Here is a 109,682-nt window from a genome sequence, read left to right on the forward strand (position 1 = left end):
CGCGGTGGCGGGGGCGCCCCCCGAGCGAAGCGCCGATGGCCCACCCCCTCCGTCGGACCTTCGGCCCGCCACCTCCCCGTCCCGGGGAGGATTTGAGTTCACCCGCACCCTGATCGCCGTCGACCCGCCCGTGATCGACGGCACCTGCGGCGTCATCGCGGTCGCGCGCGAAGGGGAGGGCGCCGCCGCCATCGCCCACATCCTCGCCGACCACAGCGTCACCGGTCGCAGCCCCGACGGCTGGGCCCGCGCCGTCGCCGCCGCGGCGGCCGCCCACGGCACCGACGAAGTGATCGCGGAAGGCAATCAGGGCGGCAAGATGGTCAAGCAGATCCTGCTGGCGGCCGATCCGCGCCTGCGCGTGCGGCTGGTCCACGCCAGCAAGGGCAAGGTCGAACGCGCCGAACCCGTCGCGCATTTGTTCGAAGCGGGGCGGGCGGTGCTCCACGGGCGGATGCCGGCGCTGGAGGCGGAAATGATGGGGATGATCGCGGGCGGCGGGTATCAAGGGCCGGGCGACAGCCCCGACCGCGCCGACGCGATGGTGTGGGGCGTGGGGGAGGTTATGCGGGGCGGGGAGGTCCGGGTGCGGGGGGTGTGAGGATGGCTGGTATTGGGCCGTTAGCCGACTGACAGCTTTGGGATGCGGTCATGACGAAGCGGACGCGGGCCGATGCTGACGCTTCAAGAAATGGGCAATAGGGTTGCGCGTATAAATTCTCGACTAAGAGGACACCCGACAGCCTCTTCAAGGCTGGCACAGCTCAAGGGCTACAATAATCATTGGCGAGTGCCGTGGGAAATGGCACGCTAGGCGACCAATGGGGGACTTGTTCACAGACCTGACGAAAAAGCCGCAGAGGGAGACGGCGGGCTCTGACGCATCGAGCCGATTCGATTATCAGAAGGATTGGGCCTTCTGCGAGATGATGCTAAGGCATCGAGCGCAAGAGGACTATTTAGTCGCCTTTGAATTCCATGACGACGTTCTTTTTCTGAGTCCAGCAGACCAACCAACTTCTGCCGAATTCTACCAGGTGAAAACGTCTTCGGGCGCCAGTCCAAGGACTCTTTCGAGCCTTACGTCTCAGCCCAAAGGCAAGGCCTCGATCCTCGGCAAAATGTTCTCAAATTTCGACGGCGTGTGTGCATCTCACGACATTCGGGTCGTGATCGTTTCGAACAACGCATTCGAGTTCGCCGGCACCGCAATCAGCGCGGATGCCTTAGATCAGAAATTTCGCGATCGCTTGCTGGAAAAAATGCAGTCGGAGATTCCCGGCTTTGACGCGTCTCGGCTGGCCAAACTTCACTTCCGCATTACAGGCGTGTCGCTGGATGCGATGCAAAGCTTTCTCGAAGGGGAAGCCATGGAGCTATTTTGCCAAAAATACGGCGATGACCATGGTTTGAACATCCGAACTTGGATTCGACTGATCAAAGGGGAAATCGCCAGACGGAACAACTACCCGTCCGATAAAATCTCAACTCCCGCTGACCTCGTGGACAAAAAGTGCATTGATTTCCCCTTTGTGGAGAAAACCCTCGACGTAATGCACGCGCGGACAAAGCGTCCGATCGATGTGACCGCTGTTATCAGCGAAATGAGCTCTAAAGGTTGGAGTTCAATTGACGTTATGAGGTTCCAAAAAAGGATACCGGAAGCGTCAATCGACTTCTACAACCCTGTAAATCAAGAAGTAGTATCGATTGTGTCTCTGATGAGATGCGAGGTCAATGATTTGACGGGAAGCCCGGTTGAACTAACGGATTTCATGACAGATGTAGTTGAAAAGATAATGAAAGACGGCAGCGTTGGCTCTATTTACAAGCAAACGGACTACCTTCGCGCGCTAGGAGCTTTAGTCTACTATGACGAAGTCTAACTATAAGCAGTTGGTGCGGAATTTACGAAAAGGCAATTATCGTGAGAAGCCTCGTATTCAAGAACCTGTGGATTCTCTCGAAAGCGGAGAAAGCGGCGTTCGAGCTGACGTTCGACCGCGGGGTGAATCTGCTGACGGGGGAGAATGACGTCGGCAAATCTACGTTGATGAAGTCGCTCTATCATTGCCTAGGGGCCGACACCCCGCAAATTAACAATTCAGTCTGGAAGCGTGCGCATCCGATATATTGCGTGCGATTTGAGATTGATGGTGCGGACTATTATGTAGTGCGCGATGAGAAATATTTTGGCGTTTTTGATAGCCGAAAGTCGCTTATTTCTCGTCATGTCAGCGTCACCGGTAAAAATGGGTTTGCCCTATTCATAAATAAGATCCTTGGCTTCGATATTGAGCTTGAACGGCAGACCGATGGCAAGCTGGGTGTCGCAGGGCCATCCTTCTACTTTCTACCGTTCTATATCGATCAGGACGAAGGCTGGGGAACAAGCTGGTCTTCATTTGTCGGGCTGCAGCAGTTTAGCAGCTATCGGCGGCTGATGATCGACTATCACCTAGGCGTACGCCCACAGAGTTACTATGACGCTCGGAAACGGGAAATCGAACTTCAGGAGCACTTGGCTGCGCTCGAGGCCGAGCGGGTGTCTATGCAGGCGGCGAGAGATTCAGTCCAAAAACGAAAAGACCGTTCCCAAGTCGACCTCGACCCTGCCGCGTTTCGGGCTGAACTGGAAAATGTGGTTGATCAATACAACGCGGTCTATGCTGAGCAGCAGGCTGTTTTGTCCCGACTGAAGGAAGTTCGCAACCAACGAAATACAATCGACACAGAATTAGATCTGCTCCGAAAATCAATAAGCGAGCTGGAGTCGGATTATCGATTCACCGAGTCTCCCGATACTCCGGATGTTGTCGGTTGCCCCACATGCGGGACGGAGTTCTGCAACTCGTTTGTTGAGCGGTTCGGAATCCTAGACGATATTGATCACTGCCGAGCACTCATCGACCAGTGGCTTAAGAAGCGAAACGAGATGACGGTCCGGTTGGAGGGTATTGAGGCTGAATATAAGGCCATTTCGGCTCGACATGATGATGTTCAAACTGTCCTCGCTCGCACGAAGGAGAACGTGACCCTCGCGGAGCTAATCGCGTCGGAGGGTATGAAGGAGATGATCAGCTCGTTGAATAGCGATATCAACGAAGTGGTTGGCCGCGAACACGAGATCACTGCTAAATTAAGAGAGAATGCGCCAGACCTGAAGGTTGATACCAAAAGAAAGAACGCTATCGTCACATGGTATAAAGCCCGAATGAAGGAGTACCTGAACTCTCTGAATGTGGGCGTCCTAAGTGAGAGTGACTATGGATCACTCGATAAGCAGATCAAAAATAACGCGCTAGGTAGTGACCTTCCGAGGGCGCTGTTAGCGCAGTACTTTGCCTTTTTGAGCACAATGAATTCTTACGGGTCATTCGTTCTTGCCCCGATGATGATCGACTCCCCGTTTCAACAAGAGCAGGACGCTACTAACCGGCAAGCAATCCTCGATTTCATCATGACGAAGAAGCTGGCTGGTCAACAACTGATCCTTGCAACTATTTCTGTCGCCGAATTCAAGCCGAGTGCGGAGCTGGCTTCCGCGACCGAACGCAGACTAGACCACAAGCTCTCGCTGCTTCGGGCCGAGCGGTACCAGTCGGTGCTTTCCGAGGTCGGTGGAATGCACGAGATGACGCTCGCGGAGGTCCGCTAATCGTCTATCGTAATCCATTGAACTGACAGCACTTACAACTCAACAAAGGTGCCCATTTTGTTGCGCGTCGCGCATTGCGCAGCGAAGGTCCGCTTTCAAGATGCGCCGGCGCGGGCATGAATGACCGGTATTGGGGCGCGCAATGCCGCCCAACTAAAAGGGCGGGATAACCCGCCCTTTTCGCACAACGATCTCTGTCCACCCTATTGGTCGAGAAAGGACCGCATCTTCCGCGAACGGCTCGGATGCTTCAGCTTCCGCAGCGCCTTCGCCTCGATCTGCCGGATGCGCTCGCGCGTAACCGAGAACTGCTGCCCGACCTCCTCCAGCGTGTGATCGGTGTTCATCCCGATCCCGAAGCGCATGCGCAGCACGCGTTCCTCGCGCGGGGTCAGGCTCGCGAGCACACGCGTCACCGTCTCCTTGAGGTTCGCCTGAATCGCGGCGTCGACCGGGATCACCGCATTCTTGTCCTCGATGAAATCGCCCAGATGCGAATCTTCCTCGTCGCCGATCGGCGTTTCGAGGCTGATCGGCTCCTTGGCGATCTTCATCACCTTGCGGACCTTTTCGAGCGGCATGCTCAGCCGCTCGGCCATTTCCTCAGGGGTGGGCTCGCGGCCCTGTTCGTGGAGGAACTGGCGGCTGGTGCGGACCAGCTTGTTGATCGTCTCGATCATGTGGACCGGGATTCGGATCGTGCGCGCCTGATCGGCGATGCTGCGGGTGATCGCCTGGCGGATCCACCACGTCGCATAGGTGCTGAACTTGTAGCCGCGGCGATACTCGAACTTGTCGACCGCCTTCATCAGGCCGATATTGCCTTCCTGAATGAGATCAAGGAATTGCAGGCCGCGGTTGGTGTATTTCTTGGCGATCGAGATGACGAGGCGCAGGTTGGCCTCGACCATTTCCTTCTTCGCGATGCGCGCCTCGCGCTCGCCCTTTTGCACCATGTTGACGATTCGGCGGAACTCGCCGAGCGCCATGCCGGTCTGCTGGCTGATCTCGGCGATTTCGGTGCGGATACGGTCGACCGCGGCGACTTCGCTCCCTGCGAACGCTGCCCACTTCTTGTCGACGCCGCCGACCGAGGCCAGCCAGCTTTCGTCGAGCTCGTGCCCGACATAGCGGTTGAGGAAGTCGGCGCGGCTGACCTTGTGGCGCTCGGCCAAGCGCAGCATCTGGCCGCCGAGCGCGGTCAAGCGGCGGTTGAAGCTGTAGAGCTGGTCGACGAGATATTCGATCTTGGCCTGGTGGAACTGGACGGACTCGACCTCGGCGGTGAGTTCCTCGCGCAGTTTCTGGTACTTGCGCTCGTCCGATGCCGACAATTCGCCGCCCGCGCCCATCTGGTCGAGGCGGTTGGCCTGCATCCGGGAGAATTTCTTGTAGATCGCGGTGATGTTGGCGAAGCGTTCGAGCGCGATCGGCTTGAGCTGCTCCTCCATCTGCGCGAGGGAGAGCGTGTTGTCCTCCTCCTCGTCGTCGGAGATGCGCGGCGCACGACGCTCGGTCATGTCGTCCTCGTCCTCGTCGGCGGGGGCCTCCTCCTTGACGTCTTCCTCTTCCTTGAAGCTCGGCCCGGCGGCGCTTTCGCTGATCTCGCCGGTATCGTCTTCCTCGGCGCTCGCGACTTGCTCGGCCGAGGGGCCCTTCGACAGCATCGCGTCGAGGTCGAGAATCTCGCGCAGCTGCATGCTGCCTTCGTTGAGCGCGGTCGACCAGTCGATGATCGCGTTGAACGTGATCGGCGATTCGCACAGGCCGAGGATCATCGTGTCGCGGCCGGCCTCGATCCGCTTGGCGATCGCGATCTCGCCCTCGCGGCTGAGCAGCTCGACCGCGCCCATCTCGCGCAGGTACATCCGCACCGGATCGTCGGTGCGGTCGACCGTTTCCTTCTTCTTGGTCTCGAGCGCGGGGGCGTTCTCCTCCGACGAATCGACCGGATCGATATCGTCGTCATCCTCCTTCGCCGCCTCGTCCCCGTCCTCGCCGGCGTCTTCGTTCTCGACGACATTGATCCCCATGTCGCTAAGGGCTGACATGATGTCTTCGATCTGGTCAGTCGACATCTCGCCGACGACGCCGTTGAGTTCGTCGACGGTCATGTAGCCACGCTTCTTGGCGCGCGCGATCAGCTTCTTGATCGTCGCATCGTTCAAGTCGATCAGCGGCGCATCGCTCACCTCCAGGGTGTCGTCGCCTTCGCCGCCGTTATTCTTCGCCATCAATCGCCCTCAATTTCGTACGCGTCCGCGTCGTTATTAGCCTGGATCAGATTTGCAAGCCGCTGTTCCAAAGCCCGCTGCTCTCGCAGCAGTTCCATTTGCCGGTCGAACGCCGCATCCGACGTCGACCGTTCGAGTTCCGCCGTGGCATTCGCCAGCGCCGCATCCACTTCGGGCCGTGCCACCATGATCGCGATCGCTTCGTCCAGGTCGGCGCTCGCGCGCTTCGGGTCGGCCCCGTCCTGGGTGAACGAATAGGGTGTGGCGTCGGCTCTCAGCAGTTCGGTGGTGATCTGACCCAATCCAGAGGTCGCCAATATGGTGACGAGGCGCGCGCTATCAAGCGCCCGTTCCTCCAGCGCGAGATCGACCACCGCTTCGAACAGCCGTCCGAGCGCGCCCCTCGATCCCTTGGCGCCCATCTTGAGGCTGCCCAGCACCTCCATGTGGCGCGCGATTTCGGCCGGATGGCGGATCAGCCCGGCGAGCACTGCCTTCGCCAGCACACGGTCGATGCCCGTCGCACCGAACGCTTTAGCCTGCGTGGTGACGGGTGGGAGCGGGGATGTCCATTTGGCACCGGGGCGGCGCGCCGTGAAAGGTCGGCGGTCGTAGTCGCGCACCGGCGCCACGAACAGCGCGTCAACCCGGCGGCGGAATTCGGCAATATATTCGTGGCGCACGTTGGCGTCGGCGATCGCGTTGGCGTGATCGGCGAGGCGCCGCTTGAGCCCGGCGCGCTGCTCGGGCGTATCAAGCTGCTCGGCGGCGTATTCGTGGCTCCAAAGCCGGTCGACCAACGATTCCGGCTTGGCGAGCAAAGCCTCGAACGCGGCGGGCCCGTGCGCCCGGACGAGATCGTCGGGATCCTGGCCTTCGGGCATCGTCACGAACGAGAGGCTGCGGCCGGGGGCGAGGCCGGGGAGGGCGCGCAACGCCGCGCGTATCGCCGCTTTCTGCCCGGCCGAATCGCCGTCGAAGCACAGGATCGGCACGTCGATGAGCCGCCACAATCGTTCGAGCTGCGCTTCCGTCAGCGCGGTGCCGAGCGGCGCGACCGCTTCGCCGAAACCAGCTTGGGCGAGCGCGATCACGTCCATATAGCCCTCGACCACAATCACGCGGCCCGACTTGCGGCTCGCGGGCGCGGCCTTGTCGAGATTGTAGAGCGTGCGCCCCTTGTCGAAGAGCGGCGTGTCGGGGGAATTCAGGTATTTCGGCTCGCCCTCGCCGATGACCCGCCCGCCGAACGCAATCACCCGTCCGCGCGGATCGCGGATCGGGATCATCAGCCGCCCTCGGAACCGGTCGTACGGCTCCTTGTCGTCGACCTTGATCAGCATCCCCGATTCGATCAGCAGCGGGTCACCATAGGATTTGAGCGCATCGCGCAGCCGCCCGCGCGTGTCGGGCGCATAGCCTAGGCCAAACGTTCGCGCGGTCTCCGCGCTCACGCCACGCTTCTCCAGCACCGCACGTGCCTCGGCCCCGGCGATGCCGTTTAGCTGGTCGACGAAGAACGCCGCGGCGTCTGCCATCGCCTCATGGTGCCCCTTGGCGCGTTCGGCGCGCTCGATTGACTGGCGGTCCTGTGCGGGCATTTCCATCCCCGCGGCGTGGACCAGATCCTTGACCGCATCGATGAACGGCAGGCCCTGCTGCTCGGTCATCCAGCGGATTGCGTCGCCATGCGCCGAGCAGCCGAAGCAGTGGTAGAAGCCCTTGTCGTCGTTGACGTAGAAGGACGGCGTCTTCTCGTTGTGGAACGGGCAACAGCCCTTGAACTCGCGCCCCGCCTTGGTGAGCTTGACGGTCTTGCCGACGAGCGCAGACAGCAAGGTGCGCGCGCGGAGTTCGTCGAGGAAGGCGGGCGTGAGACTCACCCGCGCATTATAGCATGCCTGATGGGGGAAGAGGGAGCGGGGTGCAACGCGCTAATTCCCCTCCCGCTTGCGGGAGGGGTCAGGGGAGGGCGGTTCCGCAAGCACGCGTTCGATTTCCGCCACCACGCCCGCCAAATTGATCAGAACATCGTTATTCCAGAAACGCAGTACCCTATATCCGGCTGCTTCGAGGAGGCGCGTGCGACCTTTGTCGGCTTCGCTGTCGGCATGTTGCCCGCCATCCACTTCAATGATCAGTTTAGGTCCGCGCGCGACGAAATCGCAGATGAAGGGCTTAATGCGAACCTGCCGGTTGAAGCGGACGCCCCCCGACCTTCCGCGCACTCAGCGCCTGCCAGAGCTTAGCTTCCGCGTCGGTGGGGTCGTTTCGTAGATGCCGTGCGCGGTTCGTGGGTTCCATGCCCTCCCCCCGACCCCTCCCGCAAGCGGAAGGGGAGCCTTTAAGACAATGCCGCCTTCACCGCTGCGCTCGCCTTGCTCATGTCCAGCGCGCTCGCATGACGCGCCTTCAGTTCGGCCATCACTCGGCCCATGTCCTTCATGCCGCTCGCGCCGAGTTCGGCCTTGATCGCCTCGATCGCAGCCTTGGTCTCGTCCTCGGTCATTTGCGCCGGCAAGAAGCGTTCGATCACCGCGATTTCGGCGGCTTCGGCGTCGGCGAGCTCCTGGCGGCCGCCCTTCGCGTACATCTCGATCGATTCGCGGCGTTGCTTGACCATCTTCTGGAGCACTTCGACCACCAGCGCGTCGTCCTGGGTCGGCTGCGACTTGGTGCGTTCCTCGATGTCGCGGTTCTTGATCGCCGACTGGATCAGGCTGATCGCATTGCGGGCTGGCTTGTCGCCGGCCTTCATGGCGGCGATCTGGGCGGCTTTGATTTGGTCTCTGATCATGCCGGTCCCATAGCGAGGACGAGCGGTTGACGCGAGGGGGTGGGGGCTTTAGCGACCGCCGCTTAGCGACATCGTTGCAACACCGAAGGAGTGCCCGCCCGCGATGGCCGACGCGAACCCCTATGCCGTGCCCGCCGGGGCCACCGGATGCCTCGTCCTGGCGTCGGGCGACCTGCTGTGGGGTCGCGGGTTCGGCGCGGAGGGGCAGGCGGTCGGCGAGGTGTGCTTCCACACCGCGATGACGGGCTATCAGGAGATCATGACCGACCCGTCGTTCGCCGGGCAGATCATCACCTTCACCTTCCCCCATATTGGCAATGTCGGCGCCAACCCCGACGACGTCGAAGCGGGCCAGCCGCACGCGCTGGGGATGATCGTGCGCGAGGACGTGACCGCGCCATCGTCGTTCCGCAGCACCGAGCGGCTCGATAACTGGATGAAGCGCCACGCGCGGATCGGGCTGGCCGGGATCGATACGCGCGCGCTGACTCGGCGGATCCGGAGCGGCGGCGCGCCGAACGGCACGATCGCGCACGCCGCCGACGGCAAGTTCGACGTGCCGCTGCTGCTGGAGATGGCGCGCGCCTGGCCGGGGCTCGAAGGCATGGACCTCGCGATCGCGGTGACGACCGCGATGGATTACGGCTGGGAAGGCGGCGTCTGGCGGCTGGGATTTGGGTACGACAGCGACAAGCCCTCCCCTCGAGGGGAGGGGCTAAGGAAGCCCCACGTCGTCGCGATAGATTACGGCAGCAAGCGCAATATCTTCCGCAACCTGGTTGAGGCCGGAGCCAAGGTGTCGGTGGTCCCGGCCACCGCCACCTTCGACCAAGTCATGGCGCTCGAACCCGACGGCATCTTTCTGTCCAACGGCCCCGGCGACCCCGCCGCGACGGGCGAATATGCCGTCCCGGTGATCCGGCAGCTGCTGGAAACGAACATTCCGCTGTTCGGCATTTGCCTCGGGCACCAGTTGCTCGGGCTGGCGGTCGGCGCGACTACGACGAAGATGTTCCAGGGACACCGCGGCGCCAACCATCCCGTCAAGCGGCTCGCCGACGGCGCGGTCGAGATCACCAGCATGAACCACGGCTTCGCTGTCGAGCGCGATTCGCTCCCCGCCAATGCGCGCGAGACTCACGTGTCGCTGTTCGACGGATCGAACGCCGGGCTCGAACTGACCGACCGGCCGGCGTTCAGCGTGCAATACCATCCGGAGGCCAGCCCAGGACCGCAGGACAGCCTCTATCTGTTCGAAAAGTTCGTCGGCGGGCTCCGTAAATGAACCGTCTGCTCCGCATCCTGGTGATATTCGGCGCCGCGCTGCTGGTGCTGTTCGGGCTGAGCCTGTTCGGCTTCGTCAAGCTGATGTCGCCGAGCCCGCACGTCTTCCTCGAAACACCGTCGCCCGACGGCAAGCTGAGCGCGCACCTCGAACGCCCCGGCGGGAGCATGGAGCCGATCTATTATTCGGTGAAGGTGACCGGCGCGAAGGACTGCACCGCGGCTACGCTCAATGGACTCCAGGCGGAGCGCTGGGTGCGGCTGAGCTGGGACGGCGGCGCGCTGGTGGTGCGGTACGGCATGCCCGACGACCCTGACGCCAAGGCGGTAGCGCCCGAACCGCAACATGGCGGCGAGGGGTGTCACGGCATGAGCGTGCGGGTGATCGAGGATAATTCGCTGAGCGTCAGTGGGAAGCTAAACGACGCGATTGGTCCGACGGGAAATGGGCAATGATGCTCTATCGTGACCTCGAGAAGCCTGAGAATCCCGTGGTGTTGCGGTCTCGCGGCAAGGGATATACGAGGTTACGAGCAGACGAGTATAACGATGCTCCGGCCCGGCTGACTGATCGCCAGTCCTTGTTCTATCGCAATCTCATGCAAATCGCTCAACAGCTTAACAGCAACTACATACCGGTTGATTTTTCCACGCCAAGCCAAGGGCAGTTATTTTTAGATCGGGGCTGCGTGAAAATCGCTGTTCACGCTGGATTTCTTAAGCCGTTGAAACACGACGAAGATGGTGTGGTTAGTGAAGTAGAGCTCAATTGGGACGCAACGGGCGTTTGGGGTGCAGAATAATGCCCAAACGCACCGACATTTCCTCGATCCTCGTCATCGGCGCCGGGCCGATCGTCATTGGCCAGGCGTGCGAGTTCGATTATTCGGGGACTCAGGCGATCAAGGCGTTGCGCGAAGAGGGCTTTCGCATCGTCCTGGTCAATTCGAATCCGGCGACGATCATGACCGATCCCGATCTGGCCGACGCGACCTATGTCGAGCCGATCACCCCCGCCGTGGTCGCCAAAATCATCGAGAAGGAGCGGCCCGACGCGGTCCTGCCGACGATGGGCGGGCAGACCGCGCTCAACACCGCGCTGACGCTGTTCAACGACGGCACGCTGGCAAAATATGGCGTCCAGATGATCGGCGCCGACGCCGAGGCGATCGACAAGGCCGAGGACCGCCTCAAGTTTAAGGACGCGATGACTCGGATCGGGCTCGAAAGCGCGCGCTCGGCGATCGCGCATTCGGAAGCCGAGGCGCTGGAGGGGCTGGAGAAGGTCGGGCTGCCCGCGATCATCCGCCCCAGCTTCACGCTCGGCGGCACCGGGGGCGGGGTCGCGTATAACCGCGACGAGTTCCTCGACATCGTGCGCAAGGGGCTCGACGCCAGCCCCACCGCCGAGGTGCTGATCGAGGAATCGCTGCTCGGCTGGAAGGAATATGAGATGGAGGTGGTCCGCGACCGCGCGGACAATTGCATCATCATCTGCTCGATCGAGAATATCGACCCGATGGGCGTCCATACGGGCGATTCGATCACCGTCGCGCCGGCTCTGACGCTGACCGACAAGGAATATCAGATCATGCGCAACGCGAGCATCGCGGTGCTGCGTGAAATCGGTGTCGAAACAGGTGGTTCGAACGTTCAGTTCGCGGTGAATCCGAAGGACGGTCGTCTCGTCGTGATCGAGATGAACCCGCGTGTCAGTCGCTCGTCCGCGCTCGCGTCGAAAGCGACCGGCTTCCCGATCGCCAAGGTCGCGGCCAAGCTGGCGGTCGGCTACACGCTCGACGAAATCACCAACGACATCACCGGCGCGACGCCGGCGAGCTTCGAACCGACGATCGACTACGTCGTCACCAAGATTCCCCGTTTCGCGTTCGAGAAGTTCAAGGGCGCCGAAGCGGTGCTGTCGACCGCGATGAAGTCGGTCGGCGAAGTGATGGCGATCGGCCGTAATATCCATGAGAGCCTGCAGAAGGCGTTGCGCGGGCTTGAAACGGGGCTGAGCGGGTTCAACATCGTCGATCGTTTGGTCGGTGCGCCGCGCGACGAGATCGAAGCGGCGCTGGCGGTGGCGACGCCCGACCGGTTGCTGGTCGCGGCCCAAGCGCTCCGCGAAGGCTTCACCGTCGCCGAGGTCCACGCGATCGCCAAATACGATCCGTGGTTCCTCGAACGCATTGCGGAGATCGTCGCTGCCGAGCAGCAAGTGATCGACAATGGCTTGCCGCAGGACGCGCAGGGCATGCGCCGGCTCAAGGCGATGGGGTTCAGCGACAAGCGGCTTGCGTTCCTCGCGGTGCAGTCGGTCGGCTTGCGCGATCGTTTTCCGGCGCGGTCGGGGCTGATCCACGAGGCGGTCAAGGCGATGGCCGGCGGAGTCAACGAGGACGAGGTGCGCGCGCTGCGCCACCGGCTCGGGGTGCGGCCGGTGTTCAAGCGGATCGACACTTGCGCCGCGGAATTCGACGCCAAGACGCCGTACATGTACTCGACCTACGAAGCGCCGAGCTTCGGCGCGCCCGAGGACGAGAGCCAGCCGACGACTCGGCGCAAGATCGTCATCCTGGGCGGCGGGCCGAACCGGATCGGGCAGGGGATCGAGTTCGATTACTGCTGCTGCCACGCTTGCTTCGCGCTGGCGGATGCCGGGTTCGAGACGATCATGGTCAATTGCAACCCGGAGACCGTGAGCACCGACTATGATACGTCCGATCGCCTCTATTTCGAGCCGCTGACTGCTGAGGATGTGCTCGAAATCCTCCATGTCGAGCAGCAAGCGGGCGAGCTGGTCGGCGTGATCGTCCAGTTCGGCGGGCAGACTCCGCTCAACTTGGCGCACGCGCTGGAAAAGGCCGGCATCCCGATCCTTGGCACCAGCCCCGACGCGATCGATCTCGCCGAGGATCGCGAGCGCTTCGCGGCGTTGGTCAACAAGCTCGGTTTGCTCCAGCCCGCCAACGGCATCGCGCGCAGTCGCGACGAGGCGGTCGCGGTGGCGGAGCGGATCGGCTATCCGGTGCTGATGCGTCCGAGCTACGTGCTCGGCGGGCGTGCGATGGAGATCGTCGACGGGCGGCCCCAGCTCGAAGAATATATCCAGATCGCGGTGCAAGTGTCGGGCGACTCGCCGGTGCTGATCGACCAATATCTGCGCGACGCGATCGAGGTAGATGTCGACGCGATCTGCGACGGGACCGACGTGGTGGTCGCGGGCGTGCTTCAGCACATTGAGGAAGCCGGAGTCCATTCGGGCGACAGCGCCTGCTCGATCCCGCCCTACAGCCTGCCGCCGGAGATCATCGCCGAGATCGAGCGCCAGACCGACGCGCTGGCGCGGGCGCTGAGCGTGGTCGGGCTGATGAACATCCAGTTCGCGGTAAAGGACGGCCAAGTCTATCTGATCGAGGTCAACCCGCGCGCCAGCCGCACGGTGCCGTTCGTCGCCAAGGCGATCGGTGCGCCGATCGCCAAGATCGCCGCGCGCGTGATGGCTGGCGAGAAGCTCGCCGACCTGCCCCGGATCGACCGCGACATCGGCTATTTCGCGGTCAAGGAGGCGGTGTTCCCGTTCAATCGCTTCCCCGGGGTCGACCCGGTGCTCAGTCCCGAGATGAAATCGACCGGCGAAGTGATGGGGATCGACCAGGACTTCACCGCCGCGTTCGGCAAAGCCGAGCTCGGCGCCGGAACGATATTGCCCGAAGCCGGCACGGTGTTCGTCAGCGTCAAGGATTCGGACAAGCCGGTCGTGCTCTCCGGGGTCCGCGCGCTTGCCGATTACGGCTTCACCGTCGTCGCGACCGGGGGCACCGCGGATTACCTGAGCAGCCACGGCGTCGCGGTCGAGCGAATCAACAAGGTCGCCCAAGGCCGCCCGCACATCGTCGACCGAGTCATCGACGGCGGGATCGACATCGTGTTCAACACTACCGAAGGCTGGCAATCGCTGAAGGACTCGCAACCGATCCGCGCGTCCGCGCTGGCGCAGCGGATTCCCTACTTCACCACCGCCCCCGCAGCGGTCGAGGCGGCGAAGGCGATCGTCGGACTCGCCACGCGCTCTCTTGAAGTCCGGCCGCTCCAGTCTTATCATTCGCGCTCGCACAATTGATCCCCACATAGACAAGAGCAAGTGCGGGCGGCCCGACGGGTCGCTTGGGGGCGAGATTTTTACGAAGGGTTTAGGGGTATGGCGACCGTCGAGAAGATGCCGATGCTGCAAGAGGGCTATGAAAAGCTCACCGCGGATCTGCGTCGGCTGAAAGATGAGCGTCCCCAAATCGTCGAGGCGATCGAGGAAGCGCGTGCGCACGGCGATTTGAGCGAGAACGCCGAATACCATGCCGCCAAGGAGCGCCAGGGTCAGATCGAAGCGTCGATCGCCGACATCGAGGACAAATTGAGCCGCGCGCAGATCATCGATCCGAAGGATCTGTCGGGCGACAAGGTGGTGTTCGGCGCGACCGTGACGTTGAAGGACGAGGACGACAAGCCGGTGACGTACCAGATCGTCGGCCAGACCGAAGCCGACGCCAAGACTGGGCGGATCAGCTACAACTCGCCGCTCGGCCGCGCGCTGATCGGCCGCGTCGTCGGCGACGAGGTCGAAGTGACCGTGCCCGCTGGCGACCGTTGGTACGAAGTCAGCAAGGTCGCGTTCGTCTGATGGCCGTCATACCAGCGGAGCTGGCATCCTTCGCGGTGTGAGACCCCAGCTTTCGCTGGGATGACGCTAGCCGCTTGCCTGCAGGCTCGGATCGGGCTCGAGCAGGCGGTGGAGGTGGACCACCACGAACTTCATCTCGGCATCGTCGACGGTGCGCTGTGCCGCGCCGCGCCATGCTTTTTCGGCGCTGGCATAATCGGGGAAGATGCCGACGACCTCGATCGTCTTTTCGTCGAAATCGAGGGTCTGCGGGTCGGTAACCCGACCGCCGAACACGAGATGGAGCTTGCTCATGCGCGCCCCATATCGTCCAGCGGCCGAGTACGAAAGGCTATTTGGCCTAGGGTGTGCGAGGCTTTGGCTTCTTCGACTTGTCGGTCTGATCCTCGGCCGCCGGCTTGGCGCTGGTCTGCGACCGGCTCGCGAGCGCAGCTTCACCCGCGTCCGAGACTGCCTTGGCGACGTGGTCGATCACCTTGCCCATTTGCGCGCGCGCGGCCTCCTTGCTGAGCGGCAGCGTCGACAGTTCGGCCTTGGCGGCGTCCTTCGCGGCTTCGGCGGCGTCCGCTGCGGCGTCGGTCAGCCTTTTGCCGACAGGCGCGAGCAGTTCGGTCTCACGCCGGCTCTTGGGCAATAACGCACCCGCCGCGACGCCAATCGCGATTCCGCCCGCTAGCAGCGCCATCGGGTTCGCTTCGGCCGCCTCACCGGCGCGTCGCGCGATCCGGCGCGTTTCGTCCAGCGCTCCGTTAGCGGCGCCGCGCGCAGAGCTCAGCGCGGCTTCCATGCGACCGGCGCGGCGAGCCGGCTCGGCCTGATCGGTCATGGTCTTCGAGCGGCTGCGGGAAGGGGTATCACTCATCGTTCAATCCTTGCGAGCTTTGCTGGGGTTTCGTCGAAACAGGCGGATGATCGGTTTACGCGCCACGAAGGCGGTGATCGCGGTGGCAACGCCGACCACGGTCAACGGGTTGCGCCGGACCGCCGCGATTCCCGATCGCGCGAGGTCGCCGCCGACTTCCTTGAGTTCCTCGACCGCGTCGCGCGCCAAGGCGCTCGGCTTCAATCGCGACTGCAACGCGACCGCCGTCTTCGCCAATTGCTGCCGGCGTTCGACCGACTGTGCCTCGGCACGCGCGAGTTCGTCGTCGATCAGGCTCACTTGCGGCTGTCCTTCTCCTTGATCTCGGTAGCCTTGAGCAATTGCCGCCAAGCCATGAATCCGAGGAGCCCGGCCAGCGCCAAGCCGAGGACGATCACCACGCCGGTCGCGCCGCCCGGCCCGAGCAGGGGCCGCAGCACGATCAGCAGCCCGACCAGCGCCGCGACCAATACCGCCTGCGCCAACGAAAACGCGATCACCGCCAGGATAATCGCGTTGCGCGCCTCGTCGACTCGCGACAGCACGCGCGCCCGATACAATCTCAACTCCGCCCGGACGAATTCCTCGCCCTCGTCGATCAACCGCGTGACCAGCGTGGGAATGCTTTCGTCCTGGGGCGGGGGCGGTCCCTCCACGCGCGCGCGATCAGACTTTGTCGTTGTCGGCGGGCGCGTCGAGCCCCGCCTTCACCAGCCGCGCCAGCACGAAGCCGATCGCCGCTGCGGTGCCGATGGCGACCGCGGGGCTCTTCTTCACGAACTCGCGAGCATCGTCGATCAGATCGTCGATCTGTTTGGCCTGGAGCGATTGCGAGAAATTGGACACCGCATCCGCGGCCGAGCGGGCGTACTGGCCGTATTGCTCGCCAACCTTCTGGTCGACGGTGCCCGCGGCGTCCTTGAGCATCACCGCGAGCTCGTCGAGCGCGCCGCCCGCGCGATTCTTGCCGTCCTCGGCGGCGGCCTTCGCCTTTTCGCCAGCATCGTTGGCGAACTTGATGACATTGTCCTTGAGCGTCTGGACGCCGGGCGTGGCCTCGCCGCCCACGGCAGCGCCGTTGCCGGCGGTGTCGCCGGTCGTCTCATTGGGTGCGGTATCGGTCATAATACGCTTCCTTAATCCGTTCCTGTCGACAACCAAGGCGGATGCTACCGGGTTCCCGCGAGCCCAAGCGAATTGCCGGTTTCGCGATTCCCCGATAGAGCGCCGCCGCGACGCCCTCTGGCCTGCTTATCTAGGAAGACCGTTCCATGACCGCAATAATCGACATGCACGCGCGCCAGATCATCGACAGCCGCGGCAATCCCACAGTCGAGGTCGAAGTGATGCTGGAGGAAGGATCGTTCGGCCGCGCCGCGGTGCCGTCCGGGGCATCGACCGGCGCGCACGAAGCGGTTGAGTTGCGCGACGGCGACAAGAGCCGCTGGGGCGGCAAGGGCGTGCAGAAGGCAGTCGATGCGGTCAACGGCGAGATCGCCGACGCGATCCTGGGGATCGATGCCGAAGACCAGGCCGAGGTCGACGCTGCGATGATCGCGCTCGACGGCACGCCCAACAAGAGCCGGCTTGGCGCCAACGCGATCTTGGGGGTGAGCCTCGCCACCGCCAAGGCAGCCGCCGATGCGCGCGGTTTGCCGCTCTATCGCTATGTCGGCGGAGTCGGTGCGCACGTACTGCCGGTGCCGATGATGAACATCATCAACGGCGGAGAACATGCCGACAACCCGATCGATTTCCAGGAATTCATGATCGTGCCAGTCGGTGCGGCCAATCTGTTCGACGCGGTGCGCTGCGGGTCGGAGATATTCCACACGCTCAAGAAGATGCTCCACGAGCAAGGCCTGTCGACCGGAGTCGGCGACGAAGGCGGGTTTGCGCCTGACATCGCCAACACCACCGACGCGCTCGATTTCATTATGCGCGCGATCGAGGGGGCGGGGTACGCGCCCGGCGACGATGTGATGCTCGCGCTCGACCCGGCGTCGACCGAGTTCTTCGAAAGCGGCAAATATAATATTTCCGCCGAGAACAAGGTGCTCAGCCCCGCGGAGATGGCCGGTTATTATTCCGATCTCGTCGATCGCTATCCGATCTTCTCGATCGAAGACGGCATGGCCGAGGACGATTTCGAAGGCTGGAAGGCGCTGACCGAAGCGATCGGCGAAAAGGTGCAGTTGGTCGGGGACGATCTCTTCGTGACTAACCCCAGGCGCTTGGCCGACGGTATCGCCAAGGGGCTGGGCAATTCGATCCTGATCAAAGTCAACCAGATCGGCACGCTCACCGAGACACTGGCGGCGGTCAGTTTGGCGCAGCGATCGGGCTACACCGCCGTGATGAGCCACCGATCAGGTGAGACCGAGGATTCGACGATTGCTGACCTCGCGGTCGCGACCAATTGCGGGCAGATCAAGACCGGCAGCGTCGCGCGGTCGGACCGGCTGGCGAAGTACAATCAGCTGATCCGGATTGAGGAAGAATTGGGCGATGTCGCGGTCTACGCGGGACGCGCCGTACTGCGGAAATAGTCCCCCTCCCTCGCAGGGAGGGGCGCGAGGATCGGACTCGCTTCACCGCATTGCAGATTCGACTCACCTTTTATGGTTAATTTTCAGCTTGCTCGACGAGTCGGCTTGCGCGAGAAGTCATTTCCGACATGTCGCGTTCGCAGACCACTTTCCGTAACGTATTCCGCCGCGCCGCTTTGCCCGCGCTCGCGCTCGGATTCATAGCGTTCTTCGGCATCTATGCGGTGGTCGGGTCGAACGGCGCGCTCGCTTATGGCGATTATCAGCGCATGCTTGCACGCCAGCAGATGCACCTCGTTCAGCTCAAGAACCAGCAGGCGGTGCTCGCCAATCGAGTCCGTTTGCTCGATCCGAACAAGGTCGATCCCGACATTGCCGACGAGCTCACCCGCAAGCAGCTCAACGTCGTCAACCCGAACGAGGTTGTCGTTCCCCTCAAGTAAGTGATGCGGTGCGCCGAGTTCGATCCGCCGCCATCGTCTTGCCGCCCCCACTGGCGCGCGCCTTCGCAATCTGGCAGCACGCGCTCACAAAATCGCGGAGAGTGGGATGAAGGGTAAGCTGTTGAGCGCGGTCGCCTGCGTGGCGCTGGCATCGTGCATGTCGTCGACGTCGACCGACAACACCACGAGGGTGACCAATACGACGGTGTCGACGACCACGAACAGCGTGCCGTGGGCGCAGTTCCGCGATGGCTTCATCAACGGCGTGTTCAAGCTCGACCCGGCGTTCGCGGTGTACGAGGGCAAGCACGAATATGACGGCGGCATCCCCGACTGGAGCCCCGCTGGGCTGAAGGCGCAGAGCGATTTCTACCGCAAGGCGATCACCGACGCGCAATCCTATGACAAATCGAAAATGTCGAAGCAGGACGCGTTCGAACGCGACTATCTGATCCAGGTCGCGCGCGGAAAATTGTTCTGGCTCGACGATGCCGACCAGCCGCACAACAATCCGGCTTATTATGTCGGCGGCGGACTCGACCCCAACACGTATATCGCGCGGCCCTATGCCGATGCGAAGACGCGGATGCAGGCGATCATCAAGTTCTTCCGCCAGATCCCTTCGGCCGCTGCCAACATTCGCACCAACTTGAAAACGCCGATGCCACTGAGCTTCGTCAACTACGGCGTTGCCGGGTTCAAGGGCTTCGCCGACTATTACACCGGCGACGCCAAAAAGGCATTTGCGGGGGTCAAGGATAAGGCGCTGCAAAAGGATTTCGCCGACGCCTCGGCCGCGGCTTCGAAGGCGATGGCCGAGCTCGCGACCTGGCTCGAAGGGCAGAAAGGCAGCGCGACTCAGGACTTCGCGCTCGGCGCCGACAAGTTCCAGCGGATGCTGCTCGAGACCGAAGGGGTCGACACCCCGCTCGACCAGCTCGAAGCGGCGGGCAAGGCCGATCTCGCCAAGAACCAAGCGTCGCTCAAGGACGCGTGCGCCAAGTTCGCGCCGGGCAAGAGCATCGAGGCGTGCGTCGGCAAGATGAGCGCGAACAAGCCTGCGGGGAATGACCCGGTCGCGGAGGCGCGCCGCCAGATCCCAATGCTTCGCGCGTTCGTGATCGCGCACGACATCGTCTCGATCCCGGGCACCGAACAGGCGCTGGTCGAGGAAAGTCCGCCCTATAACCGGCAGAACTCGGCCTATATCGATCCGCCGGGGCCGTTCGATAAGGGCATCCCGTCCGTCTATTACATCTCGCCGCCCGACCCGAGCTGGTCGAAACAGAAACAGGTCGGCTTCGTGCCGGGAAAGATGGACCTGCTGTTCACCTCGGTCCACGAAGTAATGCCTGGGCATTTCGTCCAGTTCCTCCACGCCAACCGCTCGCCGTCGCTCTTCGGCCAGCTGTTCGTCGGTTACGCGTTCGCCGAGGGCTGGGCGCATTATGCCGAGGAGATGATGTGGGATGCGGGGCTCGGTAACGGCGATCCCGAGACGCATATCGGCGAGCTCAGCAACGCCCTGCTCCGCGATTGCCGGTTCCTGTCGGCGATCGGGATGCATGCGAAAGGGATGAGCCAGGCGGACTCGTTCAAGATGTTCCGCGAGCAATGCTACCAAGACGAAGGCAATGCCGACCAGCAGGCGGCGCGCGGGACTTACGATCCCGCCTATCTCAACTACACGCTAGGCAAGCTGATGATCCGCCGGCTGCGCGATGACTGGATCGCAACGCGAGGCGGACGAAAGGCGTGGAAGGCGTTCCACGACGAGTTCCTGTCTTTCGGCGGCCCGCCGATCCCGCTGGTCCGCGCGGCGATGATGGGCGGCGACGCGAAGGCAGTATTTTAGGCTGGCTTGGCCCTCCGCGTGCGGGAGAGGGAGGGGGCCCCGCCGCGCAGCGGTGGGAGGGTGAGGGCCTTCTTCTTTTTAAGCGCCGTCCGCTTGCAAGAAGAAAGAAGACCCTCACCCAACCCTCTCCCGCAAGCGGGAGAGGGCTATCGCCAGCCTATCGCGTCGTCTTGAGGGTCGGCACATCCCCCTGAACCTCGGTCCGGGTTGGGTTGCGGATCGAGGGGCGGAGGCGGGCGAGGCTGCACAGGCCGGCGATCACCGCGAGCCCGACCGCGACTAGCGGCGGCGTCCGCCCCGCACCGACGCCCAACGCGAGCAGCATCGCGACCAGCGTAGCGCCGGTCGTCTGTCCGCACAGTCGCACGGTCGAAATCAGGCCCCCCGCGGCGGCGGCGCGTTCACGCGGGGCGCTGCCGATGATCAGCCGCGCGTTGGGCGGCAGGAAGGTTCCGAACCCCGATCCGCACAGCGCCATGCGCCAGGCGATGTCGAAATAGCTTGGGTGCGCGGGCAGAAACGCGATCAGCAGCAGCGCGATGACGCTGATCGTCATGCCGACCCCACCAAGCAATCCGGCCGGGATTCGATCCGACAGCCAGCCCGCCATCGGCGCCACGATCATGTTGGTGAGCGGCCACGGCGCGATCGCCGCGCCGACCAGTGCCGCCGAATAGCCGAATTCGTGAGTCAGTCGGAACGGCGTCGACAGCAGCAACGTCATCGACGCGATGAACGCGGTGTAGGCGCCGATCACCGACAGCGCGATCACCGGGCGGCGAAGCAGGTCGAGCGGCAGGATCGGGTTCGCATCCTGCCTCTCGCGGCGCACGAAATAATAGCCGACCAGCACGCCGGTCGCGACGATCGCGGCCGAGACCACCGGGCTGTTGCCGTGGACTGCGCTCTCCGCGCCGCCGATCACCAGTCCGAACATCGCCGCGCACATCACCGCGCCGAGCACGTCGAAATGCGCGTGGCCCGGCCTGGGATTGGGCAGCGCGCGACCGAGCGCGAGGCTGACCAGCGCGAACGGGATGGCACAAGCGAATACCCACGGCCACGGCGCGATCGCCAGCACCAGCCCGCCGATCGTCGGGGCGGCGGCGGCCGAGCTCGACACGATCACCGAATTGATCCCGAGCCCGCGGCCGAGCTGCTTGACCGGATAAGTCTGGCGGATCAGGGCCGACGACACGCTGAGCGCGCCCGCCGCGCCGACCGCTTGCGCGCCGCGAACCACGAGCAGGAACGGCAGGCTCTTGGCGAAGAAGCACAATAATGTCGCGACGGTGAAGATCGTCTGGCCCACCTGATACATCCGCTTGAGCCCGATCCGCTCGCCAAGCCCCGCGAACGGCAGCAACAGCATCACCAGCATCAGCTGATAGACCGTGACGATCGCCACCACCGCGCTCGATCCGACGCCCAGGTCGCGCGCGATCGTGGGCAAGGCGACATTGGCGATGCCCCCGTCGATGATCACCAGCGCCGTCCCCGCGCACAACGCACCGATTGCCAGATAGCGGCGCGGCAGGGGCAGGCCGTCGTTCGTGACCTTGCGGGCCGCGTGGTCAGGGTCTGTCGCTGGTTTTGTGGTCGGTCGCCCCATGCCGGCCCAACCTGTCGCAGGTGTGGAGGTTCCGCGCCATCCATATTGGCGTGCGGCGGCCAGCGTGCTTTGATGTGGCAATGCTCAACCGAACGCTTCCCCACCTCTCGCTGATCGTCGCGACGTTGGCGCTGATCCTGTCGCCGATCGCCGATGCGGCGGCCGGCCCGCGCGCTTCGGTCGATCCGTTCATCGGCACGGGCGGGGAGGGGCATACCTTCCCCGGCGCGGTGGCGCCGTTCGGGATGGTCCAGCTGTCGCCCGACACCGACGTCGAATGCGTGATCCGCAAATGCTATGCGCACGCCGCGGGCTATCGCTACGAAGATCCGACGATCGCCGGGTTCAGCCACACGCATTTTTCCGGCGCGGGGCACTCGGACCTCGGCGACTTCCTCGTCATGCCGGTGTCGGGCGACGTCGTTCCGATGGAACCGGCCGATCCGGCCAAGCCCGGCAGCGGCTATCGCTCGCGGTTCAGCCACGCCGACGAGGTTGCCAGCCCCGGTTACTACGCCGTGACGCTGACCGATCCGGGGGTTCGCGCCGAGATGACCGCGGGGACTCGCGTCGGGGTTCACCGCTACACCTTCGGGCGCGACAAGGCTGCGCATCTGGTGCTCGATCTGCGCACCAGCATGTACAATTATCCGGGCAAGGTGTCGTGGTCGTCGATCAGGCTGCGGCCCGACGGCACGATCACCGGCGGGCGCGAGACTCGCGGCTGGGCGCCGGGGCGCAAATTGTTCTTCGCGATGCGCTTCTCGCGGCCGCTGACCGGGCACGACTTCGAGAACCGCGAGACCGACGTGCCCTATCGCGGGTTCAAGGGGCCGGGGCGGAGCGGAAGCGACATCGCCGAGCTCAAAGGGCGTGCTTTGGTTGCTCGGCTCGACTTCGGGCGCTTGGCTGCGCCGCTCGAGGTTAAGGTCGCGCTCTCCACGGTCGACGAGGACGGCGCCATCGCCAATCTAGCGAGCGAGCCCGGCGGGTTCGACGCAGTGCGCGCGAGGACCGAGCGGGCGTGGGACCAGGCGCTCGGCGCGGTCGACATCCAGGCCGCGCCCGACATGCGGCGATCGGTCTACACCGCGCTCTATCACGCATTGATGGCGCCGAGCGTGCTCTCCGATGCCGACGGTCGCTATCGCGGACCCGACGATCAGGTTCACCGCGCAATCGGCTTCACCTTCCGCTCGACCTTTTCGCTGTGGGACACGTTCCGCGCCGAGCATCCGCTGCTGACGATCGTCCAGCCCGCCTCCACGACCACCGACGTCGTCCGCTCGCTGATAGCGAGCCAGGCGGAGAGCCCGTACGGCATCTTGCCCGTTTGGCAGTTCCAGGGGCAGGAAACCTGGACGATGATCGGCTATCACGCGGTGCCGGTGATCGCGGATGCGTACCTGAAGGGCATCAAGGGGTTCGACGCGAACAAAGCGCTCGACGCCATGGTCGCGACTGCAACCTACGCGCCGTACGGTGGCCTCGGCGATTACATGAAGCTCGGCTACGTTCCGATCGACCGCGAGCCCGAGGCGGCGTCGAAGACGGTCGAGTACGCCTATGACGACTGGACGATCGCGCGGATGGCGAAAGCGTTAGGGAGGACGGATGTCGCGGCGACATTCGAGAAGCGCGCGGCCTATTGGCGCAACAGCTTCGACGCCGCGACCGGCTGGCTGCGCGCGCGCAAGGCCGATGGCAGCTTCCGCACCCCATTCGATCCTACGGCGATCAACTACGGATCGGATTATACCGAGGGCAACGCCTGGCAATATTCGTGGTTCATGCCGCACGACGAGGGCGGGCTGATCAAGCTGCTCGGCGGCGATGCCGCGACGATCGCCAAGCTCGACGCGATGTTCGATTTCGACAATTCGAAGCTCGATTATTCGAAGTCGGAGGACATCGCCGGGCTGATCGGTCAGTATATTCACGGCAACGAGCCGAGCCACCACGTCGCGTATCTGTACGATTACGCGGGCGCGCCGTGGCGGACTCAGGCGCGATTGAAGCAGATCGTCGACAGCCAGTACAAACCGCGCCCCGACGGGCTGTCTGGCAATGACGACCTCGGCCAGATGTCGGCGTGGCTGGTGTTCACCGCGCTCGGTTTCTACCCCGTCGCGCCGGGGAGCGGGCAGTATGTGATCGGGCGACCGTTCGTCGATCGGGCGAGCATTCGATTGCCCAACGGCAAGCGCTTTACCGTGGTTGCCGACGGCATGAGCGAGGCCAACCGCTACGTAGCTTCGGTGACGCTCAACGGTCGCCCGCTGACTCGCGTGTACATCACGCATGACGAGATCGAGCGCGGCGGCGCGTTGCGTTTCACGATGAGCGCGACGCCGAACAAGGCATGGGGCACGAGCGTCGCGGCGCGGCCATATTCGATGAGCGCGTACTAAAGCAGCGGGTTGCTGCATCGCAGCATAGGCATTATCTTCCGCGGCATGTACCTGACCGAAAAGCCCGAGCCGATGCCGAGCGGCGCCACGCCGACCGTGCTCCAGGCGATCGTCGCCAAGCGCTGCATCGCGGCGACGTACAATCGCGACGCGGTGATCCTTGCGCCGCACGTGCTGTTCACCAAGCACGACGCGCTGCACGTCGGCGGCGTAACGCTGGAGCGCGGCGGGCAGGTGCCGAAGGAATACAAGATGGGCGTGTTCAAGCTCGATGGTCTGGGAGAGATCGCGATCACCGATCGTCCGTTCCAGACCAGCGAATTGTGGGATGCCCGCGACGAACGCTTCGCCGCCGCGTTGATTGCGGTCGAGGGCTGAGCCGGGCGTCCAATTCTTACAAGTCGATCGCGCGTCCCTGGCGTAATCCTGCCGCCGGGGGGCCATGCACGCATCGACCGCCATCGCCGGACACGAGCATGACGGGCACGGGCTCACCGTGGCCGAATGTCCGCGCTGTGGCCTCGACGGGGAGGGCAATCGCGAGGCCTTCGACTGTCCGCGCTGCGCGACGATCGGGGCGGGGCGATATTGCAGCACGTGCGGATCCGAGCTTGAGCGCGGCCACGTCGCGTGGCGGACGATACGCGCGCTATTCGGGCCGTTTTTCGAATATTTCGAGCATATCCGCTGGCTGATCCGTCCCGGGCAACTGGCGCACGAGGTTCGTAGCGGGCGCTTTACGGGCGTCGAGCTGATCGGGTTCTGGGTCGCTGCGGTGCTCGTCACTGGCTTGATCGAGGCGTTCCTGCCGGTCGCCGAGGGCGAGCATTTCGAGATGCCGATCCTGCTCGAGGCGGTCCAGGCACTTTTGCTGATGGCGCGCATGGTGATCGTGTTCGCGCCCGCGCATCTGTTGCTTCGGATCGGCCATCGCGACGTCACCATCCGCCAGTATCTGCTGATGACGCTGACGACCGGAGCCTTGCTCTATCCGTGGATCAAGGTCTCGCAGGACGTCATCGCACAGCGGCTGCCGGGCGAGGCGACGTGGTGGACGATGCCGTTTTCGGTGACATTCTACAGCATCGCCTTTGCGGCGCTTTATCGGCGGCGGATCCGGACCGCGCTGCCGATCTTCGCGGCCTATGTGCTGGCGTTCGCGGGAATGCTCGTCGGCCTTCTGTTGGTGGTCGCGCAGGTGGTTCACAAGCCGGCGCTGCCGCCGGTTCCTATCGCGAAGGCGAAGCGGTGAGCGGCGGCGGCGCCAGCGCGGCGGGCTGCGCACGGTGCGGGTTCGACTCGGCGGTCGATGGCGGGCCGGTGCCGTGTCCGCGTTGCGAAGCGGTCGCGGTGGGGAAATATTGCGGCAGTTGCGGCGCCGAACTCGAAAACGGCCATGTCGCAAGGCGCGCGATGCGGTCGCTGTTCGAGCCGGTCGCCGAATATATCGAGCACGCGCGATCGCTGGTCCGGCCGAGCCACCTGATCCACGAGATCCGCGAGCGCCGCTTCACCGTCGTCGAGCTGATCGGCTTCTGGGTCGCCGCGATCCTGATCGGCTCGCTGGTGATGACGGTCCTGCCGATCAAGCATGCCGAGGGCGAGCATTTCGCGCCGCCGATCCTGACCGAAGCGATTCAGGCGATCGGCGTGATGGTGCTCGTCACGATCTGCTACGCGCCGCTCCACCTGATGCTCCGGATCAAGCGCCGCGACGTGACGATCCGCCATTTTCTGATGACGATGCTGACGGTGATGGCGCTGGTCTTTCCGTGGCTTGCGCTGTTCGAGGGGATCGTGTTTGCGCTGCGACTGCCGGGCGACCCGAACAATTGGGGCTGGATCGTGCTGATGCCGGTAATGGCGATGTCGCTCGCGGAGCTTTACCACCGCCATGTCGCGATCGTGGTGGCGACGATCATAGGGTATTTCACGCTGCTGTTCGCGATCCTGTTCGCGCTGGTGCTCGTCGCGGCGCTCGTCGCGCACAAGCCAATCGGCGCGTCGGACAAACCAGGCGCCACCGCCGCCGGCCGCACATAGCGCGATCGATCGGGCATTTCGCGTCCGACCCGGGCGTGGCAAAGCGGCGTCATGAGTGACCATCCTACGCCCGCGCCGCCGGTTCGCATCTGGCCGTTGCTCGCCCTGCTTGCCGCGTCGCTGACCGCGCTTGGTGGGTATCTCGCGGACGAGCTGATCGAGGGCACCAGCTGGGCGATCGATCCAACGATCCTGCTGGGATTGCGCACCCCTGGCGATCTCAGCCGCCCGATCGGCCCGGCCTGGCTCCAGCAATCCGCGGTCGACATATCGGCCCTCGGCGGGTTCACGTTGATGTGGCTGTTCGGGATCGCCGGGCTGATCTGGCTGCTTGCGATCCGAAAGCGTGCGGAAGCCGGATGGATCGCCGCGTCGATGATCGGCAGCGCGGTGATCGACGCGCTGCTCAAGCATTGGATCGGCCGCCCGCGCCCGACGCTCGTCCCGCACCTCGTCCAGGTCGAGAATGCCAGCTTTCCGAGCGGCCATGCGATGACCTCGGCCGCGGTGTATCTGACGCTCGCACTGATGCTGGCGGAGGGGGTGCAAAGCCGCGCCGGGCGGCTGGCTCTGGTCGGCTTCTCCGCAGCCCTGGTCGTGCTGATCGGGTGCAGCCGAGTCTATCTCGGTGTGCATTGGCCGAGCGACGTGCTCGGCGGCTGGTGCTTCGGCGCGGCGTGGGCGCTCGCGGTGTTCGCGGCCAATCGCTGGTGGCGGCGGCACAGCGCGGCGCGCTAACGACTCGCAACAAGCATCCGATCCGGAACGACTTGGCCCAATCATGGTTGAAGGTGCGAAACAATCGCGGAGACCAAGATGCCCGACAAACAGGATGCGATCGCGCTGCTCAAGGCCGACCACCGCACCGTCGAGGAGCTGTTCGAAAAGTTCGAAAAGGCTTCGGGCGACGGCGCCAAGGAGAAGATCGCCAAGCGCATCTGCCTTGAGCTGACCGTCCACACGATGCTGGAGGAGGAAATCTTCTACCCGGCGTGCGAGGGCAAGGTCGAGGAGGACGACCTGAAGGAAGCCTATGTCGAGCATGACGGCGCCAAGGTGCTGATCGCCGAGATCGAGGCGGGCGGTCCCGACGACGAATATTACGACGCCAAGGTCAAGGTGCTGTCCGAGGAGATCGAGCACCACGTCAAGGAAGAGGAAGCGCGGATGGAGGGCATCTTCAGCCAGGCGCGCAAGGCCGGGCTCGACATGGATGCGCTCGGCGACCAGTTGCGCGCGCGCAAGGAAGAATTGGTGACCAGGTTCGAGGCCGAAGGGCTGCCCAAGCCCGAGACCACGACGTTCACCGAAGCGACCGTCTGAGCGCACGCGCAACCCGCGCTAAAATCGGGGGCGGCTCGCGAGCCGCCCCCTTTTTCATGCGCGATCAGCGGCGGCAGATGCGCACCCAGCGATGGTGACGGCGCTCGTTATGGCACCGGTTGCCCCAGCCGTTGCCCCAGCCGTTATGCCGGCCGCGGTTCCAGTCGCGGCGATCGTCGCGGCGGTCCATCCGGCGGTCTTCGCGGCGATCCATCCGGCGATCACGGTCGTCGCGACGATCTTCACGGCGATCCATGCGGGTGTCCTGCGGCGCCGAAATGCCCGGCGCGTTGCCCGCGGAAGGGGCGGCGATGGCGGGCGCCGCGCCCATCAGCATGGCGGCCAGGCCGGCCGTGATCATGATGCGTTTCATGTTTTCATCCTCTCGAGCCCGGAATAGGGCCGCGCCGACGATACGATCCTGCAACGACATGGTTCCTGAACGGCCCAGTCGGGCGGCATACAGGTTGGCGCGCGGCCAAGGTCACACCAACGTCACGCTATCAGCGTCGGCGGGCGAGCCGGCGCGTCAGCGGCGAAAGTCACGAAAGTCACGGGACGTCGGCGGCGGAATCGGACGAACCGAGGAAATCGGCGAGCGCGGCGGCGCTATCGTGCTGGCCGGGCCGCCAGTTCCTGAGCGCGGCGATCAGCAAGCTATTGTCGTAGCGCCGCCGCTCGCCGACCTGCACGCCGCGATAGAAGACCGGCACCTTTTCACCCTCGAACGCGCGCTCGATCGCGGTGTCGCGCGCCACCGCGCCGCCCCGATCGACGGCGGCATCCCAAGCCGCGCGAAAGCTTTCCGCCCCGGCGCGAGCGCGCAAGCGATAGGCGGACTTGGGCGTCATCCCGACCGCCCGCGCCGCCGCCCCGACGAGGCCGCACTGGCCGAGCGCATCGATGAAGTCGCGCTGCCGCGCCGGGGTCCAGCCGTCGTGGCGTTTCGAGGCGGTGGGGACGGAGTCGAACGGGATCGGACCGAGATCGGGCGCGGGGTGCATCGACCAGCTTAGATCAGACGCAATCCTACATTGGAAGATAATTCTGCGGTATGCTGTCTGGGAGGATTATCACCGATGGCGATCAAGGTGCACCTGAGCTTCGCGGTTCATCCCGGCGCATGGCTGCGCGCGGAGATGGTCGAGCCGCATGGCCTGTCGGTCACCGACGCGGCGGCGAAGCTGCGCGTGACTCGGCGCGCGATGGCAATTTGCGGCGCGGCCGCGCCGGCCTGTCGGCGGAAATAGCGATCCGGTTCGACCAGGCATTCGGGGTGAGCGCCGACACGCTGACGCGGATGCAGGCGGCGCATGACTTGGTACCGGTGCGGGCGAAGGGGGAGGTGATTGGGATGGAGTGGGTGGCGGCTTAGTCGCGAAATTTGTGCACTGTCACGTAATTCCACCGTAATTCCGTAATTCCGTAATTCCCGTAATTCCGTAATTCCCGTCACCGTGATTCCCGATAAGACGCTTCGCCAAATATAAGCCCCACGATGGCCACGAACCATTAGCTTGACCGTTGCTCCTGAAGTGCGTCAGTTATCGCGGGGCTTTCGCTTATGAGCGGTACGGCGAACAAAACGGAGGGGTCAGTGGACGAAGGACTGATTGTTCTAGGCCTGGTACTGGCTGCGATAGCCGCCGCAATTTACTTTTTTTATCAAGCATTTGGAATGCTCGGGTTTTTTGCGATTGCTGCCTCTATCGTGGGATGGAAAGTTTACAAACACCAGCGGGAAGAAGCGCGTAAGCGCGAAGCGATTCGTCAGGCCGAGCAGCGCGAGGAAGAACGACAGGCACAAATTCGAGAGAATCAACGGCAGCAGCATTTGCGAGAACAAAGTGATTTGAAGAGTAGAATTGGCAGTTGCCGTGAAGGCGCGGTGATAATATATCATGAATTGCCAGGGTTTTTATTGAAAGTTGAAGAAAGCCTAGACAAAGCTGAAAATAACTTCAGCGATAAAGCGTTTTCACCGTTTTGGCAGGCTATTGAAGACGCTTTAACTCATTTATCACAAGTCGATAAAAGCCTAAATAACATAAACTGGCAATCCGAGTACTATGTCGAACTATGTTCGTCATATGAGCAGTCCGAATCACCGTTTCCAATTGTAAAGGTGGATACTGTCAGGGTTCGAAAATCGTCCATGCTAGCAGAAGATCGAATGCAGACGATTGTCGCTAAGGCACAGAGAGTTTATGAATTTTCCACTATTTATGAACAAAGACGAACAACATCGGTTCTAATCAGTGGTTTCGCAAATTTGGGTCAAGCGATAAACGGGCTAAGAGCCCAAATCGAACATTCCTTTGATCAATTATCCTCGCAACTAGAAAGCATGGAGTCCGGAATGAAAGGCCGCCATTCCGAACTTATCGGAACGATCGAGTCTGCGTCTAGGGCACAAGTAGAGGCAATGGAAAGCGTATCTTCGGAGATTAACAAATACACAGATGTCTCTAACGCGGCCTCTGAGAGAGCGAGTAACCAACGTGCCGAGATTGCCGGAGAACAAGCTAAGATGGCGGAGCGCCAGTTGGCTATGTTAGACAATATGCAGCGCAAAAGAAAACCGATCGACTGGGAGCGTGGTAATCGAAGGTTTTAGAATTGATCGATCACGAATTTAATTTTGTAGAAGTCGGTGTAATAGCTCTAAAGCCTATTGTCTTTGCTCATTGTTCCTTGAGATGGAGAAAATCAGCCACTCGCGCCGAATGAAAAAAAGAGCGCGAAGGGCGTACGGAAGTTGTAGCTTAGACGATAGTCCCACCGTCACAAAACTATCGATCACCCGCTTCCGGCCAGCCGTTTCGAAATCGATCTCGATCTTGTTGCTCTCGATCTCGGCGATCTCGCCATAGCCGAACTTCTGGTGGAACACGCGCTCTCACTGCCGAGCTGTACTAGTGGTCGAGTCACGGCGCCATAAGCGACAGCTGAAACGCGGGACCCGCCGCGGCGGGCAGCGGTGCGACCGCGGCTCCCGCTGCCTTTGCCGCATCGGCGACCGCGAGCGCGCGGCGTTGCGGGAGGGTCGGGTGATCGGGCGGATCCCCCTTGGGGAGGCCGGGGATGCCCAGCGCGGGGCTGTTCCAGCGGCTCGCCGCCCAGGCGGACAGCGCGACCGCTTGCTTCGTGGCATCGTCGAGCGTGTCGGCGTCGCCGGCAAAGCTGATCACCGGGAGCGGCTGGAGTGGCGGCACGATCGTCACGGTCCATCCACCGGCCGATGCGCGCACGCGGTCTTCGAGCGAGCGATAGGTGGCGAGGGTCGCGCCGGGTAGTGCGACCGAGCGCGCCTCGATCCGTTGGTTGCCGCGATCCAGCGTGACCTGATCGGTCGCAACGCCGGCGGTGACGGCGACGAGTTGAACCAAGGCAGCGACCTTACGGTCGACCTCGGTCGTGTCGGTCGCCTGGAGCTCGGTCTTCTGCGCCTCCAGCGTGCTGGCGCCCGGATCGAGCAGCACTTCGTCGAGCTGGAGCGTGACCGAGCGGCCGAGCTTCTTTTGGAGCGCGGTCCTGACCTCGGGCGCCGGCACGGCGCGGGCGCGGGGGGCGATCACCACGGCGCGCACCGCGATCGGCGCGGCTTCGAAGTCGACGTCGAGCTGAGTCACGCGCGCTTGCGATCCAAATTCGTCCGACAGGAACGCCCGGACGCTCGATACCGTATAGGCCTCGCGCGCGATCTGGGTCAGCGAGAAGCCCAACGGCACCGCCATCGCGACGAAGACGAGCACCAGCACGACCGTCTGCAGCCAGCCTTGCTGGCTCGAGAGGTTGTGCCCGAAACCATAGAAGCGTGCCATGACCATCGACGACAGCGCGATCGTCACGAAGTTGGTCACATACAGCGCCAGCGATCCCGCCAGCACGGGCACGTTCCACGTCGCGAGGCCATATCCCACCACCGCGAGCGGCGGCATCAGCGCAGTGGCGATCGCGACCCCGACGATCGTCTCGCCGCGCCCGCGAATCACCGCGAACGTGCCGGCCAGCGCGGCGAACAGAGCGACTGCGAGATCGAACAGATTGGGGCGCGTGCGCGACAGGATCTCGGCGGTCGGCGCCTTCAGCGGCGAGAGCAGGACGATCAGCGCGGTGAACAGCACCGCCGCCGCCGATCCGATCGCCAGCGCGATCAGCGAACGGCGCAGCTCGGCATAATCGAACAGCGTCAGGCTGAAGCCGAGCCCGAGGATCGGGTTCATCAGCGGCGAGATCAGCATCGCGCCGATCACCACCGCCGGCGACGACAGCAACAGCCCGAGCACCGCGATCCCCGCGGACATCATCACCATGAACGCGTAGCGCGGAGTCCAGCCGCTTTCCCCGATGATCCGGTCGACGACCTCTTCGTGATCGACGCTGCCGACGATCGTCATGCGCCACCAGCGATAGAGCATGAAATGCTCGAACCGGGCGTCGCCGTCGGCGGCTGGCGCGGACGCGCTTGAGGATACGGGCGAGTCGATGGGCTTGCTCCTAAGCGATGGTCACGAAGCTATCCATCACTCGCTTGCGCCCGGCCGCCTCGAAATCGATCTCGAGCTTGTTGCCCTCGATCCCGGCAATCTCGCCATAGCCGAACTTCTGGTGGAACACGCGCATTCCGGTGCTCAGATCGTCGCGGCCCTTGTTGCCGAGGCTGATCGCGCTCGCCCGCGCTTCGACCACGCGCGGGGCTTCGCGGGTGAAGGTTCGGTTGGTGAAGGCGCCGCCGGGCTTCGCGAAGTCGACCCCCGCCGCGCGTTGCCAGCCCGGGCCGCGGCCGGTGCCGCGCGCGACGTCGGCGAACGGGTCGGCGCGTTCGCTCCAGTTGGCGCGCCACAGGCTTTCGCCGCCCGACATGCTGGTCTCGGTTTCGATATGCGCGTCGGGCAATTCGCCGACGAAGCGGCTGGGGATGCTCGACGTCCATTGGCCGTAGATGCGGCGGTTGGCGGCGTGGATAATGATCGCGCGGCGGCGGGCGCGAGTGATCGCGACGTAGGCGAGGCGGCGTTCCTCCTCGAGTGAGGCGAGCCCGCCTTCGTCGAGCGAGCGTTGGCTGGGGAACAGCCCTTCCTCCCATCCCACCAGGAACACGGTGTCGTATTCGAGCCCCTTGGCGGCGTGGATCGTCATGATCGTGACCTTGGCCTCATCGGCCTGCGCTTCGTTGTCCATCACGAGGGAGACGTGTTCGAGGAAAGCGCCGAGCGATTCATACTCCTCCATCGCGCGGACGAGTTCGGTGAGGTTTTCGAGGCGGCCCGCGGCTTCGGCCGATTTCTCGGCCTGGTACATCGCGGTGTAGCCGGATTCGTCGAGGATGATCCGGGCTAGGTCGGGGTGGGGGAGTTCGCCCGCCGCCTGGCGCCAGCGCGCAAGATCGCCGACCAGATTACCGAGCGCGCGGCGCGCTTGCGGGGTCAGTTCGTCGGTATCGAGGATTCGCGCGGCGGCGGTGGTGAGGGGGACGCCCTGCGCGCGGGCGAGCTGGTGGACCTTCGCCACGGCCTTGTCGCCCAGCCCGCGCTTGGGGACGTTGACAATTCGTTCGAAGGCGAGGTCGTCGGCGGGTTGCGCGACGACGCGCAGATACGCGAGCGCGTCGCGGATTTCGGCGCGTTCGTAGAAGCGGAAACCCCCGACGATTCGGTACGGCATGCCGATCGCGATGAAGCGGTCTTCGAACTCGCGCGTCTGGTGCTGCGCGCGGACCAGGATGGCGATGTCGTCGAGCGATTTTCCGGCCCGCTGGCAGCTTTCGATCTCGTCGCCGACTCGGCGCGCTTCCTCGGGGCCGTCCCACACGCCGAGCACCTTGACCTTCTCGCCCGCGTCGAGCTCGGTCCAGAGCTCCTTGCCAAGCCTACCGGCATTGTTGGCGATCACCGCGCCGGCGGCGGCGAGGATGTGGGGCGTTGAGCGGTAATTCTGTTCGAGTCGGACGATCTTGGCGCCCGGAAAATCCTTTTCGAACTTCAGGATGTTCTCGACCTGCGCGCCGCGCCACGAATAGATCGACTGGTCGTCGTCGCCGACGCAGCACAGGTTGCGGCGCTCCTGCGCGAGCAGGCGAAGCCAGAGATACTGGACGCTGTTGGTGTCCTGATACTCGTCGACCATGATGTATTTGAAGCGACGCTGATAGTCGGCGAGCACTTCGCGATGGGTGCGCAGGACGACGAGCATGTGGAGCAGCAAGTCGCCGAAATCGCACGCGTTGAGCGCCTTGAGCCGCGTTTGATATGCGGCGTAGAGCTCGCCGCCGCGGCCATTGGCGTAGCGCTCGCTCTCGCCCGCCTGGATGTCGGAGGGGACCAGCCCCTTGTTCTTCCACTCGTCGATCAGCCCGGCGAGACTCCGCGCGGGCCAGCGTTTCTCGTCGAGGTCGGCGGCGACGACGAGTTGCTTGAGCAGCCGCAACTGATCGTCGGTGTCGAGGATGGTGAAATTGGGGTGCAGCCCGGCCAGCTCGGCGTGGCGGCGCAGCATCTTCGCGCCGATCGCGTGGAAGGTGCCGAGCCACGGCATTCCCTCGACCGCCTCGCCGACGATCCCGCGCACGCGCTCGCGCATCTCGCGCGCCGCCTTGTTGGTGAAGGTGACGCTGAGGATTTCGGAGGGCCAGGCGCGGCGCGTGAACAGAAGGTGCGCGAGCCGAGCGGTCAGCGCCGCGGTCTTGCCGGTCCCCGCACCCGCCAGTACCAGCACCGGCCCTTCGGTGGTCAGCACCGCCTCGCGCTGCGGCGAGTTGAGTCCGCGCAGATACGGCGGATCGTCGGGGAGCGAAGCTGGCTGAGTCACGCGTGAACACTTAGGGAACGGGGCTGGCGCGGGCAACCGTCTGTCTAGGCATAAGTCGATCTGGCCGCGCTATGACCAGAGGCAAGAAACGCCGCGATCCGGACCTAATTTTGCTTGCCTTGCGACACGCAAGAATAGACTCTCGTGAAAACTCCACGAGGAGGCGCGCGTGCGGAAAACGAAGGTCGCAATGGTCGCGGGATTGGCTTTCACCTCCATAATAAGCTGCGCGCCGCGCTGGGCCGCTGCCGGGCCGCGAGAATCGGAGCAGGCGCGACTATGCCGAGACACAGGCGGGGTCTTGTCGACATTGGACCGCGCGGTCGGCGCACCCGCCATGCCGGATCGTGCCCTGCTAACGGCTGCGTTGGACAGCTATCGACAGCATGGCTGCACCGATGCCACACATCCGGTAATCGCGGTGGTCGATTTTGCGTTGCCGTCGGGTACGCCCAGAATGTGGCTTATCGACTTGCGCGACGCCTCCGGGATCAACGCTCCGATCTACGTCGCACACGGTAGCGGGTCGGTGGACGCCGCGCGTACCGAATTGGCGGTGCGCTTTGGCAATATCGAGGGCTCGAACATGTCTTCGCTCGGAGCCTACACCGTCGCCGAAACATATCGGGGCAAGCACGGCCGATCGATGAAGGTGGATGGGCTCGATGCGACGGACGACCGGGCACGCCCGCGACTGGTCGCGATCCACACCAGCGCGAAAGTGAAAGACGATTATGTCTCACCCGCAAAGTTGGCGAAGGACGGCAAGCTTGGGCTAAGCGAAGGATGTTTCGTAGTGATGGCCTCGGACTATCCGATGGTCGAGGCGCGCTTGGCCAATGGGGGTTTTCTCTATGCCGGGTTGTCGGCCTCGCGCTAGGCACCCTCAGGAGCGTGACGGCGATAGCGTGCGAGTGTTCAGGCGGGCTTGACGCACTCCAGCCCGTACATCGGACCGAACATGCCGGGATGGCGGAATTCGAATTCGGCCCAGTTGGCGAAGCTGCGCCGCCACGGGTCGCCGGGGAATTCGGCGCGATATTGCGCGGTGGCGGCGGCGTCGGGCAGGGTGAAATGGATCAGGTCGAGGCCCATGCTGGCGACCGCGGCCTCGATCCGGGGCACGTCGAACAAATCCTCGTGGACGTGGAGCAGCAGGTCGTAGACGCCGCCCGCGCTGAAGAAATCGGGCGAATCGTTGATGCCGACCACAGGATCGGCGATCAGCCGGGCGCGAGCCTCGCGGATCAAGTCGGCATCGACCGGGCGCTCCATCAGCTCGCCGAGTTGGCGCTGCGCGGCCGTCACCGCCAGCCGCGCGAGGCGGCTGTAGAGCATGACATGCATCCCGCCGCCCGGCTCGAGGACATCGACCAGCCCCGCCCACGCCGCTTCGGGGTCGGGCACGCAATGCAGCACGCCCGAGGTCGAGATGTAATCGAAGGTCTGGCCGAGCTCGGCGACGCGGTTGAGGTCGTGCTGGCGAAAGGTGATGTTGGAGAGCCCGGCGCAACGCTCGCGCGCGTAGGCGATCGAAGTGGCGCTCAGGTCGATCGCGGTGACGTGGCAGTCCGGCGCGGCAGACGCGACGATGTACGCTTCGCTTCCCGTGCCGCAGCCGGCGACCAGGATCTGCGCGTTTCGCGGCAGCTGCGGCGCGCCGGGACCGAGGCTGGCGAGGCGGCGGTTGATGTGACGCGGGGGGAGGGCATTGGCCCGCTGCCAGGTCGGGTACGGCCAGTCGGCATATTGCGCCGCGACCGCGCGCGTGATCGGCGCGACGAATGCGGGCGGAACATTGTGCGGTGGGGGCGGGGGCAGGTAGGCGAGTGCGAAGTCCGGAGCAGTGGCGAGCGCGGCGGCTTCGTCTGCGTCGAACGGCCAGCAGCCTTCGTTGAGCGCCGCTTGCGCGATCAACGCCGCGGCAGCGCGCGGATAATCCGCCGCACGCCCCTCGATCAGTAGCCAGCGCCGGATTGCGCTCGCCGCCGCCTCGGCCGCTGCGACGGTAACGTGAGTCTCCGACAGCAAGCCAAGTGCGAGCTCGTCGCCCTCCAGCCAGGACGCGGCGGCTTCGGGACTGTCGGGCACCGCGCCGCTCGCCAGGACGATATGCCACCCTGCACGCTCAACCTGGCGCGGATCGATCCGCAGGTCGCGGACGAGATCGGCGATCGCCCCACGGTGCTTGAGTTCAGCGAGATTCGGATCCTGCGCCAACAATTGCGCCAGCCGCGTGCGCACGCGCAGGTCGTCGCGCGCCTCATGATACGCCGCGAGCGTTCGGTCGAGTCGCTCGGGCAAGGTCGGCGGCGCGTTCACCGCACGACTGTGGCGGCGCGCTCCCGACCGCGCAAGCCAGGCGATTGCCGCCCGTCCGGGATTGGCGCATCATCGGGCATCGACAGGGGAAACTCCATGCGCCGCTTGCTTGCACTGATCACGCTCGCCTTGCTCGGCGCAGCGTCGCCCGCTCGGGTCGACATGGCCGCACGAATTTTGCCGCCGCCTGCCGCGCCGGGGAAGGCGGTGTTGCCGTTCGTCAAGGTCTCCGACGCGAAGACCGCTTTGGTCCATGTGCGCATCATCGACGGCACCGGGGCCGCGCCGCTCGACGATCGCACATTGCTGATCGACGGCGGCGAGATCGCCGGGATCGTAGGCGGGAATGATCCGGTGCCTGCAGGCTATCGCGCTATCGACGCGAGCGGCGACAGCGTGATGCCCGGCATCGTCGGGATGCACGATCACCAATATTACATCGCGCGGCCCAACCTCACGTCGGAGGGCCGGAGCGAGCCGCCGGTGATGGTCCCGCAAATGACCTTCACCTCGCCGCGCATGTATCTCGCGGCGGGCGTCACGACGCTGCGCACCACGGGATCGGTCGAGCCGTACACCGACCTCAACATGAAGGGCTTGATCGACGCCGGCACTTTGCCCGGCCCGCACATGGATGTGACCGGGCCGTATCTCGAAGGCGCTGGGTCGCCGTTCATGCAGATGCACGCATTGAAGGACGCTGCCGACGCGACGCGGACGGTCAATTTCTGGGCGGATCAGGGCGCGACGAGCTTCAAGGCGTACATGGACATCACGCGCGCCGAGCTGAAGGCGGCGATCGACGCGGCGCACGCACGCGGGCTCAAGCTGACCGGGCATCTCTGCTCGGTGACCTATCCCGAGGCGGTGGCGCTGGGGATCGACGATCTCGAACACGGCTTCTGGGTCAACACTCAGCTCGATCCCGGCAAGACCCCCGATACCTGTCCGCCGACGAGCGGCGGCCCGACGCTGACCGCGATGACGCCGGGCAGCGCCGAGGGGGCGGTGTTGATCAAGCTGCTCGTCGACCGGCACGTTGCGGTGACTTCGACCCTGCCGGTGTTCGAGGGCGCGTCGCCTGGCTATCGTACGCTGCCGCAGCGCCAGCTCGACTTGCTCAGCGTCGAAGCGCGCACCGACTATTTCTATGTCCGGTCTTTGACGGGTCAACGCCCGCCAGCCGCTGCGGCCGCGGCGGCGAAGCAATGGACCAACGAGCTGGCGATGGAGCGCGCGTTCGTTGCGGCCGGCGGCTTGCTCCTCGCGGGCCCCGATCCGACCGGCGGCGGGCAAGTGCTGCCCGGCTTCGGCGATCAGCGCGCGATCGAGTTGCTGGTCGAGGCGGGGTTCACGCCGGTCGAGGCGATCCGCATCGGCACGCTCAACGGCGCGATCTATATGGGAGTCGATGCGCGGATCGGTTCGATCGCGGCCGGCAAGGACGCCGACCTTGTGCTGGTCAAGGGCGATCCGTCGAAGCGCATCGCCGACATCGAGAATGTGGCGACCGTGTTCAAGGACGGGATCGGTTACGATCCGGCCGCGCTGCTGGCGTCGGTGCGGGGGCGGTATGGGGAGTATTGAGTGAAGCTCGCGCATCGCGCGACGACGTCTTTCGACCCAGAAGCGGACCGGACGGGCCGTATCCGAAATCCAAGGCGCGACCGATCGATGGGTGCGCGCGGAGTGATTTCTGGCCGCTATGATCTTGCGCGGCCTGCGGAAGTCCAACAGTATCAGTGCACTGATGACAGGGGGAGATAGCATGCCGCATTCCGTTCTAATGGGAATTGCGCTCCTCGGCGCGCTGGCGATTTCGCCCGTGGTCGCGCAAGATGCGCACCCCGACGCTGCTAAAGGGCTTGCCGAAGCTATTCACGCATATGGCGATGGCGACTGTCCGAAGGCTGTGTCACTGGCCTCCATCGTCATTGACAAGTCGGGCGCTGCGGCCGCCGAAGATGTATCTCAAGCGTATGATCTGGTTATCGACTGCGCATGGCAAGCGAAAGATTATGCAAAAGCTGTCGATTATGCGAACCGCGAAATGGCCCTCGACAATAGTTCGAACTTCGCCTGGCGGGTCCCCGTAATCGCAGATTTCAACGCGGGTCGATTTGCACCTGCGGTTGAAAAGATCGAGCACATGCTCGCCGCTGGTCGTGGTGGAGCATTGAACAGCTTCGACCCGGTCATTCTCATACAATTGCATGTCAGGCTCGAGCGCAGCGGCGATGCGGCCAACGATACGCGGTTGCTCGCGCTCCTCGCTAACCGCGCTTACGATCCCGACGACATTGTGGCGAAGATCGACAGTACCGGTGATTATCTGCGCGCGCTGTATGCCCGAAAGCTGATCGCTGCTGGGAAAAAGGACGAGGCGCGCGCACTGCTCGCTGATCTCCAAGGCTATAACGCGATGATCGAAGTCGCGTTTGATCCGGCCCTGCTGGCGTTGCGCGGCAAACCCGTCGATTTCCGCGCCGTGGTCGAGGCCGACCTGAAGCGACATCGCGGAATGATCGAGCTCTATCCAAAGTCCCTCGCCGCAATCAACGCCGTGGCGCGCGACCTCAATCTGCTCGGTCGTAGCGACGAAACGATCGTTATGCTCAAGACAGCCGTGGCCCGCGCCGCTGTTCCGGAAACCTTCGAAGATATTCAGGACAGGCTCCGCTGGACGTGGGATGCGCTGGCGGACGCCTATACGGCGACGGGCAAGTATGACGAGATGGTCGACGCCTATAACCAGGGGGTGCGTGGCCCGGGGGACAAGCTCCTCAACGTCGACCAGGCAATCAATCTGGCGGGCCGTCAGTACGGGTTCGGGCATGCAGCCGATGCGATCGCGACGCTCGATCAGATGGGAGAGAAGCCTGATCTTAGCCCATATGGGGCAATGCTGGTTCGCAAAATACGCGGGTGTTCCAATGCAGTGCTCGGGCGGCTTGACAAGGCTCGTGCCGAACTCGCGGAGGCAATCGTGCACGAACGTGATGCTCCGCCGGTCATTACTGAGTTGGAGCTATGCGTCGGGGATGAAGATGCCGCAGCCGCATCGCTTGTCAGGCGACTTGCTAATCCCGAGTCTCGGCGCGAAGCCATGCTGGCGGTGGCGGACTATGACGCCTCCGATCCTCGTTCTCCGAAAGGGCCATTCGCCGCCGCTTATGATCGAATACTCAAGCGCCCGGAGGTGGTGAGCGCGATGCGTGCTGCCGGTGGTCAGGTTCGCATCCACCTGCCCGCTTAGAATCTCATGAGCGGGAGGGCGCTTGGCGGGCAGAGCGCGCGCGCTCGTTCGGAACAGCAGCTTCCGACCCAATGTCTGTCATTCAAAGCCTGGATCAGGTGCCGCGAAAGCCGACATCGTGGATAGTTCTCGGTAACTGCCGCTAGATCGCCGCGAGTCGTTGTGATCGCAGGTTTCCAATCACGCGAACGAATATAAACTGGAAGCCAAAGAGCAACAGTTTGGAAGCGAGCGGAAAAACAGCGAGGAAGGTGGGCCACCACGCCGTGAAAACCAGCGCGACGATCAGGTTTGTCGCCCCAGTCAAGAACATCAGAGCCGCCCAAACATAGCCGAAGCGCACCATAAGGTCCTCGACGCCCGCAAGCTGTTCCGGCGCAACGTAGCGGTTCATCCAGCCGCGCCGCATCATCGTCGCGCCGACCAGCGCGTAGACGATAGTAGGCTTGGCCATTACAAACCGCGGATCGCGCGTTACCAACGTCGCAGTCGCCCCGACGATAACCAGCACCAAACTTAGCCATTGCACAGCGGCGACCGGGCGTCGGCGAACAAGTTCCCAGCCAACGACAGCAATCGCCGTCGCCGCGCCGACGACAGTAGCAGCGATCAGCTCGACATGCGTGGCCATCAGCACTGCGAAAACGATCACGCCGAGCGAGTCGAATATCAGCGGGACAACGGCATAGAGCAGCTGTCTCATGTCCGCTGGTCCACCATCGAAAGAGCGGAATCTGGCTGCATCGACAGGATCATAATTCTAGCTCCGTGAATATTGACAGCGGCAATATTGACGGAGCGCATGGCGCAGGTCAAGAAGATATTTACAGTGTCAACTTAGGAGAGCCGATTATGCCGTCCTCGTCGGGAAGTGACGTGCCAGCTAAGGCAAGGCCGTATCACCACGGCGCTTTACGCGAGGCGTTGCTCGCGGCTGCTGAACGTCTGCTCGAACGTGACGGCATCACGGGCCTGACACTGCGCGCAGCCGCCCGAGAAGCCGGCGCGTCGCACGCCGCGCCCAAGAATCATTTCGATGATCTCACCGGTCTGCTCAGCGAACTGGCGGCAGTAGGATTCAATCGCTTGAGCGATCGTCTACGATTGGCCGCGTCGAACCAACCTACCGAGCAGAGCAAACTCAACGCGATCGGATTTGCTTATGTCGAATTTGCGGTAGCTAATCCGGGCCTCTTCCAATTGATGTTTCGTGGCGAGCGGCTGGATTCCTCGCGCCCAGCACTCAGGAAGGCGAGCGACGAATCGTATGCTCTATTGAAAGGGGCAGTTGCCGCTGCGCACTCCGTTTCACAGCTTGGCGGCGGCTCGTTAGCTGCCGCCGCACGCGTTGCCCGCGCGTGGACGATGGTTCACGGCTACGCGATGCTCCTGCTCGACGGCCGCCTAGAAGCCCTGTTCGATGGCGGCGTTCCGGCACTCAATGCACCGGTATTGCTTAGAGCAATGCTGGAGCTTGAATGATCCAGCTAGGCAGTGGCGAACGTCCGCTTTAGCAGCGCCTTTGCTTGGAACCCGTCGGTCTGAAATCCACCAATAGCGGTCGTCCGGCGCCGCGCCGCCAGCGAACTGCGCAAAAAAATGGGGCGGTCCGGGGGGGACCGCCCCGTAGTTCGGGGAAACCGGCGTCAAAGGGGGGAAGACGGCCGGCCCGGTCGCGGCAAGCAAGGGGATGACTCCCCGCGACGGAGCCTAGGTAGGTCCGCTTTGTCGCAACGCAATGGCGGATGTGTGACAATTTGTCGCAAGGCGGCGGCTACCAGGAATTGATCGTCGTGACCGTGACCTGGTCTTGCTCGACTGGCGTGGGCGGTGGGGCAGGGTGGGGCGTCGGCCTGCTGGGCCGCGGCGGTGCGACGGTGGCCGGGGTAAGCGGCGGGCTCACCGGTGATGCCGCGGGCGAGGGATTCTCAGCTGGCGTCGGGTCGATCGCAACGATGGCTGCGGCAGGCGTTCGCGCGGGCGCCGGTTTGGAGTCGAGCGTCGGATTTATCGACAGCGCGACGATGACGCCGATCACGATCGCGGCGAGCACGCACGCGATCGCGACCAGCCAGACGCGAGCGTCTGGGCGGCGCATCTTCACTATTGCGGTGCGCCGGACGGCGTGCCGCCGACCGCCGCGGGCGCGCTTGGCGTGGCGGCGGTGCCTGGCGGATCGCCATTGCCGGGGCCTTGCATCGCCGGCGGCTCCTTGGTCGGCGCTACCGGCTCGCCGTTCTGCGACCCGGTCTCTTCGGATTGCGGGACGGTATCGGCGGGTTGGCCCTCGCTTGCCGTCTCGGAATCGGCGGGCGAGGGCGCGTGCGCGTTCGACGTTGCGGCCGGCGCGGCGGCGTCGGCGTTTGTCGCGCCGCCGGTCATGCGGAACGCGACCAGCCCCATCACGAGCCCCGCGGCGACGACAAGTGCGAGCACGATCGTGAACTGGCGGTCTTTCATCCGATCCTCTTCGGCAAGTGGCACTTGCCGCTGGCCTAGCCGCCAAGTCGTGAATATTGCGCAAACTCGCGACGTTCGGAACCGCCGCGATGTCCGGCCGTTTTGGAGCCGTGCGGGGCGGTAATCCCCCTGCTCAGAATCAGCTTGCGTGTTCGTTCGAACGAACTAAAGCGCGCTCGTGGTCCAGCAACGACTCCTCGACATCGCCATCGAGCAATTCGGCCAGCACGGCCTCGACGGCGTCAGCACGCGCGAGATCGCCGCGGCCGCGGACACGGCGATGTCGTCGATCACCTATCATTACGGCGGCAAGGAGGGACTCTATCTCGCGGCTGCGGACGAAGTCGCCAAGCAGATGGGCGACCTCGAATCGGTGACGGTGTTCGACCAAATCATCGCGCGCGGCGACGCGGCCGAGGCGCGGGCGGCGATCGCCACGATCATGCGCAACTTTCTCGAACGGCTGCAGGACGAACGCAGCAATGCCTGGGCGCTGTTCATCATGCGCGAGCAGCTCGCGCCGACCGAGGCGTTCGAGCGGATCTATGCCGGCCCGATGGGGCAGACTGCGCGCGTGCTGGTCGAGCTAATCTGCGTCGCGACCGGTGCGCACGATCGCGCCGGGGCGCGGATCGCCGCGATTTCCTTGCTCGGCCAGGTGCTGGTGTTGAAGGCGGCGCGCGCGACGTGCCGCAAGATGCTCGAGCGCGAGACGCTGAGCCGCGACGTGATCGACCAATATGCCGCGCGGGTCGTGGCCAATATCGACGCCATCCTCGACCGGATGATCGCCGAGCGACAGGAGCAAGCATGAGCGAACAAGAGACGGCCGGGGGTGAGGATCGCCGCGAAGGCGAAGGCGAAGCGGGCAAGGACGGCGAGAAGAAGACTCCGATCTTCCGCAAGCCGCTGTTCTGGATCATCCTGATCGCCGTGGTCGCGACCTTGGTGATCGGCGGCACGCTCTATTATCTCCACGCGCGACAGTTCGAATCCACCGACGACGCGTTCGTCGACGCACACATCGTCCGCATCGCGCCCGAAGTCGCGGGGACTCTCGTCCAGGTCGCCGATATCGACAATCGTCACGTCAAGGCGGGCGATTTGCTCGCGGTGATCAAGCCCAACGGACCGGAGGCGCAACTCGCCGAGGCACAAGCCGGGGTCGGCCAGGCACAGGCGCAATTCAGCCAGGCGCAGGCGCAGATCGCGGCGGCGACCGCAACGCGCGACCAGACTCGCGCGCAGTCGCTCGCGCCGCTCGCTGCGGCGACCAAGGCGGCGCAGGATTTGGCGCGGTACGAGAATCTCGCGCGGATCGATCGGTCGGCGGTCGCGGCCACGCAGCTCGACCAGGCCCGCGCCAACGCGCGCTCGACCGCGGCCGAGGCCGCCGCTGCGCGGCGTCAGGTGGCGAGCGCCGATGCCCAGATCGCGGTCGCGCGCAAGGCAGCCGACGCCGCCAACGCCGCCGTGGCTGCGCGCCGCGCGCAGGCGCAGCAGGCGCGGATCACGCTCGGTGACCTTCGCCTCACCGCGCCGGTGTCGGGACAAGTGGTCAACCGCCAGGTCAATACCGGGTCGTATGTAGGGCCTGGGTCGCAGATCATGGCGATCGTCCCCGATACGATGTGGATCACCGCCAATTTCAAGGAAACCCAGCTCAAGGACATGCGGATCGGGCAGGAAGTCGCGATCAAGGTCGATGCCTTTCCCGACGTCAAATTCCGTGGCCGAGTCGATTCGATCCAGCGCGGCGCCGGTCAGGCTTTCTCGATCCTGCCGCCGCAGAACGCGACGGGGAATTACGTGAAGGTGGTGCAGCGCGTGCCGGTGCGGATCACCTTCGTGGTCAGCAAGGGCGACCCCGATCCGCGCAACTACCCGATCGGGCCTGGCATGTCGGTGGTGCCGACGGTCAAGGTTCGCTGACGTGGCGAGCGCCGCCGCCAAGGCGGGGCACGGCGGATGGGATGCCAGCCGCTCGGCGGCGGGACCGTACAATCCCTGGCTGATCGTCGGCATCATCTCGCTGCCGACCTTCATGGAAGTGCTCGACACCTCGATCGCCAATGTCAGCCTCGATCATATCGCGGGCGGGCTGTCGATCACGGTCGACCAGGCGACCTGGGTGCTGACCAGCTATCTGGTCGCCAACGCGATCGTCATCCCGATCTCGGGCTGGCTGTCGGACGCGATCGGGCGCAAGCGCTATTTCCTGATATCGATCGCATTGTTCACGATTGCGTCGTTCGTGTGCGGCATTTCGCCCAACCTGACGACGCTGGTGATCGCCCGCGTGTTCCAGGGGATAGGCGGCGGCGGGCTGGCACCGGTCGAGCAATCGATGCTGGTCGACAGCTTCCCGCCCGAAAAACGCGGCATGTCGATGGCGGCGTTCGCGATCGTCGTCGTGGTCGGTCCCGTGCTCGGGCCGACGTTGGGCGGCTACATCACCGAGACGTGGAGCTGGCATTGGGTGTTTCTGATCAACGTGCCGGTGGGAATCCTGGCGATCGTGCTCACCTATCTGTTCGTCGCCGAGCCCGAGCAAGTGAAGGCCGACCGCGCCAAGCGGATCGCGGGCGGGCTGCGGATCGACTATATCGGCGTGCTGCTGGTCGCGGCGGGGCTGGGGTTTTTCGAGCTGACGCTCGATCGCGGCCAACGCGAGGACTGGTTTTCGAGCGGCTTCATCATCGCAACCGCGACGATTTCGGCGGTGTCGCTGATCGCTCTGGTATTCTGGGAGCTCAATCACAAGGACCCGGTGGTCGACCTCAAGCTGCTCAAGAACCGCAGCTTTGCCGTCACATTGCTGGTGATGGGCATCACCGGGGTGATCCTGTTCGGCACGACTCAGCTGATCCCGCAAATGCTGCAACAAGTGCTGGGGTACAGCTCGTTCGACGCCGGGCTGGCGATGACGTTCGGCGGGCTCGCGACGTTGGTCGCGGTGCCGTTTGCCGGGCGGCTGACGGGCAAGGTCGATGCGCGCATCCTGCTGGGCGGGGCGTTGTTCGTGCAGGCTGCGGCGTTGTGGAACATGTCGCACTGGTCGGCCGACATCACCTTCTTCGACGCGGCGACCGGACGATTGTACCAGGCGATGGCGCTGCCGTTCCTGTTCGTGCCGATCAACTCGGTCGCGTATCAGGGGCTGCCAAGGGAGAAGACCGCGCAGGCGTCGAGCTTGCTCAACGTCGCGCGCAACCTCGGCGGGACGATCGGGATTTCGACCGCACAGACGATGCTGGCGAACGCCGTTCAGCGGCATCAGTCCGAACTGGTGCAGAAGCTCAACCCGCTCGATCCGAACTACACCGACTGGATGATGAAGGCGAAGGGGGCGTTCGCCGGGCTCGGCGATCCGACGGTTATGCCGCAAGCCGTGCTGTACCAGATCGTCGGACGCCAGGCGGCGATGCTCGGGTTCCTCGACGTCTTCCGCTCGCTGATGCTGATCATCCTCGTGCTGATGCCGTTCGTCCTGCTGCTCCGCTCGGGCAAGGGCGGTGGCGCCGGAATGGGACATTAGGACTAGATATGCTCAAGAAACCGATCCTGCTCGTCTCGATGATTGCGGTGACCGCGTGCACCGTCGGATCGAACTATACCAAGCCCGATCTGGCCGTCCCAGCGACGTTCGCCGGACCGCAGGGCGCGCCGCCGCCGGGGCAGGCGATCGATCCCGCGCGCTGGTGGGAGGCGTTCGGCGATTCGGTGCTGACGGGGCTGATCGACCGCGCGCTGAAGGACAACCCCGATATGGCGACCGCCGCCAGCCGCGTGCGGCAGGCGCGATTGGGCGAAATTCAGGCGCGCGCGCAATACAAGCCGACCGTCGATGCCACCGGTAACGTCACCGACGTCCGGTTCAGCAAGAATGCCGGCTTCTCGTCGCTCGCGCGCGCCTTTTCGGGGGGCGGCGGATCGGGCGGCGGGACGGCGGGCGGCGTGGCGCTGCCGGGCGACAATATCACCACCTATGCGGTCGGGTTCGACGCGAGCTGGGAGCTTGACATATTCGGTGGCGGGCGGCGCGGGGTCGAGGCGGCGCTTGCGCGGACCGAGGCCGCCGAATGGAACCGCCGTGACGCCGCGGTGACGCTCGCCGCCGAAGTTGCCGACGCGTACTTCGCGCTTCGGCTCGACCAGGAGCAGGTCGCGGTGCTGAACAGCGAGATCGAGCGCCAGGCGCGCGCGCTGCAGATCGCGGGCAATATCGCCCGGGTCGGGCTGGTGCCGTCGATCGATGTTACGCGTCAAAGCGGCAACATCACCGCGACGCGGGCGAGGCTCGAGCCGCTCAAGGCCGACCTGGAAGTGCGCAAGCACGCGCTCGGCGTGCTGCTGGGGCAGAACCCCGAACAGCTGCTTGGCGAACTCTCGCAGCCGCTGCCGCCGCTCGGCGCGACGCCACCGATCCCTGCGGGGCTGCCGAGCGATTTGCTGCGCCGCCGGCCCGACATTCGCGCCGCGGAGCGCAATCTGGCGGCATCGACCGCCGATATCGGGGTCGCGACTGCCGACCTCTATCCCAAGTTCAGCCTGACCGGGATTGCGCAACTGATCTCGACCTCGCTCGCGACATTGTTCAGCGGCGACAGCCTCCAGCTGACCGGGACCGGCGCAGCGACCTTTCCGTTGCTTGACTGGGGCAGGCGCAAGGCAACCGTCGGCGTCCGCAAGGAGCAGCGCGAGCAAGCGTATCAGCAATATCGAGCGACGGTGCTGCAGGGTTTGCGCGACGTAGAGGATTCGCTGGTGCGGATCGATGCCGAACGCCGCCGCAATGCGCTGCTGCGCCAGGCGCTCGCCGATGCGGACCGCACCGTGACCGCGGACCAGGCGCGCTATCGCGCCGGGCTGGTCGCGCAGGACGCGGTCATCAACACTCAGGTGGAAGTGCTGCGCGCGCGCGAAAACGTCGCCGCGAGCGACGCGCAGCTGCGGCAGGACACGGTGGTACTGTTCAAGGCGATCGGTGGGGGCTGGTCCGACGCTTCGACCGCCGGCTGACGCGATATGTTGCTTAACGGCAACACAATGCTCGCGCGTCTTTCGCCTGTTCGAACGTGGTAAACATCCGATTCGGAGAAGTTAACAAATAGTTAATTTCGAGAGCTTTAGCTGTCCAAGTCGACACGTTTGTCGGCCGGAACGTTCCAGATAAAGAGCGACCCGCCTCCGTCGGCATCTCGTTGTTTAAACGAGGGAAACCGTCGGGAAGCGGGCCGTCTAAACCGCTTTACCAGGGGCGAACAGTTTCGCCGTGGACAAGCGCAATGAGGAACGCGAGCATTGCTTTACTCCTTGTGCGCCCACCCCGGGCACGGAGCGATTGTTAATTGAAATTTAACCAGAAAGCAATCGGATCGGCACCGGAAAGACGGGCAGTAGACAAAGCGCAAATCGTGCGGACTTAAGAGTTCTTTCAGCCCATCGATCTATCGCCCGAACGATGGCGCCCGCTCGCACACCGACCAAAGCTGCCGGCAAGGCCGAAAATCGACGTGGGCGTGCGGCGCTGACCGCGGCTAATCGTGAGCCCACCGACACGTCAGCAGCGGCACCATGGCTCGCGCAGGCATTGCTCCAGATATCCAACCAGGGGACCTTGCGCCGGCTGCTTGGAGTGGCACGCACCAACGACCTCGTGCTCGATGTCGCCGATCGCATCGTCGCGGTGCTGCCCGACGCGACGGTTGCGGTCGTCGGCCGCTGGACGGTCGAGGTCGACAGCTGCGTTAGCGACGCCGCCGAGCTCGCCGCTTTCGCGAGCACGCTGGCCGCCGCCATCGCCGACCCGTTCGATCTCGACGGCGAGCAGCACGCGATCGAGCTGGCGATCGGCGTCGCGGCGGGGCCGCCCTGCGCCATCGACGATGTCCGTCTGGCCGAAGAGGTCGAGGACGCGCTTGCGCAGTCGCGCAACGAACAGGTTCCGGTGGTGCGCGATCTGTCGCAGGTCGATCCGATGACCGACGCGCTGGCGCTTCGCCGCGATTTGCCGGGCGCGATCGATCGCGGCGAGATGTTCCTGCAATATCAACCCAAGGTGCATGTGCGCCGCCAGGAAGTGGCGAGCGCGGAAGCCCTGGTTCGCTGGCGCCATCCGACTCGCGGGCTGATCCTGCCGGGGGACTTCATTCCGCTGGCGGAGAGCAGCCGCGAAATCGACCGATTGACGCTGTGGACGATCGAGCAAGTGATCGCCGACCAGGCGCTGCTACGCCGCGACGGCCAGAACATCACGATCTTCATCAACATTTCCGGGCAACTGCTCAGCAACGCCAAGTTCGTGAAGCGCGCCTGCGAGATCGTCACGTCGACCGACGTGTCGTTGGGGTTCGAAATTACCGAGACTTCCGTGATCCGCGATCCGGGGAGCGCGATTGCTAACCTCAACGTGTTCGCCGACCACGGCATCGAGATCGCGATTGACGATTACGGCGCCGGGCTGTCCAGCCTCGCTTATCTCAAGCAGCTCCCTGCACGCGAGCTCAAGATCGACAAGATGTTCGTGCTGCAACTCACCAGCAGCAACCGCGACCCGCTGATCGTCCGGTCGACGATCGACCTCGCCCACGCGCTCGAGATGGAAGTCACCGCCGAAGGCGTCGAGACTCCCGCCGCGCTCGCGTTGTTGAGCGTGATGGGGTGCGACATGATCCAGGGCTATCTGATCAGCCGCCCGCTCGAGATCGATGCGTTCCGTCACTATATGCGCGATCACAAGGATGCGGCACTGGTCGATACCGCACGCGCGACATTTAGGGCCGGAGCGCTCCGCCGGGTCGGCTGAATGCGCTTAGCGCCGTCTTAACGCGAGCTGGTCCATGTCCAGCCCGTCATGATTTGCCGCCTCGCATCCATTTTGGCCTTTGTCTTGGCTATCGCCACGACGCCGGCTGCTTCGTTCGCGCAGGAGGCTTCCCTCAGCGACCCGGTGGAGCGGGCGTTGAGCGATGCTCAGACGACCATGGCGAGTGACCCCGCCAGCGCGGCCCGCAAGGCCGCGGCGGCGCATGTTCTCGCCAAGAGCTTGGCCGAGCCGTTTCGCGATCGCGCGTTCGCTACCGCGCTTTGGCTGCAAGGCGAAGGTATCTTGCGTAGTGGCGGGGACGCGGACGAAGCAGGCCCGCTACTTTCGCAGGCGTTGTCGTTGGCAAATCGGGTCGCTAAAGACACCAAGCTCAACGGCGACATCCTGTTCGCGCGGGGAAATTATTACGCTGAGACCGCCAAGTCGCCCGCCGCACTGGTAGATTTCCTGGCCGCGCACAAGATTTTCAGCAAGGTTGGCGAGACTCGAGATCAGGCCAAGGCGCTGGTTGCGATCGGGTCGATCTATCTCGATGCCAACGATTTCACGGCGGCGCTCAAATATTTCGACCAGGCGCTCGAAGTGTATCGCGGCGATCCGCAATTGCTGTTTTCAATTCGCCAAAACCGCGGCGATGCGCTCCGCGAGTTGCACCGCTACGACGCGGCCGAAGCGGAGTTTCTCAAAGCCCGCGACCAGGCCCGCATCCTCGCCAGCCCCGAACGCGAAATGCTCATCCTGCGTAGCCTGGCGCGCAACGAATTGTCGTCTGGGCGTTTGGCGGACGCCGATCGTACGCTCGCGCTCGCATTCCGTTCGGGTGGAAGCGACGCAAACGATGACGCGCAATTGTGGGCGCTCTCGGCACTGTCCGCCCTCAAGCATCGCCAGCTGTCGGAGGCGCGAATCAGGATTCAGCGCGCGTTCGCGATTGCCGACGCATCGGCGAGCACGGTGCAGTTTTGGGAGGCTCATCGGACCGCTTATGATATCTACGTTGCGTTGAACGACAAGCCGAACGCGCTCGCGCAACTTATCGCGATCAAGAGCCTCGACGATCAAACCTCGCGACTAGCGGCGTCGATCAACACCGCGACGCTTGCGGCGCAGTTCGATTTCGCGAACCAGGAACTCAAGATCGCCAACCTCCAGCGCGACGATGCGAAGCGGCGCGCCGACACCCAATTCTGGATCTTCGTCGGCTCGGGCGCCACCGCCATCGTCATTTTCGGGATGCTAGGGTTTGGCTTGATCACGATCCGGCGCAGCCGCAACGAGGTACGCGCCGCGAACGTCGATCTCGCGGCGACCAACACCGCGTTGGGCAAGGCATTGGCGGCCAAGACCGAGTTCCTCGCGACGACCAGCCACGAGATCCGGACGCCGCTCAACGGTATTCTCGGCATGACCCAGGTCATGCTCGCGGACCAGCGGCTCGATCCGACAATGCGCGACCGCATCGGGGTGGTGCATGGCGCCGGCGTGTCGATGCGCGCACTGGTTGACGACATTCTCGACGTCGCCAAGATGGAGACGGGCAACCTCACGATCGAAAAGGCGCCGGTCGATCTTCCCGCGATGCTCAAGGACGTGTCGCGGATGTGGGAAGACCAGGCTCGGTCCAAGGGGCTGGCATTCGACCTCGACGTCAGCGGCGCGCCGAGCCGGATCGAAAGCGACCCTGCGCGGCTGCGGCAGGTGGTGTTCAACCTGCTATCGAACGCGCTCAAATTCACGCAGCAAGGCTCGGTCCACGTCTCGTCGGGCGTCGTCGCCGGCGCGGACGGCGAGCAAGTAATCATCGCGATCCGCGACACCGGGATCGGCGTGCCGGCCGAAAAGCTCGAATTGATCTTCGAATCGTTCCGCCAGGCCGACGCCGGCACCACGCGCCAGTTCGGCGGCACCGGGCTCGGCCTCGCGATCTGCCGCAACATCGCGCGCGCGATGGGCGGCGACGTCACGGTCGAGAGCGAGGATGGGAAGGGATCGACCTTCACGCTCGCGGTGCCGCTGATCCGCGTCGCCGAAGAAGCGCCGGTCGCTCCGGCGGAACAGGCTGGCGCGTTGCTGATCGTCGACAAGAACCCGATCAGCCGAGCGATGCTCAAGACGCTGTTCACGCCGCGTGTGCCTGCGCTCAAGGTCGCGGGGTCGATCGACGAAGCCGTGGCAGCGGTCGCGGCGGGCGGGATCGATCGCGTGCTGACCGACGAAGCGACGATCGCGATGAACGGGAACGCCGAAGACGGCATCCGCGCGCTTGCGGGCGTGCCGCTGTCGCTATTGTGGACCAATCCCGACGCCGCCGCTCGCGCCCGATTTGTCGCGGCCGGCGTTGACCAGCTGATCGCAAAGCCGATCGCCGGAACCGCGCTGGTCGAGGCGATCGTTACGGATGCGATGCAAGATAATGTTGATAGTCGTGCCGCATAGGTCGATAGGTGGCGGCGTGCCAAACGATACCCTGACGCCGCACCCTTGCGAGGGACGCGAATGAACGTTCTGTTTATCGAGGACGATCCGATGAATCGCCGCGTGGTCGGCGATATGCTCGACGTCGCCGGCGCCACGATGACCGAGGCAGAAAGCGGCGAGATCGGGCTCAAGCTGATCGAAGAACGCGATTTCGACATGGCGCTGATCGACCTGCGCATGCCGGGGATGGACGGCATGACCGCGATCCGCGCGATTCGTGCGCGCACCGACGCCAAAGGCAAGTTGCCGATCATCGTCGTCACCGCCGACACCGCGCTCGACCTGCGCGAACGCTGCCTCGCGGCTGGCGCCGACGACGTGCTGTTCAAACCGGTCGCGATGGACGCGCTGTTCGAGGCGATGGGGCGCATCCTCGCGGGCGGCGAGGGGGATGTGATCCTCTAAATCGGCGTATCGGTAGCGTCGCCGTGCGGCTCTTTTCGGTTCCAAAGCCGCTCGAAGAGCCGGAAGACGGACACATTCGCCACCAGCGCAACAATGACGAACGGCATGATCGCCCGCCCGCGAATGTGCCAGTCGGGTAGCGGGATGACCAACCCGCCAAGAAACTGTGCGAGGAATAGAGCCGGGGCTACAGCGGCAAAATACGGCTTCCGGTAATTCTTTCTGTGCTGATACAAAATCAGCGCGAACGTTCCTAAAAGGCCGACGAAAAGCCAGCCTCGCTCCTCGTCACCCCTGTTCCCGAAATAAATCACGATGGGCGCGAGCAGTGGCAGAACCGCTATTGCGAGAAGGCATCCGGCCACTTGCTTCGACGGCGGATGAGTTTCATCCGGAAAGCCGTCACCGGCATCGTCGTCTCGCGCTATATCGCTTTCCCCCGTCACTCGCAGAAATCTAGCGAAGCGCGCGTGTCTGCGAGCCGATTTCGCAACTATACGTGAAATCGCTGGAGGCCCGACCGGGAATCGAACCCGGGTGCAAGGATTTGCAGTCCTCTGCGTCACCACTCCGCCATCGGGCCTCGATGCGGCAAGGCGCGGGGCTTTGCGCATCGCGTCGCGCCAAGTCAACCATCGCCGGTTAGCAGTTGCGGTAAATCGCCGCGCAAGTGCTTGGCGTGGAACGGCGCGCACCATATAGGGGACACGCGGCACGAAGTGTGTTGCGTAACTAAAACAGTTATGCGATTGAGCGACCATGAACGATCCGGCGGCGGACATTAGTTTCGAGGCGATGCGGCATGCGATGGTGCAGAGCCAATTGCGCCCCAACGCGGTCAACGATCCGCGCGTGGTGACTGCCATGGCGATCGTCCCGCGCGAGAATTTCGTGCCCGCGGACATGCGCCGGCTCGCGTATCGCGACACGGCGCTACCGATCGGTAACGGCCGCTATATCAACGTGCCGATGGCAACGGGCAGGCTGTTGACCGAGGCGTACCTGCTGCCGACTGACCGCGTGCTGCTGATCGGGGCGGCGGGTGGCTACACCGCCGCGGTGTTGGCGACGCTCGTGGCCGAGGTCGTCGCGGTCGAAAGCGACGCCGATCTCGTCAGGCATGCGCGCGCCGCGCTGGCCGATTATGCCAACGTCAAGCTGGTCGAGGGACCGCTCGAAAAGGGGTACGCCAAGGGCGCGCCCTACGACGTGCTGATCGTCGATGGCTGCGTCGAGCAATTGCCCGCGACGCTGACGAGCCAAGTCGCGCCGGGCGGCCGCATCGCCAGCGGCATTGTCGAGCGTGGCGTCAAGCGTCTCGCCACCGGCCGCGCGATCAAGGGGGCGTTCGGTCTGCGAGCGTTCGTCGATATGGATTGCGTCGCGCTGCCGGGGTTCGCCGCGCCGCGCGGCTTTGCGTTTTGATTTGAGATTGGGGATCTGATGCGCGTTTCCGTTCTTCTCGCCGGGGTGGCGATGATCGGTGTGGTTGCCGGGCCGGCCACTGCCGATACGCTGCGCGAAGCGCTGCTCAAGGCGTACAACACCAACCCGAGCTTGGCCGCGGCGCGCGCCAGCGTGCGCGCGACCGACGAGAACGTGCCGATCGCCAAGGCAGCGGGGCGGCCGAACGTGACGCTCAACGGCGGCTATACCGAAAACGCGCTCAACAGCTCGAGCAATAACTCGCTGCTCAATCCGGCGCGCGAGGCGCAGGCGAATACGCAGTTGGTGGTGCCGATCTTCCGCGGCGGCGCAGTGTCGAACTCGATCAAGGGTGCCGAAGTGCGCTCCGATGCGGCGCGGTTGCAACTGCGTGGCACCGAATCAGATCTCTTCGTCGGCGTGGTCGGCGCGTATATGGACGTGATCCGCGACGAGGCGATTGTCGGCCTCAACAAGGAAAACGTGAAGGTGCTGGAGGTCAACCTCCAGGCCGCACGCGACCGGTTCCAGGTCGGCGACCTGACTCGCACCGACGTCGCCCAGTCCGACGCTCGCCTCGCGGTGGCGCGCGGTCAGCTCGAAAGCGCACAGGCGCAGCTGATCTCGAGCAAGGAAGGCTATATCCGCCTCGTCGGCACGCCCCCGGGGGTGCTCGCCGACCCGCCGCCCTTGCCTAATTTGCCCGATTCGCCCGATGCCGCGGTCGACATAGCACTCAAGAACAACCCGACCTTGCTCGCTGCGGTTCGCGCGGGCGACGCGACTCGCTATGACGTCAGCGCGGCGCGCGCATCGCGGCTGCCGCAGGTATCGGGCGTCGTTGGGGGTAATTACTTCAACTATCTCGGCTCGTTCGGCAGCGGAACTAACCCGCGCCCCGGCCAGACCGGAACATCGGGCACGGTCGGCGTCCAGTTGTCGGTGCCGCTCTACCAGGGCGGTTTGCCCTCGGCGCAGATCCGTCAGGCGCAGGAGCGTCGCGCGCAGGCGCTGGAGACCGCGACCGACACCGAGCGCGCGGTAATTTCGCAGACTCGGTCGGCCTATGCGATCTGGAAGTCGTCGCTCGAAGTGATCGCGTCGGCGCAACGCGCGGTCGAGGCCAACAAATTGAGCCTCGAAGGCGTGCGGGCCGAGAATAGCGTCGGCAACCGCACGATCCTCGACATTCTCAACGCCGAGCAGGAATTGCTCAACAGCCAGGTCACCCTGGTGACCGCGCAGCGCGATGCGTACGTCGCCGGTTTCGCCTTGCTGTCGGCGATGGGCGAGGCGGAAGCGCGCGACCTCGGGCTTGATGGTGGCGTGCTCTACGACCCGCTGACCAACTATAACCGCGTCAAGGGCAAGTGGAGCGATTTCGGGGAGAATCCCGAGTACAAGCCGACTGGCACGAGCACGCGCGGCACGCCGCCGCAGGATTCGTCGCAAGGGCGTCCGCTCGACCCCAGCCTCAACGCGCCGGTTGACACGGCGCCCGATACTCCCGCAAACGGCAGCAGGAAATAGCCTCGCCTTTGCGTGGCTTGTCGTCGATCGAGGAAAGCAGGCTGCATATGGGGGATGTAAGCGCCGAACCGTCGATGGAGGACATCCTGGCCTCGATCAAGCGGATCATCGCCGAGGATGTCGAGAGCGGCGGCCCCGTCCGCGCGCGCCGTCGTGCGGCGCCGCCGCCGCCGCCGGAAGAGGTGGTGGATGAGGACGACGTGCTCGAATTGCGCGAGGAAGCGCCCGAGCCCGTCGCCGCCACGGAACCCCAGCCCGTCGCCGATCCCGCGCCGATGCCGATGTCGCAACCCGTCGCGCCGGCGCCAGCACCCGCGGCGATCCTCTCCCCCCAGGCAGCCGAGGCGAGCCGCGCCCCGCTCGACACGCTGTCGCGGCTGGTGGTGAAGCCCGAGACGACGGGCGCGGACACGCTCGAAGGGCTGGTCCGCGAGATGCTGCGCCCGATGCTCAGCGCGTGGCTCGATAAGAACTTGCCTGAGCTGGTCGAATCGATGGTCGCCAAGGAAATCGCCCGGATCACCGGCGGGCGCTGAGCCGCCGCTGCAAGGCAACGGCGGCGCTGCGTTCTCAGTCGAAGCCGAGCGTTGCCGTGAAGGCGTAGATGATGCCCTTTTCAGCGGGGTTGCCCGGCGAGCCCTCGGTGATGTCACCGGTGCCGAAACCGACCCCCCAATATATGTTTTCCGATCCGCCGAGTTCGGTCGTCCCCGTGAACGCGCCCGTGGCGCCGCCGCGTGACGACACTTCCTGCGTGATCTGCTGCGCCATCGCGTTGACCGGCGCCGCATCTGACGGCAGCTGCCAGGCCGAGAAATCCTGCGTGATCTGCTGGACCAGACAGGGCGGCGCGGTGCCCGCGACATTGTCCGACCACGGCCCCATGATGCCCATGTCCTGCGCATTCGACGCGGGGGTGGGATAATCGGTGGGCCAATCCTTCGTGATGTTGGCGAGCAACTGTTTTTGCAGCAGCGCCAGGCCGTCGGCGGGAGTCGTGCCCGGCGGGATCGGGCCGAGCCCGGAATCGGTCGCGCTTTGCTGCATGCTCTCGATATTGATGACGGTAACGTCGGTGCTCATCGCGCTCTCCTGTTGATGGTGCGTCGCGCCGCCTAAGAGTTGGCCGGCGTCGCGCGATCCGACGAATGCGCCCATTCGCGGCGATTGAAGAGACGGTGTTGGCGCCATAGCGGGGGTAAATGGCATCAACCTGAACCATTTGGGTCGTTTCGACTGGAATGCGTTCGCGGCCAGACGTTTCTCTCCATCGTCTGGTTGCCCACGCAACGATCTTGCGCCATCGTCACGTCCATGAAAAAGCTCCTGCTCGCGAGCATCGCGCTCGCCACCTTCGCCATCCCCGCCGGCGCGCGCCAGCTCACGATCGACGACGTCACGATGTTGTCGCGAGTCGGTGCGCCGACCATGTCGAAGGACGGGCATTGGCTGGTCTGGGCGCAGCGCGAGACCGACATTGCGGCGAACAAGGGACGGTATGATCTGTGGCGGCTCGACCTGACCAAGCCCGGCGCCAAGCCGGTCAAGCTGGTGGCCGAGCCCAACGCCAACGAAAACGATCCGCAAATCGTCGGCGACCTGGTCTATTATTCGGCGGACGACGCGATCTGGTCGGTGCCGGTCGCGGGCGGGACTCCGCGCAAGCTGTCGAGCTTCAAGGGCGGGTTCAACGGGTTCAAGGTCGCGCCGACCGCCGATCGCGTGCTGGTGTGGGCGGACCGCAAGCCCGGCGCGCCCAGCCTCGAGCCGGCGACCGACAAGCGCGATCCCAATGCCGGCGAAGCTCGGACGTACGATCAGCTGTTCGTACGCCACTGGGATACTTGGGCCGACGGCACGCGATCGCAATTGTTCGTGTTGCCGCTGACGAGCGGCGCGATCCCCGGCAACGGCGTCGCGATCGAAGGGACGTTGGTCGGCGATACGCCGTCGCGGCCGTTCGGCGGCGGCGAAGAAGTGGCGTGGAGCCCCGACGGCAAGACCGTCTATTTCGCGCTGCGCGAAGCCGGGCGGATCGAGCCGCTGTCGACCAATCTCGACATCTTCGCAGCGCCCGCCGACGGATCGAGCCGCCCAGTCAACCTGACCGCGGACAACAAGGCGACCGACACGCAGCCGCTCGTGTCACCCGACGGCCGCAAGCTCGCCTATCTGGCAATGCGCCGGCCGGGGTATGAAAGCGACCGGCTGGTGCTGACGATCCGCGACCTCGCGACGGGCAAGGCGGTGTCGCTGACCGATCGGTGGGATCGCTCGGTCGAATCGATCGACTGGGCGCCCGATTCGCGCAGCCTCTACGTCACCGCCGAGGACACGCAGGAAAACCCGTTGTGGCGTGTCGATGCGCAGACCGGCAAGGTCACTCGGCTGACCCAGGAGGGCAACGTCTCCGCCGTCGCGGTCGGCGCGAAGGGCGTGGTGATCGCGATGAACAGCCTGACCGCGCCCGACGATTATTACCGGATCGGCGCCGGCGCTCCCGAACGGCTGACCGACGTCAATGCCGACAAGCTTGCCGGGATCGACTGGCCGACCGTCACCCGGTTCAACTTCAAGGGCGCCAACGGCGACACCGTGTGGGGCTATGCCGTGCAGCCCTATGGCAGCACCGGCAAGGTGCCGATCGCCTACATGGTCCATGGCGGCCCGCAGGGATCGAGCAACAATAGCTGGTCGTACCGCTGGAACCCGGCATTGTTCGCGAGCGGCGGCTACGGCCTGGTCGCGGTCGATTTCCACGGCAGCACGGGGTACGGCCAGGCGTTCACCGATGCGATCCGCAACAATTGGGGTGGCTGGCCGCTCGAGGATTTAAAGCTCGGGCTCAAGGCGGCGACCGACAAGTTCGGCTGGCTCGACGCCGACAATGCCTGCGCGCTCGGCGCGTCGTACGGCGGCTATATGATGAACTGGATCGAGGGGAATTGGCCCGATCGCTTCAAGTGCATCGTCCAGCATGACGGCGTGTTCGACGCGCGCGCGATGGCGTACGAAACCGAGGAACTGTGGTTCGACGAATGGGAGCATGGCGGCCACGCTTATAACGAGGACCCGCAGGCGTTCGAGAAATGGAACCCGGTCAATTACGTCGACAAATGGAAGACGCCGATGCTGGTGATCACCGGCGAGCGCGATTTCCGCATTCCCTATACCCAGGGCATCGCCGCCTTCACCGCACTCCAGCGTCGCGGCATTCCGTCGCGGTTGATCGTCAATCCCAACGAAAGCCATTGGGTGCTCAAGCCCAAGAACTCGCGGCAATGGTATCGCGAGGTGCTCGGCTGGATGGACCGGTGGACCGGCAAGGGCATCGTCGTGCGGACGTGCGAGGACAAGCCTTGCGCTAAGTAGCGGGTCTCTTGGGGTTAATTCCCAAACCGTCACTCTGAACCTGTTTCAGGGTCCATCGTGCGGCCGGCGCTGCCGCCGCTTGTTGCCCGGTGGATGCTGAAACAAGTTCAGCATGACGGCGGCAGGGTAGGCGACGGGGGTGACGGATAGGGTTTGGCTTGGCTATGGGCGTGCCATGACCGAGCTTCCCAAGACCTTCGACCCTGCCGAAATCGAGCGCCGCTGGTATACGCATTGGGAGTCGTCGGGCCAGTTCCGCCCCGATCGGCCGGGTGCGGAGCCGTGGACGATCGTCAATCCGCCGCCTAACGTCACCGGCTCGCTGCACATCGGCCACGCGCTCGACAACACGTTGCAGGACATTCTCGTCCGCCACGCGCGGTTGCAGGGCAAGGACGTTTTGTGGGTGGTCGGGACCGACCATGCCGGGATCGCGACGCAGATGGTGGTCGAGCGCCAGATGGCCGAGCGCCAGGAGAAGCGCACCGATTTCACCCGCGACGAGTTCGTCGCCAAGGTGTGGGACTGGAAGCGCGAGAGCGGCGGCGAAATCACCCAGCAGCTCCGCCGGCTCGGCTGCTCGATGGACTGGGCGAACGAACGCTTCACGATGGACGAGGGCTTTTCGAAGGCCGTCCTCAAGGTGTTCGTCGACCTCTACAACCAAGGCCTGATCTACCGCGATAAGCGCCTGGTGAATTGGGACCCCGGCCTCGGCACCGCGATCAGCGACCTCGAGGTCGAGACTCGCGAGGTGAAGGGCAGCTTCTGGCAGATCCGCTACCCGCTCGCCGACGGGTCGGGCTCGGTCACCGTCGCTACGACGCGGCCCGAGACGATGCTCGCCGACATGGCGGTCGCGGTGCATCCCGACGATGAGCGTTATAAGGCGATGATCGGGAAGGAAGTGCGGCTGCCGATTACGGGCCGTTTGATCAGGGTCATCCCCGACGAGCATGCCGACCCGAGCCTCGGCACCGGCGCGGTCAAGATTACGCCCGGTCACGACTTCAACGATTTCGAGGTGGGCAAGCGCGCCGGGTTCAAGGCGGGCGAGATGCTCAATATGCTGGATGCCAAGGCGCAAGTGACGCAGACCGCTGACGGCCTGATCCCCGACGATCTGATCGGCATCGACCGCTTCTGGGGGCGCAAGCAGGTGGTCGAGCGTTTGAAGGAGGGCGGTTTTCTCGTCCCATACGTCGACAAGGAAGGCGTCGAGCACGACGCGGAGCCGCGGACGATTCAGACGCCATACGGCGACCGATCGGGCGAGGTGATCGAGCCGTGGCTGACCGACCAATGGTATGTCGATGCCGAGACGCTGGCGAAGGGGCCGATCGAGGCGGTCAAGTCCGGCGCCATCAAGATCGTGCCGAAGAGTTGGGAGAAGACCTTCTTCAACTGGATGGAGAATATCCAGCCCTGGTGTGTGTCTCGGCAATTGTGGTGGGGACACCGGATTCCGGCTTGGTCCTCGGCCGGCAATCCCCAGAACGGCGAGCCGGAACGAACCTATGTCGGCATGGACGAAGCGCATGTTCGGACGCTCGCTGCCGCTGATGCGGGCGGCCGAGAAATCGTGTTCGCCGACAGCTGGGAAGAAGTGTCAGATATCGATGTCCTGAAGGGATCGATTTACCACGACGATAGCTATGTGCTGGTTCGCGACCCTGACGTCCTCGACACCTGGTTCTCCTCCGCGCTGTGGCCGTTCGCGACGATGGGTTGGCCCGACGATGGCGAATGGCAGCATCGCTACCCCAACGACGTGCTGATTTCCGGCTTCGACATCCTGTTCTTCTGGGACGCGCGGATGATGATGATGGGGATGCACTTCATGAAGGACGTGCCGTTCCGCACGCTCTACCTTCACGGGCTGGTGCGCGCCGCCGACGGGCAGAAAATGTCCAAGTCGAAGGGCAATGTCGTCAACCCGCTCGGGCTGATCGATCGCTACGGCGCCGACGCGCTACGCTTCTTCATGGCGGCGATGGAAAGCCAGGGCCGCGACATCAAGATGGATGAGAAGCGAGTCGAGGGGTACCGCAACTTCGCCACCAAGCTGTGGAACGCGGCGCGCTTCTGCCAATCGAACGGGATCGGTGCGAGCAAGACGCTCGAAGCGCCCGAAGCGACGCTGGCGGTCAACAAATGGATCATCGGCGAGACGATCCAGACGGTGCAGGCGGTCGACCTCGCGCTCGCCGATTACCGTTTCGACGAGGCGGCCAACGCGATCTATCAGTTCGCGTGGAGCCGGTTCTGCGATTGGTATCTGGAGTTGATTAAGCCGACCCTTACTGAGGATGCGCAAATCTATCCGCAGTACGCTGACGAAACCCGGCTGATCGCCGGCTGGGTGCTCGACCAGATCCTCGTCATGCTACATCCCTTCATGCCGTTCGTGACCGAGGAATTGTGGTCGAAGCTCGGCACGCGCGGCAACGACCTGATCGTCGCGAAATGGCCGGTAGTCGATGCCACCGCGATCGATCCGGCCGCCATAGCCGACATCGACTGGCGCATCCGCCTAATCAGCAGCGTCCGTGGCGCGAAGAACGAACTCGGCATTGCGCCGGGCACGATGCTGACCGCTTATGTCTGTGACGCGAGCGCCGATACCCAGAACCGCATCAACACGGCCTATACCGCATTGCGCAAGCTCGCCCGACTGCAGGATGTCCACAACGGCGAACCGCCCATCGGCGCGGCACTCCAACTGGTCATCGATGAGGCGACTTTCGTTATTCCGCTCGAAGGCGTGATCGATGTAGCCGCCGAACGCGCTCGTCTAACTAAAGCCATCGAAGCCGCGTCCAAGGAACGCGACTCCCTCGCCGGTCGCCTCAACAACCCCAGCTTCGTCGAGCGCGCCAAGCTCGAGGCGGTCGAAAAGGCCCGCGCCGATCATGCCGAGAAAACGGCCGAGGCCGAGCGGCTGTCGGCGGCGCTGGCGCGGCTGGGCTAAATCTGCCTTCCTGTTTTCGCACGAACGCCAATCGCTTTCGCGCTGTCTAAGTTGGATTTGCTCTGGCATGGAGCGCGCATGGCCGCCGACGACGAAACGCGCACCGCAAGCGAACCCGCGCTGGCGTCCGGACCGCTTCAGCTGGACGGCCATGGTCACCGCGAACATTCGGAACATTCGCGCGCAAATCGCCCCGGGCGCCGTGACCTCACCGTCGGCGCAATCGGCCCCACCCTGCTCGCCTTCGCGCTCCCCACGCTCGCATCGAACATCCTCCAGTCGCTCAACGGCTCGATCAATTCGATCTGGGTCGGCCGCTTCCTCGGCGAGGGCGCGCTAGCGGCAACGAGCAACGCCAACATCATCATGTTCCTGATGTTTTCGGCGGTGTTCGGGTTCGGCATGGCGGCGACAATTTTGATAGGCCAATCGGTCGGGCGCGGCGATATCGAGGGCGCGCGGCGAGCGTTCGGGTCGGCCGTGGGCCTGGTGATCGGCGGCGCGGTGGTGATCGCGATCATCGGCTGGCTGCTCGCGCCGCAAATCCTGCGGCTGCTCGCGACGCCGGGCGAGGCGCAAGGCATGGCGCGCGATTATCTGCGCGTGATCTTCCTTGGTCTGCCTTTCTCGATGCTGGGCGTGCTGATCATGATGAGTCTGCGCGGCACCGGTGATTCGCTGACGCCGCTCTGGTTCATGGCGCTCAGCGTCGCGATCGATTCGAGCTTCAACCCGCTGCTGATCGACGGGATCGGGCCGTTTCCCAAGATGGGGATCGCCGGGTCGGCAACCGCGACCTTGCTTGCCGGCATCGTGTCGTCGGCGGGGCTGCTGGTCTATGTCTATTGGCGCGACTTGCCGATCCGGCTGCGCGGGGCGGAGCTTCGCTACCTGCTCCCCGAAAAGGCGCTGGTGAAGACGATCCTCGCCAAGGGGCTGCCGATGGGCGCGCAGATGCTCGTCATGTCGACTGCCGGGCTGACGATGATCGGGCTGGTAAACCGGCAGGGGGTGGAGACCGCGGCCGCCTATGCCGTGTCGCAGCAGCTTTGGACCTATATCCAGATGCCGGCGATGGCGATCGGCGTCGCGGTGTCGAGCATGGCGGCGCAGAATATCGGCGCGGGCAAGTGGGACCGCGTCGGCGCGATCACGCGGTCGGGAATCCTCTACAACTCGATCATCACGGTGGTGGTGATCGTCGCGATCATCCTGTTCGATCGTCAGGTGATGACCTTGTTCGTCGGTCGCGCCAGCCCCGCGATCGAGATCGCGCGGCACATCCAACTGATCTCGTCCTGGACGTTCGTCATGTTCGGCGCGACGATGGTGCTGTTCTCGACCGTGCGCGCCAACGGCGCGACGGTTCCGCCGCTGATCATCCTGGCGATCGCTTTCTATCCGGTGCGGCTCGGCTTCGCGATCTGGGGGCAGGCGCTGATCGGGTCGGACGCCTTGTGGTACGCGTTCCCGATCGGGTCGCTGGTCTCGCTCAGCCTCGCCGCCTGGTACTACCGTTACGGCCGCTGGCGCGAGCAAGTGCTGATCGTCCCGCCCGAACCCGAGGCGGAGGAACAGGCACACGGCACGAGCGAACCCGCCGGGCGCTTGCACCCGACGGGGTAGGGCCCCGCTAGCGCTGGATCGCGAACGTCACCGTGATCCGCGCGGCGCTGGTGACCGGTTCCGGGCTGATCGCGATCTCGACCGGCGGTGGTGGCGCGGGAGGCGGCGGCGGCGCTGCCAGCATGCTTCCGGTCACGACGATGTCCGATTGGCTGAACGCGTTCTGATCACGCACCTCGAGGATGTCGCCGAGTTGCTGGCCGCTCGCCGCCGCGATCGCAGCGGCCTGAGCCTTCGCGTCTGTGATCGCAGCAGCAATCGCGGCGCGCCGCGCGACTGCATCCGAGCGCAGCCCGAAACGCTGAATGTTGGCTTGCTCCGCGCCGAGGCGCGAGGCCAACCCAGTGGCGGTGCCGGCGGTCTTGGGCGCCATGCGGACGGTCACGTCCATGCGCGCAACATAACCGAGCACGGCGCACGATCCCGTCGAGAGCTGGGGCCCCGGGCCATAGTCCTGGCTCTGACACGCCGACGAGCGGGAGGCGCGCACGTTGACCGAACCGTTGCTGATCTGGATCTCCTCCGGCGACAGGCTGGCCAGAGCGGAAGCGATCGCCTTCTGCTTCACGACTAGCGCGCGAGTCGCGTCGTCGGGGGTCGCGCCTTCGCCGCGCACGCCATACGCCACCATTGCCAGATCGGGCGGAGTCTTGACCTCGCCGATGCCAAGCACGGTGATCGACGGCCGCTGCGGCAAGCTTTGCGCCGCCGCCGGCACCGCGCCGAACATCAGGATCGACAACATCGCCGCGCCTCTGGTCATGAGAAATCCCTTCGGTTTTTCAATCGCTAGTCTATTCGTTCGGCGCGTGCGGTAAACCCCACTTGCGCGCCCGGAGGCTATCGGCGCAAAAGCCGCGGCATGAGCCAATATCCCGCGCTTCGCCTTCGCCGCACCCGCGCTTCGGCATGGAGCCGGCGCTTGCATGGTGAGACCGTGCTGACGCCCGCCGACCTGATCTGGCCGCTTTTCGTGGCCGATGGTGAGGGCGTCGAGGAGCCGATTGCGAGCTTGCCCGGCGTGTCGCGCTGGTCGGTCGACGGCATCGTCGCGCGGGCGAAGGACGCGCGCGATCTCGGCATCCCTTGCATTGCCTTGTTCCCCTACACGCAGGCCGAGCGCCGCAGCGAGCGTGGCGAGGAAGCGCTCAATCCCGACAATCTGATGTGCCGCGCAATCCGTGCGCTCAAGGACGCGGTGCCGGAGGTCGGCGTGCTGACCGACGTCGCGCTCGATCCCTATACCAGCCATGGGCATGACGGGTTGCTCGATGCGGGCGGCTATGTCCTCAACGACGAGACGGCGGAAATGCTGGTCGGCCAGGCGCTCAACCAGGCCGCGGCGGGCGCCGACATCATCGCGCCGTCGGATATGATGGACGGCCGCGTCGGATTGATCCGTGATGCGCTCGAAGCCGAGGGGCACGTCAACGTCCAGATCATGTCCTACGCCGCCAAATACGCCAGCGGGTTCTACGGCCCGTTCCGCGACGCGGTCGGGAGCCGCGGTCTGCTCAAGGGGGACAAGAAGACCTATCAGATGGACCCGGCCAATGCTGAGGAAGCGCTGCGCGAGGTCGCGCTCGATCTCGCGGAGGGTGCCGACAGCGTGATGGTCAAGCCGGGCCTGCCCTATCTCGACATCATATTGCGCGTGAAGGATCGCTTCGAAGTGCCGGTATTCGCGTACCAAGTGTCGGGCGAGTATGCGATGCTCGAAGCGGCCGTCGCGGCGGGCGCGGCGAAGCGCGACGCGGTGGTGCTCGAGACGCTGATGGCGTTCAAGCGCGCGGGATGTTCGGGCGTGCTGACCTATCACGCGCTTCACGCCGCCAAGCTGCTCGCCAAATGATCGAGACCGAACGCTTGATCCTCCGCCCGTGGCGAGAGGCGGACAAGCCGGCGTTCGACGCCATCATCAACACGCCCGCGATGATGGAGCATTTCGGCGGCGTCCGACCGCGCGCGGACATGGATTCGCTGATCGACCGGCTGATGGCGAGCCAGGAACGCGACGGCCACACGATGTGGGCGGTCGATCACAGGGCCGACGGCGCGCTCGCTGGGGTGTGCGGCGTTCGGCTGAGCGGCTATCCCGGCACCGGCGTGTCGGACGAACTCGAGATCGGCTGGCGGATCGCCGGACCGTATTGGGGGCAGGGCATCGCGCGCGAGGCGGCGGAGGCGAGCATCGCGTGGGGCTGGGCGAACACCGATCGCCCGCGCATCGTCGCGTGGACCAACGCAGCGAACACGCGATCCTGGGGATTGATGCTGCGGATCGGCATGGTGCGGCGCGAAGAGCTCGACTTCGACCATCCGCTGTACGAGGTCGGCGATCCGCTCGGGCGGATGGTCGTCTATTCGATCGACCGCCCTAGCGGAGCCTAGGACGTGATCGAGACCGAACGGCTGATCCTGCGCGGCTGGCTCGATAGCGATGTCGCGCCGTTTCACGCGATGGGCAACGACGCCGACGTGATGCGCTTTCTCGGCCCGCCAATGTCGCTGGCCGGCGCCGAGGAGGCGCGCGCCAGGATGGATGCCTTGCTCGCCAAGCACGGCTATTGCTTCTGGGCGATCGAGCGCAAGGCGGACGGCGAATTCCTCGGCTTTTGCGGGATCAAGCCGGGGCCGGCGGACACGCCCATCGCCGACGAAATCGAGATCGGCTGGCGGTTGCGGCGCGATGCCTGGGGGCAAGGCTATGCCCGCGAGGCGGCGGAGGCGGCGATCGCGTGGACCTGGGCCAACACCGATGCGCCGGAGATCGCGGCGATCACGGTGACCGCCAATGCCAACAGCTGGGGCTTGATGGAGCGGCTCGGCATGGCACGCGATCCTGCCGGCGATTTCGACCATCCCGCGGTGCCGGACGGCGATCCGCTCAAGCGGCACATCACCTACCGGATGGCGCGGCCGGCTATTTCTCGCCCAGCATCGCCTTGACCGCGGCGATCCGCGCGAGTTCGCCATTCAATTGCGCCTGCGCCTTGCCCAGCAACGCGTCGAGCGCGGGGTAGGGCGGTTCCCCTGCGGTGGCGCGATCGATCGTCATCCGTTCGAGGTCGCTGGCCATGCCCAACGTATCGCCGCGAAGCCCTTCGAGCTCCGCCAGCGCGCCTTGCGCCGCGACCCACTGGTCGCTGCCGACCGCAAGCGCGCCGCGCGCCTTTGCCGCGCTCTCCGCCCGCGCCGCGCCGGCGGCGAAATCCTGATCGATCTGCGCGAGCTTTGCCGCCTGCGTCGCGATCTGCGAGTCGAGCGCAGCGTCCGGTGTCGCGGCAGGCGTGGGCGTCACCACGACGGCGTCCGATCGTGATTCGATCGGGCGCAGCGCGAGCGACGGATATTTGTCCGCCGATTCGGCGCATCCCGCCGCGAGCAGGACGAGAAGGAGCGCGGGAAGCCGTTTCATGCACGCCGTGTACGGGTCCGAAAAGCGCCGCGCAACGCACTTGCGCTAGTGGCGGCACCCCTCTAGAGGACGCCTCTTCCGCGCGCCCGTAGCTCAGCTGGATAGAGCATCAGACTACGAATCTGAGGGTCGGACGTTCGAATCGTTCCGGGCGCGCCAATGAAAGCCCCGCCAGCCATCCGGCCGGCGGGGCTTTTGTTTTTTGCGTCGTTCGGGGCGTTGCGACGAACCGTGCATTTTATCCTATCACATCGATATGGATTACGGCATAGCTATCCGTGGAACTCAGGACCGGTTCGCGAAGCATGGTGCAGAGCGGGGGCAAGCGGCCTGGAAACCACGGGAGTACGTCCATGAAGAAGCTCATCATCGTTTCGCTGATCGTGCCTGCCATCCTCGGCCTCGCCGCTTGCGGCGGGTCGAAGACCGACGGCAACGTCGCCACCACCGATGTCGTCGCCAATGCCGACGATGTCGCGATCGACACCAACGCCGTCGATCTCAACGCGACCGACGCTAACACCGTCGACGCCAACGCGACGGTTCCGACCGATACGGTCGCCAACGCGAAGTGATCGATCGGCGCTGACGCGCCGATGATCGAAGGCCGCGTCGCCCAAGCGGGCGGCGCGGCCTTTTCGTTTTTGCGCTGGCGCGGCCGCGGTCGCAGGGGCACAGCGGCGCGATGCAGGACGACGACAAGCGGCTCGCCGCCGAAGCGGCGCTGGGCGAAATCTCGCCGGGGATGCGGGTCGGCATCGGCACCGGTTCGACGATGGCATTCGCGATTTCCGCGATCGGCAGTCGACTGCCGGAATGGCCGGCCACCAGCTTCTACGCGACATCGCAGGCGACGTGGCGTGCGGCCAACGCCGCCGGCATCCCGATCGGGCGCTTCGCGGACGTCGCCGAGCTCGACCTCGCGATCGACGGTGCCGACGAGATCGACCCGCAACTGCGCGCGATCAAAGGCGGCGGCGGGGCGATGCTGCGCGAAAAGATCGTCGCCGCCTCGGCCCGCCGGATGGTGGTGGTCGCCGATGGTTCGAAGCACGTAGCGGCGCTCGGCAAGGCGCCGGTGCCGGTCGAAGTGCTGCCGTTTGCACGCAGCTTCGTCGAGGCGCGGGTGGTCGCGCTGGGCGCGAAACCGGTGCTGCGGATAACGCCCCAACGCGCGTATCGCACCAACCAGGGCAATTTGATCCTCGATTGCAACTTCGGCATCATCGCGGACCCGGCAACGCTGGCGGCTGCGCTCGCCTCGATACCTGGACTGCTTGGGCATGGACTGTTCCTGACCGAAGTCGACGCCGCGTATGTCGCCGTCGGCGGAATCGTTACGAAAATGGAACGGCCAGCCGCCTGAACGCTGGCACACGCCCGCGGCGCGCCATATAGCATCGCAACCTCCGCGCCGCAGCGGCGTTCATCAGAACGAACCGGGAGCAATCATGTCCGATACCGAAACTACCGTCCACGACGTCGATCAGTTGCAGGAGGATGGATCGATCGAGCGCCTGACCATCGATACGATCCGAACGCTGTCGATGGATGCGGTGCAGAAGGCCAATTCGGGGCACCCGGGCACGCCCATGGCGCTGGCGCCGGTCGGTTACACGCTCTGGTCGCAATTCCTGCGCTACGATCCCGCCAAGCCCGATTGGCCCAACCGCGACCGCTTCGTGCTATCGGTCGGGCATGCCTCGATGCTGCTCTATTCGCTGATCCACCTCGCGGGGATCGAGGAGATCGACAAGGACGGCAAGAAGAGCGGCAAGCCGGCCGTCAGCATCGAGGATATCGAGAATTTCCGACAGCTGAGCTCGAAGACGCCTGGCCACCCCGAATATCGCCACACCACGGGCGTCGAGACCACCACCGGACCGCTCGGCCAGGGCTGCGGCAATTCGGTCGGTATGGCGATCGCCGAGCGCTGGCTCGCGGCGCGCTACAACAAGCCGGGCTTCGACCTGTTCGACCACGACGTTTACGTGCTGTGCGGTGACGGCGACATGATGGAGGGGGTGGCCAGCGAAGCGGCGTCGCTCGCGGGGCACCTCAAGCTCTCCAATCTGTGCTGGATCTACGACAGCAACCAGATTTCGATCGAAGGCTCGACCGATCTCGCGTTCGACGAAAACGTCGGCAAGCGGTTCGAGGCCTATGGCTGGAACGTCATTCACGTCGCCGACGCCAACGATTGCGACGCGATGGCGCAGGCGCTCGCGGCGTTCAGGAAGACCGACGACCGCCCGACCTTCATCCAGGTCCATTCGGTGATCGGCTGGGGCAGTCCTCGCGCCGGCAGCGAGAAGGCGCATGGCGAGGCGCTGGGCGAGGAGAACGTCAAGCTGACCAAGCAAGCCTATGGCTGGCCGGCGGACAAGCAATTCTATGTTCCCGACCGCGTCGAGGAGCATTTCCACGGCTGCGTCGCCGATCGTGGGCAGCCGTTGCGCGAAGCTTGGGAAAAGACGCTCGAAAGCTACCGCTCGACCTGGGGCGACCTCGCCGCCGAACTCGACCTGGTGCTCGCCGACAAGCTACCCGAGGGCTGGGACGCCGACATCCCGAGCTTCCCGGCCGACGAAAGAGGCATCGCCAGCCGCGATGCCGGCGGCAAGGTGCTCAACGCGATCGTCGCCAAGGTGCCGTGGCTGATCGGCGGATCGGCCGACCTCGCACCGTCAACCAAGACCGACATCAAGAACGCCGAATCGTTCGAGGCGAACAATTACGGTGGCGCCAACTTCCATTTCGGCGTTCGCGAACACGGCATGGGCGCGATCGTCAACGGCATGGCGCTGTCGCATCTTCGCTCATACGGCAGCACTTTCCTGGTGTTCCTCGATTACATGCGCGGCGCGGTGCGGCTGTCGGCGATTATGGAGATCGGCGCGACCTGGGTGTTCACGCACGATTCGATCGGGGTCGGCGAGGACGGGCCGACGCACCAGCCGATCGAGCATCTCGCGATGCTGCGCGCGACGCCGGGGCTCGATACGATCCGGCCGTGCGACGCCAACGAAATGGCCGCGGCATGGCGGTGCACGCTTCAGGACGGCAACCGCCCGACCGCGTTGGTCTTGTCGCGCCAGGCCTTGCCGACGCTCGACCGCTCGAAATATGCCAGCGCCGATGGGCTGTCGAAGGGCGCCTACGTCCTCGCCGACAGCGAGGATCCGCAGGTCATCCTGATCGCGACGGGCTCCGAAGTGTCGCTTGCGGTCGAGGCGCACGAGAAGCTCAAGGCCGACGGTGTCGCGTCGCGCATCGTGTCGATGCCGAGCTGGTTCCGCTACGAGCTGCAATCAGACGCCTACAAGGAAAGCGTGCTGCCCAAGAAGGTCACCGCGCGGTTAGCAATCGAGATGGCCGGCGAGGTAGGCTGGGACCGCTATGTCGGGCTGCAAGGCAAGACGATCACGATGGGGACGTTCGGCGCGTCGGCGCCGCTCGCCAAGCTGGCGGACAAATTCGGCTTCACAGTCGAGAATGTCGTGAAGATCGCCAAGGAAATGCTGGAGACGAAATGATGGGACGCCTTAACGACCTCGAAAGTCATGGCCAGGCGATTTGGCTGGATTTCGTCGATCGCAAGTTCCTTGCGGAAGGCGGGCTGCAGGAGCTGGTCGACGAGGATGGGGTGACCGGCGTGACGAGCAATCCCTCCATCTTCGAAAAGGCGATGGGGTACGGCGAGGCCTACGACGACGAGCTCGCCGAGTTCGACGCCGCGCATCCGGGCGCTGCGACGATGGATCGTTACGAAGCGCTGGCGATCAGCGATATTCAGGCCGCGGCCGACACGCTGCGCCCGGTCTATGACAGGCTGAATGGCAAGGACGGGTATGTCAGCCTGGAAGTGTCGCCCTATCTCGCCAACGATACCGATGCAACGATCGCCGAAGCGGCGAAGCTGTGGCGGTTGGTCGACCGGCCCAATCTGATGGTCAAAATCCCGGGCACGGCAGCAGGCACCCCGGCAATCTCAGCGACGATCGACGCCGGCATCAACGTCAACGTCACCTTGCTGTTCGGGATCGAAGCCTACAAATCGGTCGCGATGGCGTTCGTCGAGGGCCTCGAGCAGCGAGTCGAGCGCGGCGAGCCGATCGACCGCATCGCCAGCGTCGCGAGCTTCTTCGTCAGCCGGATCGACACCAGGATCGACGATGCGATCGACGCTGGGACTGGCGGCGACGCGGCCAAGGCGCTTAAGGGCAAGGTCGCGATCGCCAACGCCAAGATGGCGTATCAATGGTATCTCGACTTCATCAGGTCGGACCGCTGGCAGGCGCTGGCGGCGAAGGGCGCGATGCCGCAACGGCTGCTCTGGGCGTCGACGGGCACCAAGAACCCCGATTATCCCGACACGCTCTATCTCGATACGCTGATCGGCAAGGACACGGTCAACACCGTACCGCCCAAGACGCTGGATGCGTTTCGCGACCATGGTACCGTGGGCGCGACCTTGACCCAGGATATCGACCAGGCGCGCCGCACGCTTGCCGAGGCCGAGCGGCTTGGCCTCAACCTGGATGGCGTCACCGCGACCTTGGTCGAGGAGGGGGTCGCCTCGTTTTCCAAGTCGTTCGACGATCTGCTCGCCGCGATCGCCGCCAAGCATCCTGCCACCGCCTGACATTCGGAGATCATCATGAAAATCGGAATCATCGGCCTCGGCCGGATGGGCGGCAATATCGCTCGGCGGCTGATGCGCGCGGGGCACGAGACGGTGGTCTACGATCGCGCGCCCGAGGCGGTGAAGGACGTGGTCAAGGACGGCGCCGTCGGGGCGGGCTCGCTCGAGGAGATGAAGGCCAAGCTCGACGGGCAGTCGATCTTTTGGGTGATGGTGCCCGCGGGCGCGCCGACCGACAGCACGGTCGAGGCGCTGTCGGACATTTGCGCCAAGGGCGATATCATCATCGACGGCGGCAACACCTTCTACAAGGACGATATAAAGCGCGCCAAATATCTGAGGGAGAAGGGCATTCATTACGTCGATGTCGGCACGTCGGGTGGCGTATGGGGTCTCGAGCGCGGCTATTGCATGATGATCGGCGGCCCCGATGATGTGGTGAAGACGCTCGACCCGATCTTCGATGCGCTCGCGCCGGGGCTCGGCACGATCCCGCGCACGCCGAACCGGATGGAGCAGGAAGGCGAGGATCCGCGCGCGGAGAAGGGCTATATCCACGCCGGTCCCGCCGGCGCAGGGCATTTCGTCAAGATGGTGCATAACGGCATCGAATATGGCCTGATGCAGGCCTATGCCGAGGGCTTCGACGTGTTGAAGGGCAAGATCTCGGACAAGCTGCCCGAGGACGAGCGCTACGACCTCAACCTGACCGACATCGCCGAAGTGTGGCGGCGCGGCAGCGTGATTTCGTCATGGCTGCTCGATCTGTGCGCATCGTCGCTCGCCAAGGACATGATGCTCGACCAATTCTCCGGCCGGGTCGCCGATTCGGGCGAAGGGCATTGGACGATCGAAGCGGCGATGGAGGAAGCGGTGCCCGCGCATGTGCTGACCGCTGCCTTGTTCGCGCGCTATCGCAGCCGGGTCGATCATACCTTCGGCGACAAATTGCTGTCGGCGATGCGCTTCGGGTTCGGCGGGCATGTCGAGATGCCGCAATGAGCGTCCAAGGACGATCGCGTTGACGATCAAGCTGGTGGTGTCCGACGTCGACGGGACACTGGTTCGCAAGGACAAATCGCTCAGCCCGCAAGTGATCGCCGCGGTGCATCGTCTGCGCGCCGCAGAGGTGCCGTTCACGCTGATCAGCGCGCGGCCGGTGTCGGGGGTGCTGCCGCTGGTGACGGCGCTCGGCATCGACGTGCCGCTGGCCGCGTTCAACGGCGGCATCCTGTTCCGGCCGGACGGCAGCGAGATCGTCGCGCATCGGGTCGAGCGTGCGGTGGTCGAGGGGGTGTTCGCGCTCGCCAAAGGCCTCGCGGTCGATCGCTGGGTGTTCGCCGGGGGGCAATGGTATGCGTCGTCCGGCGAGGGCGTGCATGTCGAGCATGAGCGAGTCGCATCCAACCAGGCGCCAGTAATCCGTGCCGATTTCACCGATCTCTACGACCGCGCGGACAAGATCACGTTCGTCAGCGACGACCGCGACTTGCTCAAGGAACTGGCGGCCAAGGCGGTTTCCGCGTTCGGCGACCGTGCGACGATCGGACAAAGCCAAGTCTATTATCTCGACGTAACCGACACGCGCGCGAACAAGGGCGATGGCGTGGCGGCGCTCGCTGAGATGCTCGGCGTCGATCTCGCCGACACGCTGGTGCTCGGCGATATGGACAACGATGTGCCGATGTTCGACCGCGCCGGGCTGTCGATCGCGATGGGTCAAGCGCCCGACGCCGTGAAGGCCAAGGCCGATTGGGTGTCATCGAGCAATCAGGAAGATGGCGTCGCGCACGCCATCGACGCGTTCATTTTGCCCAAGGTGACGACGTGAACCGCTCAAGCCGCCAAAGCCCTCGCTAGCTTCAATCGCCTTCCCGGCGAACGCCGGGGAGGCGCGAAATTATAAGCGGACGATAACGGCATGAAGAAACTGATCGCGTTCGATCTCGACGGTACGCTCGCGCTGTCGAAGCAGCCGCTCGATGATCGCATGGTCAATGCGCTCGCCGATTTGCTCGACGTGTGCATGGTCGACATCATTTCGGGCGGCGACTGGCCGCAGTTCGAGAAGCAGGTCGTGGGGCGGATGATCGACCGCGCCAATCTCGCCAATCTGTTCATCCAGCCGACCACGGGCACCAAACTCTACCGCTTCGTCGATGGCGCGTGGAAGGCGATCTACGCCGAACTGTTCAGCGATGACGAACGCAAGCACATCATCGATGCGTTCGGCCGGGCGATGCACGAAGAGGGGCTCGACCAGGGCAAGACCTGGGGAGAGCGAGTCGAGGATCGCGGCAGCCAGGTGACCTTTTCCGCGCTCGGCCAGCAGGCGCCGCTCGAGGCCAAGGACAGCTGGGATCCAGACCACGCCAAGCGTAAAAAGCTCCAGGCGCGGTTGCGCGGCATGCTGCCGAACCTGTCGATCAACATCGGCGGCTCGACCTCGATCGACATCACGCGGGCGGGCGTCGACAAGGCCTATGGGTTGAAGAAATTGCTCCCGGAGGCGGGGGTGAGCGCGGACGAAGTGCTGTTCCTCGGCGACGCGATCTTTCCTGGCGGAAACGACTATCCGGCGAAGGAGATGGGGCTCGATACGATCAAGGTCGATTCGATCGAGGATACCAAGCGCGTGATCGAGACGATCGTGCTGGTGTTGAAGGGCTGATCTTCTCCCCTCCCTTCAAGGGAGGGGAGTTTAACTAGCGGAGCGCCGCCTCCACGGCGTCGTGGAACACCTTGATCCCGCCCTCCAGGCCGCCCAGCGTGAGCTGCTCGATTGCCCCCGACATCAGCCCTTCCTGACCCAGCGCCGCCGCGCGGAAATCCTCCGCGCCGAACACACCGCCGTCAAGCAGGTTCCAGCTCTTCTCCCAATGCGCCAGCGCCTTGTCGGTCGCAGGCGGCTCCGGGATCAGCATGAAATCCTCGACCAGCACGCGGTCGACGCCGCGCGGCATCAGCGTCATCAGGTTCATGTAATCGGGGCTGACGATCAGGATCGTCGCGGGGAACATCTGGTACGTGTAGGTGATCGCGCGCCGCAGCGTCGGCCAGTCCTCCGCCGCGCAATGGATCGCCTCGACATCGCGCCCGACCGCCGACCGTTGGTGCGCCCCGATCGTGTCGGCCGACGCAACGCCGTCCTTGAAGAACGGCCCGATCGTCGCCGCATGCAGCCGCTGGACGTGATAGCTTTCGAGGAACGCGTCCATGATCAGCTTCCAGTTCGCCGCGACGTCGTGCGTGCAACTGCGAAACAGGTGCTGCCCGGCAAGGTCGAACGCGTCGAAATCGTGCCCCAGCGCTTCGGGCTCGGCGAAGTCAGCGTCCTCGTCGAACGCGACCCAGATCAGCCCGCCGGCTTCGAGCGTCGGCAGGCGCTTGAGCCGGAACTCATCCTTGTCGAGCCCGGGAAACGCATCGCTACGCGGCAGCGCGAGCAGCTGCCCGTCGAGCCCATAGGTCCAGGCATGATACGGACAGACCAGCCTTGCCGCGCACACCCTCTCACCGCCTTCGACCAATCGCGTGCCGCGATGGCGGCAAACGTTGAGAAAGACGTGGGCAGCGCCTTCCTTGTCCCGCGTGATCAACAACGGCTTGCCATAGCCGTCGTGCGGCACAGCCATCCCCGGATCCGGCAGCAGCGCGGACGGCGCAATCACCAGCGGGCGGCGATCGAACAGCCGCTCGCGTTCCAGATAGTACCGCGCCGGATCGGTGTACACGCTGGCGGGAACGTGCGTGATTGCCACCGGCCGCCGCTCGCCACCGCCCGCGGCAAGCTTCTTCGCCAGTGCGAGCTGTCCCGGCGTCGGCGCGATCCTGATCGCCACGTTCATGGGCTTCCTCTCCCGGTATTTGCGGCTAGTGTCTGCCTTAGGAGCGAGGGGAGCAAGCCTGAATGAGCGCAGCGTCGGCACGGCCCAAGGGCTTTAAGGTGTTCGCGGCCGCGATCCGTACGCGCAAGTCGGCGTCGATGCTCGTCTACGGCTTTTCTTCGGGCCTGCCCCCAGCACTCCTTGTCGGCACGCTCACCGCGTGGCTCGGCGAGGTCGGCGTGAAGCTCGCGATGATCGGTGTCCTGTCGTGGATCGGGCTAACCTATGCCTTCAAGTTCCTGTGGTCGCCTTTGGTCGATCGCGTCGAACTGCCACTGCTCGAGCGGCTGGGGCGGCGCAAGAGTTGGATCGTCCTGTGTCAGGTCGTGATGATCCTGAGCCTGATCGCGATCGTCATGACCGACCCGAGCCAGCACATCGCGCGTTTCGCCTTGTTTGCCTTCTTCGGCGCGCTCGCCTCGGCGACCCAGGACATCGCGATCGATGGCTGGCGGATCGACGTCGCGGATGAGAAGACTCCCGTCGAACTGCTCTCCTCGGTCTACCAATTGGGCGGACGCAGTGCGAGCATCGTCGGCGGGGCGGTGGCGCTGTATCTGGCGGCGCGGATGTCGTGGTCCACCGTTTATCTGGTGATGGCGGCGCTGATTGGGGTCGTGCTGATCCTCGGCCTCGGTGCGCCCGATACCGAACGCCCGCAAGCTGCCAAGGTGAGCGTCCTGGCTGAGCCGGGCGAGATCAACCCGCGTATCCGCGCGGCCGGCCTGCTGATCGTCGGCATCAGCTGGATCTGGGCAATCTACATGCTCGTCGCGTTCATGATCAGCATGCTCGTCGATCTGCCACCCGGCGCGACCCGCCCTTCGGCAGGCGATTTCCTCAAGAATTACGGCTGGATGATTATCGCCGCGACGGTGTTCGTCCCGCTGGGTGTCGCGGCGTGGATCAACCGCCTGAAGGCGCGCGGCACAGGCGTCCAAACGGTGGTGGACACGACCCGCTCAGCCGCGCGCACCGCCGCCAACCACCTATACGGCGCGCTGATTGCGCCGCTTGCCGACCTCGCCGAACGGATGCGCTGGGGAGTGCTGGTGGTGATGGCGCTGATCCTGACCTACGCGCTGTGCTACAATGTCTGGGCTTCGTTCGCGTACCCCTTCTATCTCGATTTCATGCATTATTCGAAGGACGAGGTGGCGTTCGCGTCGAAGATCTTCGGCATCATCATGTCGATCATCGGGGTCAGTATCGGCGGCTATCTGTTCCTGCGCATCGGGCGATTTCCGACGGTGCTGATCGGCGCGTTGCTGCCGATCTTCGGCAACTTCGTTTATGCCGATCTCGCCGATGGAGCGCATTATCTCGACGCGGTGCTCCACGTCACCCGGATCGACCTGCTGGCGCAGGCGTTCGGCGGCGATTTACGCATGGCACGCTTGCTGCTGACGATCTGTTACGAGAACATCTCGACCGGGATCGCTGGCGCGGCGCTCGTCGCGTTCATGTCGGGCGTGGTCAGCAAGAAGTTCGCCGCGGTACAATATGCGGTGCTCTCGTCGCTGACCTTCCTGGTCGGTGCGCTGATGCGCGCGCCGGTGGGGGAGGCGATCCCGGTTTATGGCTATGGCAACGTGTTCCGCTGGCTGTCGCTGGCGGGCGTGCTGGCGATCGCGTTCGTGCTGATCGAATGGTGGCGGGCATCGCGCGCGCCGCGCGTCGAAGAGCCGGGGCACACCGGCGAGCGCGCCTAGACCGGGATTTCCTCGTTGGCGGCGAGCGCTTCGCCGGCGAGATAGAGCGACCCCGCGATGAGGACGAGCGGTGCGCCGTCCGGATCGCTCGACAGCCGATCGATTGCTTGTTCTAGGCTCAGTGCCGGATAGCAGTGGCGCGGCGCGGCGTGCGCTTGCGCGAACGCGGCGATGTCGCGCGGGTCGTGATGCTCATGGCCGATCAGCGGGGCGACGTGCGCGGTGCGGACCAGCGGGGCGATCGGGCCGAGCACATCCGCGATCCTGCGGTTCTTCATCAGCCCGAAAATGAGGTCGATCGGCGCCGCGTCGGCAAGCGCCGCCGCGATCGCTTGCGCGGCGTCGGCGTTGTGACCGCCGTCGACCAGCACCGCTCGGCCGGGCAGCTTGGCGGTGAGCGGACCCGGGCCGAGTCGTTGAAGCCGCGCCGGCCAGGCCGCTTGCTCAGCCGCCGCGACATACGCTCCAGGCGGGATCGTCAGCGCGCGTTGATGCCGCAGCATCGCGATCGCCAGCGCGAGATTGGCTTGCTGATGCGATCCGGCGAGGCGAGGGAGCGGGGTCGTCACGCGCCCGGCCGCGTCGCGATAGGTGACGTGGGTCTCGTCGGCGGACCAGGACCAGTGTCCTCCTTCTGCCGCTATCGGGGCGTCGGCGGCGCGCGCGACGCTGGCGATGCGCGCCTCGATCCTGGGCGGGTAGCGCATCGTGACCAAGGGTACGTGCGGCTTGGCGATTCCGGCCTTTTCCGCCGCGATGCCTTCGGGGTCACTCCCGAGGAAGCGTTCGTGGTCGATGCCGAGTTGCGCGATCCCGGTGACGATCGGCTCGGCAATGACGTTGGTCGCATCGAGCCGCCCGCCGAGCCCGACTTCGACGATACAGGCACCGGCCGGCGTGCGGGAGAAGGCGAGGAACGCGACGGCGGTCGTGACTTCGAAAAAGCTCGCGCCGATGTCGCCGCCCGCGTCGAGCACTTCGGCCAGCAACGGCGCGAGTTCGGCGTCGTCGATCAGGCGCCCTGCAAGGCGAATGCGTTCGTTGAAGCGAACGAGGTGCGGGCTCGAATAGACGTGGGTCGTGTATCCCGCGGCTTCTACGCCCGCGCGCAGGAAGGCGCAGGTCGATCCCTTGCCGTTGGTGCCCGCGACATGGAGCACGGGAGGCAGGCGCTCGTGCGGGTTGCCGACGCGGGCGAGCAGTTCGGTGATGCGCTCGAGCCCGAGGATGTCGGCGCCGGGGGATAGCGCCCATAGGCGGTCGAGCTGGTGCTGGACGGCGGAATCGGTCGAGCGGGCGTGGTCGGGCATCTAGTTCCCCTCCCGCTTGCGGGAGGGGCTAGCGGTGGGCATATCTAAAGCCGGAGCCGGGGAACAGGCCCACCCCCAGCCCCTCCCGCAAGCGGGGGGGAGTACATCACGCCGCCTTCCGCGCGTCGGTCAGATACCCCACCACGTTCGCCAGCGTCGCCTTCAGTTGCGCACGCGGCACGACCATGTCGAGCATGCCGTGGTCGAGCAGATACTCCGCGCGCTGAAACCCTTCGGGCAGCTTTTCGCGGATTGTCTGCTCGATCACGCGCTGCCCGGCGAACCCGATCAGCGCGCCCGGCTCCGCAATCTGGACGTCGCCGAGCATCGCATAGCTCGCGGTGACACCCCCTGTGGTCGGGTCGGTCAGCACGACGATATACGGCAGGTCGGCGTCGTGGAGCATCGCGATCGCGACCGTCGCGCGCGGCATCTGCATCAGGCTCAATATGCCTTCCTGCATCCGCGCGCCGCCCGCGGCGGTGAAGATGATGTAGGGCGCGTGCGCCTCGATCGCCGCCTCGACACCGCGGACGAACGCTTCGCCGACCGCGAGCCCCATCGATCCACCCATGAACGCGAAGTTCTGGACGCCCACCACCGCTGTGCGGCCGTCGATCGTGCCGGTCGCGTTGATCAGCGCGTCGCTTTCGCCGGTCGACGCGCGCGCCGCCTTGATTCGATCGGTGTAGCGCTTCTGATCGCGGAACTTGAGCGGGTCCTCGGGCACCCTGGGTGCGGGCAATTCGCGGCACGACCCTTCGTCAAAGATCTGCGCAAAGCGCTCCTTCGGTCCGATCCGCTCGTGGTGCCCGCAATTGGGACAGACGTGGAGGTTGTCCGCCATCTCCTTGGCGAATACCATCTGCCCGCACCCCTTGCACTTGTGCCAGAGATTGTCGGGGCTCTCCTTCTTGGGGATGACGTAGGAGAGCGCGTTGCGGACGCTGCTGAGCCAGCTCATGCCATTTCCTTCCTTGCGGTTCGGATCGCCGCGGACAGGGACTTGATATAGGCGCGGACGGGCTCGGGCGCATCCTCGCCGTGCTGCCCGACCAATTCGACGATCGCCGATCCGACCACCACCCCATCGGCGACGCGCGCGATCTGCGTGGCCTGTTCCGGTGTGCGGATGCCGAATCCGACCGCGACGGGCAAGTCGGTCGCGGCCTTGAGCCGCGCGACCGCGTCTTCGATCGATGCCTGCGCCGCCTGCTGCTTGCCGGTGATCCCGGCAACCGAGACGTAATAGAGAAACCCGCTGGCGCCATCGAGCACTTGCGGCAAGCGCGCGGCGTCGGTGGTCGGGGTGGCGAGGCGGATCAGGTCGATCCCGGCAGAGCGTAGCGCCGGGCCGAGCGAATCGTCTTCCTCGGGCGGGATATCCACGCAGATCACGCCGTCGAGGCCGGCATCGCGCGCGACATTCGCGAACCAGTCGGCACCACGCCGGGTCATTGGATTGGCGTAGCCCATCAGCACCAGCGGTACATCGGGATGCCGCGCGCGAAACGTCTCGGCGAACGCAAGGATGTCGGCGGTCGTCGTGCCCGCGGCGAGGCTGCGCAAGTTCGCTGCCTGGATCGCTGGTCCGTCGGCCATCGGATCGGTGAACGGCATCCCGAGCTCGATCACATCCGCCCCGCCCGCGACGAGCGCGTCGAGAATCGCGGCAGTCGGTCCGTCACCTGCGGTGACGAAGGCGATGAGGGCGGGGTGGCCTTTGGCGAAGGCTTCAGACAGACGGGTCAATCTTTGGTCCTCGGCCACAGGCGATCGAAGATCGGGCTCATTTGAGGAACATCGTCATGATCAGTATGATGCTTATGGCGCTACCGATCAGTCTGGCTCCGGTAACATTTGCAGCTGTGAGCAACATAGCTGCTCCCCAGCCGATAGTTACAATGATCAGGAAGATTACGATCTGAAACGCCGCTTCGGCGAAGAGCCTGCCCCTCATATCGCCACCCCCAACGCCTCGGCGACGGTGAAGATGTCCTTGTCGCCGCGCCCGCACAGATTGGCGAGGATCATCTGATCCTCGTCCATTTCCCGTGCCTTATGCGCTACTGCTGCGATAGCGTGCGAGGGTTCTAGTGCGGGGATGATGCCCTCGGTGCGGCACAGCAGCTGGAATGCATCGAGCGCCTCGGTGTCGGTCGCGCTGGTATATTCGACTCGCCCGATTTCCTTGAGCCATGAATGCTCGGGCCCGATGCCCGGATAATCCAACCCGGCCGAAATCGAATGCGCCTCGGCGATTTGGCCGTCCTCGTCCTGTAGCAGGTAGGTCTTGTTGCCATGGAGGATGCCGGGGAGCCCGCCCGCGAGACTAGCGGCATGCCTGGCGTCGAGCCCCTCGCCCGCCGCCTCGACGCCGAGCATCTTCACGTCGGGATCATCGAGAAACGGGTGGAACAGCCCGATCGCGTTCGACCCGCCGCCGATCGCCGCGACGAGCAGATCGGGCAGCCGGCCGGTGCGCGCCAGCATCTGCGCACGCGCCTCGGTTCCAATGACGCTTTGAAAATCGCGCACCAATTCGGGATATGGATGCGGCCCCGCAGCCGTGCCGATGATGTAGAAGGTGTCGTGGACGTTCGCGACCCAATCGCGCAGCGCCTCGTTCATCGCATCCTTGAGCGTGTTCGCGCCGGAAGTGACGGGGATCACCTCGGCTCCGAGCAGCTTCATGCGGAACACGTTGGGCTGCTGCCGTGCGACGTCCTTCGCGCCCATATAGATCACGCACGGCAACCCGAACCGCGCGCAGACGGTCGCGGTGGCGACGCCGTGCTGGCCGGCACCCGTCTCGGCGATGATCCGGGTCTTGCCCATGCGGATCGCGAGCAGGATCTGGCCGATGCAATTGTTGATCTTGTGCGCGCCGGTATGGTTGAGCTCGTCGCGCTTGAACCACACTTGCGCGCCCTTGCCCGCGGGCGCGCTCTCGCGAAGCGCGTCGGTCAGCCGCTCGGCATAATAAAGCGGGCTGGGGCGGCCGACATAATGTTCGAGCAGGTCGTCGAACTGCGCGCGGAACGCGCGATCGGCCTTCGCCGCGCGATACTCGCGCTCGAGGTCGAGGATCAGCGGCATCAGCGTCTCGGGGACGTAGCGCCCGCCGAACTGGCCGAAGTGCCCGCGATCGTCAGGCTGCGCGCGGTAGGAATTGGGGGCGGTCATAGCTGCGCGACCGCCTGAAGGAACGCGGCGATTTTGTCCACATCCTTGGAGCCAGGCGCGGTCTCGACTCCCGAGGACACGTCGACCAGGGTCGCGCCGGTGCGGCGCGCTGCCTCGGCGACGTTGTCCGGGGTCAGGCCTCCGGAGAGCGCCCAGGGCAGCGGGTGATGGAACCCGTCAAGCACGCTCCAATCGAACCGCAACCCCATGCCGCCGGGCAGCGCGGCGCCGCCCGGCGTCTTGGCGTCATAGACGATTTTATCGGCCGCGCCCTCATACTTGGTCGCGCTGTCGAGATCGCTGCGCGTCTTGATCGGCACCGCGACCCATATCTCTAAGCCGGTGTGCTGCTTCAAGGCTGCGGCGCGACCGGGCGTCACCGAATGGAGCTGGATCACGTCAAGGGCGCCCGCCTCGATCGCTTCGTCGATCAGGGCGTTGCACGGATCGACGAAAATGCCGACCTTCGCGACGTGCGACGGCACGCGCGCCGCGAGTCCAGCGGCCGCTTCGAAGGACACCGCGCGGGGACTGGGTGGAAAGAACACCAGGCCGACGTGACTCGCCCCGCCCGCGATCGCGGCATCGAGCGTTTCGGGGTTGGAGAGGCCGCAAATCTTGGCGGTGACGCGAGACATCGGCGCGCTATAGACGCGGGCGGGGGCGGATGACCATGCCGGACGACCAACCGTTGCGCCGCATCGCCGTGCTGGGCAGTTCGGGCGCGGGCAAGTCGACGCTGGCGCGGCGGATCGGCGAGATCACGGGGCTCCCGGTCGTGCATCTCGACAAAGAACATTGGCAGCCGGGGTGGGTCGAGCCCGATCGCGAGGCATGGCAAGCGCGGCTAACAGAGATCGCGGCGCAGCCCGAATGGGTGATCGACGGGCAATATGGCGCATCGTTGCCGGCGCGGCTGGCACGCGCGGATCTGGCGATCTTCCTCGATCCGCCGACCTGGCTGTGCCTGTGGCGCGTTATCCAGCGTTTCGTCGCGCTACGCGGCCGGGTGCGGCCGGACATGGGCGAGGGATGCCCGGAAAAGCTAGACCTCGAATTCTTGCATTACGTCGTGACGTTCCGCCGCCGGCAGCGGCCCAAGATCATCGCGGCGCTGGACGCGAGCGGCGTGCGCACGCTTCGGTTTTGCGATCGGCAGGATCAGGCGACGTTCGCCCGAACATTGCAGCGCGATGGCCTTGCCGCCGCGGCGGCTAACGCAACGGCTTTTCGAGCACCGTCATGAATAAAGACGGGTCGAGCGGCACGGGGAAATCGCGTCGTTCAGCGGTCGCGACGTATCCGCGCCGTAGGTAATAATCGATCAGTTCCCGGCGGCTCTCGATCACCGTCATCTCGATGCGATCGGCGTTGAATTCGTCGCGCGCGGTCGCTTCGGCGGCGGCGATCAGTTGCTTGCCATAACCGCGCGCCTGGAGCAGCGGATCGATGCACAACAGCCCAAGATACGCCAGCCCGCCGCCCAAATCGGCCACGCGGACGCAGCCGATCATGCGATCGCGTTCGAAGGCGAGCAGCAGGCGTTCGGTCGACGCGGCAACCATCGCCGCCAGCTCGTCGCTGCCGATCCGCTCGCCCTCCAGGAGATCGGCCTCGTGTGTCCACCCAGCACGCGCGCTGTCGCCGCGATAGGCGCGCCGGATCAGCGGCTGGAGCGTCGCGAGATCGTCGGGAGTGGCAGGCCGAATCGTCAGCGCGGGCAAGGCTATAACGTCGCCCCGATCTCGCGCGCGGCCATGTCGGGATCGTCGGCACCAGTGATCGGGCGCCCAACCACCAGGATCGATGCGCCGGCGTCTAGTGCGGCGCGTGGGGTAACGACGCGCTTCTGGTCGCCGATGCTGCCATTGGCGGGGCGCACGCCGGGGACCACGAAGAAGCCCTTGGGCCATGCCTTATGCGCAGCGGCGACTTCGTTGCCCGAGCAGACCACGCCGTCGAGTCCCGCTTCCATCGCCAGCTCGGTCAGCCGCAGCACTTGATCGTGCGCCGACCCCGAAACCCCGGTCGCGCGCAAGTCGCTGTCGTCCAGGCTCGTCAACATCGTGACCGCGACGATCTTGGTGTCGATCGGCGCCGCCGCCTTGGCATCCTCCAGCATCGCGCGGCCACCGCCGGCATGGACGGTCAGCACCGCGGGATCGAGCCCGCGCAACGACTGGATCGCCTTGCCGACCGTGTTGGGGATGTCGTGGAGCTTCAAATCGAGAAAGATCGGCAGCCCGAGCTCGTGCATTTCGCCAACGCCGTGGCGGCCGTTCGCCATGAAGAATTCAAGGCCCAGCTTGATCCCGCCGACATGGTGGCGGACTCGCGTTGCGATCGTCTTGGCGCGCTCGATGTCGGGGGTATCGAGCGCCACGTACAGCCGGCTCGTCATGGCTCCAGGTCCAGCGGCGGCTGGTTGGATGATTTCCGGGACGGCGGCGGCGGTGGCGGTGGCGGTGGCGGCGTCACGGGTATCACGGGCGCGGCGGGCGCTGCCGAAGCGATCGGGGGGTCGACGACGGCGACGTTCGGCGTCGGCTTCAGGTCGGCAATGATGCGCTCGGCGGTGCTGAGACGCTGCGCCAACCGCCAGCGCTGCGTGCGAAAATACAGCCAGGTCGGCACCAGCCCCGCGAGGAACATCAGCAGCATCAGGAACGGCAGGTTCACCTCGGCGACCAACCCGCCCCACAGGTTGATCGACACCCATGTCCAATTGCCGAAGGTGAATATCGCTGCGACGAACGCGAGCAGGCACCAAAGCAGGATCTTGAGGAACTGCATGGACCGGGACGCTAGCGGGGCAGGGTGGGTTTGGCCAGAGCAAGCCGTCGTCCCGGCGAAGGCCGGGACCGCTGGCGTGGGAAGCAGTCACCCCGCCATGCAGCGGCCCCGGCCTCCGCCGGGGCGACGGAGCCTATCCCACTTCCTTGCGCAGCGCCTCGATCAACCCCGGCACCGCTGCCAACCGCGGCTCTTCCTCGTCGAGGATGGCGTGGAACGCCTGGCGCTTGATCGCCGCGACCCGTCCGGGCTTCATCCGCGCGCGCGGCGGGAGCGCGGAGACGATGATGTCGATCATCCGCTCGGCGCCATGGAGGCGGCCCCACAGATAGTCGTTCTCGCGATAGGCGCGGCTGAAGAACGCGCCGAAGCTGTTGAACTGCGTTCCCTTCAGCGTCGCCTCGGCGCCGCCCTTGCGGATCGCAGTGGCGTCCTCGGGCGCGATGCGATCGACCTTGATCGGGTCGAATTCGTCGAGCCCTTCGCCCTGGAGCAGCGGCAAAGTCGCGACGTCGAAGAACGGAAAGCCGAGATAGGACAGCAGCAGCGGCCGTTTGACGTCCTTGGGCATGCCCGCAAACGCGTCGGCGAGCGCCTTGTCGGTCTGCGCATCGAGGCGTTTGAGGTCGAGCGAACGCGCGAGTTGGTGGAGCAACGGCATCGCGTCGCGGTGGAGCGCCCGGACCTCGCGCTTCAAGTGCGCGTGCGGGTCGGTGCGCTTGGCTTCGAGATAGGCGGCCAGCGCGTCGTAGATCGCGTCGCGCGCGGCGGCGAGATCGCCTTCCTCCAATTCCTCTTCGAGCTCGGTCAGCCGCCGCGCGACCAGCCGCAGGCGGCGGATGCGAAAGCCCAGGTCGAACGACCGCAGGAACAGGATCGCGCTCCGGCTCGCCTTGCCCGAGAAGGTCAGGTCGCCATTCATCTCCGCCACGGTCTTCGTCACCACGCCGCGGATCCGCGCCAGCCGCTCGGGGCCGGCCTCGCCGCCGACCGCCTGGAGGAGGTTGGTGATCAGGTCGATCACGCCTGCGGTCTTCAAGTGACCGTAGGCGGCGTAGGCGAACCCGGCCTTGGCGGCGGCGGCGTTCTGCGCCTTGATCCGCCACGCCACGAGCCGCGCCGGCGTCGGGGAATCGAGAAACAGCGTATAGCCGAACAGCGCCTCGATCTGTGCTTCGACCTCGGGTCGGATCGCGTGCGTGATGCTGCGCATCCGCTCGATTCGCGCGCTACGTTCCTGGATCGCCTCCAGATTGTCGCGGATCGGTTGTTGGCGCGGCAATTCGGAGATCGCGCCGATGATCGTCTGGAAGAAACCCGGGCTCTCGGCCGCGGTCGCGCCGATCTGGAAGCCGAGCCCGGGGAAGGGGTCGATATAGACGAAGCGCCGGTCGATCTCGCGACGCGCGGGACGTTCGCGCAATGCGTCGATCGCGGGACGGAAAGGGGCGTTGGCGAGCACCGATCCGTCGATCAGCACCGCCTTTTCGGCGGAGTTCGCGGCGAAATGGCGCGGCAGGATGCGCGCCAGGAAGGCCGTGCGCGTGGGCCATTGCATGTTGCGCTGTTCGAGCACGGTGTCGAGCTCGCCGACCGAGAAGGGCGGGAAGGCGCCGGGGAAGCTCGACGTCGCCCGCGCGGCGAAGGTCAGCTCGGCTGGATCGGCGAACGCGGCATCGCCGTGATCCGTGAAGGGGATGACCAGGCGATGCTCGGTCTCAAGCACCTCGGGCGGCGAGTTGAGTTGCAGCCGCTCGGGATGGCCCCGAAAATCGGTCACCGTCACGAACAGGTCGAGCGGTTGGCCTTCGGGCAGCAACCGTCCGTCCGCCTCGGTCTTCGCCATCGCATCGAGCGCGTCCAGGATCAGCCCGACGAATCGCTTGCCCCCGAACGGCGGCTCGAACCAGCGCGATCGCACGAAATGCGAGAGCTTGTGACGGACCTCCTCGCGCGCCTCCGATTCGACCAGCTCGTCGACGCTGGCATTGGCCCGGCGCTGCGCCATCCACGCGATCGGCACCGCCCACGCCTTCGAGAAGCGGTTGGAGGGTGCGGCTTCGGGATCGATCAGCGCTTCGATATCGGCTGCCTCCAGCCACAATTTGGTCAGCGGCTCGAGGCTCTGCCCGGTGGCGATCGCTTGCGCGAGGAACACGCCGTTGATCCCGCCCGCGCTGGCGCCCGCGATGATGTCGGGAAGCACGCGCAACCGAACACCGGCCTCGCGCTCGATCTCGCCGAGCAACGCGCAATAGACGCATTCGGTCGAGCTCACGGGCAGTGTTTCGGCGGCGTGGAACGCGCGGGAGGCGCGCGCGACCCGCCAGATCTCCTTGGTGATGCCGTGCATGTACACCGCCAGGCTGATCCCGCCGTAGCAGACCAGTGCCATGCGCAGCTCTTTTTCGCGCTTCATCGCGGTGTCACGAGGGCTCGACCCTGGCCCAGATCGGGAGATGGTCGGAGGCGGTCCGCGAGGCGGGCGAGTGGTGCACCCCGCAATCCGCGATCCTGAGCTCGGGCGACGCCATGATGCGGTCGAGCCGCCCGACCGGACGCCGCGCGTGGAAGCTGGGGCCGGTCGCCGCGATCGTGAAGCGCTCGGCGAAGTCCTTGAGGCACCCAGAGCGCCGCGTCCATTCGTTGAGATCGCCCATCATCACCGTGGGCAGGCGCCTGGCGGCCGAATCGAGGTGCGCGAGGATCGATTCCGCCTGGCGCCGCCGCATCAGCCCCGACAGGTCGAGATGCATCCCCACGACGCGCACCGCGATGCCGTTGACGCGCAGATCGGCCATTACCGCGCCGCGCGGCTCGAGCGTGGGCAAGTGGATCGCCTCGCAATCGAGGATCTCCGCTTCCTTGCGGACGAGCAGCACGTTGCCATGCCACCCGCTCGATTGCTCGTTCCCGAACGGGACCGCCTTCCACGGGCTGTGGTCGGCGAGGTGGTGCGGCGGGAGGATCGCCGCGCGGCGGCCGAAGCGGCGATCGGCTTCCTGCAGCGCGATGATGTCGGCATCGATTTCGTGCAGCACGTGCAGGATGCGATCGGGGCTGCGGATACGGTCGGTGCCCACGCCCTTGCGGATATTATAGCTCGCGACCTTGATCATTGAGCCGGCGTAACGCCCTCCGCATGGTGCGGGTTTCACCTAGGCGGTGTATCGGTGCGCGGCAATGACCGACTCTTCGATCGCCGATGTCGCCCGCGTGCGTGCGCTGCTGCTCGAAGCGGCGGGCGAGGGCCGGGCGGTCAGCTATTCCGAATTGCTGGGGGCGCTCGGGCACCGCTTCACGCGGCCGAAGATGCGGGCTGTGTGCAAGACGCTCGACGTCGTCGACGAGGCGGCGATCGCCGCAGGCGAGCCTGAATTGGCCGTGCTGGTGGTGCGCGAATCGGACGGGCTGCCGGGGCAGGGCTGGTGGGGCGGAGCGCGGGCGTTCGTGCTCGGCTATGGCGGCCCCTGGACCGGCCCGCGCGCCGCAAAGCTCGTGCGCGAGCAACAACAGATCGCGTTCGACTATTGGCGGCACCAAGCCTCGGCTTGAACCGGCAACGTCATCCGTTGCCCTTCTTGCGCCGCGTCTCCCAACCCTTCTTCGCGGCCGCTGACCGCTCCGCATGGCTCTGGCTGCTGCCACCCTTCCGACCGCCCTTGCGCGAGCTTTCGTGGTTTTCTTTCTTGCCGCGGCCTGAGCCCGACTTCTTGCCGCCACCCGATTCCTTGTTGACGGTGGCCCAGGCGCGGCGTTCGGCTTCGTCCTTGCCGACGCCACGATCTTCGTAGCCTTCCTCGATGTGCTCGGCCTTGCGTTTCTGCTTGTCGGTGTAGCTCGATTTGTCTCCGCGTGGCATTTCGTGCTCCTTGCTGGTTAGATGACCCCGGTCCCGCCATTGGCGCCGAATACGCTGCCGGTGGTGAAGCTGTTGGTTTGCTCGGCGAGCGTGACATAGAGGCCGGCCAATTCGGCAGGCTGGCCGGCACGGCCGAGCGCAGTGTCCTGCCCGAACTTTTCGACCTTGCCTTCGAGCTGGCCGCCCGAAATCTGTAGCGGCGTCCATACCGGCCCGGGTGCGACGGCGTTGACTCGGATGCCCTTGCTCCCGAGTTGTTTGGCGAGCCCTTTGGTAAAGATCTCGATCGCGCCCTTGGTCGTCGCGTAATCGAGCAATTCCTCGACCGGGTTGAAGCTGTTGACGCTCGCGGTGTTGATGATGGCCGAACCGGGCGGCATGAATTCCGTGGCGCGTTTCGACATCCAGAACATCGCGTAGACGTTGGTCTTCATCGTCCGGTCGAATTGCTCGTGGGTGATGTCGGCGATCGATTTCTGCGCTTGTTGATAGCCGGCGTTGCTGACCAGTAGGTCGAGGCCGCCGAGTTGCTCGCGCGCATCGTCGAGGAGCTTGAGGCAAAACGCCTCATCGGTCAGGTCGCCCGGCAGTTGCACCAGATCGATGCCGTCGCGTTCGAGCACCTGCTTCAAGTCATCTGCGTCTGGCTGCTCGCGCGGATGATAGTTGATCGCTACCTTGGCGCCCTCGCGCGCGAAGGCGATCGTTGCGGCGCGGCCGATCCCCGAATCGCCGCCGGTGACCAGCGCGTGGCGTCCTTTCAGCCGGCCAGTCCCGACATAGCTGTCCTCGCCGCAGTCGGGCACCGGATCCATGTCGCGCTGAAGCCCCGGCCATTCCTGCGGCTGCTCCGCGAAGCCTTCGCTGTGATATTTATCCTGCGGGTCGATCAGCATATCGGACATTCTTCTCTCCGGTCGTGAGGATGCGGGCGACGGCGCGCGCCGCCGCCCATTCCGATGGCTCAGGCGTCTTCGCGCTGCGTCTGCGGCGCCCGCGCATTGGCGCCGCTCTCCGCCAGCCCGGTGAGCTTCTCGTCGGTCGCCTTTTCCTCGTCGAGGGTCGCCTGGAGCAGTGGCACCACCTGGTCGTGGCCCATCTGGTTCGCCCAGGCGATCAGCGTGCCGTACCGCGTGATCTCGTAATGCTCGACCGCTTGCGCCGACGCGATCAGGCCGGCGTCGAGCACCGCCTTGTCGGCGATGTCGCCGGCAACTTCGTTGGCTTCCTTGATGATGCCGTCGATCGCCGGGCAATCGACCGCCTTGGCCTTTTCGCCAAGCAATTCGAACACTTGCTCCAGCCGATCGATTTGCCCGCGGGTTTCCTCCAGATGCTGTTCGAACCCGGCACGCAACTGGCCATCGGTGGCCTTCTCGATCATCTTGGGCAGCGCCTTGGTGATCTGGTTCTCGGCATAATAGATATCCTGCAGCGTGTGCAGGAACAGATCGTGCAGCGTCTCGATATCTTTGGTGAACAGGCCCATCGTGGCTCTCCTCTGCGGCAGGGTCGGTGGTGGTGCGGGCGTTTCGCCCGGCGGACACCAAGAGAACCCGCGACCGCGCATCTTGCTGCGTCGGCGCGAAAATATTTTCGCCTAACCTAAGTTAGTTGGCTCTCCGTGGCGCCGCTCGCCACGCGAATTTTGTCCGGAACCGAAGGGCTGCCATGCGGTTGGAAGGGGCGTCGCCAGCCTGGAGACTGACATGCCCCCCAACGACGTTAATACCGCCGACGCGCCGCCCGAAGTCGAGCCGCGGGACACCCGCGACGACGCCCCGCCGACGACCGCCAAGGATCTCGACGCGGATCGCGAGCTGGTCGGGCGCTCGGTTACGATCAATCGGCCGGTCGTCGAGCTTTACGCCTATTTCCGCGATTTCTCGAACGTTCCCAGCTTCATGGAGAACATCGTGCGGATCGACGTGCGCGACGCGACGCACTCGCACTGGGTGGTCAAGGCGCCGGGCGGCAAGACGGTGGAATGGGACGCCACCGTCACCCGGGAGGTCGAAAACGAGGAGATCAGCTGGCGATCGGACGAGGGCGCCGACGTTCCCAATTCGGGCAAGATCGAGTTTCGCGATGCCGGCGCACGCGGCACCATCGTCACCGCGACGATTGCGTATGAACCGCCCGCCGGAACGATCGGCAAGCTGATCGCCAAGCTGTTCCAGCGCGAGCCCGCGATCCAGGCAAGGCGCGACCTGCGGCGCTTCAAGCAATTGATGGAGACAGGTGAGATCGCCACCCCCGCGATGAACCGCAAGCAATTCGAGGAGATGGGGTTGTGAGAGCGCTTACCTGGCACGGCAAGCACGATGTGCGGATGGACACGGTCGACGATCCGGGAATCGTCAATCCGCGCGACTGCATCATTAAGGTGACCTCGACCGCGATCTGCGGGTCCGACCTCCACCTCTACGACCATTACATCCCGACGATGCAATCGGGCGACATTCTCGGCCACGAATTCATGGGCGAGGTCGTCGAGGTCGGTCCGAAATCGACATTGAAGAAGGGCCAGCGCGTCGTGGTGCCGTTCACCATCTCGTGCGGCAGCTGCTATTATTGCGGCAAGCACCAATATTCGGCGTGCGACAACGGCTTGCCCGCCGACAATCAGGACATCGCGCAGGAACTGTATGGCCACCCGATGGCGGGGCTGTTCGGCTATAGCCACATGACCGGCGGCTACGCCGGCGGCCAGGCCGAATATGTCCGCGTGCCGTTCAGCGACGTTGGCCCGATCGTCATTCCCGACGGGATCGACGACGACAAGGTGCTGTTCCTGTCGGACATTCTCCCGACCGGCTGGATGGCGGCGGAGAATGCGGAGATCGAGCCCGGCGATACCGTCGCGGTGTGGGGCTGCGGTCCAGTCGGGCTATTCGCGGTGCAATCGGCGTTCCTGATGGGTGCCGAGCGTGTGATCGCGATCGACCATTTCCCGACGCGGCTCGAACTCGCCAGGAAGTTCGGCGCCGAAACGATCAATTTCGAGCACACCGAGACTTACGAAGCGCTGATGGAGATGACCGGCGGGATCGGTCCCGACGCCGTGATCGATGCGGTCGGGCTGGAGGCGCACGGCTTCTTCGCCGACAACGTGATCGACCAGATCAAGGCTTCCACGTTCCTCGGCACCGATCGTCCGCACTCGATCCGCCAGGCGATCATCGCCTGCAGGAAGGGCGGGCGCGTGTCGATGCCCGCGGTCTATGGCGGGTTCGTCGACAAATTCCCGCTCGGTGCGCTGATGGAGAAGGGTCTGACGCTCAAGACCGGCCAGACTCACGTGCAGCACTACATGCCCGGCCTGCTCCAGGCGGTCCTCGACGACAAGATCGACACCACGTTTCTGATCTCGCACCGCCTGCCGCTCGAACAGGCGCCCGAGGGCTACAAGATGTTCCACGACAACCAGAACGAAGTGACGAAGGTCGTGCTGAAACCCGGCATGAGCGGCACGCAGGCAGCGTAGCTGACAGCGAGATCGCGAATGCCGGCCGGCCTCGGCGGCACCGAGGACCGACGACGCGGCTTCGCCGCGGCGGAATCTAGGAAGGAAGGATAGAGGTAATGGCCAAATTTGCGATCATCACCGGAGCATCGACAGGCATCGGGCGCGAGCTCGCCAAGCTCGCCGCCGCCGATGGCTACGATCTGCTGCTCGCCGCAGACACGCCGTTCGTCGACAATGCGGGCGAGCTGCCCGGCAACGCGCAGACGCTCGAAACCGATCTGTCGACCTTCGAAGGCGTGGATCGCTTGATCGAAGCCGCGGGCGGACGCCAGATCGACTTGCTCTGCGCGAATGCCGGGCACGGCCTCGGCCGCGGCTTCCTTGAGCAGGCCGTTGCCGAGTGGCGCCATGTGATCGACACTAACGTCACCGGCACCACGTATCTGTTGCAAAAGGTGCTCAAGCAGATGGTGGCGCAGGGCGAGGGCAAGGTGCTCGTCACCGGCTCGATCGCCGGCTGGATGCCGGGTAGCTTCCAGGCGGTGTACAACGGCACCAAAGCGTTCGTGGACAACTTCACGGCAGCCTTGCGCAATGAGCTCAAGGAGCATGAGGGCATCACCATCACCACGCTCGAGCCGGGTCCGGTCGAGACCGAATTCTTCAAGCGCGCGGACATGATGGACACCAGCGTCGGTCAGTCGGACAGCAAGTCCGACCCCGCCGACGTCGCCAAGGACGGCTGGGACGCGCTCATGGCGGGCAAGGACACGATCATCTCTGGCTGGAAGAACAAGCTTCAGGTCGCGGCCGCTGGCGTCATGCCGCAGTCTGTGCCCGCCGAGATCCATCGCAAGATGGCGGAACCGGGCTCGGCCGACAAAGGCTGAGCCCAAGCGACGCGCGCATCGCTCGCGGGGTCGAAGCTGGCCATCTTCGACCCTCAGACCGCGAGCGATGCGCGCAACCGCGTCAGTCGTTCTTGGTGAAAGACGTCTTTCGGCCGCCATCACCCTCGGGCGGTGCCTGGTTACGGTCGAGCTGGTCCGAAGGGCGGCGCGCGTCGCCATCCTCCTGATGCTCGGTGGACAGGTTGGGTGCGCGCGTTTCGCTGGTCGGCTTGATCGATGTGTCGTCCATGGCTTGGCCTCCTACGGCTGAGTTGGCGCTGGGGAGGGCGCAGTCTGAACGAGCAACAGCGCCAGGGCCGCGCCGAGTCCGGCACCGAGCGCGATTGCCAGCGTCGGACGGGCCGCCGCGGTGCGCTGGAGATCCGCCATCAATTCCCCGGCATCCTGCTCGCCGGCCTGCTGGCCCCAGCGCCGAAGCCTGGCCGCGCCGTCGGACGCATAGCCCTGCAACTGTTCGCCGAAGAGGGGAAGCTCCTGCCGATCGAACATGCTGTCAATCGAGTCCGCCGCACCGGTCAGCGCGTCGCCGACCTTGCCGATCTGGCGATTGGCGGCATCGACCGCGAATTGGGGGAAGGCGGTTTTCGTCGAACCGGATTCTGCAGTGTCGGACGACAGGTTGAGGGCGGGCGTGTCGGGCATCGTCATTCTCCTTGGATGGGTTCACGAATTGAACGCCGCCGCGCCCGATAAGGTTGCGGCGATTTTGTCGCGAAGCGGCGATGACAAGCTTCCTATTCCTCTCCCTCGGCGATCCAATCCGACAGGTTCAACGCCGTCGTGGACCTCGTCTCCGCGTCCATGACGGTTCGCATGATCTCGAGCGCGCCGGCGCCGCGCTGCTCGTCGATTGGCACTACGCCATTCTCCGGTACCCACAGCGCGTAGTCGCGCATGTGCGCGTCCCCCGCGGTGAACAGGACGCAGATCTCGGTCGCAATGCCGGTCAGGATCAGTCGTCGCACGCCGAGTTTGGGCAACAGCACCGCCAGATTGGTCGCATAGAACCCCGAAAATTGCGGCTTGATGATGAAATAGTCCTGGTCTCGCGGCTCGATCGCGCCGCCGGCGAGGCTCGGTCTCGCATGCTCGACCAGCCGCGATTTCTCCGAATGCCATTGTCCGAAATTGTCGTTGACGTAGATCGTCGGCACGCCGGCGTCGTCGGCGGCGCGCCGCAGTTGAGCGAGCGTCTCGGCGACGGGCTCGGCCGCGCGGCGGGAGGCGTCGCCCTCCTCGAAATCGAACGGGTTGATCATGTCGATGATCAGCAAAGCGGTCTTGTTGCCGGGCTGGTCGCGGGCGGGGGCTGAGGGAATGTCTGCCTGGTCCATGAGGCCTTCTCGTTGGTGGAGGTGCGCGCGACGCGCTCTACTTCGGCACGACGCTGATCTTGCCGCCGCGCTCGAACGTCGCCAGACGGACATCGCTCGGGTGCTCGGCGCGTTTCAGCCGCAACCCCTCGAGCAAATCTTCGTCGCTGATGTCCTGGCGGCGCATCGCAACGCGATCGATCTGGCCGTCGCGGACGAGGGTGACGGGCTTGCCCTTGACCAGGCGTCCCAGCCAGTTCGCGTGCACCGTTGCCCTTGCCACCAGCCGATGGAGGACGACGAGCAACAACGTCGCGACGATCGTCGCCACGAAGGGCGCCTTTCCCGTCATCGCGCGGCTGATGTTCGAGCCGACGACGATCGCGACGATGATGTCGAGCGGGCTGAGGTTGGAAAAGGTGCGCCGGCCCGCGATCCGGATGCACAAAATGCCATAGAGGAACAGAATGACCGCGCGGGCGCAGAATTGCGCGACGCTCGGCGTGCCGTTGTCCGGCCCGACGATTACTTGCAGCCACTCCATGGTCGTTCTCCACCTTTCAGGTGGGGGTAACGATCATCGCTATCGCTGCGATCCCCATGACCAGTGTGGTCAGCCAACCAAAGATCTTGAGCATTGGCGAAGCGACGAATTTGCCCATGATGTCGCGGCGCGCGACGACCAGCATCAGCCCGACGAGGATCGGTACCGCGACCACGCCGTTGACGACCGCGCTCCAGAACAACGCCTTCATCGGATTGATCGGCGACCAGTCCAGTCCGATCCCCAACAGCATGCCCAGCACGATCACGGCATAGAATATGCGAGCGCCTCTCGGCTTGTGCTCGAGGCCCGCGGTCCAGCCGCCAACGCCGCACACCGCATAGGCGGAGGATCCCGCGAGCACCGGTACTGCCAAGAGGCCGGTGCCGATGATGCCCAAGCTGAAGATCGCAAAGGCGAAGGTGCCCGCGACCGGCTGCAGGGCCTTAGCGGCGTCGGCGGCCGTCGCAATGTCGGTCTTCCCCGCGGCGTGGAGCGTTGCCGCCGTGCCGAGCATGATCGCCAGCGCGACGATGTTCGACAATGCCATGCCGCCGAACGTATCCCAGCGCAGCCGGCTGAAGGCATCGTCGGCCTGGCGCGGCGCCTCGGTCAACGGTTCGCGTTCGTCGCTGTGGTCGACTTCCTCGACTTCCTGCGCCGCCTGCCAGAAAAACAGATACGGGCTGATCGTCGTCCCGAAAATCGCGACGATCACCGTGATGCCCTTGGCGCCGCCCATGGTCGGGATCACCAGCCCCTTGATCGCGGCGGGCCAGTCAACATGGACCATGAAGATCAGCGCGACATAGGCGAACAGCACCAGCGTCAGCCATTTGAGAAAGGCGACATAGCGCTGATAGGGGACGAATAGCTGGAGCAGCAACGAAACCAGCGCGAAACCCATCGTGAACAGATGCGCGCCGCTCCCCACCGCCAGCGCCGACGCCGCGCCCATCGCGGCGAGGTCCGCACCGATATTGATGGTGTTGGCGAAGCACAGCAAAGTCACCAGCGCGATGACGACCCAGTTGGGCATGATCGCCTTCAGATTGTGCGACAGCCCGTTGCCCGTGACTCGCCCGACCCGCGCGCTCGCCAGCTGGACCGCGACCATCAGCGGGTAGGCGAATACCATCGTCCACAACAGCGTCGGCCCGAACTGCGCCCCGGCTTGCGAATAGGTCGCGATGCCGCTGGGATCGTCATCCGCCGCGCCCGTGACGAGGCCGGGCCCGAGCCGCCTGAGCTTGTCGATAAGCTTCATGCGAGGAGCGATGCGATCAAGTGGGGAATCGCCTTACGAGGACGTTCGGAGGGCCATCGCATGAGTCTTCGTTCCTTGTACGCGTGAACAGCCGACGTCGTCGTTCCGGCGCGGTAACGTCCGGAACTGCGAATAACCTATGTTATCCATTTACGTTCCCGCGGCTCATTGACGCGTCGCAGGGCTTGCACCAGGGCGATGTCTGGTGCCGGATGAGGGGCTCGAACCCCCGACCTTCGGTTTACAAAACCGCTGCTCTACCAGCTGAGCTAATCCGGCCCCGGGGCGCGAGCCCCGAAATGTCCCAATGACTCCGATGCCCATGCGTCAGGCGACGCCGAAGGTCCAGCCTTCGGTGCGCGCGATCTCTGGGGTGAGGCCGGCGGGTGCCCACAGTTCGGCGCGCGCGACATTGGCGCGGAGCCAAGCGGCGGCGAGGATCGCATCGGTCGAATGATCGTCGTACCGCGTCAGTGGCCGATGCGGCTGCGAGCCGGTCGCCGCCAGCGCCGCGTCGAGCGCTTCGGCGGTGCGCAGCTTGCTCAGGCCCTTGCGCAACCCGGCGGCGCGGGCGGCGATCGCGGTGTAGATTTCGACCAGCAGCATGCCTCTGCTCGGCACAGGGTCGAACGGCCAAATCGCGATCCTTCGGTCGACATGATGGAGCAGCCGCATGCCCGCGAAGCTCGCTTTGGCGACCTGCGCGGCGCCGATCGCGTCGTACACGGTGGTCGCCTTGCCGCCGCCGCTCGCATTGAACGCCGCTTCGCCGCGGCGGAAGTGCAGGAATCGCGCTTTCTCGCCGTCCGCCGCCCCAAGGTAGAATTGGACGCCGCGCCGGCTGTCGAGGAACGACGCGGCGCCGAGATCCTCGTCGGGGCTGTTGGCATCGACATACGCCCAGAACGCTCGCGCCTCGCTCTGCGTGCTTTCGCCGGGCAAGTAGGCGCCGCGTTCGAGGAATGGCGCGCAGAAACTCATATCGAACCCGACCAGCATCGGCTCTTCGCGATGCGCGAGCAGCCAGTCGAGGATCGCGGTCCGCGACCAGGCGCTGTCGGGCGGATCGACCAGCACCGGCGCCACATCGCCGGCGTCGCACACCGCGAGCGCGATCCCTTTGTGCCGTCGTCCCTTCGCACCTGACCAGTCGATCGCGGCGAATCGCGTGAAGTGCGATTTAGTCGTCATCCCGGCGCAGGCCGGGATCGCTGGGTGGTGCTCGGCGCGCTCATCGCGCAACGGTTCCGGCCTGCGCTGGGACGACGAAGAAGACAGGGGTCATTTCTTGCGCGGCCTGACCGGTTTCTTCGCCGCCACCCAGTCGCGCGACTGGTCGATCATCGCCTTCACGCGTTCCGGATCGGCGCTCGCATAGCGGACCAGGACGCCCTCCCACCCGACATAGTGCGGCGTCTGCCAAAACGTTTCAGGATCGGTTTCTTTGAGCATCTCGATCGTGTCGAGATCGAGCGCAATCCCGAAGGAAGTGTCCGCCTCATGGCTTGGGAACACGAACGAGCGGCCGTTCGCCGCCATCCTGACCGATGGCTTGCCATAGCTCGTCGCGCGCTCGGTGCCGGGGAGGATCAGCGCGTAAGCGACCGCGGCATCCCAGCTGTCAATCATCCGCGCCGCTCGCGCAGTTCGGCCCAGTAGGCCATCCGTTCGGCGATGCGCTTTTCCATCCCGCGGTCGGTCGGCGCGTAGAAAGTTTGCGGCGTCATCTCCTCGGGCCAATAGTTCGCGCCTGAAAAGCCTTCGTCGCTGTCGTGATCGTAGGCATAACCCTTGCCGTAGCCGATTTGCTTCATCAGCTTGGTCGGCGCGTTGAGGATGTTCTGCGGCGGCATCAGCGAGCCGGTTTCCCTGGCTGATTTCCATGCCGCCTTTTGCGCGACATAAGCGGCGTTCGATTTGGGGGCGGTCGCGAGATAGAGGCACGCCTGCGCGATCGCGAGTTCGCCTTCGGGCGATCCCAGGAAATCGTAAGTGTCCTTGGCGGCGATGCATTGCACCAGCGCGTTGGGGTCGGCGAGCCCGATATCCTCGGCCGCGGCGCGGGTCAGCCGGCGCAGCAGATAGAGCGGCTCCTCGCCGGCGGTGAGCATCCGCGCGAGATAATAGAGCGCCGCTTGCGGGTCGCTCCCGCGGATCGACTTATGCAGTGCCGAGATGAGGTTGTAATGCCCCTCGCGATCCTTGTCGTAGACCGCGACGCGGCGCTGCAGGAAGTCTCCAAGCGCCGCCGGATCGAGCGGCGCGTCGAAACTCACCGAAAACAGCGTCTCCGCCTGGTTGAGCAGGAACCGCCCGTCGCCATCGGCGCTCGCCACCAGCGCGTCGCGGGCTTCGGGAGTGACGGGGAGGGGGCGCCCCTCCAACGCCTCGGCCCGGTCGAGCAGACTGCACAAAGCCTTATGGTCGAGCCGGTGGAGGATCAGCACCTGCGCGCGGCTGAGCAACGCCGCGTTCAATTCGAAACTCGGGTTTTCGGTGGTCGCGCCGACCAACGTCACCGTGCCGTCCTCAACATAGGGCAGGAAGCCATCCTGCTGCGCGCGGTTGAAGCGGTGGATCTCGTCGACGAACAACAAGGTGCGCTTGCCCATGCGGGCATGCTCACGCGCTTCGGCGAACGCTTTCTTGAGGTCGGCGACGCCCGAGAACACCGCGCTGATCGCGACGAAGCGTAGATCGACGGCGTCCGCAAGCAGCCGCGCGATCGTCGTCTTGCCGGTGCCGGGCGGTCCCCACAGGATCATCGACGACAACCGCCCCGCGGCGACCATCCGCCCGATCGCGCCCTCTGGTCCGGTCAGATGCTCCTGCCCGACGACCTCCTCCAGCCGCCGCGGCCGCAATTTGTCGGCGAGCGGGGCATTCTCATGGATCGTGTCGGGAGCGGCTTCGGGTTCGAAACCGGCGAAGAGGTCGGCCATGGGAGGAAGATAGGCGTTCCGCCGAAGAAATCCCAGCGGACCGGCACGACGCTAAAGATATATCTTGACGCCATCGATTTAAGATATATCTTAGAGATATCTGCTACCACTGAGGAATCCAGAGATGTTCGTATATTTTGAGAAAAGCGGTCACGGCTGCCATTCGGGGATGCACCACGGCATGCACCGCGGTTGGGGTCGTCATGCGCGTCATTGGGGCGGGCGCGATTCGCGTGGCGAGGGCCGCCGCCGCCGGATGTTCGACGGCGGCGAACTTCGCCTCGTCCTGCTCAAGCTGATCGCCGACGAGCCGCGCCACGGCTACGACCTGATCCGCCAGATCGAGGCGATGACCGGCGGCGCCTATGCGCCGAGCCCGGGGGTGGTCTATCCGACCATCACGCTGCTTGACGACATGGGCTTGATCGAGGCGCGGCAGAGCGAAGGCGCCAAGAAACTGTTCGCCGTCACCGAGGCCGGCACCGCCGAGCTCGATGCCAATGCCGAACTGGTCGCGACGCTGATCGCGCGGCTGACGGCGTTGGGCGAAGATCGCCAAAAGACCGATTCGAGCTCGATCCGTCGCGCGATGGGCAATTTGCGCGAGGTGCTGATGAACCGACTGCGGGAAGGCGACGTTGACGCCGATATGCTCCACCGGGTCGTCGCGCTGATCGACGAGACCGCGCAGAAGATCGAAAGGCTCTCACCGCGATGAAGGCCTCTGCCACCGCGCGCGTCCCGACCGCGCACGCCAGCCGGTATCTCCAGCAATTGTGCAAGCATTGGCAGCACAATCTGGTGGTCGAATTCACCACAGATCACGGCACCGTCGTGTTCCCCAGGGACGCGCGCGGGGCCGACTGGCCGGGCGACGCGCTGGTGACGTTCGACGCGTCGGCCGACACGCTCGCGGTCAGGATCGACGCAAGCAACGAAGATCAGCTGGAGGGGCTGAAGGGCGCCGTCGCCCGCCACCTCGATCGCTTCGCATTTCGCGAAGCGCCGCTAAGCTTCGACTGGGGCTAGCGCTCAAGCGTACCGTTCCGCGGTCGCGCGGATCAGCGAGATCATGTTGGGGATGCCTTGAGTCCGGTTCGAACTGAGCTGGTTCTTCAGGTCGAACGGCGCCAGCGCGGCTTCGATGTCGGTCGCGAGGATCTCGGCGGGCGAACGATCCTGCACCGTCAGGAGCACCAGCGCGATGATGCCCTTGGTGATCGCGGCGTTGCTGTCGGCGAGGAAATGGAGCGAGCCGTCCTCGCGAACGGTCGGATAGACCCACACCGACGCCGAACAGCCGCGGACCAGCGTGGCGTCGGTCTTGAGCGGCTCAGGCATCTCGTCCAGCTCGCGGCCGAGATCGATCAGCAGCCGGTAGCGATCGTCTGCATCGAGGAACCCATATTCTTCCTGAAGATCGGAAAGTGTCGGCATCGAGCGCGCTATAGCGGCCCGTGCCGTCAATCCAACCGCGTCCTGAACTCGTTTCAGCGTCCAAATCCCGCGCCGCGGCTGCGACGGCCTCCGTGGGTCGGGGCGCTGAGGCGAGCTCAGGGCGGTGGGCGCAAACCTCAAAGGTCCACGCCCGATGCGATCGCCTCAAGCTTGCGGATGCGTTCCTTGAGGTCGGCGATCTCGATCCGCGCGCTGGCATTGGGCAGGCTCGGGCCGTCGGCATGCGGGTGGTCGCCGAACGCGGTCAGCTCGCGTTCCTTGAGCGTGAGCCAGCCGCGCCAGCCGGCCAGGCCGGCCACGCAGACCATGCCGAGGCCGGCGAGGCTCGCGCCCGCCATGGTGAGGTAGAGGTTGGGGTCGGTCATGACAGACGTCTCCATGGGTGAGGGAGGACCGCGTCAGCGGTCCTGGTTGCGCAGCTTCTCGATCTCGCGGTCGAGTTGGGTGCTGCTGTTGGTGTCGGTGATCACGCGCTCGAGCACGGCGATGCGCTCCTTGAGCCCGCGAATGTCCTCGCGAAGCTTCTGGTTCTCCGCCGTGGTCGCGTTGTCGCGCAGGCTGAATTCGTTGCCCATCTTGTCGCGGCCGACGCCCATCCTGGCGCGGATGATGCCGCCGATCGTCACGATGAGAACGATGCCGATCACCATTTCGAAGGGGTTCATGTGCGTAGCTCCTGAGCGGCGATGCAAGTTATTCGGCGGGCTGGACCTGCGCCTCGCGCATGGCGCGGCGGCGGGGGCGATCGACCCGTTCGGTCAGCCAGACCGCGATGCCGGTCGGGATGCCGACGATGACGGTGATGATAAGCAGAACCATTGTGGCTTCCTCAGTTGAGCGGCGCGGGTGTGTCGCGCAGCTTTTCGATTTCATCCGCGACGTCGATGCCGCGGTCGGTGATGATGCGTTCGAGCACGCGCATGCGCTGTTCGAGCCGTTCGGTCTGGGCGGCGTATTGCGCCGCCTTTTCGGCGACCAGATTGGCTTTGAGGTCGAGCTGGCGGTGGCGATAGGCGAACCAGGGCTTGACGAAGACCCCGCCGACGATCGCGACCATGCCGCAGGAAATTCCGAGAATCGGGATGAGCAATGGGCTGATCATGGCTTTTGTCCTCAGTCTTGGCTGCGCAGTTCGTCGATCTCGCGAGCGACGCGCTCGGCGGGGTCGGTGGCGATGCGCTCGAGCACCCGGAGGCGTTCCTCGAGCCGGCCGATCTGCCCGGTCAGGCGCTCGTTCTCGGTCGACAGCAGGTCGATCTTGCGCTGCGCCTCCAGGTCGGTCTCGGCATCGCCGCGGTGACGGTTGCGCCGACTGTGGCGGTCTTCCAGCGGAAGCCCATGCTTGGCGCGGATCGACATCTTCAGGATGCCGCCCATCATCGTGATGGCGATGATCGCCAGAACGAAGATCTGTCCCTTGTCCACGTTCAATCTCCCCGTTCCAGCCGCTCAGCGCAGGCTGTCGATTTCAAAGGCCAGCCGTTTGGGCTGGTCGGTCACGATCTCTTCAAGCGCGGCCAAGCGCCGGGCCATCTCCGCCCGTTCGCGCTGTTGCAGCAGCGTTTCGGCGGTCGGCGCGGCGAGCGCGCTTTGCGCGATGCGGACGGCCTTGGTGGCCTTGCGGTTGGCGAACCACTGGATGGCCAGCGTCGCGGTGATGCCGAACAAGCTGCCCATGATGAAGTAAGGTGTCGGATCCATCGTCACTTTCCCTTTTGGTGGTCGGCCGCGCTCAGCGCAGGCTGTCGATTTCGTCGGCCAGCCGGCTGTTGCGGCTGGTGTAGAGCGTCTCGATGTCGGCCAGGCGCCGGTCGAGATCGCGGAACTTGGAGCGGACCTCGGCGGTCGAGCGCGAGGTATTGGTGCGCACGCCCTGCCAGAACTTCGCGTCCTCGGCGTCTTCGTACAGCCCGAACGGCTTGCACGGGGCGACCCAGGCGGTGATGAAGTAAGCCGGGATCACCCAACCCGAGGTGATCAGCGCCAGGACCACGGTGACGACCCGAACGATGGTGACGTCGAAGCCGGTATAGTCGGCGATACCCGCGCAAACCCCGAGAACCTTCTTGTTCTGTTTGTCGAGGTAGAATTTGGTGCGGCTGGCGGACATTTCAGTTCCTCCTGGTGGGAATTTCGGCCGGGTCGGCGGCCAGCGGCATGCTGGTCTTCCAATCCGGATGGTCGGCAGCGACGATGCGCTCGACCGTGGATACGCGGTCTTCGAGGCGGCGAGCGAGCGAGTAGAGCTCGTCGAGCAGCTTCTCGTCCTCGTTGGTGATCTTGGGCGCCTGCTTCCACTTGGTGACGTAGTGGAAGACTAGCCAGGGCAGGCCCAGAAACAGGATGCCGACGACGAAGACCGGGACAAGGATCTCATCCATCTCAGGCCCCCTTCTTCATACGCGCCTTGAGCGCTTCGAGTTCGGCATCGACCTTTTCGGAGGCCTTGAGCTCGGCGATCTCTTCCTCGAGGCTCTTGGGCGACGCGCCCAGGCCGGCGGCTTCGGCGCGACCCTCGGCGAGGTCGACGTGGCGCTCGAGAATGTCGAAGCGCGAGAAGGCGTCCTGCGTGCGGCTGGCCGAATAGACCTCGCGCAGCTTGAAGCGGTTGTTGGCGCTCTCGAACCGGGTCGCGATCGACGTCTGACGACTGCGCGCTTCGTTGAGCTTCTTCTGCAGCTTGGCGATGTCCTCTTCGGACGCGCGCAGCGCCTCGTCGAGCACCGCGATCTGCGCGCTCAGTTCGGCGATCATGTCGGTCGCCTTCTGGCGCTCGACCAACGCGGCCTTGGCGAGGTCCTCACGATCCTTCGACAGCGCCAGCTCGGCCTTCTCGGTCCAGCCTTCCTCGAGGCCGGAGAGCTTGGCGACGTGGCGACGCATCTCCTTCTGGTCGGCGATGGTGCGCGCGGCGGAGGCGCGAACCTCGACCAGCGTCTCTTCCATCTCCAGAATGATCATGCGGATCATCTTCGCCGGGTCATCCGCCTTGTCCAAAAGGTCGGTGAAGTTGGCGGCGATGATGTCGCGGGTCCGCGAAAAAATGCCCATCATTGTTACTCCTCGGAAATCTACGCTTTACTCGGGAAACTCGAATTGGATTGCCGGGGCGGGCAGCAAGGGGGAGGCCCGCCCCGGCGTGGGGTGCCCATCAAAGTATGACTTTGATGGGACCCGTTGCCGTTACGCCCGGGGGGCGGCGGCTACTTGGTGGGTCTGCGCTTGCGCCAGCCCGGGGCCGAGCGCCGCAAACATCAGCGACGATCCGCAAACCAACGTGCTGGCGATCACCACGACGGTGCGGCCCAGACCGATCGAAACCTTGTTCATTGTCTTACTCCCTGGTGTCTCTACGCGCCGTCATTCCGGCGTTGCCCAAGTGACTGCAGCAACCGTGCCAACTGTGAAAAACGGCGGAAAACCGCCATTTCCGGGGAAAAGCGAGCAGCGCGGCCAGCTTTTTGCTTGCGAAGAGTTGGTAAAATACGCCAAGTGTTGGCCATGGAGCGAACGTCTCAAGTCATCGGCCAGTCGGGCCCGTTTCTCGACGCGCTGGAACAGGCCAGCCGCGCCGCCGCGCTCGACCGCCCGGTGCTGGTGATCGGCGAGCGCGGGACCGGCAAGGAACTGGTCGCCGAGCGCCTCCACCGGCTCAGCCCGCGCTGGGACAATCCGCTGATCATCATGAACTGCGCGGCGCTGCCCGAGACGCTGATCGAGGCCGAATTGTTCGGGCATGAGGCGGGCGCGTTTACCGGCGCCACGCGGGCGCGGGCAGGGCGGTTCGAGGAGGCGGACGGCGGCACGCTGTTTCTCGACGAGCTCGGCACGCTGTCGATGGCGGCGCAGGACCGGTTGTTGCGCGCGGTCGAATATGGCGAAGTCACGCGGATCGGATCGTCGCACCCGATCCGAGTCGACGTCCGCATCGTCGCGGCGACCAATGAGCATTTGCCCGACAAGGTCGAAAAGCATCAGTTCCGCGCCGACTTGCTCGACCGGCTAAGCTTCGAGGTGGTGACGCTGCCGCCGTTGCGCGCGCGGCCCGGCGATGTCGCGGTGCTCGCCGACCATTTCGGGCGGCGCATGGCGGCGGAGATGGCGCGCGATTGGGAGGGCTTTTCGCCCGAGGCGATCGACGCGCTGATCGACTATCAATGGCCGGGCAATGTGCGTGAGTTGCGCAACGTCGTCGAACGCGCGGTCTATCGCTGGCACCAGAGCGGTCCGATCGCGACGATCGAGTTCGACCCGTTCCAGTCCCCGCACCGCCCGGGGGCGGCCGCAGTTACACCCGCGGCGTCGAGTCCGGCGCCCGTGCCATCGGCCCCCGCGACGCTGGGCGATACCGAGCCGGCCGACTTCAAGTCGCGCGTCGCCCGCTTCGAACGCGACGTTCTCACCAAGGCGCTCGCCGCCAATCGCTTCAACCAGCGCCAGACCGCCGACGCGCTCGGGCTAAGCTACGACCAGCTTCGGCATGCGCTGCGCAGGCATGATCTGCTGCCCGGCTAAGAAAGCCCGGACCTAAACGGAATCGCTTGCGCAACGATCATCGCGGACCCATTTGAGCCGTAGCGGCGTTTGCTTGGCAAACCCCGATCAGACCCGAATATGGAGACGCTCCGATGGCTTTCGAACTTCCGCCGCTTCCCTATGGCTATGACGCGCTGGAGCCGACCATCAACAAGGAGACGATGACGCTTCACCACGATAAGCACCACGCCGCCTATACCGCCAAGCTCAACGAAGGCGTCGCCGCCGATCCCAAGCTCGAGGGCAAGTCGATCGAGGATATCCTCGGCATGATCTCGAGCCTGCCGCCGCTCGTGCGCAACAATGGCGGCGGGTATTGGAATCACGATTTTTTCTGGAAGATCATGACGCCCAAGAACGGGGGCGGCGGCGGGAGCCCCACGGGCAAGCTCAAGGACGCGATCGATGCCTATGGCGGGCTTGACAAGCTCAAGGAAGACTTCAACGCCAAGGGCGCGGGCCAGTTCGGCTCGGGCTGGGCATGGGTGATCGCCGACAGCTCGGGCGCGCTCAAGGTCGTGTCGACCCCCAACCAGGACAATCCGCTGATGGACGATGCCAACGACAAGGGCACGCCGATCCTGGGCAACGACGTGTGGGAGCACGCTTACTACCTCACCTACAAGAACGACCGCGCGGCGTATCTGAAGGCGTGGTGGGACGTGGTGAACTGGGAAGAGGCCGGGCGGCGGTACGATGCGGCGGTGGGGTGAGCTTTTGAGCAATCGGTGAAACGGCCGCGGCGGTTGCCCGGGGCGTTTTGCTGGAAATTGCGAGCGACCGCCGCAACCGCTGACGCCCATTTGGCGTCGCTCCGGAGAGGGTTTGCCCTCGCTATTGCAGACATTGCGATAGCGGCTCATCTTGATCGCAGGATGTCAGTTCTGAGGAGGGCCGTTATGCCTATGAAGGACATGCCCGTTGTGCGCCACGATCGCTCAGGAGCGGGAAATCCGATTGCTTTTGCCAGCCTCATCGCGCGCTTGATCGCAAATCGCGACGCACGAAAGAGGCCTGGCGATGAGCCAGAGGGTGAGCTCGTGCGCTCACCAAATCCGAAGCCGCCGTTCCTGGGCGGCGCGGTAGCAGCACGCTGAAGGGCGGCTTTCCCGCATTACTGGCCGATACCCCGTCCGAGGCCCTGCCAGCAATAACTGCCACGCCTGCAATGTTGGATTTCGTGCGTCAGCCTCTCCGCGCGCTCTTCCTCATCGCCGGCATCCCACCCTCGCACGCGCCCGTGCGATCGACGCAATCGTCGCGACTTTTCAGGCGACCTCCACGGCTCGGCCGGACATCGCTATAGTGTGACCCGGGTGTGACCTTCGCCCTTATTCGGGCGGCAGTTCGTCGATCGCGGCATCGGCCTTCGCATCGCCCTCTGCCATCAGCCCGTGCTTCATCATCATCGGCACGTTGGCGAACGCGAACAGCATCGTCATCGGGATCACGCCCCATAGCTTGAACCCCGCCCAGAAGGTCAGGCTGGTGTTGCGCCACACGATCTCGTTGAGCACCGCCATCCCGACGAAGAACAACGCCCAGTTGCGCGTGATCTTGCGCCATCCTTCGGCGCTGAGTCCGGCATAGGCCGATCCAAGCAATTGCTGAAGGAGTGGCTTGCCAGTCAGCATCCCGACGAACAGCACCGCCGCGAAGGTCGCGTAGACGAAGGTCGGCTTCATCTGGATGAAGCTCGGATCGTGGAAATAGATCGTCAGCCCGCCGAACAGCACGACCAGCCCGCCCGAAATCCACAGCATCGGCGAGATCGAGCCGAGCTTGATCTGCGACACGACCATCGCGATTACGATCGCAATCATGAACGCGACGGTCGCGACCAGCACGCGAGCGATGACGATCGCCTTCATCCGCTCCATGCCGTCGAGTCCGTTGGTCAGATGCGCGACCAGCTTCATCAGCGGCACGTCGGGCGCGAAGAAGGTGATCGCGACGAAGATGATCAGCGGCGCATAGTCGATCGCGAGCCGCAAGCCAGACGATCCGTTGCGGCCGCTCATCGCACCATCTCCTCGACCCCGGCGATGATCCGCGCGACTTCGCGAGCGTCGAACGGGCGCAAATCGTCGATCTTCTCGCCGATGCCGATCGCGTGGATCGGTAAGCCGTATTGCTCGGCCGCGGCGACCAGCACACCGCCGCGCGCGGTGCCGTCAAGCTTGGTCATCACAAGCCCGGTGACGCCGGCCATTTCCTTGAACACCTCGATCTGGTTGAGCGCATTCTGTCCGGTGGTGGCGTCGAGCACGAGGATCACGTCGTGCGGCGAGGCCGGGTTGATCCGACCGAGCACGCGGCGGATCTTGGCGAGTTCGTCCATCAACTCGCGCTTATTCTGCAGGCGCCCGGCGGTGTCGACGATGAGCGCGTCGATCCCGGTATCGGTCGCGCGCTTGACCGCCTCGAACACGATCCCGGCGGCGTCGCCGCCTTCGTTGCCCTTGACCAGCTCGACGCCGGCGCGGTCGGCCCAGGTCTGGAGCTGGCCGATCGCGGCGGCGCGGAAGGTGTCGCCAGCCGCCAGCAACACGCCGTAATCCTGTTCGGTGAGCAGATGCGCGAGCTTGGCGATGGTGGTCGTCTTGCCCGATCCGTTGACGCCGATCACCAGGATTACCTGCGGGCGCGGGAACGCTTCGATCTCGAGCGGCTTGGCGACCTTCGCCAGCGTCTTCTCGATCTCCTCGGCGACGACCAGCCGGATGCCGAGTTCCTCCATGTTGCGCTCGAAGCTGCCCTCGGCGAGGCGTTCGCGGATCCGCGCGGCGGTGGCGGGGCCGAGGTCGGAGGCAATCAGTGCTTCCTCGATCTCGTCGAGCGTCTCCTCGTCGAGCCGCGCGGTGCCGAGGCCCGCGAGGTTGCCGACGAGGCGATCCGACGTGCGCTTGAAGCCGCCGAGCAGGCGCTGGTGCCAGGTTGGGGAAGCGCTCATGCGATGCTCAAATTGTCGGGCGTGATGGTCACGGAAACGATGCTACCTTTAGGATAAACGCGGTCGAGCCGAATGTCGGCGAAATTGGCAGCATGCCCACGATTGCCGGGCGCTTCGATCAGCACCTGCTGGGCGGTTCCGATCAACGAACGCATCCACGCCGCCTTGCGCCTTGCCGCCCCCTCGCGGAGCCGTGCGGCGCGCTCTCGCCGCACGTCGAGGGCGACCTGCGGCATGCGAGCGGCGGGAGTCCCCGCGCGCGGGCTATAGGGGAAGATGTGCGCGTGGACGATGTCGCAATCGTCGATCAGCGCCAGGCTGTTGGCGGCCATTGCGGCGTCCTCGGTCGGGAATCCGGCAATGAGGTCGGCGCCAATCGCGATTTCCGGCCGCGCCGCCTTGAGCCGTTCGACCAGCCGCACCGCATCGGCGCGTGTGTGCCGGCGCTTCATCCGCTTGAGGATCATGTCGTCGCCCGCCTGGAGCGACAGATGGAGGTGCGGCATCACCCGCTGTTCTCGGGTCAACAGCGCGAATAGGAGGTCGTCGATCTCGGGCGCGTCGATCGACGAGAGGCGAAGGCGGGGCAGGGCGGTGCGCGCGAGGATGCGCTCGACCAGGCTGCCAAGCGTGGGACTGCCGGGCAGGTCGTGGCCGTAGCTGGTGAGATCGACGCCGGTCAGCACCACCTCGTTCTTGCCGGCCGCGACAGCCGCCTCCACCGCGGCGATCACCGCGCCCGCCGGCGCCGATCGGCTCGGCCCGCGACCGAATGGGATCGCGCAGAAGGTGCAGCGATGGTCGCAGCCGTTCTGCACCTCGACGAATGCGCGCGACTGGTCGCATGCCATCGCGAGGTGCGGCGCGATTTCGGTCACGCGTGCCATGTCGCGAACGATCAGCGCATCGGGCGCCGCCCAGGCATCGGGCGACAGCTTGTCGCTATTGCCGATCACGCGATCGACCTCGGGCATAGCAGCGAAGCTGGCCGGGTCGATCTGCGCCGCGCAGCCGGTCACTGCGAGCATCGCACCCGGGCGAGCCCGACGCGCGCGGCGGATCGCGGCGCGGGTCTGCTTAACCGCAGCGTTGGTGACGGCGCAACTGTTGACCACCACGACGTCGCGGCCGCCGAGCAATCCGCGGATCGTTTCGCTTTCGGCGATGTTGAGGCGGCACCCCAGGCTGATGACCTCGGGCTGCGGAAGGGACGACATGGCGGGTGATCTAGAAGGGGGGAGCGCGCAAGTCCACGATAAGGCGCGCGCGGTGCTCCGCTTCTGGCTGGAGGAGACGCCGGCCGAACAAAGGTTCGCCAAGGACGACGCTCTGGACGCGGAGATTGAGCGGCGTTTCGGTGAGTGGCGTAACGATGTGCTGGCGGGCGGGGCAGAGGGATGGACCGACGACCCGGTCGATTTGCTCGGCGCGATCGTCCTGCTCGATCAATTCTCACGCAACATTCACCGCGATAAGGCGCGCGCGTTCGAGGCGGATGCGCTGGCGCTCCAGCTTGCGAAACTGGCGGTGGCGAAAGGTTGCGACGCAGGGATGAGCGGCGTCGAGCGACAATTCGCCTATCTGCCGTTCGAACATTCGGAAAGCCTCGAGGATCAACGCGAGAGTGTTCGATTGTTCACTGCGATGGGCGATGCGGAAGCCTTACGCTATGCGCTTGACCATGCGGCGGTGATCGAGCGCTTTGGCCGCTTCCCGTCACGCAACGCCGCGCTCGGACGAGTCTCGACGGCGGAGGAGCAAGCCTATCTCAGCCAGCCCGGCGCCGGCTGGTAACAGGTTCCTCGACCGTCTCCGCGGGCGACGTGGCGAGCAGACGCCGCTCGGCGAGCAACCGCCGCGCGTTGGCCGCCGACAGCGGCCGTCCGAAGCAATATCCCTGGCCGCGGGCGCAGCCGAGCGCGCGCAGGCGCTCCTCGGTTGCCTTCTCCTCGATCCCCTCAGCGGTGATCGACAGGTTGAGGCTTTCCCCAAGCCGAGCGATCGCGTTGACGATCGCCGCGCTTTCGGGGTTCTGGTTGATCGACATGACGAAGCTCTTGTCGATCTTGATCCGGTCGAATGGCAGCGCGCGCAGGTGCGCCAGGCTCGAATAGCCCGTCCCGAAATCGTCGAGCACCAGCTTGATGCCCTGGTTCTTGAGGCTGCCGACCACCGATTGCGCCATCGCCATGTTGTCGAACAGCGCGCTTTCGGTGATTTCGACCTCGAGCCGGTTCGGC

Annotated in this window: 118 protein-coding genes and 3 tRNA genes (1 of these 121 running past the window's edge); 58 read left to right on the forward strand and 63 right to left on the reverse strand. The window is 64.8% G+C overall.

From position 1 onward, the window contains the following. Positions 1-4: 4 nt before the first annotated feature. The 3 genes from VH326_RS02315 to VH326_RS02325 all read left to right on the forward strand — a co-directional run bounded on the left by VH326_RS02315 (position 5) and on the right by VH326_RS02325 (position 3,658). On the forward strand, positions 5-601 hold the full coding sequence (locus VH326_RS02315; RefSeq protein ID WP_329630777.1) for a hypothetical protein: 597 nt from the start codon (positions 5-7) through the stop codon (positions 599-601). 220 nt (positions 602-821) lie between these two features. Next, positions 822-1,886, forward strand: a complete 1,065-nt coding sequence (locus tag VH326_RS02320; protein WP_329630184.1) for a dsDNA nuclease domain-containing protein — start codon at positions 822-824, stop codon at positions 1,884-1,886. Positions 1,887-1,927: 41 nt separating this feature from the next. Beyond that, positions 1,928-3,658 (forward strand): AAA family ATPase, encoded by a 1,731-nt coding sequence (locus tag VH326_RS02325; protein WP_329630185.1) that lies wholly within the window; start codon positions 1,928-1,930, stop codon positions 3,656-3,658. Positions 3,659-3,861: 203 nt separating this feature from the next. Here the strand turns inward: VH326_RS02325 and rpoD are convergent, their stop codons facing one another. The 5 genes from rpoD to VH326_RS02345 are packed head-to-tail and all read right to left on the reverse strand — an operon-like array spanning position 3,862 to position 8,689. Further along, on the reverse strand, positions 3,862-5,892 hold the full coding sequence (gene rpoD, locus VH326_RS02330; RefSeq protein ID WP_329630186.1) for an RNA polymerase sigma factor RpoD: 2,031 nt from the start codon (positions 5,890-5,892) through the stop codon (positions 3,862-3,864). Then, positions 5,892-7,775 (reverse strand): DNA primase, encoded by a 1,884-nt coding sequence (dnaG, locus tag VH326_RS02335; RefSeq protein WP_329630187.1) that lies wholly within the window; start codon positions 7,773-7,775, stop codon positions 5,892-5,894. Before dnaG ends, rpoD begins: the two co-directional genes overlap by 1 nt. 51 nt (positions 7,776-7,826) lie before the next feature. Next, a complete protein-coding gene (locus VH326_RS02340; protein WP_329630188.1) occupies positions 7,827-8,120 on the reverse strand; it encodes an endonuclease domain-containing protein in 294 nt (97 codons plus the stop codon). After that, positions 8,071-8,196, reverse strand: a complete 126-nt coding sequence (locus VH326_RS16005) for a DUF559 domain-containing protein (protein WP_349256068.1) — start codon at positions 8,194-8,196, stop codon at positions 8,071-8,073. The genes VH326_RS02340 and VH326_RS16005 overlap by 50 nt, the downstream gene beginning before the upstream one ends. A 40-nt stretch (positions 8,197-8,236) precedes the next feature. Further along, positions 8,237-8,689 (reverse strand): GatB/YqeY domain-containing protein, encoded by a 453-nt coding sequence (locus VH326_RS02345; protein ID WP_329630189.1) that lies wholly within the window; start codon positions 8,687-8,689, stop codon positions 8,237-8,239. A 103-nt stretch (positions 8,690-8,792) separates the two neighbouring features. Between VH326_RS02345 and carA the strand changes: the two genes are divergently transcribed. From carA to greA, 5 genes are all read left to right on the forward strand, one after another. Beyond that, the gene (gene carA / locus VH326_RS02350) at positions 8,793-9,974 is read left to right on the forward strand and encodes a glutamine-hydrolyzing carbamoyl-phosphate synthase small subunit (protein WP_329630190.1); all 1,182 of its coding nucleotides are present in this window, start codon (positions 8,793-8,795) and stop codon (positions 9,972-9,974) included. After that, entirely contained in the window at positions 9,971-10,429 is a 459-nt protein-coding gene (locus VH326_RS02355) for a hypothetical protein (protein ID WP_329630191.1), read from the forward strand. Before carA ends, VH326_RS02355 begins: the two co-directional genes overlap by 4 nt. Then, positions 10,426-10,776, forward strand: coding sequence for a hypothetical protein (locus VH326_RS02360; RefSeq protein WP_329630192.1), 351 nt, complete (start codon positions 10,426-10,428; stop codon positions 10,774-10,776). The genes VH326_RS02355 and VH326_RS02360 overlap by 4 nt, the downstream gene beginning before the upstream one ends. Further along, entirely contained in the window at positions 10,776-14,099 is a 3,324-nt protein-coding gene (carB, locus tag VH326_RS02365) for a carbamoyl-phosphate synthase large subunit (RefSeq protein ID WP_329630193.1), read from the forward strand. The genes VH326_RS02360 and carB overlap by 1 nt, the downstream gene beginning before the upstream one ends. 78 nt (positions 14,100-14,177) lie before the next feature. Beyond that, on the forward strand, positions 14,178-14,654 hold the full coding sequence (greA, locus tag VH326_RS02370; RefSeq protein WP_329630194.1) for a transcription elongation factor GreA: 477 nt from the start codon (positions 14,178-14,180) through the stop codon (positions 14,652-14,654). Positions 14,655-14,720: 66 nt separating this feature from the next. Here the strand turns inward: greA and VH326_RS02375 are convergent, their stop codons facing one another. The 5 genes from VH326_RS02375 to VH326_RS02395 are packed head-to-tail and all read right to left on the reverse strand — an operon-like array spanning position 14,721 to position 16,641. Then, entirely contained in the window at positions 14,721-14,948 is a 228-nt protein-coding gene (locus tag VH326_RS02375; protein WP_329630195.1) for a DUF4170 domain-containing protein, read from the reverse strand. 46 nt (positions 14,949-14,994) lie between these two features. Beyond that, positions 14,995-15,516 carry a hypothetical protein gene (locus VH326_RS02380; RefSeq protein ID WP_329630196.1) on the reverse strand — a complete coding sequence of 174 codons (522 nt, stop codon included), beginning with the start codon at positions 15,514-15,516 and terminating at the stop codon, positions 14,995-14,997. A gap of 3 nt (positions 15,517-15,519) precedes the next feature. Further along, positions 15,520-15,816, reverse strand: coding sequence for a hypothetical protein (locus VH326_RS02385; protein WP_329630197.1), 297 nt, complete (start codon positions 15,814-15,816; stop codon positions 15,520-15,522). Next, positions 15,813-16,172, reverse strand: a complete 360-nt coding sequence (locus VH326_RS02390) for a phage holin family protein (RefSeq protein WP_329630198.1) — start codon at positions 16,170-16,172, stop codon at positions 15,813-15,815. Before VH326_RS02390 ends, VH326_RS02385 begins: the two co-directional genes overlap by 4 nt. A 10-nt stretch (positions 16,173-16,182) precedes the next feature. Continuing rightward, the gene (locus tag VH326_RS02395) at positions 16,183-16,641 is read right to left on the reverse strand and encodes a hypothetical protein (RefSeq protein WP_329630199.1); all 459 of its coding nucleotides are present in this window, start codon (positions 16,639-16,641) and stop codon (positions 16,183-16,185) included. A 146-nt stretch (positions 16,642-16,787) separates the two neighbouring features. Here VH326_RS02395 and eno point away from each other — a divergent pair, with 146 nt between their 5' ends. From eno to VH326_RS02410, 3 genes are all read left to right on the forward strand, one after another. Continuing rightward, positions 16,788-18,065: a phosphopyruvate hydratase gene (gene eno, locus VH326_RS02400; protein WP_329630200.1), complete on the forward strand. Its 1,278-nt coding sequence runs from the start codon at positions 16,788-16,790 to the stop codon at positions 18,063-18,065. A gap of 128 nt (positions 18,066-18,193) precedes the next feature. After that, positions 18,194-18,508 (forward strand): FtsB family cell division protein, encoded by a 315-nt coding sequence (locus VH326_RS02405; protein WP_329630201.1) that lies wholly within the window; start codon positions 18,194-18,196, stop codon positions 18,506-18,508. Between the two features lie 106 nt (positions 18,509-18,614). After that, positions 18,615-20,363: a DUF885 domain-containing protein gene (locus VH326_RS02410; protein WP_329630202.1), complete on the forward strand. Its 1,749-nt coding sequence runs from the start codon at positions 18,615-18,617 to the stop codon at positions 20,361-20,363. Between the two features lie 157 nt (positions 20,364-20,520). Here VH326_RS02410 and VH326_RS02415 read toward each other — a convergent pair whose 3' ends face one another. Then, positions 20,521-21,975: an MFS transporter gene (locus tag VH326_RS02415; RefSeq protein WP_329630203.1), complete on the reverse strand. Its 1,455-nt coding sequence runs from the start codon at positions 21,973-21,975 to the stop codon at positions 20,521-20,523. A gap of 80 nt (positions 21,976-22,055) precedes the next feature. Here VH326_RS02415 and VH326_RS02420 point away from each other — a divergent pair, with 80 nt between their 5' ends. From VH326_RS02420 to VH326_RS02445, 6 genes are all read left to right on the forward strand, one after another. Then, the gene (locus tag VH326_RS02420) at positions 22,056-24,386 is read left to right on the forward strand and encodes a GH92 family glycosyl hydrolase (RefSeq protein WP_329630204.1); all 2,331 of its coding nucleotides are present in this window, start codon (positions 22,056-22,058) and stop codon (positions 24,384-24,386) included. A gap of 45 nt (positions 24,387-24,431) precedes the next feature. Continuing rightward, positions 24,432-24,764: a hypothetical protein gene (locus VH326_RS02425; RefSeq protein ID WP_329630205.1), complete on the forward strand. Its 333-nt coding sequence runs from the start codon at positions 24,432-24,434 to the stop codon at positions 24,762-24,764. Between the two features lie 64 nt (positions 24,765-24,828). Continuing rightward, positions 24,829-25,638, forward strand: coding sequence for a hypothetical protein (locus VH326_RS02430; protein WP_329630206.1), 810 nt, complete (start codon positions 24,829-24,831; stop codon positions 25,636-25,638). Then, positions 25,635-26,429, forward strand: coding sequence for a hypothetical protein (locus VH326_RS02435; RefSeq protein WP_329630207.1), 795 nt, complete (start codon positions 25,635-25,637; stop codon positions 26,427-26,429). Before VH326_RS02430 ends, VH326_RS02435 begins: the two co-directional genes overlap by 4 nt. Before the next feature lie 51 nt (positions 26,430-26,480). After that, positions 26,481-27,167 (forward strand): phosphatase PAP2 family protein, encoded by a 687-nt coding sequence (locus tag VH326_RS02440; protein ID WP_329630208.1) that lies wholly within the window; start codon positions 26,481-26,483, stop codon positions 27,165-27,167. A gap of 78 nt (positions 27,168-27,245) precedes the next feature. After that, entirely contained in the window at positions 27,246-27,752 is a 507-nt protein-coding gene (locus VH326_RS02445) for a hemerythrin domain-containing protein (RefSeq protein WP_329630209.1), read from the forward strand. 64 nt (positions 27,753-27,816) lie between these two features. Here the strand turns inward: VH326_RS02445 and VH326_RS02450 are convergent, their stop codons facing one another. Continuing rightward, positions 27,817-28,185 carry a hypothetical protein gene (locus VH326_RS02450; protein WP_329630210.1) on the reverse strand — a complete coding sequence of 123 codons (369 nt, stop codon included), beginning with the start codon at positions 28,183-28,185 and terminating at the stop codon, positions 27,817-27,819. Positions 28,186-28,303: 118 nt separating this feature from the next. Beyond that, positions 28,304-28,756, reverse strand: a complete 453-nt coding sequence (locus tag VH326_RS02455; protein ID WP_329630211.1) for a hypothetical protein — start codon at positions 28,754-28,756, stop codon at positions 28,304-28,306. A 75-nt stretch (positions 28,757-28,831) separates the two neighbouring features. Here VH326_RS02455 and VH326_RS02460 point away from each other — a divergent pair, with 75 nt between their 5' ends. Beyond that, positions 28,832-29,002: a hypothetical protein gene (locus tag VH326_RS02460; protein ID WP_329630212.1), complete on the forward strand. Its 171-nt coding sequence runs from the start codon at positions 28,832-28,834 to the stop codon at positions 29,000-29,002. Between the two features lie 347 nt (positions 29,003-29,349). Further along, positions 29,350-30,369 carry a hypothetical protein gene (locus tag VH326_RS02465; RefSeq protein ID WP_329630213.1) on the forward strand — a complete coding sequence of 340 codons (1,020 nt, stop codon included), beginning with the start codon at positions 29,350-29,352 and terminating at the stop codon, positions 30,367-30,369. 54 nt (positions 30,370-30,423) lie between these two features. Here the strand turns inward: VH326_RS02465 and VH326_RS02470 are convergent, their stop codons facing one another. The 3 genes from VH326_RS02470 to VH326_RS02480 form a co-directional block, all read right to left on the reverse strand. Further along, positions 30,424-30,645: a hypothetical protein gene (locus VH326_RS02470; protein WP_329630214.1), complete on the reverse strand. Its 222-nt coding sequence runs from the start codon at positions 30,643-30,645 to the stop codon at positions 30,424-30,426. A 34-nt stretch (positions 30,646-30,679) separates the two neighbouring features. Then, a complete protein-coding gene (locus VH326_RS02475; RefSeq protein ID WP_329630215.1) occupies positions 30,680-32,173 on the reverse strand; it encodes a DUF389 domain-containing protein in 1,494 nt (497 codons plus the stop codon). Positions 32,174-32,252: 79 nt separating this feature from the next. Beyond that, on the reverse strand, positions 32,253-34,562 hold the full coding sequence (locus VH326_RS02480; protein ID WP_329630216.1) for an ATP-dependent helicase: 2,310 nt from the start codon (positions 34,560-34,562) through the stop codon (positions 32,253-32,255). Positions 34,563-34,899: 337 nt separating this feature from the next. Here VH326_RS02480 and VH326_RS02485 point away from each other — a divergent pair, with 337 nt between their 5' ends. Beyond that, entirely contained in the window at positions 34,900-35,442 is a 543-nt protein-coding gene (locus VH326_RS02485) for a murein L,D-transpeptidase catalytic domain-containing protein (protein ID WP_329630217.1), read from the forward strand. 38 nt (positions 35,443-35,480) lie between these two features. On the opposite strand, the gene VH326_RS02490 is transcribed toward VH326_RS02485, so the two are convergent. Next, positions 35,481-36,884 carry a class I SAM-dependent methyltransferase gene (locus VH326_RS02490; protein WP_329630218.1) on the reverse strand — a complete coding sequence of 468 codons (1,404 nt, stop codon included), beginning with the start codon at positions 36,882-36,884 and terminating at the stop codon, positions 35,481-35,483. Between the two features lie 96 nt (positions 36,885-36,980). Here VH326_RS02490 and VH326_RS02495 point away from each other — a divergent pair, with 96 nt between their 5' ends. Further along, positions 36,981-38,471, forward strand: coding sequence for an amidohydrolase family protein (locus tag VH326_RS02495; RefSeq protein WP_329630219.1), 1,491 nt, complete (start codon positions 36,981-36,983; stop codon positions 38,469-38,471). 181 nt (positions 38,472-38,652) lie between these two features. Further along, positions 38,653-40,140 carry a hypothetical protein gene (locus tag VH326_RS02500; protein WP_329630220.1) on the forward strand — a complete coding sequence of 496 codons (1,488 nt, stop codon included), beginning with the start codon at positions 38,653-38,655 and terminating at the stop codon, positions 40,138-40,140. A gap of 142 nt (positions 40,141-40,282) precedes the next feature. Here the strand turns inward: VH326_RS02500 and VH326_RS02505 are convergent, their stop codons facing one another. After that, entirely contained in the window at positions 40,283-40,843 is a 561-nt protein-coding gene (locus tag VH326_RS02505) for an inner membrane-spanning protein YciB (RefSeq protein WP_329630221.1), read from the reverse strand. 65 nt (positions 40,844-40,908) lie between these two features. On the opposite strand from VH326_RS02505, the gene VH326_RS02510 reads away from it, so the two are divergent. Continuing rightward, entirely contained in the window at positions 40,909-41,622 is a 714-nt protein-coding gene (locus VH326_RS02510; RefSeq protein WP_329630222.1) for a TetR-like C-terminal domain-containing protein, read from the forward strand. Between the two features lie 292 nt (positions 41,623-41,914). On the opposite strand, the gene VH326_RS02515 is transcribed toward VH326_RS02510, so the two are convergent. Together VH326_RS02515 and VH326_RS02520 are read right to left on the reverse strand one after the other, a co-directional pair. Beyond that, on the reverse strand, positions 41,915-42,238 hold the full coding sequence (locus VH326_RS02515) for a hypothetical protein (protein WP_329630223.1): 324 nt from the start codon (positions 42,236-42,238) through the stop codon (positions 41,915-41,917). 5 nt (positions 42,239-42,243) lie between these two features. Continuing rightward, on the reverse strand, positions 42,244-42,600 hold the full coding sequence (locus tag VH326_RS02520; RefSeq protein ID WP_329630224.1) for a hypothetical protein: 357 nt from the start codon (positions 42,598-42,600) through the stop codon (positions 42,244-42,246). Positions 42,601-42,778: 178 nt separating this feature from the next. On the opposite strand from VH326_RS02520, the gene VH326_RS02525 reads away from it, so the two are divergent. From VH326_RS02525 to VH326_RS02555, 7 genes are all read left to right on the forward strand, one after another. Then, positions 42,779-43,414 carry a CerR family C-terminal domain-containing protein gene (locus VH326_RS02525; protein ID WP_329630225.1) on the forward strand — a complete coding sequence of 212 codons (636 nt, stop codon included), beginning with the start codon at positions 42,779-42,781 and terminating at the stop codon, positions 43,412-43,414. Beyond that, positions 43,411-44,532, forward strand: coding sequence for an HlyD family secretion protein (locus tag VH326_RS02530; protein ID WP_329630226.1), 1,122 nt, complete (start codon positions 43,411-43,413; stop codon positions 44,530-44,532). The genes VH326_RS02525 and VH326_RS02530 overlap by 4 nt, the downstream gene beginning before the upstream one ends. Position 44,533: 1 nt before the next feature. Then, entirely contained in the window at positions 44,534-46,138 is a 1,605-nt protein-coding gene (locus VH326_RS02535; RefSeq protein ID WP_329630227.1) for a DHA2 family efflux MFS transporter permease subunit, read from the forward strand. Between the two features lie 8 nt (positions 46,139-46,146). After that, positions 46,147-47,622, forward strand: coding sequence for an efflux transporter outer membrane subunit (locus VH326_RS02540; protein ID WP_329630228.1), 1,476 nt, complete (start codon positions 46,147-46,149; stop codon positions 47,620-47,622). Between the two features lie 442 nt (positions 47,623-48,064). After that, positions 48,065-49,408 carry an EAL domain-containing protein gene (locus tag VH326_RS02545; protein ID WP_329630229.1) on the forward strand — a complete coding sequence of 448 codons (1,344 nt, stop codon included), beginning with the start codon at positions 48,065-48,067 and terminating at the stop codon, positions 49,406-49,408. 156 nt (positions 49,409-49,564) lie between these two features. Beyond that, a complete protein-coding gene (locus tag VH326_RS02550) occupies positions 49,565-51,865 on the forward strand; it encodes an ATP-binding protein (RefSeq protein ID WP_329630230.1) in 2,301 nt (766 codons plus the stop codon). Between the two features lie 60 nt (positions 51,866-51,925). Then, on the forward strand, positions 51,926-52,312 hold the full coding sequence (locus VH326_RS02555; RefSeq protein ID WP_329630231.1) for a response regulator: 387 nt from the start codon (positions 51,926-51,928) through the stop codon (positions 52,310-52,312). Here the strand turns inward: VH326_RS02555 and VH326_RS02560 are convergent. Further along, positions 52,309-52,758 (reverse strand): hypothetical protein, encoded by a 450-nt coding sequence (locus VH326_RS02560; protein ID WP_329630232.1) that lies wholly within the window; start codon positions 52,756-52,758, stop codon positions 52,309-52,311. The genes VH326_RS02555 and VH326_RS02560 overlap by 4 nt on opposite strands. Positions 52,759-52,821: 63 nt before the next feature. Further along, a tRNA-Cys gene (locus VH326_RS02565) sits at positions 52,822-52,895 on the reverse strand. A gap of 176 nt (positions 52,896-53,071) precedes the next feature. Here VH326_RS02565 and VH326_RS02570 point away from each other — a divergent pair. Genes VH326_RS02570 through VH326_RS02580 form a run of 3 tightly spaced genes read left to right on the forward strand, consistent with a single transcriptional unit; the run spans position 53,072 to position 55,803 of the window. Next, complete coding sequence (locus VH326_RS02570) at positions 53,072-53,737, forward strand: protein-L-isoaspartate O-methyltransferase (RefSeq protein ID WP_329630233.1); 666 nt, start codon at positions 53,072-53,074, stop codon at positions 53,735-53,737. Between the two features lie 18 nt (positions 53,738-53,755). Next, complete coding sequence (locus VH326_RS02575; protein ID WP_329630234.1) at positions 53,756-55,267, forward strand: TolC family outer membrane protein; 1,512 nt, start codon at positions 53,756-53,758, stop codon at positions 55,265-55,267. A gap of 47 nt (positions 55,268-55,314) precedes the next feature. After that, positions 55,315-55,803, forward strand: a complete 489-nt coding sequence (locus VH326_RS02580) for a DUF2497 domain-containing protein (protein WP_329630235.1) — start codon at positions 55,315-55,317, stop codon at positions 55,801-55,803. A 34-nt stretch (positions 55,804-55,837) separates the two neighbouring features. On the opposite strand, the gene VH326_RS02585 is transcribed toward VH326_RS02580, so the two are convergent. Further along, on the reverse strand, positions 55,838-56,350 hold the full coding sequence (locus tag VH326_RS02585; RefSeq protein WP_329630236.1) for a hypothetical protein: 513 nt from the start codon (positions 56,348-56,350) through the stop codon (positions 55,838-55,840). Between the two features lie 231 nt (positions 56,351-56,581). On the opposite strand from VH326_RS02585, the gene VH326_RS02590 reads away from it, so the two are divergent. The 3 genes from VH326_RS02590 to VH326_RS02600 all read left to right on the forward strand — a co-directional run bounded on the left by VH326_RS02590 (position 56,582) and on the right by VH326_RS02600 (position 63,236). Continuing rightward, positions 56,582-58,639 (forward strand): S9 family peptidase, encoded by a 2,058-nt coding sequence (locus VH326_RS02590; RefSeq protein ID WP_329630237.1) that lies wholly within the window; start codon positions 56,582-56,584, stop codon positions 58,637-58,639. A 175-nt stretch (positions 58,640-58,814) separates the two neighbouring features. Further along, positions 58,815-61,610 (forward strand): valine--tRNA ligase, encoded by a 2,796-nt coding sequence (locus tag VH326_RS02595; RefSeq protein ID WP_329630238.1) that lies wholly within the window; start codon positions 58,815-58,817, stop codon positions 61,608-61,610. A gap of 78 nt (positions 61,611-61,688) precedes the next feature. Beyond that, positions 61,689-63,236, forward strand: coding sequence for an MATE family efflux transporter (locus VH326_RS02600; RefSeq protein WP_329630239.1), 1,548 nt, complete (start codon positions 61,689-61,691; stop codon positions 63,234-63,236). A 7-nt stretch (positions 63,237-63,243) separates the two neighbouring features. Here VH326_RS02600 and VH326_RS02605 read toward each other — a convergent pair whose 3' ends face one another. Further along, positions 63,244-63,999 (reverse strand): SIMPL domain-containing protein, encoded by a 756-nt coding sequence (locus VH326_RS02605; protein WP_329630240.1) that lies wholly within the window; start codon positions 63,997-63,999, stop codon positions 63,244-63,246. 99 nt (positions 64,000-64,098) lie between these two features. Between VH326_RS02605 and hemB the strand changes: the two genes are divergently transcribed. The 3 genes from hemB to VH326_RS02620 are packed head-to-tail and all read left to right on the forward strand — an operon-like array spanning position 64,099 to position 66,185. Next, positions 64,099-65,088: a porphobilinogen synthase gene (gene hemB / locus VH326_RS02610; RefSeq protein ID WP_329630241.1), complete on the forward strand. Its 990-nt coding sequence runs from the start codon at positions 64,099-64,101 to the stop codon at positions 65,086-65,088. Further along, on the forward strand, positions 65,085-65,627 hold the full coding sequence (locus VH326_RS02615) for a GNAT family N-acetyltransferase (protein ID WP_329630242.1): 543 nt from the start codon (positions 65,085-65,087) through the stop codon (positions 65,625-65,627). The genes hemB and VH326_RS02615 overlap by 4 nt, the downstream gene beginning before the upstream one ends. A gap of 3 nt (positions 65,628-65,630) precedes the next feature. Beyond that, the gene (locus VH326_RS02620; protein ID WP_329630243.1) at positions 65,631-66,185 is read left to right on the forward strand and encodes a GNAT family N-acetyltransferase; all 555 of its coding nucleotides are present in this window, start codon (positions 65,631-65,633) and stop codon (positions 66,183-66,185) included. Here the strand turns inward: VH326_RS02620 and VH326_RS02625 are convergent. Continuing rightward, positions 66,160-66,654, reverse strand: coding sequence for a hypothetical protein (locus VH326_RS02625; RefSeq protein ID WP_329630244.1), 495 nt, complete (start codon positions 66,652-66,654; stop codon positions 66,160-66,162). The two genes, VH326_RS02620 and VH326_RS02625, sit on opposite strands and share 26 nt — an antisense overlap. An 82-nt stretch (positions 66,655-66,736) precedes the next feature. Between VH326_RS02625 and VH326_RS02630 the strand changes: the two genes are divergently transcribed. From VH326_RS02630 to VH326_RS02665, 8 genes are all read left to right on the forward strand, one after another. Next, positions 66,737-66,813, forward strand: a tRNA-Arg gene (locus VH326_RS02630). A gap of 194 nt (positions 66,814-67,007) precedes the next feature. Further along, entirely contained in the window at positions 67,008-67,229 is a 222-nt protein-coding gene (locus VH326_RS02635) for a circumsporozoite protein (protein WP_329630245.1), read from the forward strand. Between the two features lie 110 nt (positions 67,230-67,339). Further along, positions 67,340-68,020: a ribose-5-phosphate isomerase RpiA gene (gene rpiA, locus VH326_RS02640; RefSeq protein WP_329630246.1), complete on the forward strand. Its 681-nt coding sequence runs from the start codon at positions 67,340-67,342 to the stop codon at positions 68,018-68,020. Positions 68,021-68,105: 85 nt separating this feature from the next. After that, on the forward strand, positions 68,106-70,190 hold the full coding sequence (tkt, locus tag VH326_RS02645) for a transketolase (protein WP_329630247.1): 2,085 nt from the start codon (positions 68,106-68,108) through the stop codon (positions 70,188-70,190). Next, positions 70,190-71,299 (forward strand): transaldolase, encoded by a 1,110-nt coding sequence (tal, locus tag VH326_RS02650; protein ID WP_329630778.1) that lies wholly within the window; start codon positions 70,190-70,192, stop codon positions 71,297-71,299. Before tkt ends, tal begins: the two co-directional genes overlap by 1 nt. Positions 71,300-71,314: 15 nt before the next feature. Then, positions 71,315-72,301, forward strand: coding sequence for a phosphogluconate dehydrogenase (NAD(+)-dependent, decarboxylating) (gene gnd / locus VH326_RS02655; RefSeq protein ID WP_329630248.1), 987 nt, complete (start codon positions 71,315-71,317; stop codon positions 72,299-72,301). A 19-nt stretch (positions 72,302-72,320) separates the two neighbouring features. After that, entirely contained in the window at positions 72,321-73,130 is an 810-nt protein-coding gene (locus VH326_RS02660; protein WP_329630249.1) for a Cof-type HAD-IIB family hydrolase, read from the forward strand. 90 nt (positions 73,131-73,220) lie between these two features. Further along, positions 73,221-73,970, forward strand: coding sequence for an HAD-IIB family hydrolase (locus tag VH326_RS02665; protein WP_329630250.1), 750 nt, complete (start codon positions 73,221-73,223; stop codon positions 73,968-73,970). A gap of 34 nt (positions 73,971-74,004) precedes the next feature. Here the strand turns inward: VH326_RS02665 and VH326_RS02670 are convergent, their stop codons facing one another. After that, positions 74,005-75,147: an aromatic ring-hydroxylating dioxygenase subunit alpha gene (locus VH326_RS02670; RefSeq protein WP_329630251.1), complete on the reverse strand. Its 1,143-nt coding sequence runs from the start codon at positions 75,145-75,147 to the stop codon at positions 74,005-74,007. Positions 75,148-75,209: 62 nt separating this feature from the next. Between VH326_RS02670 and VH326_RS02675 the strand changes: the two genes are divergently transcribed. Continuing rightward, the gene (locus tag VH326_RS02675) at positions 75,210-76,898 is read left to right on the forward strand and encodes an AmpG family muropeptide MFS transporter (RefSeq protein WP_329630252.1); all 1,689 of its coding nucleotides are present in this window, start codon (positions 75,210-75,212) and stop codon (positions 76,896-76,898) included. Here VH326_RS02675 and VH326_RS02680 read toward each other — a convergent pair. The 5 genes from VH326_RS02680 to VH326_RS02700 form a co-directional block, all read right to left on the reverse strand. Continuing rightward, the gene (locus tag VH326_RS02680; RefSeq protein WP_329630253.1) at positions 76,895-78,208 is read right to left on the reverse strand and encodes a bifunctional folylpolyglutamate synthase/dihydrofolate synthase; all 1,314 of its coding nucleotides are present in this window, start codon (positions 78,206-78,208) and stop codon (positions 76,895-76,897) included. The genes VH326_RS02675 and VH326_RS02680 overlap by 4 nt on opposite strands. A 106-nt stretch (positions 78,209-78,314) precedes the next feature. After that, positions 78,315-79,172, reverse strand: a complete 858-nt coding sequence (gene accD, locus VH326_RS02685) for an acetyl-CoA carboxylase, carboxyltransferase subunit beta (protein WP_329630254.1) — start codon at positions 79,170-79,172, stop codon at positions 78,315-78,317. Next, the gene (gene trpA, locus VH326_RS02690; protein WP_329630255.1) at positions 79,169-79,960 is read right to left on the reverse strand and encodes a tryptophan synthase subunit alpha; all 792 of its coding nucleotides are present in this window, start codon (positions 79,958-79,960) and stop codon (positions 79,169-79,171) included. The genes accD and trpA overlap by 4 nt, the downstream gene beginning before the upstream one ends. A 204-nt stretch (positions 79,961-80,164) precedes the next feature. After that, positions 80,165-81,394, reverse strand: coding sequence for a tryptophan synthase subunit beta (gene trpB, locus VH326_RS02695; protein WP_329630256.1), 1,230 nt, complete (start codon positions 81,392-81,394; stop codon positions 80,165-80,167). Beyond that, positions 81,391-82,032: a phosphoribosylanthranilate isomerase gene (locus VH326_RS02700; protein ID WP_329630257.1), complete on the reverse strand. Its 642-nt coding sequence runs from the start codon at positions 82,030-82,032 to the stop codon at positions 81,391-81,393. The genes trpB and VH326_RS02700 overlap by 4 nt, the downstream gene beginning before the upstream one ends. Positions 82,033-82,067: 35 nt before the next feature. Between VH326_RS02700 and VH326_RS02705 the strand changes: the two genes are divergently transcribed. Beyond that, positions 82,068-82,640, forward strand: a complete 573-nt coding sequence (locus VH326_RS02705; protein WP_329630258.1) for a topology modulation protein — start codon at positions 82,068-82,070, stop codon at positions 82,638-82,640. Here the strand turns inward: VH326_RS02705 and VH326_RS02710 are convergent. The 5 genes from VH326_RS02710 to VH326_RS02730 form a co-directional block, all read right to left on the reverse strand. Continuing rightward, positions 82,609-83,109: a GNAT family N-acetyltransferase gene (locus VH326_RS02710; protein ID WP_414714249.1), complete on the reverse strand. Its 501-nt coding sequence runs from the start codon at positions 83,107-83,109 to the stop codon at positions 82,609-82,611. The two genes, VH326_RS02705 and VH326_RS02710, sit on opposite strands and share 32 nt — an antisense overlap. An 11-nt stretch (positions 83,110-83,120) precedes the next feature. Further along, entirely contained in the window at positions 83,121-83,795 is a 675-nt protein-coding gene (gene pyrF / locus VH326_RS02715) for an orotidine-5'-phosphate decarboxylase (protein ID WP_329630260.1), read from the reverse strand. Then, positions 83,792-84,187, reverse strand: coding sequence for a hypothetical protein (locus VH326_RS02720; RefSeq protein WP_329630261.1), 396 nt, complete (start codon positions 84,185-84,187; stop codon positions 83,792-83,794). The genes pyrF and VH326_RS02720 overlap by 4 nt, the downstream gene beginning before the upstream one ends. A 133-nt stretch (positions 84,188-84,320) precedes the next feature. Then, on the reverse strand, positions 84,321-86,606 hold the full coding sequence (locus VH326_RS02725) for a patatin-like protein (protein ID WP_329630262.1): 2,286 nt from the start codon (positions 86,604-86,606) through the stop codon (positions 84,321-84,323). Positions 86,607-86,613: 7 nt separating this feature from the next. Beyond that, a complete protein-coding gene (locus VH326_RS02730; protein WP_329630263.1) occupies positions 86,614-87,306 on the reverse strand; it encodes an endonuclease/exonuclease/phosphatase family protein in 693 nt (230 codons plus the stop codon). A gap of 64 nt (positions 87,307-87,370) precedes the next feature. Between VH326_RS02730 and VH326_RS02735 the strand changes: the two genes are divergently transcribed. Then, complete coding sequence (locus VH326_RS02735) at positions 87,371-87,742, forward strand: ribose-phosphate pyrophosphokinase (protein WP_329630264.1); 372 nt, start codon at positions 87,371-87,373, stop codon at positions 87,740-87,742. A 10-nt stretch (positions 87,743-87,752) separates the two neighbouring features. Here the strand turns inward: VH326_RS02735 and VH326_RS02740 are convergent, their stop codons facing one another. From VH326_RS02740 to VH326_RS02750, 3 genes are read right to left on the reverse strand one after another with little or no spacing between them, the layout of a single operon-like run. Beyond that, a complete protein-coding gene (locus tag VH326_RS02740; RefSeq protein ID WP_329630265.1) occupies positions 87,753-88,049 on the reverse strand; it encodes a plasmid stabilization protein in 297 nt (98 codons plus the stop codon). 17 nt (positions 88,050-88,066) lie between these two features. Next, entirely contained in the window at positions 88,067-88,954 is an 888-nt protein-coding gene (locus VH326_RS02745) for an SDR family oxidoreductase (RefSeq protein ID WP_329630266.1), read from the reverse strand. A gap of 59 nt (positions 88,955-89,013) precedes the next feature. Then, positions 89,014-89,538 carry a ferritin-like domain-containing protein gene (locus VH326_RS02750; RefSeq protein WP_329630267.1) on the reverse strand — a complete coding sequence of 175 codons (525 nt, stop codon included), beginning with the start codon at positions 89,536-89,538 and terminating at the stop codon, positions 89,014-89,016. 220 nt (positions 89,539-89,758) lie between these two features. Here VH326_RS02750 and VH326_RS02755 point away from each other — a divergent pair, with 220 nt between their 5' ends. The 3 genes from VH326_RS02755 (at position 89,759) to VH326_RS02765 (ending at position 92,408) form a co-directional block, all read left to right on the forward strand. Then, a complete protein-coding gene (locus VH326_RS02755) occupies positions 89,759-90,346 on the forward strand; it encodes an SRPBCC family protein (RefSeq protein ID WP_329630268.1) in 588 nt (195 codons plus the stop codon). Beyond that, positions 90,343-91,536: a zinc-dependent alcohol dehydrogenase gene (locus VH326_RS02760; protein WP_329630269.1), complete on the forward strand. Its 1,194-nt coding sequence runs from the start codon at positions 90,343-90,345 to the stop codon at positions 91,534-91,536. Before VH326_RS02755 ends, VH326_RS02760 begins: the two co-directional genes overlap by 4 nt. A 98-nt stretch (positions 91,537-91,634) precedes the next feature. After that, complete coding sequence (locus tag VH326_RS02765; RefSeq protein WP_329630270.1) at positions 91,635-92,408, forward strand: SDR family NAD(P)-dependent oxidoreductase; 774 nt, start codon at positions 91,635-91,637, stop codon at positions 92,406-92,408. A gap of 82 nt (positions 92,409-92,490) precedes the next feature. On the opposite strand, the gene VH326_RS02770 is transcribed toward VH326_RS02765, so the two are convergent. The 9 genes from VH326_RS02770 to VH326_RS02810 form a co-directional block, all read right to left on the reverse strand. Further along, on the reverse strand, positions 92,491-92,658 hold the full coding sequence (locus tag VH326_RS02770) for a hypothetical protein (RefSeq protein WP_329630271.1): 168 nt from the start codon (positions 92,656-92,658) through the stop codon (positions 92,491-92,493). An 11-nt stretch (positions 92,659-92,669) separates the two neighbouring features. Continuing rightward, positions 92,670-93,071 (reverse strand): hypothetical protein, encoded by a 402-nt coding sequence (locus VH326_RS02775; RefSeq protein WP_329630272.1) that lies wholly within the window; start codon positions 93,069-93,071, stop codon positions 92,670-92,672. Positions 93,072-93,163: 92 nt separating this feature from the next. Beyond that, the gene (locus VH326_RS02780; protein ID WP_329630273.1) at positions 93,164-93,763 is read right to left on the reverse strand and encodes an isochorismatase family cysteine hydrolase; all 600 of its coding nucleotides are present in this window, start codon (positions 93,761-93,763) and stop codon (positions 93,164-93,166) included. A 37-nt stretch (positions 93,764-93,800) separates the two neighbouring features. After that, positions 93,801-94,286, reverse strand: coding sequence for a DUF421 domain-containing protein (locus VH326_RS02785; protein ID WP_329630274.1), 486 nt, complete (start codon positions 94,284-94,286; stop codon positions 93,801-93,803). A gap of 16 nt (positions 94,287-94,302) precedes the next feature. Then, positions 94,303-95,553 (reverse strand): divalent metal cation transporter, encoded by a 1,251-nt coding sequence (locus tag VH326_RS02790; protein ID WP_329630275.1) that lies wholly within the window; start codon positions 95,551-95,553, stop codon positions 94,303-94,305. Positions 95,554-95,756: 203 nt separating this feature from the next. Then, positions 95,757-95,832, reverse strand: a tRNA-Thr gene (locus VH326_RS02795). 48 nt (positions 95,833-95,880) lie between these two features. Further along, entirely contained in the window at positions 95,881-96,744 is an 864-nt protein-coding gene (locus tag VH326_RS02800) for a hypothetical protein (RefSeq protein ID WP_329630276.1), read from the reverse strand. Between the two features lie 90 nt (positions 96,745-96,834). Then, positions 96,835-97,182, reverse strand: coding sequence for a hypothetical protein (locus VH326_RS02805; RefSeq protein WP_329630277.1), 348 nt, complete (start codon positions 97,180-97,182; stop codon positions 96,835-96,837). After that, positions 97,179-98,495: a replication-associated recombination protein A gene (locus VH326_RS02810; protein WP_329630278.1), complete on the reverse strand. Its 1,317-nt coding sequence runs from the start codon at positions 98,493-98,495 to the stop codon at positions 97,179-97,181. The genes VH326_RS02805 and VH326_RS02810 overlap by 4 nt, the downstream gene beginning before the upstream one ends. A gap of 124 nt (positions 98,496-98,619) precedes the next feature. On the opposite strand from VH326_RS02810, the gene VH326_RS02815 reads away from it, so the two are divergent. Further along, positions 98,620-99,213, forward strand: coding sequence for a PadR family transcriptional regulator (locus tag VH326_RS02815; protein WP_414714241.1), 594 nt, complete (start codon positions 98,620-98,622; stop codon positions 99,211-99,213). After that, complete coding sequence (locus VH326_RS02820) at positions 99,210-99,524, forward strand: DUF2218 domain-containing protein (protein WP_329630279.1); 315 nt, start codon at positions 99,210-99,212, stop codon at positions 99,522-99,524. Before VH326_RS02815 ends, VH326_RS02820 begins: the two co-directional genes overlap by 4 nt. 3 nt (positions 99,525-99,527) lie before the next feature. On the opposite strand, the gene VH326_RS02825 is transcribed toward VH326_RS02820, so the two are convergent. The 11 genes from VH326_RS02825 to VH326_RS02875 form a co-directional block, all read right to left on the reverse strand. Further along, entirely contained in the window at positions 99,528-99,932 is a 405-nt protein-coding gene (locus VH326_RS02825) for a SufE family protein (RefSeq protein WP_329630280.1), read from the reverse strand. A 137-nt stretch (positions 99,933-100,069) separates the two neighbouring features. Beyond that, complete coding sequence (locus tag VH326_RS02830) at positions 100,070-100,318, reverse strand: hypothetical protein (RefSeq protein ID WP_329630281.1); 249 nt, start codon at positions 100,316-100,318, stop codon at positions 100,070-100,072. Positions 100,319-100,351: 33 nt separating this feature from the next. Beyond that, the gene (locus VH326_RS02835) at positions 100,352-100,618 is read right to left on the reverse strand and encodes a hypothetical protein (protein WP_329630282.1); all 267 of its coding nucleotides are present in this window, start codon (positions 100,616-100,618) and stop codon (positions 100,352-100,354) included. 28 nt (positions 100,619-100,646) lie between these two features. Further along, positions 100,647-100,772, reverse strand: coding sequence for a hypothetical protein (locus VH326_RS02840; RefSeq protein WP_329630283.1), 126 nt, complete (start codon positions 100,770-100,772; stop codon positions 100,647-100,649). 10 nt (positions 100,773-100,782) lie between these two features. Further along, positions 100,783-101,055, reverse strand: coding sequence for a hypothetical protein (locus VH326_RS02845; protein ID WP_329630284.1), 273 nt, complete (start codon positions 101,053-101,055; stop codon positions 100,783-100,785). Between the two features lie 11 nt (positions 101,056-101,066). Next, positions 101,067-101,333 carry a hypothetical protein gene (locus VH326_RS02850; RefSeq protein ID WP_329630780.1) on the reverse strand — a complete coding sequence of 89 codons (267 nt, stop codon included), beginning with the start codon at positions 101,331-101,333 and terminating at the stop codon, positions 101,067-101,069. Positions 101,334-101,402: 69 nt separating this feature from the next. After that, the gene (locus VH326_RS02855; RefSeq protein ID WP_329630285.1) at positions 101,403-101,654 is read right to left on the reverse strand and encodes a hypothetical protein; all 252 of its coding nucleotides are present in this window, start codon (positions 101,652-101,654) and stop codon (positions 101,403-101,405) included. Between the two features lie 31 nt (positions 101,655-101,685). Continuing rightward, complete coding sequence (gene pspC / locus VH326_RS02860) at positions 101,686-102,063, reverse strand: envelope stress response membrane protein PspC (RefSeq protein WP_329630286.1); 378 nt, start codon at positions 102,061-102,063, stop codon at positions 101,686-101,688. A 1-nt stretch (position 102,064) separates the two neighbouring features. Further along, positions 102,065-102,334, reverse strand: a complete 270-nt coding sequence (gene pspB / locus VH326_RS02865) for an envelope stress response membrane protein PspB (protein WP_329630287.1) — start codon at positions 102,332-102,334, stop codon at positions 102,065-102,067. A gap of 1 nt (position 102,335) precedes the next feature. Continuing rightward, the gene (pspA, locus tag VH326_RS02870) at positions 102,336-103,004 is read right to left on the reverse strand and encodes a phage shock protein PspA (RefSeq protein WP_329630288.1); all 669 of its coding nucleotides are present in this window, start codon (positions 103,002-103,004) and stop codon (positions 102,336-102,338) included. Between the two features lie 132 nt (positions 103,005-103,136). Then, on the reverse strand, positions 103,137-103,283 hold the full coding sequence (locus tag VH326_RS02875) for a hypothetical protein (RefSeq protein ID WP_329630289.1): 147 nt from the start codon (positions 103,281-103,283) through the stop codon (positions 103,137-103,139). Between the two features lie 171 nt (positions 103,284-103,454). On the opposite strand from VH326_RS02875, the gene pspF reads away from it, so the two are divergent. Both pspF and VH326_RS02885 read left to right on the forward strand, forming a co-directional pair. Beyond that, positions 103,455-104,468: a phage shock protein operon transcriptional activator gene (gene pspF / locus VH326_RS02880; RefSeq protein ID WP_329630290.1), complete on the forward strand. Its 1,014-nt coding sequence runs from the start codon at positions 103,455-103,457 to the stop codon at positions 104,466-104,468. 113 nt (positions 104,469-104,581) lie between these two features. Then, on the forward strand, positions 104,582-105,202 hold the full coding sequence (locus VH326_RS02885) for a superoxide dismutase (protein ID WP_329630291.1): 621 nt from the start codon (positions 104,582-104,584) through the stop codon (positions 105,200-105,202). 618 nt (positions 105,203-105,820) lie between these two features. Here VH326_RS02885 and VH326_RS02890 read toward each other — a convergent pair. From VH326_RS02890 to mtaB, 3 genes are read right to left on the reverse strand one after another with little or no spacing between them, the layout of a single operon-like run. Further along, a complete protein-coding gene (locus VH326_RS02890; protein ID WP_329630292.1) occupies positions 105,821-106,510 on the reverse strand; it encodes an inner membrane-spanning protein YciB in 690 nt (229 codons plus the stop codon). After that, positions 106,507-107,442 (reverse strand): signal recognition particle-docking protein FtsY, encoded by a 936-nt coding sequence (gene ftsY / locus VH326_RS02895; RefSeq protein ID WP_329630293.1) that lies wholly within the window; start codon positions 107,440-107,442, stop codon positions 106,507-106,509. The genes VH326_RS02890 and ftsY overlap by 4 nt, the downstream gene beginning before the upstream one ends. Then, positions 107,439-108,659, reverse strand: a complete 1,221-nt coding sequence (gene mtaB, locus VH326_RS02900) for a tRNA (N(6)-L-threonylcarbamoyladenosine(37)-C(2))-methylthiotransferase MtaB (protein ID WP_329630294.1) — start codon at positions 108,657-108,659, stop codon at positions 107,439-107,441. Before mtaB ends, ftsY begins: the two co-directional genes overlap by 4 nt. Here mtaB and VH326_RS02905 point away from each other — a divergent pair. Continuing rightward, on the forward strand, positions 108,658-109,236 hold the full coding sequence (locus VH326_RS02905; protein WP_329630295.1) for a DUF924 family protein: 579 nt from the start codon (positions 108,658-108,660) through the stop codon (positions 109,234-109,236). The two genes, mtaB and VH326_RS02905, sit on opposite strands and share 2 nt — an antisense overlap. Here VH326_RS02905 and VH326_RS02910 read toward each other — a convergent pair. Next, positions 109,211-109,682 carry the end of a putative bifunctional diguanylate cyclase/phosphodiesterase gene (locus VH326_RS02910; RefSeq protein ID WP_329630296.1) on the reverse strand. The gene runs 1,136 nt beyond the window's last position, so the window shows 472 of its 1,608 coding nt (coding positions 1,137-1,608); its start codon lies off the right edge, out of view; it ends in the stop codon at positions 109,211-109,213. The two genes, VH326_RS02905 and VH326_RS02910, sit on opposite strands and share 26 nt — an antisense overlap.

The sequence above is a fragment of the Sphingomonas sp. genome (assembly GCF_036269755.1).
Lineage (GTDB): Bacteria > Pseudomonadota > Alphaproteobacteria > Sphingomonadales > Sphingomonadaceae > Sphingomonas.

What these genes read in the sequence shown, in the direction of transcription:
- VH326_RS02475 (WP_329630215.1), bottom strand. Translation starts at nt 32,173, where the DNA reads ATGCTCTATCGCTGGTGGCGCATGACGATCGTCGGCAGCGTCGATCAC.
- VH326_RS02680 (WP_329630253.1), bottom strand. Translation starts at nt 78,208, where the DNA reads ATGCCCGACCACGCCCGCTCGACCGATTCCGCCGTCCAGCACCAGCTC.
- VH326_RS02575 (WP_329630234.1), top strand. Translation starts at nt 53,756, where the DNA reads ATGCGCGTTTCCGTTCTTCTCGCCGGGGTGGCGATGATCGGTGTGGTT.
- pspA (WP_329630288.1), bottom strand. Translation starts at nt 103,004, where the DNA reads ATGGGCATTTTTTCGCGGACCCGCGACATCATCGCCGCCAACTTCACC.
- VH326_RS02720 (WP_329630261.1), bottom strand. Translation starts at nt 84,187, where the DNA reads ATGCAGTTCCTCAAGATCCTGCTTTGGTGCCTGCTCGCGTTCGTCGCA.
- VH326_RS02590 (WP_329630237.1), top strand. Translation starts at nt 56,582, where the DNA reads ATGAAAAAGCTCCTGCTCGCGAGCATCGCGCTCGCCACCTTCGCCATC.
- VH326_RS02905 (WP_329630295.1), top strand. Translation starts at nt 108,658, where the DNA reads ATGGCGGGTGATCTAGAAGGGGGGAGCGCGCAAGTCCACGATAAGGCG.
- VH326_RS02360 (WP_329630192.1), top strand. Translation starts at nt 10,426, where the DNA reads ATGATGCTCTATCGTGACCTCGAGAAGCCTGAGAATCCCGTGGTGTTG.
- VH326_RS02600 (WP_329630239.1), top strand. Translation starts at nt 61,689, where the DNA reads ATGGCCGCCGACGACGAAACGCGCACCGCAAGCGAACCCGCGCTGGCG.
- VH326_RS02745 (WP_329630266.1), bottom strand. Translation starts at nt 88,954, where the DNA reads ATGTCCGATATGCTGATCGACCCGCAGGATAAATATCACAGCGAAGGC.
- VH326_RS02885 (WP_329630291.1), top strand. Translation starts at nt 104,582, where the DNA reads ATGGCTTTCGAACTTCCGCCGCTTCCCTATGGCTATGACGCGCTGGAG.
- eno (WP_329630200.1), top strand. Translation starts at nt 16,788, where the DNA reads ATGACCGCAATAATCGACATGCACGCGCGCCAGATCATCGACAGCCGC.
- VH326_RS02410 (WP_329630202.1), top strand. Translation starts at nt 18,615, where the DNA reads ATGAAGGGTAAGCTGTTGAGCGCGGTCGCCTGCGTGGCGCTGGCATCG.
- VH326_RS02750 (WP_329630267.1), bottom strand. Translation starts at nt 89,538, where the DNA reads ATGGGCCTGTTCACCAAAGATATCGAGACGCTGCACGATCTGTTCCTG.
- VH326_RS02820 (WP_329630279.1), top strand. Translation starts at nt 99,210, where the DNA reads ATGAAGGCCTCTGCCACCGCGCGCGTCCCGACCGCGCACGCCAGCCGG.
- greA (WP_329630194.1), top strand. Translation starts at nt 14,178, where the DNA reads ATGGCGACCGTCGAGAAGATGCCGATGCTGCAAGAGGGCTATGAAAAG.
- VH326_RS02395 (WP_329630199.1), bottom strand. Translation starts at nt 16,641, where the DNA reads ATGACCGATACCGCACCCAATGAGACGACCGGCGACACCGCCGGCAAC.
- VH326_RS02380 (WP_329630196.1), bottom strand. Translation starts at nt 15,516, where the DNA reads ATGAGTGATACCCCTTCCCGCAGCCGCTCGAAGACCATGACCGATCAG.
- VH326_RS02405 (WP_329630201.1), top strand. Translation starts at nt 18,194, where the DNA reads ATGTCGCGTTCGCAGACCACTTTCCGTAACGTATTCCGCCGCGCCGCT.
- VH326_RS02580 (WP_329630235.1), top strand. Translation starts at nt 55,315, where the DNA reads ATGGGGGATGTAAGCGCCGAACCGTCGATGGAGGACATCCTGGCCTCG.
- VH326_RS02355 (WP_329630191.1), top strand. Translation starts at nt 9,971, where the DNA reads ATGAACCGTCTGCTCCGCATCCTGGTGATATTCGGCGCCGCGCTGCTG.
- VH326_RS02845 (WP_329630284.1), bottom strand. Translation starts at nt 101,055, where the DNA reads ATGATCAGCCCATTGCTCATCCCGATTCTCGGAATTTCCTGCGGCATG.
- VH326_RS02825 (WP_329630280.1), bottom strand. Translation starts at nt 99,932, where the DNA reads ATGCCGACACTTTCCGATCTTCAGGAAGAATATGGGTTCCTCGATGCA.
- VH326_RS02585 (WP_329630236.1), bottom strand. Translation starts at nt 56,350, where the DNA reads ATGAGCACCGACGTTACCGTCATCAATATCGAGAGCATGCAGCAAAGC.
- VH326_RS02515 (WP_329630223.1), bottom strand. Translation starts at nt 42,238, where the DNA reads ATGCGCCGCCCAGACGCTCGCGTCTGGCTGGTCGCGATCGCGTGCGTG.
- VH326_RS02450 (WP_329630210.1), bottom strand. Translation starts at nt 28,185, where the DNA reads ATGTCGTTGCAGGATCGTATCGTCGGCGCGGCCCTATTCCGGGCTCGA.
- carB (WP_329630193.1), top strand. Translation starts at nt 10,776, where the DNA reads ATGCCCAAACGCACCGACATTTCCTCGATCCTCGTCATCGGCGCCGGG.
- VH326_RS02830 (WP_329630281.1), bottom strand. Translation starts at nt 100,318, where the DNA reads ATGACCGACCCCAACCTCTACCTCACCATGGCGGGCGCGAGCCTCGCC.
- VH326_RS02875 (WP_329630289.1), bottom strand. Translation starts at nt 103,283, where the DNA reads ATGAACAAGGTTTCGATCGGTCTGGGCCGCACCGTCGTGGTGATCGCC.
- VH326_RS16005 (WP_349256068.1), bottom strand. Translation starts at nt 8,196, where the DNA reads ATGGAACCCACGAACCGCGCACGGCATCTACGAAACGACCCCACCGAC.
- VH326_RS02530 (WP_329630226.1), top strand. Translation starts at nt 43,411, where the DNA reads ATGAGCGAACAAGAGACGGCCGGGGGTGAGGATCGCCGCGAAGGCGAA.
- VH326_RS02605 (WP_329630240.1), bottom strand. Translation starts at nt 63,999, where the DNA reads ATGACCAGAGGCGCGGCGATGTTGTCGATCCTGATGTTCGGCGCGGTG.
- VH326_RS02835 (WP_329630282.1), bottom strand. Translation starts at nt 100,618, where the DNA reads ATGAACCCCTTCGAAATGGTGATCGGCATCGTTCTCATCGTGACGATC.
- VH326_RS02705 (WP_329630258.1), top strand. Translation starts at nt 82,068, where the DNA reads ATGCCGGACGACCAACCGTTGCGCCGCATCGCCGTGCTGGGCAGTTCG.
- VH326_RS02775 (WP_329630272.1), bottom strand. Translation starts at nt 93,071, where the DNA reads ATGCCCGACACGCCCGCCCTCAACCTGTCGTCCGACACTGCAGAATCC.
- ftsY (WP_329630293.1), bottom strand. Translation starts at nt 107,442, where the DNA reads ATGAGCGCTTCCCCAACCTGGCACCAGCGCCTGCTCGGCGGCTTCAAG.
- VH326_RS02800 (WP_329630276.1), bottom strand. Translation starts at nt 96,744, where the DNA reads ATGACGACTAAATCGCACTTCACGCGATTCGCCGCGATCGACTGGTCA.
- VH326_RS02540 (WP_329630228.1), top strand. Translation starts at nt 46,147, where the DNA reads ATGCTCAAGAAACCGATCCTGCTCGTCTCGATGATTGCGGTGACCGCG.
- VH326_RS02500 (WP_329630220.1), top strand. Translation starts at nt 38,653, where the DNA reads ATGCCGCATTCCGTTCTAATGGGAATTGCGCTCCTCGGCGCGCTGGCG.
- pspB (WP_329630287.1), bottom strand. Translation starts at nt 102,334, where the DNA reads ATGGATGAGATCCTTGTCCCGGTCTTCGTCGTCGGCATCCTGTTTCTG.
- VH326_RS02555 (WP_329630231.1), top strand. Translation starts at nt 51,926, where the DNA reads ATGAACGTTCTGTTTATCGAGGACGATCCGATGAATCGCCGCGTGGTC.
- VH326_RS02485 (WP_329630217.1), top strand. Translation starts at nt 34,900, where the DNA reads ATGCCGGATCGTGCCCTGCTAACGGCTGCGTTGGACAGCTATCGACAG.
- VH326_RS02320 (WP_329630184.1), top strand. Translation starts at nt 822, where the DNA reads ATGGGGGACTTGTTCACAGACCTGACGAAAAAGCCGCAGAGGGAGACG.
- VH326_RS02810 (WP_329630278.1), bottom strand. Translation starts at nt 98,495, where the DNA reads ATGGCCGACCTCTTCGCCGGTTTCGAACCCGAAGCCGCTCCCGACACG.
- VH326_RS02725 (WP_329630262.1), bottom strand. Translation starts at nt 86,606, where the DNA reads ATGAAGCGCGAAAAAGAGCTGCGCATGGCACTGGTCTGCTACGGCGGG.
- VH326_RS02730 (WP_329630263.1), bottom strand. Translation starts at nt 87,306, where the DNA reads ATGATCAAGGTCGCGAGCTATAATATCCGCAAGGGCGTGGGCACCGAC.
- VH326_RS02735 (WP_329630264.1), top strand. Translation starts at nt 87,371, where the DNA reads ATGACCGACTCTTCGATCGCCGATGTCGCCCGCGTGCGTGCGCTGCTG.
- VH326_RS02755 (WP_329630268.1), top strand. Translation starts at nt 89,759, where the DNA reads ATGCCCCCCAACGACGTTAATACCGCCGACGCGCCGCCCGAAGTCGAG.
- tkt (WP_329630247.1), top strand. Translation starts at nt 68,106, where the DNA reads ATGTCCGATACCGAAACTACCGTCCACGACGTCGATCAGTTGCAGGAG.
- VH326_RS02790 (WP_329630275.1), bottom strand. Translation starts at nt 95,553, where the DNA reads ATGAAGCTTATCGACAAGCTCAGGCGGCTCGGGCCCGGCCTCGTCACG.
- rpoD (WP_329630186.1), bottom strand. Translation starts at nt 5,892, where the DNA reads ATGGCGAAGAATAACGGCGGCGAAGGCGACGACACCCTGGAGGTGAGC.
- VH326_RS02625 (WP_329630244.1), bottom strand. Translation starts at nt 66,654, where the DNA reads ATGAAACGGCTTCCCGCGCTCCTTCTCGTCCTGCTCGCGGCGGGATGC.
- VH326_RS02455 (WP_329630211.1), bottom strand. Translation starts at nt 28,756, where the DNA reads ATGCACCCCGCGCCCGATCTCGGTCCGATCCCGTTCGACTCCGTCCCC.
- hemB (WP_329630241.1), top strand. Translation starts at nt 64,099, where the DNA reads ATGAGCCAATATCCCGCGCTTCGCCTTCGCCGCACCCGCGCTTCGGCA.
- VH326_RS02890 (WP_329630292.1), bottom strand. Translation starts at nt 106,510, where the DNA reads ATGAGCGGCCGCAACGGATCGTCTGGCTTGCGGCTCGCGATCGACTAT.
- VH326_RS02850 (WP_329630780.1), bottom strand. Translation starts at nt 101,333, where the DNA reads ATGATGGGCGGCATCCTGAAGATGTCGATCCGCGCCAAGCATGGGCTT.
- pyrF (WP_329630260.1), bottom strand. Translation starts at nt 83,795, where the DNA reads ATGACGAGCCGGCTGTACGTGGCGCTCGATACCCCCGACATCGAGCGC.
- VH326_RS02440 (WP_329630208.1), top strand. Translation starts at nt 26,481, where the DNA reads ATGAGTGACCATCCTACGCCCGCGCCGCCGGTTCGCATCTGGCCGTTG.
- mtaB (WP_329630294.1), bottom strand. Translation starts at nt 108,659, where the DNA reads ATGTCGTCCCTTCCGCAGCCCGAGGTCATCAGCCTGGGGTGCCGCCTC.
- tal (WP_329630778.1), top strand. Translation starts at nt 70,190, where the DNA reads ATGGGACGCCTTAACGACCTCGAAAGTCATGGCCAGGCGATTTGGCTG.
- rpiA (WP_329630246.1), top strand. Translation starts at nt 67,340, where the DNA reads ATGCAGGACGACGACAAGCGGCTCGCCGCCGAAGCGGCGCTGGGCGAA.
- VH326_RS02855 (WP_329630285.1), bottom strand. Translation starts at nt 101,654, where the DNA reads ATGGATCCGACACCTTACTTCATCATGGGCAGCTTGTTCGGCATCACC.
- pspF (WP_329630290.1), top strand. Translation starts at nt 103,455, where the DNA reads ATGGAGCGAACGTCTCAAGTCATCGGCCAGTCGGGCCCGTTTCTCGAC.
- VH326_RS02375 (WP_329630195.1), bottom strand. Translation starts at nt 14,948, where the DNA reads ATGAGCAAGCTCCATCTCGTGTTCGGCGGTCGGGTTACCGACCCGCAG.
- gnd (WP_329630248.1), top strand. Translation starts at nt 71,315, where the DNA reads ATGAAAATCGGAATCATCGGCCTCGGCCGGATGGGCGGCAATATCGCT.
- VH326_RS02345 (WP_329630189.1), bottom strand. Translation starts at nt 8,689, where the DNA reads ATGATCAGAGACCAAATCAAAGCCGCCCAGATCGCCGCCATGAAGGCC.
- VH326_RS02805 (WP_329630277.1), bottom strand. Translation starts at nt 97,182, where the DNA reads ATGATTGACAGCTGGGATGCCGCGGTCGCTTACGCGCTGATCCTCCCC.
- VH326_RS02670 (WP_329630251.1), bottom strand. Translation starts at nt 75,147, where the DNA reads ATGAACGTGGCGATCAGGATCGCGCCGACGCCGGGACAGCTCGCACTG.
- VH326_RS02740 (WP_329630265.1), bottom strand. Translation starts at nt 88,049, where the DNA reads ATGCCACGCGGAGACAAATCGAGCTACACCGACAAGCAGAAACGCAAG.
- VH326_RS02770 (WP_329630271.1), bottom strand. Translation starts at nt 92,658, where the DNA reads ATGGACGACACATCGATCAAGCCGACCAGCGAAACGCGCGCACCCAAC.
- VH326_RS02545 (WP_329630229.1), top strand. Translation starts at nt 48,065, where the DNA reads ATGGCGCCCGCTCGCACACCGACCAAAGCTGCCGGCAAGGCCGAAAAT.
- VH326_RS02495 (WP_329630219.1), top strand. Translation starts at nt 36,981, where the DNA reads ATGCGCCGCTTGCTTGCACTGATCACGCTCGCCTTGCTCGGCGCAGCG.
- VH326_RS02665 (WP_329630250.1), top strand. Translation starts at nt 73,221, where the DNA reads ATGAAGAAACTGATCGCGTTCGATCTCGACGGTACGCTCGCGCTGTCG.
- VH326_RS02785 (WP_329630274.1), bottom strand. Translation starts at nt 94,286, where the DNA reads ATGGAGTGGCTGCAAGTAATCGTCGGGCCGGACAACGGCACGCCGAGC.
- VH326_RS02700 (WP_329630257.1), bottom strand. Translation starts at nt 82,032, where the DNA reads ATGTCTCGCGTCACCGCCAAGATTTGCGGCCTCTCCAACCCCGAAACG.
- VH326_RS02675 (WP_329630252.1), top strand. Translation starts at nt 75,210, where the DNA reads ATGAGCGCAGCGTCGGCACGGCCCAAGGGCTTTAAGGTGTTCGCGGCC.
- VH326_RS02765 (WP_329630270.1), top strand. Translation starts at nt 91,635, where the DNA reads ATGGCCAAATTTGCGATCATCACCGGAGCATCGACAGGCATCGGGCGC.
- VH326_RS02615 (WP_329630242.1), top strand. Translation starts at nt 65,085, where the DNA reads ATGATCGAGACCGAACGCTTGATCCTCCGCCCGTGGCGAGAGGCGGAC.
- VH326_RS02445 (WP_329630209.1), top strand. Translation starts at nt 27,246, where the DNA reads ATGCCCGACAAACAGGATGCGATCGCGCTGCTCAAGGCCGACCACCGC.
- VH326_RS02520 (WP_329630224.1), bottom strand. Translation starts at nt 42,600, where the DNA reads ATGAAAGACCGCCAGTTCACGATCGTGCTCGCACTTGTCGTCGCCGCG.
- VH326_RS02570 (WP_329630233.1), top strand. Translation starts at nt 53,072, where the DNA reads ATGAACGATCCGGCGGCGGACATTAGTTTCGAGGCGATGCGGCATGCG.
- pspC (WP_329630286.1), bottom strand. Translation starts at nt 102,063, where the DNA reads ATGTCCGCCAGCCGCACCAAATTCTACCTCGACAAACAGAACAAGAAG.
- VH326_RS02505 (WP_329630221.1), bottom strand. Translation starts at nt 40,843, where the DNA reads ATGAGACAGCTGCTCTATGCCGTTGTCCCGCTGATATTCGACTCGCTC.
- carA (WP_329630190.1), top strand. Translation starts at nt 8,793, where the DNA reads ATGGCCGACGCGAACCCCTATGCCGTGCCCGCCGGGGCCACCGGATGC.
- VH326_RS02595 (WP_329630238.1), top strand. Translation starts at nt 58,815, where the DNA reads ATGACCGAGCTTCCCAAGACCTTCGACCCTGCCGAAATCGAGCGCCGC.
- VH326_RS02635 (WP_329630245.1), top strand. Translation starts at nt 67,008, where the DNA reads ATGAAGAAGCTCATCATCGTTTCGCTGATCGTGCCTGCCATCCTCGGC.
- trpB (WP_329630256.1), bottom strand. Translation starts at nt 81,394, where the DNA reads ATGACCGCCCCCAATTCCTACCGCGCGCAGCCTGACGATCGCGGGCAC.
- accD (WP_329630254.1), bottom strand. Translation starts at nt 79,172, where the DNA reads ATGAGCTGGCTCAGCAGCGTCCGCAACGCGCTCTCCTACGTCATCCCC.
- VH326_RS02460 (WP_329630212.1), top strand. Translation starts at nt 28,832, where the DNA reads ATGGCGATCAAGGTGCACCTGAGCTTCGCGGTTCATCCCGGCGCATGG.
- VH326_RS02425 (WP_329630205.1), top strand. Translation starts at nt 24,432, where the DNA reads ATGTACCTGACCGAAAAGCCCGAGCCGATGCCGAGCGGCGCCACGCCG.
- VH326_RS02815 (WP_414714241.1), top strand. Translation starts at nt 98,620, where the DNA reads ATGTTCGTATATTTTGAGAAAAGCGGTCACGGCTGCCATTCGGGGATG.
- VH326_RS02430 (WP_329630206.1), top strand. Translation starts at nt 24,829, where the DNA reads ATGCACGCATCGACCGCCATCGCCGGACACGAGCATGACGGGCACGGG.
- VH326_RS02840 (WP_329630283.1), bottom strand. Translation starts at nt 100,772, where the DNA reads ATGGTTCTGCTTATCATCACCGTCATCGTCGGCATCCCGACCGGCATC.
- VH326_RS02415 (WP_329630203.1), bottom strand. Translation starts at nt 21,975, where the DNA reads ATGGGGCGACCGACCACAAAACCAGCGACAGACCCTGACCACGCGGCC.
- VH326_RS02420 (WP_329630204.1), top strand. Translation starts at nt 22,056, where the DNA reads ATGCTCAACCGAACGCTTCCCCACCTCTCGCTGATCGTCGCGACGTTG.
- VH326_RS02780 (WP_329630273.1), bottom strand. Translation starts at nt 93,763, where the DNA reads ATGGACCAGGCAGACATTCCCTCAGCCCCCGCCCGCGACCAGCCCGGC.